The organism is Streptomyces sp. NPDC040610 (assembly GCF_055594065.1).
Map to the genome: position 1 here is coordinate 1 of NZ_JBVIXA010000008.1, position 80767 is coordinate 80767.

Sequence of the window (80767 nt, forward strand, 5' to 3'; positions counted from 1 at the left end):
GCTGGAACAACTCCCACAACTCATCCGGCACCAGCCGCTCAACGATCGAAACCACGACCGACAAACTACCGATCCAAATGAGATGACGTCTTAGAGGGGCGGCGAGCCACATGAACGTACTAAAGGGGCGCGCGAGTTCGCCACCGTGAACCGTGTGAGCTGCGGAGCAAAGTGTCGTCGTGGGCGGGTGTCGTCATGGACGGGTTCCGCGGGGTTCCGGGGCGGGGCTCCGCCCGGGGCCGGGCGGGCGTCGGCGGCACCCGGGCGGGCGTCGGCGGCACCCGATGGAAGATCGAACTTGCGTCGGGTTAGCATATGAGCGCCGCCTAGCTCGAAAGATACTCCTGTGACTGTCAATGACGACTCGTTCACCAATTGGAAGAACCGCGAGGAGATCGCGGAGTCGATGATCCCGATCATCGGGAAGCTGCACCGCGAGCGGGACGTGACCGTCCTGCTGCACAGCCGCTCCTTGGTGAACAAGTCGGTGGTCAGCATCCTGAAGACCCACCGATTCGCCCGGCAGATCGCCGGTGAGGAGCTCTCGGTCACCGAGACGCTGCCGTTCCTGCAGGCCCTCACCGCGCTCGACCTCGGCCCTTCGCAGATCGACATCGGCATGCTGGCCGCGACGTACCGGGCCGACGACCGCGGTCTGACGGTGGCGGAGTTCACCGCCGAGGCCGTCGCGGGTGCCACCGGCGCCAACAAGATCGAGTGCCGCGAGGGCCGCGACGTCGTCCTGTACGGCTTCGGCCGCATCGGCCGCCTCGTCGCCCGGCTGCTCATCGAGAAGGCCGGCTCCGGCAACGGCCTGCGGCTGCGCGCCATCGTCGTCCGGCCGGGTGGCGGACGGCCCGGGGACGACCTCGTCAAGCGCGCCTCGCTGCTGCGCCGCGACTCCATCCACGGCCAGTTCCAGGGCACGATCACCGTCGACGAGGCGAACAGCACGATCATCGCCAACGGCAACGAGATCAAGGTGATCTACGCGGGCGACCCGTCGGAGGTCGACTACACGGCGTACGGCATCAAGGATGCCATCCTCATCGACAACACCGGCAAGTGGCGCGACCGCGAGGGCCTCTCCCAGCATCTGCGCCCCGGCATCGACAAGGTCGTCCTGACCGCCCCCGGCAAGGGCGACGTGCCCAACATCGTGCACGGCGTCAACCACGACATGATCAAGCCGGACGAGCGGATCCTGTCCTGCGCGTCCTGCACCACCAACGCGATCGTCCCGCCGCTGAAGGCGATGGCGGACGAGTACGGCGTCCTGCGCGGCCACGTGGAGACCATCCACTCGTTCACCAACGACCAGAACCTCCTGGACAACTACCACAAGGCGGACCGCCGCGGCCGCTCCGCGCCGCTCAACATGGTCATCACCGAGACCGGTGCCGCCTCCGCCGTCGCCAAGGCGCTGCCCGACCTCAAGGCGCCGATCACCGGCAGCTCGATCCGGGTCCCGGTGCCGGACGTCTCGATCGCCATCCTCAGCCTGCGGCTCGGCCGCGAGGCCACCCGCGAGGAGGTCCTGGACCACCTCCGCGACGTCTCGCTGACCTCCCCGCTGCGCCGCCAGATCGACTTCACCAGCGCCCCCGACGCGGTCTCGAACGACTTCATCGGCTCGCGCCACGCGTCGATCGTCGACGCCGGTGCCACCAAGGTCGACGGCGACAACGCGATCCTCTACCTCTGGTACGACAACGAGTTCGGCTACTCGTGCCAGGTGATCCGGGTCGTGCAGTACGTCTCCGGGGTGGAGTACCCGACGTACCCGGCCGTGGCGGTCTGAGCCCGCGGGAACATGTGATCGTCCGGAGTCCCGGGCGGAGGGAAGGCGTGAGCCGTCCCTCCGCCCGGGACTTTTCTGTGGGGTCGTTCGGAGGTGGTGGCTCTTTGGCGTTTGCCTAAAGGCTTTAGGTATGTGCATAATCGGTTCTGTTGAAAGGGGAGAGAATTATGGTGCGCGCAGGACTGACCGTGGAACGGCTGACGCGGGCCGGGGCCGAGCTGGCCGACGAGGTCGGCTTCGAGCAGGTGACCGTCTCGGCGGTCGCCCGGCGGTTCGACGTGAAGGTCGCGAGCCTGTACTCGCACCTGAAGAACTCCCACGACCTGAAGACCAGGATCGCCCTGCTCGCCCTGGAGGAACTGGCCGACCGTGGCGCCGGCGCCCTGGCCGGACGGGCGGGCAAGGACGCCCTGACCGCCTTCGCCGACGTCTACCGCGACTACGCACAGGAGCACCCCGGCCGCTACACCGCGGCCCGCTTCCGGCTCGACCCGGAGGCGGCCGCGGCTAGCGCCGGAGCCAGGCACGCCCAGATGATGCGAGCGATCCTGCGGGGCTACGACCTGACGGAGCCGGACCAGACGCACGCCGTCCGCCTCCTCGGCAGCGTCTTCCACGGCTACGTCAGCCTGGAGGCCGCCGGAGCCTTCAGCCACAGCGCCCCCGGCACCGAGGAGTCCTGGTCCCGGATCGTGGACGCCCTCGACGCGCTGCTGCGGAACTGGCCGGAGCCCGCGCCCTGAGCGCTCCGGGTGCTCTCCAGGGGCGCCCCCTCCCGCTGCCCCACCCGAAACTCGATCAACAGGCTGAGAAGACATGACCACCCCGCACCCCTCGCCCGCCGACGCGCCCCTCGCCGCGTCCGTGTCCACCCCCATATCCACTCCCGTATCCACGCCCATCACCGCGGACCTCCTCCACGGCGCCCTCGACCTGGAGCGCACCGCGCACGGCGTCCTTCCGCACCGGCTGCCCGAGCGGGCCCGCGCCCAGAACACCGACGGACAGCTCGCCATGGCCGAGTCCCAGCCCTCCGGCGTCCGCCTCGTCCTGCGCACCCGCGCCACCGCCGTCGAACTGGACACGCTGCCCACCAAGCGCGTCTACGTCGGCGCGCCGCCCCGCCCGGACGGCATGTACGACCTGCTGATCGACGGCCGTCTGACCCAGCAGGCCGGCGCGGTCGGCGGCAACACCCTGACCATCGACATGGCGGCGGGGAGCGCCGAGCACCGGCCGGGCTCCGTCGGCACGCTCCGCTTCACCGGGCTGCCGGAGCGGCTGAAGGACATCGAGATCTGGCTGCCGCACAACGAGACCACCGAGCTTGTCGCGCTGCGCACCGACGCCCCCGTCGAGCCCGTGCCGGACCGGGGCCGCAAGGTCTGGCTGCACCACGGCAGTTCGATCAGCCACGGCTCCGACGCCGCGAGCCCCAGCACGACCTGGCCCGCCCTCGCCGCCTCCCTCGGCGGCGTGGACCTGATCAACCTCGGCTTCGGCGGCAGCGCGCTGCTGGACCCGTTCACCGCCCGCGCCCTGCGTGACACCCCTGCCGACCTGATCAGCGTCAAGACCGGCATCAACGTGGTCAACGCCGACCTGATGCGGCTCCGCGCCTTCGGCCCGGCCGTCCACGGCTTCCTCGACACCGTCCGCGAGGGCCACCCCACCACCCCGCTCCTCGTGGTCTCGCCCATCCTGTGCCCCATCCACGAGGACACCCCGGGGCCCAGCGCCCCCGACTTCGGCGCCATGGGCGAAGGGCGGCTGCGCTTCGTGGCGATGGGCGATCCGGCGGAACGTGCGAGCGGGAAGCTGACCCTGGGTGTCATCCGGGACGAGCTGGCCCGGATCGTGGAGCAGCGCGCGGCCGACGACCCGCACCTGTACTACCTCGACGGCCGCGACCTCTACGGAGAGGCCGACTTCGCCGAACTGCCGCTGCCCGACGAACTGCACCCGGACGCAGCGACGCACCGCCGCATCGGCGAACGCTTCGCGGAACGCGCCTTCGCGGCCAACGGCCCCTTCGGGGCGAGCGATTGAGGTCGGATCTGTCCGTTCCTGTCCGAATCGATGCCATGGTGGACCGCCCTCGTGAAGTGCTCGGGGCGCGGGCGGCCCCGGCGCTAGCGTGGGCGGGTAGAGGCCAGGTGTGCGGATCACAGTGGCCGGGCCTGGTGCTTGCGTTCAGGGGCGGGGTGGGGCGTGGAGTGGTCCGAGCCGTCGCGGTCCGTATCGGTCGGCGTCGCCAAGGTGGACGGCCGGGTCACCATCCGCGTGGCCGGTGAGCTGGACATCGCCTCCGTGCCGGTGCTGGCCCGCGAACTGCACCGCGCCGTGGAGCGGCCCGTGGGCCGCACACTCCTGGATCTGAGCCGGGTGACGTTCTGCGGCACCGCCGGTGTGGAACTGCTCCTCGACGCCCGGCTGCGGGCCGCCGCCGCGGGTGGCAGCCTGGCGGTGGAGCGGGCCCACAGCTCGGTGCTGCGCCCCCTGCGGAGCTGCGGCGACGTGGAGGGCCTGCGGATCGCCCAGGAACTGGCGACGGCGCCGCTGTCGCCGAGCGAGCAGGCCCTGCGGCTCTCCGTGGTGTCGGCCGCGCTGTCGGCGGCTTTCGAGATCACCGGGGCGCCGATGGGCAACGCCCAGGTGCACGACCCGGCGGACGGTGTGCTGCGGATCGTGGCCCAACGGGGTTTCCACCACCCGTTCCTGACCTTCTTCGAGACGGTGGCCGACCGGGAGACCGCGTGCGGCGTGGCCGCGCAGGACCGCAAACCCGTCCTCGTCGAGGAGGTGACCGTGTCCCCGGTCTTCGACGGCACCCCGGCGCTGGACGTACTGCGGGAGGCCGGTGTCGGCGCGTGTGCCTCGGTGCCGATCACCTCCGGGGACGGCACGCTGATCGGCGTGGTGTCCACCCACCACGAGCAGGCGACGGAGTGGACGGACGAGCAGCGCCGGGCCCTGGAAGGACTCGCCAGCGCCGCCCACCTCCTCTGCTGACAGCGGCCACCGCACGCCGCGGCACCGGTGCGACCGCCCCGGCCGAACCACGGTTCGCCCGCTGTCAATACCGCCCACCCGACGATCCGTGAGCCGGGAAGCCGCATGGTCCCGGCGGGCGGGGGCTCCTAGCGTCGTGACCGACAGAAAGTCGCGTTCGACACGAGGAGCACCATGCGCGTCCCGTCAACGGTCGGCCTCGGCCTGGGTCTTGCCGGACTACTCACAGCCGCCGTGCCCGCCGCCGCCACCCCGCAGCAGTCGGTCGGCCGCGACGCGGCCCCGCAGCGCCAGCACCTGGCCTGGGGCCCCTGCCCAGCGGCGCAGACCGAGCTGAACGAGGCGGGGGCGCGGTGCGCCAAGGTGACGGTGCCCCTGGACTACGCCGACCCCCGCGGGCGGACCATCCAGATCGCGATCTCCCGGATCAAGGCCGCGTCCCCGAACGCGCGCCGCGGCATCCTCCTGTCCAACCCCGGCGGCCCCGGCGGCCCCGGCCTCGCCAACACCCTCGCGCTCCGCCCGGCGTTGAAGGACGTAGCCGACCAGTACGACCTGATCGGGTTCGACCCGAGGTTCCTCGGCGAGAGCAGCCCGGTGCGCTGCGCCCCGGCCGGACCCCCGCGCCCGCCCGGCCCCGTCACCACGCCCCGCGCCGACTTCGACGCGTCCGTCGACTCCGCGCGGGACACGGCCCGGCGCTGCCAGGAGCACGGGGACAACGCCGCGTTGCTGCCGCACGCCTCGACGCGGAACGTCGCCCGGGACATGGACGCGATCCGCGCCGCCCTCGGCGAGCGCCGACTCTCGTACTACGGCGTCTCCTACGGCGCGGACCTCGGCGCCGTCTTCACGCAGATGTTCCCCCGCCGCGCCGACCGCGTGATCATCGACTCCTCCACCGACCCCGCCGCCACCCAGTACGAGCTGTTCCAGCGCGCGGGCGGCCCACTGGAGGAAGGGCTCGACGAGTGGGCCGCCTGGGCCGCCCGGCAGCACGACCGGTACGGGCTCGGCCGCACGGCCGCCCAGGTGCGGGCGAGTGTGCAGAAGCTGCTCGACGGGGCCGAGCGCCGACCCGTGGAGGTCGCGGGGCAGCGGATGAACGCCCCGGTCATGCGGCTGCTGCTGCGCCAGCTCGTGCAGCACCAGGAGAGCGACCCCGCGCTGGCCTCCGTGGTGCGCGACCTCGTCGACGCCGCCGCCGGGAAGCTCACCGAGCCAGGCCCCGAGCTGGCCGCCCTGCTGGACCTGCTGAACTCGCCGGACCTGGGCGACAGCATGGTGGGCGGCGCGCTGTTCATGTGCGGTGACGGCGGCTGGCCCGCCGGGGGCTGGCCGAAGGACCCCGAGACGTACTGGCGCAACACCGTGAGCAGCCGGGCCACGCAGCCGGTGTTCGGCCCCGTCGTCAACGGCATGATCGCGCCGTGCGCGTTCTGGAAGTCCCCGCCGCGCGAGCCGGGCACCACCATCCACAACAAGGTGCCCGTCCTCATGCTGCAGGCGACCCGCGACAACAACGTCCCCTACGAAGGCGCTCTCGCCCTGCACCGCAAGCTCAAGGGATCACGCCTGGTGACGGCCGACATCCGCTCGCACGGCGTGTACGGGCGCGGCACCGAGGGCCACCGGCCCGTCCCGTGCGCCGACGACGCCGTCAACGACTACCTCCGCGACGGGAAGCTGCCCGCCCGCGACCTCACCTGCGCACCCGGGGGAGCGACCCGATGAGCGCCCGCGGGCCGGTGTTCAGCAGGCGCGGCGGCATGGTCGCCGTCGTGTCCGCCGCCACCGCCGTCATCGCGGGCACCGGCACCGGCCGTGCCGCCGAGCGCCCCGCCTCACCCCAGGGCCGCGACGCCCTCCAGGCCGACGTCGACGCGATCCGCGCGACCGGGACCACCGGGGTGCTCGCCGAGGTGCAGGGCCCGCGCGGCCGCCTCACCGCACGGGCCGGTGCGGCCGACCTGACGGGGGAGCGGCCGGTGCCCTGGGACGCGTACTACCGCATCGGCAGCGACACCAAGCCGTTCACCGCCGCCGTCGTCCTTCAACTGGCCGGTGAGGGCCGCCTCGACCTGGACGACACCGTCGACCGCTGGCTGCCCGGCCTCGTCGACGGCCACGGCAACGACGGCCGCAGGATCACCCTCACCAACCTGCTCCGCCAGACCAGCGGCCTCAACGACTACGTCGCCGTGGCGGGCGGCGCGGACGACTTCACGCCCGAGGGCTACCTCAAGGGACGCTTCCGGGTCACCTCGGCCCGCGAGCAGGTGGCCGCCGCCGTGAGCCGCCCGCCGCTGTGGCTGCCGGACGCCGCCGACCCGGCGCGCGAACAGCGCTGGAGCTACTCCAACACCAACTACGTCCTCCTCGGCCTCGTCGTCGAGAAGGTCACAGGCCACCCCTGGGCCCAGGAGATCCACGAACGCGTCATCGCCCCGCTCGGCCTCAGGCACACCCTCGTCCCCGGCACATCGGCGTACGTACCGCAGCCGACCGCGACCGCCTACACCCAGTTCCCCGGCGGCACCCGGCTGACCGACACCTCCCTCGCCACCGGCGGCGGCGCGGACGGCGGCATCATCAGCACCACCCACGACCTCGCCGTGTTCCTGCGCGCACTGCTCGGCGGCCGACTCCTGCACCGCGCCCAACTGGCAGCGATGAAGCAGACCGTGGCGGCCCCCGACTGGATCCAGGCCGACGGCGTGCGCTACGGCCTGGGCATCGCCTGGCGGCCGGGTGGGAGCGGCTCTGGTGGCGCCGGGTCCGCGCGGCGCCGGGACGAGGGCGTCTGGTTCCACGGCGGCACCCACCTCGGGATCGTCTCCGAGAGCGGCGTCACCGCGGACGGCAGCCGTGCCGCGACCGTCGCCGCCTTCACCCTGCGGACCGACGAACGAGGGGACGCGCAGGCCCGGGCCGCGCTCCGGCTGGTGGACCGCGCACTGCGGCGGTGACGACGGTGGTCCGGGACGCCAGGTCCGCCCGGGGCGCGAGTGGCCCGGGCCGTCCGGTCCCTGGAAGCCGTCCGGTTCTTGGAACAGCCGTCCGGTCCTTGGGACAGGAGTCCACCTCCGCCGGACAAGGGCCATCATGGGACCGACGAGGGGCGGCGCCCGGGTGGCGCCGCCCGCGGAGAACGGTTTCCTCCGCCGCCCCGTCGCCCCCGGCGGCCCGCCGGTGCCCCTGATGCTCCCGATGCCGTACGCCAGTCCCTGAGGAAGTCCGCATGACCACGACCGCGCAGGTGCCCGCCGACTCCGTCCCCCCGGCCGTACGCCTGGAGGAGGCCCGGCGCGACTACGCCGACCTGCTCGGCCAGGGGCTCGCCCTCGATCTGACGCGCGGCAAGCCCTCGCCCCGGCAGCTCGACCTCGCCGCGGACCTCCTGAGCCTGCCCGGCGACCGGTACACCGCGGCCGACGGGACCGACTGCCGCAACTACGGCAGCCCCGACGGACTGCGCGAACTGCGCGAGATCTTCAGCGGCTTCCTCCAGACGCCGGTCGACCAGCTCCTCGCCGTCGGCAACTCCAGCCTGGAGCTGATGCACGACTGCATCGTGCACGCCCTCCTCGGCGCCCTGCCCGGCGCGTCGCGGCGCTGGGCCGACGAGGAGCGGATCGCGTTCCTGTGCCCGGTCCCCGGCTACGACCGGCACTTCGCGCTGTGCGAGCGCTACGGCATCGACATGATCCCCGTCCCGATGACCGCCGCGGGCCCCGACCTCGCCGAGGTGGAGCGCCTCGTGGCCGCCGACCCCGCGATCAAGGGCATCTGGTGCGTGCCCAAGTACAGCAACCCCGACGGCACCTGCTACAGCGACGAGGTCGTCCGCGGGCTCGCCTCGATGCCCACCGCCGCACCGGACTTCCGGATCTTCTGGGACAACGCCTACGCGGTGCACCACCTCACCGACGAGGAGCCCGAGGTCGCCGACGTCCTCGCCGCCTGCGCCGAGGCCGGTCACCCGGACCGGGCGTTCGTCTTCGGCTCCACCTCGAAGATCACCCTGGCCGGCGCCGGCGTGGCCTTCGTCGGCTCGTCCCCGGCCAACGTCGCCTGGCTGCGCGGCCGCAACGCCAAGCGCTCCATCGGCCCCGACAAGATCAACCAGCTCCGCCACGCGCTGTTCCTGCGGGACGCCGACGGCGTGCGCGCCCACATGCGCGAGCACCGCGCGCTGCTGCGCCCCGAGTTCGACGCCGTGCTGCGCGGCTTCGCCGAAGAGCTCGGCGGCACCGGCCTCGCCACCTGGTCCACGCCCAAGGGCGGCTACTTCATCGTCCTGAACGTCCCCGACGGCTGCGCCCGCGAAGTGGTGCGCCGCGCCAAGGACGCGGGCATCGCCCTGACGCCCGCGGGCGCCACGCACCCGTACGGGCAGGACCCGAACGACAGCGTCATCCGCATCAGCCCCAGCTACCCGGACCTGGCGGAGGTCGAGCAGATCATTCGCGGGGTCGCGACCTGCGTACGCCTCGTCGGGTACGAGAAGCTGGTCGCCGACGCCGCCGCGTGAGCGCTCCCGTACCGGAAGGAGCGGGCGGCCGGGACTGAAGTGATGAACCGCGTGGCCGAGCCCTCTGCTACGGCGCCACGATCACCCCCGCCATGACCGTCGCCACGACCCTGTGCACGGCCGTCGTCTCCGGCGGGGTGCCCGTGCGGTCGGCGAACAGCAGGTGTGCCGCGCCGATCAGGGTCGGGGCGAGCGCGTCGATGTCGGCGTCCGCCGCGACGCGGCCCAGGTCCCGCTCGGCGGCGAGGTAGGCGGCGATCATCACTGCCGCCTGGGTCAGGAGCGGGACACCGGTCGGCAGGGTTCGGCGCAGCCGGGCGCGGAGTTCGTCCCGGGACGTGACGAGGCCGACGATCGCCACGGCGACGGAGTCGAACAGGTCCGTCAGGGCGTCGGCGAGGTGGTCGGCGACGGTGCCGGTCCCGGCGGCCGCGCGCAGGGCGGCGGCGCGCGCGTCGACCCGGGCGACGCGGTCGAGGACGAGCTCGGCGAGGAACGCGTCGAAGTCGGCGAAGTGCCGGTGCAGGACGCCCTTGGCGCAGCCCGCCTCCGTGGTCACCGCCCGGCTGGTCAGCGCGCTCGGGCCGTCCCGGAGCAGGATGCGCTCGGCGGCGTCGAAGAGCTGTTCGCGCGCGTCGCGCAGGGCCACCCCGGTCGGCAACGTTCCTCCTTGATCGCACCCTGGTCCCGCTCGCCGTCCCTTGACGAGTGGGCGTACGCCCATTCAAAGTGGGCGCATGCCCACTCTACCGTCGTCAGGTGCCGCCCACCCCGGCGGCGAGCCCCATCAGGACCGCGGACTGGCCGAGTCGTTCGGCGCGGACGCAGGGCGCTACGACCGGGCCAGGCCCGACTACCCCCGGGCGCTGGTGGACCGCGTGGTCGCCGCGAGCCCAGGATCCGACGTCCTCGATGTGGGCGTCGGCACCGGCATCGCCGCCCGGCAGTTCCAGGCGGCGGGCTGCCGGGTGCTCGGCGTGGACGTCGACGCGCGGATGGCCGACGCGGCGCGGGCGTCCGGCGTCGAGACCGAGGTGGCGGCCTTCGAGACCTGGGACGCGGCCGGGCGGACCTTCGACGCGGTGGTCTCCGCCCAGGCCTGGCACTGGGTGGACGCGGTCGCGGGGGCGGCGGGCGCGGCGCGGGTGCTGCGCCCGGGCGGTCGGCTCGCCGTGTTCTGGAACGTGTTCGTGCTCGCCCCGGACATCCGCGAGGCCTTCGCCGACGTACACCGGCGGGTGCTGCCCGACGCGCCGCTCAACCCCTGGGCGACCGCCCCGCTCGACGCGTACGACCCGCTGTCCGCGAAGGCGGCCGACGGGATGCGGCAGGCGGCCGGGTTCGACGCCCCGGAACAGTGGCGCCTCGACTGGGAGCGGGATTACACGCGCGAGCAGTGGCTCGACCAACTCCCCACGCACGGCGGCGCGGGCCGACTGCCCCCGGCCGTGCTGGCGGAACTGCTCTCCGGCATCGGCGCCGTGATCGACAAGTTCGGGGGCGGTTTCACGATGGGGTACGCGACGGTGGCGGTCACCGCCCGGTTCAACTCGTCCTGACGTGGAGGTCCAGGCCTCCGGTCCCCGGCGCCTCCACCCCCGGGAGCAGCCGCATGTCGTGGTCGTAGTCGCCGCCCACCAGCGTGCGGAACGGCACCGGCGCGTCCGTGAACAGGCCGTCCAGGCGGCGCGCGTACTCCTGCTTGGCCGCCTCGAACCGCTCCGCGGGCAGGTTGTTGGCGCCGTACACCGCGAACGGCTCGACGGGCGCCATGCCGGTGAACCAGAACAGCCCGTGCTGCAGCGGGTAGAGCACGTCCGAGAGGCGGCCGTGGATGCCCCGGTCGGAGAAGGACGTCTCCCGCGCGCCCGCCGTCACCGACACCAGCGCGCGCCGTCCCGCGAGCGGGCCCTCGCTGTAGGGCGGCGGCACCTTCGGGCCGTAGCCGAACCCGGCGGTGAACACCCGGTCGATCCAGCCCTTGAGGATGGCCGGGGGGCTGAACCACCACATCGGGAACTGCAGGATGACGGCATCCGCCCAGCGCACCTTCTCCTGCTCGGCGGCGATGTCCGCCGAGAGCCGTCCCGCGAGCGTGGCGTCCTCGGAGGCCGCCATCACGTGCAGCCGCTCGTCCGCGTTGACGTCGGGGAAGTCGTCGGCGTCGACGGTCGCCTTCCACTTCATCGCGTACAGGTCGGAGACCCGCACCTCGTGTCCCGCCGCGCGGAGATGGCCGACCGCGAAGTCGGTGAGGGCGGCGTTGAGCGAGTCGCCCTCCGGGTGGGCGCTGACGATGAGGATGTTCTGCGGCGAAGACGGTGCGGACGGAGTGGGCGGCGTGGTCGCGTTCATGAGGCTACGGTCCCTCGGGCGCGGCGGGGCAGCCAGAACCCTGTTCATCCAGCGGATTCGCTGTCCTGGTACTGGGAGGACCACCTTGGGGCGCGACGCGCATACTTGATCGCATGAACAGGGTGGGGGAACGCGTCCGCGGTGGTGCGGAGGTCGACGGTGGCGAAGCGGGGGTCGGCGTGGGTGCTGTGAAGGCCACGGACTCCGTGGGCGCCGTGAGCGCTGTGGGAGAGGGGCGCGGCGGCCCGGACAGGACCGACCGGAACGGCCGTATCGACGGGGTCGGTGACTCCGAGCGGGCACTCGGCGGCTTCCTGCGGGCCCGCCGGGGGCGCGTCGCGCCCGAGCACGTCGGGATCTCCGGCGGCCGCCGCCGACGGGTCCGCGGGCTGCGCCGCGAGGAGTTGGCCCAGCTCGCAGGGATCAGCGTCGACTACTACGTACGCCTGGAACAGGGCCGGGCCACCCAGCCCTCGTCCGAGGTCCTCGACGCGCTCGCCGGAGCGCTCGGCCTCGACACGGCGGAGCGCAAGCACCTCGACACCCTGGCCGGTGCCCGGCGCGGGCCCGCGCCGAAGGCCAAGGTCAGCCCGCTGCTCCAGCGGGTCCTCGACTCCCTCACCCACTTCCCGGTGTTCGCCACGAACCACCGCCTCGACGTGGTGGCCTTCAACGCCCTCGGCGCCGAACTCGTCGGCGGCCTCGGCGACCCGGAGCGCCGGGACCCGAACAACGCCCGGTTCCTCTTCCTCGACCCCGCGTCCCGGACCGTGCACCCCGAGTGGGAGGACCGCGCGGCCGAGGCCGTGGGCCAGCTCCGGGTCGCCGCCGGGCGCTACCCCGACGACACGGAACTCGCCGCGCTGATCTCCGAACTGTCCGAGCGGAGCGCCGACTTCCGCCGCATCTGGGGCACGGGCGAGGTCGTGATGTGCACGGCGGGCCGCAAACGACTCCGTCACCCACGGGCCGGGCTCCTCACCCTGGACTTCGAAACCCTGCACGTACCGGCCGAGCCCGGCGAGACGGGTCTCGTGGTGCATGTGTTCAGCGCGGACGAGGGCAGCGAGGAGGCGGCGGCCCTGGCCGGGCTGGCGAGGGACGTGGCGGAACGCGGCGCCCCGCGGTAGTCCCGGGGCGGGCGGTGACGTGCCGTCAGGCACTGGCGGGCCGGTGAATGCACAGGTCAGAGCTGGGCAAGGGTAGGGTCGCGCCGGTGATTCGATCTTTCCGTACGGCCGCGACCGCAGCCCTCGCCCTGTCACTGACCGCCGTGGCCTGCACGGCGGACGGCGACGACGGGAGCCGGGCGGCTCAGCCGCAGCCCGTGTCCCTGCGGAAGCTGCCGGAGATCCCGGTGAGCGGCGACCCCCTCGGCGAGCTGGGTGACGTTGACCCCGCGGCGGGGACGCGCCCCGTCGCGGAGGTGCGGCTCGGGGGAGACCGCCTCGTCGCCTACGTGGACGCCCAGGCCTGCGCTCTGGTCGTCGACGCCCCCGAGGCGGGGCACTTCAGCCTGAAGACCGCGTGGCCGAAGGACGGCGGCGACGCGGGGACCGACAGCCTTCCTGGCGGGCCCTACGCCCAGTCGTCCCTGTCCGGCTACGAACGCCGCTCGGCCAGAGCCCAGTTGTCGTGCGGCGAGCGCGCCATGGTCGTCAGGTACGACGTCCCGGGCGCCGACGACGTGTCCGGCGCCCGAGGGGCGATGTCCGTGGTGCGGTCCAGGGCGCGGCACGCCACGTTCGTGGTGGTCGGACCCAAGGACGCGCGGACCGGGATCGTGCGGGAGCTGTCGGACTGAGCGGTACGAGGCGGAGCCGCTCCTTCTCGCGCAGGGAGCAGCGACAGCCCCGTGTGCCGCCCTCGCGGTCCCTCAGGAGCGTCCGGCGGATCCTGGGCGCCGGGGCGCGTACGCGGTGTGCAGAATCTCGGTGAGGGCGTCGAGCGCGGCCGGATAGGCGTGTTCGCTCGGTGTGCCGTAGCCGACGATGATTCCCTGCGGGTGGTCACCGGGAGCGTGCCAGCGTCCGCCCAGGTGTCCCACCGCCGTCGCCCGGGCCGCAGCGAGGGCCAGGAACTCGTCCTCGGTGGGGCCCTGGTCCGGCAGGCTCAGCAGGACGTGGAGTCCGGCGGCGATGCCGTGGACGGCGGGGCGGGAGGCGGACGGGCCGGGCAGGGCGCGCAGTTGGGCCAGGAGCTGGTCGCGGCGGCGTTGGTAGCGCAGTCGGCAGGTGCGGATGTGCCGGTCGTAGGCGTGGCTGGTGATGAGGTCCGCGAGTGCCAACTGGCCGATGGCCTCCGTGTGATGGTCGTCGTACCGCTTCGCTTCGACGAGCGGATCCAGCAGGCGGCGGGGCGGCACGATCCAGCCCAGCCGCAGAGCGGGGCCGAGGGTCTTGGAGACCGTCCCTACGTAGGCGACGTGTTCGGGCGCCGTGCCCTGGATCGCTCCGACGGGGTGGCGGTCGTAGCGGAACTCGCCGTCGTAGTCGTTCTCGATCACGAGGCCGCCGCTCGACCGCGCCCAGTCCACCAGCGCGCGTCGGCGTGCCGGAGGCAGGGTGTGCCCGGTGGGGTACTGGTGGGCGGGGGTGACCTCCACCGCTTCGACGCCCGGGAGCCCGGGCAGCAGATCGGTGCGCGCACCGTGGCCGTCCACGGGGAGGGCGAGGACCGCCGCCCCGGCGTGGCGGACCACCTCCCGGTGGAAGGCCGTACCCGGATCCTCCATCGCGACGGTGGCCGACCCGCCGCCGCCGAGCACGCGGGTGATCAAGGCGAGTGCTTGGACGTACCCGTTCGTGATCACGATGTGGTCGGGGTGGGCGAGCACACCGCGGGTGCGTCCCAGGTATGCGGCGACGGCGGTGCGCAATTCGATCCCGCCGCGCGGGTCACCGTAGGAGTAGACGTGCGCCGGGGCGGCGGACAGCGCCCGGCGGGTGGCGCGCAGCCAGGCGGTCACCGGGAAGGCGGACACGTCCGGTCGCCCCGGCCGCAGGTCGTGCCGGGGTTCGCGGGCCGAGTGGGCGGGCGGCGGGCCGGGCGCTTCGGCCGTCGGCCGGGGCAACTGGGCCACCACCGTGCCGAAGCCCTGCCGGGCGGTGAGGTACCCCTCGGCCACGAGCTGGTCGTAGGCCGCCCTGACGGTGCCCCGGGAGAGGCCGAGGTCGGCGGCGAGCTTGCGGGTGGCGGGCAGCTGGACCCGGGGCGCGAGCCGCCCTGAGCGGATGGCCGCCCGCAGGGCATGCTCCAGGCCGGACTGGCGGCCGAGCGCGGGATCGAGCTCCAGATGCAGATCGACACCGACAGTGGGCCAGGATTCCGTCATGGGATTGGACCTTAGCAATGGCCCAATAGGAATCTAGTGTCCTGATCATGCCCCTCCGAAAGATCGCCGAGCGGCGCCATCCCGGCACGCGGCGACCCCCGCCGCAGCTGACCTGGCTGCTCGCCGTCGCCTACGGCCTGACCATCGCCAACCTCTACTACTGCCAGCCCCTGCTGCCGCGCATGGCGGACTCCGTCGGGGCGGGTTCGGCGGCGGGGCAGCTGGTCACGGCAGGACAGCTCGGCTATCTCCTCGCCCTGGTGACCGTGGTCCCCCTCGGCGACATCGTCCGCAGGCGCCCGCTGGTCTGCGCCCTGCTCCTCGGCGACACCGTCGCGCTGGCGGCCACCGCCGTGGCGCCGTCCCTGGGGGTGCTGCTCGCCGCGGGCGCGGTGATCGGACTCACGAGTGCGGGCGTGGTGAACGTCCTGGTGCCCTACGCCGCCACGCTCGCCTCCGGCCACGACCTCGGCCGGGTGATCGCGACGGTGTTGAGCGGAGGCATGACAGGGGTGCTGCTGTCGCGGACCGTGGCCGGTCTGGCCGCCGAGGCCGTCGGCTGGCGAGGCCTGTTCGTGCTGGCGGCCCTGCTCACGCTGCTCCTGGCGGTGGTCCTCGCCCGTGCTCTGCCGCCCGCGCCGCCGGAGACGTCCCTCGGGTACACGGCGCAGCTGCGGGCGACGGTCAGGCTGGTGGCGGGCGAACCCGTCCTGCGGCGGCGCTCGTTGATCGGCGCCTGCGTCTTCGCGAGCTTCGGGGCGTTCTGGGCGACCGTGGCGTTCTTGCTCGCCGGTCCGCCGTACCACTACAGCGAGGCGGAGATCGGTCTGTTCGCGCTGCTCGGCGCCGGGGGACTGTGCGTGGCGCGAAGGGCCGGTCGGCTCGCCGACCGGGGGCGGCAGCGGGGTCTCACCGGGGCCCTGCTGGTCCTCGGCACCACCTCGTTCGCGGCCGTCGCCGCCGGTGAGCGCAGCATGACCTGGCTCGTGCTCGGGGTGCTGGCCATGGACGTCGCCGTACACGGAACGCACGTGCTGAACCTGAGCGTGGTCTACGCCCTCGTCGACGGCGCCCGCGCGCGCGTCGCCTCGGCCTACATGACCTGCTACACCCTGGGCGGGGTAGCGGGTGCCGCCACGGGAACGGCCGCCTACCAGCGTGCCGGGTGGCACGCGGTCACGGCCGTCGCGGCCGCGTTCGCCCTGACGGCTCTGGTCGTCTGGGCCGCGGGCGAACTCTCGCCACGACTCCGGCTCCCGGCAGGGCTCAAGGGGGAGAAGCCACAAGGGCGGCTGACACGGAGGTCAGGTCCACCCGACGGTCTTGAGGACACGGGCGGCGACGGCTGACGGCGGTACCTCGGTGGTGTCGACGGCGAAGTCCGCGACGGCGGCCTCGTCGAGGATCTGATGGAGCTGTCCGGCCCGTTCCAGGTGCCAGGGCAGGGACGCGGAGTCGTGGTCGGCCTCGTGGCGGCGCCGGAGCCGGGTGTGCACGGCGGGAAGGTCCGCGAACAGGCGGCAGACCTGGAGCGGCATGCCGAGTGCGGCCCGGTAGGCGTCGCGGTCGGCCGCGCTCTCGGCGACCCCGGCCAGGACGAATCGCTGCGTACCGGCGTCGAGGTACTGGGCGGTCAGGGCGTGCAGGTTGCGCAGCAGCAGGCGAAAGTTGAACGGGTCGTCGTCGGGGGCGGGCCACGACTGGCAGAGGCGGTCCAGGTCCATGACCGCGTGCGGCACTCCCGCGTCGGCGAGCAGATCGCCCGCCAGGTCGGCGACCGAGGTCTTGCCGACACCGACAGTGCCCGTGATCAGCAGCGCACGGGGCCCAGCCCCGGTCGCATGGTCGTTGCCGCTCATCAGTACTCGCTCCACTTGTTCCGCTTGAGCCGATCTGTGGATCATGACATCTGTGAGGGGCAGGAGCCGCCCTGGGCCCGGCCCGCCCAGAGGCGATCGAGCGGGCCCGGGCCCACGGTGGGCCCGGACCCCCGGGCGTCGGCTCAAGCCCGGACCTCGGACATCGGCTCAAGCCCGGACCGACGGGTGTCAGCTCAAGTACGCCTCCACCTCACCGAACTGCGCCGCCGGCCACCCCGTGTTGGCGGTGACGTGCAGCCGCAGCTGCCGGACGTTCGGTGCCGACGCCGGGACGTCGATCGTGACCGTGTTGCCGGTCGCCGGATCGAAGCGGTACGCCTTCGAGGCGACCAGGGTGCTGTAGCCGGAGCCGTCGGCGCTGCCCTGGACCGACAGGGTCTGGGTCCGCGCCTCCCAGGCGGCGGGCGGCGGCAGCTTCAGGACGAGCCTGCGGACCGGCTCCGCCTTGCCGAGGTCGACCGTGATCGCCTGCGGGAAGGCGTGGTTCGTGGACTCCCAGTACGTCGCCGCGTCCCCGTCGACCGCCTTGCCGGGGGTGTAGACGTCGGTGGAGCCGGTCGCCGTGGCCGGGCGGGACTTGGCGAGGTTGCGCTTCGGGTCGGGGTCGGGGTTGCCGCCGCCGGGCCGCGGCCAGGTCGAGCAGTCGTCCCAGACGCTGTCCCAGCCGGAGTTGCCGCCGCCGTCGGTGAGCGTGAAGCTGCCCGAGCCGGACGGGTAGGGGCAGTTGTAGACGCCCGCGGCACCCACTGCCGTGGCCTTGACGCCACTCATCCGCACCGCGCCCGGCGTCTCCGCCTGCACGACGACCGTGCCGACCTTGGACACGGTCGACCTGTCGACGGTCACGTTCCGCACGGCCTTGCCGGTGCCGCCGCCGGAGACGAACTCGTAGGCGCTCCACGGACTGTCCGTGATCGTCGTGTCGGTGATGTCGACCGTCGCCTCGATGGCGCTGTCGTACGCGTCGACGCGCAGCGCGCCCATCGGGTGCTGCCAGTTGGGGTTCATTGCACCCGTGCGCACCAGGCTGTTGCCGGACACCGTGATGGTCCCGGCGAGCGGGAAGAACGGGTCGAGGAACTTCTGGTTGGAGATGGCTATGCCGCTGCCGAGGGCGTTGGTGTCGAGGACCAGGTTGTCCTTGACGGTGATGTTCCGGCCCCCGTAGATCGCGATGCCGTTGGCGAGGTTGGGCTGCGAGACGGTGTTGCCGATGAACGCCGAGTCGCTGTTGGTGGTGTTGAGCGACCACATGGCGAGCGCGTCGTCCCCGGTGTTGCGCAGGAAGTTGTCACGCACCTGCACCCCGCGTGCGGTGCCGTTGAGGTTGAGGCCGTCGGCGGTCATGTCGAGGAAGCGGTTCTTCTCCACGATCAGATTGTCGTTGTTGCCCATCAGCCACATGCCGACCTTGAGATGCTGCAACCACATCCCGGACACGGCCGAGTCCGGGCCGAGGGAGCCGTTCACGAAGTTGTCCGGGTTGCTGTCGACGCGCTCGGTGACCTCACCGATCACCGCGAAGTCGTGCAGGCCGACCTTGCCGGTCGGGGCGCTCGACTGGTCGATGAAGCGGGAGCTGCGGACGACGGAGTGCCAGGCGCCCGCGCCCCTGATCCGCACATTGTCGACGTTGCCGAGGGACTGGGTGAGCCTGAACTCGCCCGGCGGAATCCACACCGTGCCGCCCTTCGCGGCGGCGACGGCCTCGCGGAAGGCCTGCGTGGAGTCGCCCTGCCCGGAGGGGTCGGCGCCCTTGTCGGTCACCGACACCGCCCCGGAGGGCTTGCTGCCCGCGGCGGCGACCTGCTCGAAGTCGGCGACGTCGACGGTCACTTGGGTGCCGGTCGCCTCCAGGCGGACCTTGTCGCCCGCGCCCGCGTTCCGGCCGAGCAGCAGCCGTGTGTCGTCCAGGAGGTGGTGGGTCTTGGACCCCTGGATCCAGGGCGTGTCGACATAGCTGTACTTCGACGTCACGGCGAGCGACTTGTCGAGCTTGACGCCGTTGACGTACACCGCGAGGGACCCCGACTGGCCGTCGGGCACGCTGTACGCGACGTTCACCGCGTTCGCCGCGCCGGGCAGGGTGAACTCGACGTGCTGGCCCGCCGCGAGGCGGACGGCCTGCCGACCCGACGACTCGGAGGCGACCGTGCCCTGGGTGTAGTCGGGGCCGATCCCGGTGCCGTTAGACGTGGCGCTCTCTGCCTCGACGGACGTGAAGGGGACGCTGGCGCCCGCGGCGGCCGCACGGGCGCGCGAGGAGTCGTCCGCCGCCTGGGCGGCCGGGGCGAGCGTGGTCAGCAGGCCCGCCGCGAGACCGAGCGCCACGCCGAGCGGTACGGCCCTTCGGGCAGGGGAGCGCCCTGGGACTGAGTGTGAGGTGCGCATGACATACCTCTCTCCGAGGGGGTGGGGGGGCGGCGGCCCCGCCGCGGGTCAGACCCGCAGCCAGGCCGCCGTGTCCTGCGGGAGCCGCCCCTCGTCGTCCAGGGGGCCGCTGGCCAGCAGGAGGCTGGTGTGGGCGGGCGGTGCGCAGGGCGCGGCGGCGAGGTTGACCACGCAGACCAGGCCGTCGCCGCGCGCGAAGGACAGGACCCCGTCGGGCGCGGGCAGCCACGTCAGCGGGCCGTCCCCGAAGCCGGGCCAGGACCGTCGGATCCGCAGCGCCGCGCGGTACAGGGCGAGCATCGACGCCGGGTCGCCGGACTGCCGGTCGGCCGCGTACGCCGCCCAGTCGGAGGGCTGCGGAAGCCACGGCTCCGCCACGGACCCGAAGCCCGCGTGCGGCGCGCCCGCCACCCACGGCAGCGGCACCCGGCACCCGTCGCGGCCCGGATCGCCGCCGCCCGACCGGAAGTGCATCGGGTCCTGGATCCGCGCCGGGGGGATCTCGCACTCGGGCAGGCCCAGCTCCTCGCCCTGGTAGACGTACACCGAACCCGGCAGGGCGAGCGAGAGCAGCGCCGCGGCCCGCGCCCTGCGGGTGCCGATGCCCAGGTCGGTCGGGGTGCCGAAGGCCTTCGTGGCGAAGTCGAAGCCGGTGTCCGCGCGGCCGTAGCGGGTCACCGTGCGCGTCACGTCGTGGTTGCACAGCACCCAGGTCGCGGGCGCGCCGACCGGGGCGTGCTCGGCGAGGGTCTCCGTGATGGCCGTGCGCAGCCGCGCCGCGTCCCAGGGGCAGCTCAGGAAGGACAGGTTGAACGCGGTGTGCAGCTCGTCGGGGCGCAGATAGCGGGCGAAGCGCTCGGAGTCCGGCAGCCACACCTCGCCCACGAAGACCGCACCGTACTCGTCGGCGACGGCCCGCCAGGAGCGGTAGATGTCGTGCAGCTCGTCGCGGTCGAGGAAGGGGTGCGGGTCCCGGCCCTCGACGAAGTCGGGCAGCGCGGGATCCTTGGCGGGCAGCGCCGCGGAGTCGATGCGTACGCCCGCGACCCCGCGCTCCAGCCAGAACCGCAGCACGTCCTCGTGCTCCCGACGGACCGCCGGATGCGCCCAGTTGAGGTCGGGCTGCTCGGGCGCGAAGAGGTGCAGATACCACTCGCCGTCCGCCACCCGCGTCCAGGTGGAGGCGGTCGCGGCGAACTGCGACGGCCAGTCGTTGGGCGGCAGTTCACCGTGCGGGCCGCGGCCGGGGCGGAAGTGGAACAGCTCGCGCTCGGGGCTGCCGGGGCCCGCGGCGAGCGCCGCCCGGAACCAGACGTGCTGGTCGGAGACGTGGTTGGGGACGATGTCGACGATGGTGCGCAGGCCGAGCGCCCGCGCCTCGGCGATCAGCTTCTCGGCCTCGGCGACCGTGCCGAACGCCGGGTCGATCACGCGGTAGTCGGCCACGTCGTAGCCGCCGTCGACCATCGGCGAGAGGTACCAGGGGTTGAACCACAGCGCGTCCACGCCGAGTTCGGCCAGGTACGGCAACTTGGCGCGCACCCCCGCCAGGTCTCCGGTGCCGTCGCCGTCGCCGTCCGCGAAGCTGCGTACGTACACCTGGTAGATGACGGCGGAACGCCACCAGTCGGCGTCGGGGGTGGTCGGTCGCGTGGCTGCCACGGTGACGGTCCTTTCGGGCAGGAGGACCCCGCCGCCGGTCCGGACGGGGCCGGGACAGGAGGGGGCGGCGGCGGAGTGCTCGGTGGTGGAGGTGGTGCGGGTGGCGGCGGCCGGGCGGTCAGCCCTTGAGGCTGCCCGCGGTGAGGCCGCTCATGATGTGGCGCTGGAAGATCAGGAAGATCACGAGGGTCGGCAGGGAGGCGATGACGAGGGCGGCGAGCAGCCAGTTCTCGGTGACGCTGGCGGCGAGCGAGTAGATCCCGACGTTGATCGTCTGCTTGCCCGGGTCGGGCAGCGTGAGCATGGGCCAGAGGAAGTCCTTCCAGACCCCGACCACCGCGAAGATCGACACGACGCCGAGGATCGGCCGCGAGATCGGCAGGACCACCGAGCGCAGCGTGCGCAGCGGCGAGGCCCCGTCGATGGCGGCGGCGTCGAGCAGCTCGCGCGGGATCGAGTCGAAGAACCGCTTGAGCAGGAAGATGTTGAAGGCGTTGGTGACGGAGGGCAGCCAGATCACCCAGGGCGAGTTGACGAGGTTCCGCTCGACGATCGGCACGTCGAGGACGGTCAGGTACTGCGGTACGACGAGGACGGTCGCGGGGATCATCAGGGTGACCAGCATCGCGCCGAGGATCACGTTGCCGAGCACCGGCCGCAGCTTCGACAGCGAGTAGGCCGCCGCCACGTCGAGGACGAGCTGGAAGACGAGGGCGCCGAGCGCGTAGTACAGGGTGTTGCCGAGGAGCTTCGCGAGGTCCATCACCCCCCAGGCGTCCGCGTAGTTGCCGGGGTGGGCGCCCTCGGGGACGAGCGTGGGCGGTGTCCGCGCGAACTCCTGCGGGGACTTCAGCCCGCTGGTCACCATCCAGTACAGCGGCCCGATGAAGACCAGCGTGAAGACCGACAGGACCAGGACGAAGGCGGTCCAGTAGAGGAACTTGCCGCGCGGGCGGGCGAGTTGAGCGGGGGAGATCAGGGTGCGTGTCGTCATCGGGGGCTCCCTCACTCCTCGCTCACGCGGCTCAGCCGGACGTACGCCGCCGAGAACACGGCGAGCAGGACGAGCAGCACCAGGCCGAGCGCGGCCGCGCTGCCGTAGTTGTTGAAGGTGAACGCGTACTGGTAGATGAGCTGGACGACCGTCAGCGTCGCGCCCTCGGGTCCCGCGCCGCCGGTGAGCAGGAACGGCTCCACGAACACCTGCATGGTGGCGATGATCTGCATGAGCAGCAGCAGCGAGAGCACGAGCCGGGTCTGCGGGATCGTGACGTGCCAGATCTTGCGGAGGATCCCCGCCCCGTCCAGCTCGGCGGCCTCGTACAGCTCACCCGGGATGCCCTGGAGCGCCGCCAGATAGATCAGGGTCGCACCGCCCATGTTCATCCACGTCGCCGCGATCACCACGGACAGCATCGCCGTGTCGGTGGACTGCAGCCACTGCTGCTCCGGCAGCCCGACCGCGCCGAGCATCCGGTTGAACAGGCCGTACCCGGGGTCGTAGAAGTACTTGAAGAGCAGTACGGAGGCGACCGGAGGCAGCATCACCGGCAGATAGACGAGCAGCCGCAAGTAGCCCCGGCCGTGCCGGAATTCATTGAGCACGAGCGCGACCACGAACGGCACGACGAAGCCCAGGAGCAGTGCGAGCCCGGTGAAAAGGAGCGTGTTGCGCCAGGCCTGCCAGAACGCGGGATCGTTGAAGATGTACGTGAAGTTCGACCAGCCGGCCCAGCCCGTCCTGCCGTCCTCGCGCTTCTCGAACGCCAGGAAGAACTCCCTGACCATCGGGTACCAGGAGAAGAACGAGAAGCAGAGCACGGCACCGATGAGGAAGCCGTGGGCGGTGAGGTTGCGCCTCAACGCCTGCCGGAACGCGGCGTGTTGACGCGGGGAGCGGCTTGCGCCGGGGGCCGGAACGGGCGGCCGGGGCTTGCGCCCGGACAGGGTGGGGGCCGACACGGTGTCCCCCTACTGGTTCGCCAGGATCTGGTTTACCTGCCGTTCCGCGGTGTCGAGCAGTTTGCCCGTGTCGGCGTCCCTGTTGGTGAGGACGGCCGACATGGCGGTGTCGAGGACCTTGTAGATCTCCTGCGCCTTGGGCGGCTCGGGCTTGCCCCGGACGGGGTTCGCGGTGAACGCTCGGAAGTTCGCCACGGGCATGGTGGAGCTGGTGGCGCGGGCCTTGTCGTCGGCGGCCTTGGCCGCGCCGGTCCAGAAGTTGGGCTGCGGCAGGCCCACGGGCAGGCCGTCCGCCTTGGTGCGGGCCCAGTCGAACTGGCCCTTGCCGGGGGTGAGGAACTTGAAGTTGATCCAGGCGATCGCGGCCTTGACCTTGTCGGCCGAGACGCCCTTCTTGATCATGTAGTCGTTGCCGCCGAACAGCGTGGCCCGCTGCCCGGGGATCGGCGCCATCCCGTAGTCCGCGTACTTCGCGCCGAGGTTCTGCACCATGTATGTGATGTCGTCGGGCGCGGCCAGGAACATGCCGAGCTTCCCGGACGCCATCTGCTTCTGCAGGTCGCCCCACTTCAGCAGCTGCGTCCTGCCCATGCTGTCGTCGTCCCAGCGCATGGCCTTGAGGTTGTCGAGGATCCGTTTGCCGGTGGCGTTGTTGAACGCGGCCTTGGTGCCGTTCGCGTCGACGATGCTGCCGCCGAGGCCGTAGGTGGTGGCGGTGAAGTGCCAGCCGCCGTTGTTGCCCGCGCTGTACTCGCCGAACCCGGCGACGCCGTCGCCGAGTGCGGAGATCTTCTTCGCCGCCGCGCGCACCTGTGCCCAGGTGGTGGGCGGCTTGTCGGGGTCGAGTCCGGCCTTCTCGAAGAGCGGACGGTTGATGAGCAGGCCCATCGTGTAGTTGCTGTAGGGCAGGCCGTAGAGCTTGCCGTCCTTCTTCATCACGTCCAGGACATCGGGGTCCATGTCGCCGAGCGCGGGCACCGACTTGTCGTTGACGTAGGCGCTGATGTCGGTGGCGCCGTCGTTGTCGAGGACCTGCTGGAGGTCGGTGAAGTACGTGTAGAAGACGTCGGGTTGGGACTTGGCCTTGAGCATCGCCGTGAACCGGGGCGGCTCCAGGCACGGGTCGGTCTGCTTGCCCTTGATCGTGACGTTCGGGTACGTCGCGTTGAACGCCTTCACGTCCTCCTTCCACTGCTTGAGCTCGGCCTTCTCCGTGGCCGGCGGCATGCAGTCGATGGTGAGGTTGACCTTGGTCCTCGGGTCCAGCGGGGAGGCCGCGTCGGCCGCGTTCACGGTGTCGTCGCCACCGCCGTCGTCGCTGCTGCTGGTGCCGCAGGCGGCGAGCGCGGTGAGGGCGAGCGTGGTGGCGAGTGCGGCCGTGGTGGTGCGGCGCGTGTGGTGCGGGCGGCGCGTGCGGCTCACGCGTGGTCGGCGTATCCCGGTGCTTCTCATCGGTGGACCCCTTTGGGGCAGCGCCACCGCCCGTGCGGGCAGGGCATGCGGGAGCTGGGGAAGCCCACAGCGGAGAGCTGTGCGGCGGCGCTTACTCAAGCACCGTCGACACGAGGCCGCAATATCTCGCGCGAAGATTGAAAATATTCGACTGCCGTCTGAGTGGTGGCTGGTCCCGCACCGCGGGTGCCCCGCCCTTCCGGTGCCCCGGACCGCCTACGCCTCCCGGACCGCCTACGCCTCCCGTGCCACCTGTGCCGTCGAACCCCGCACCACCAGCTCCGGCTCGAAGAGCAGTTCCCCCGAAGGGACCGCGCTGCCCGAGATCTGGAGGGCGAGCAGTTCGACCGCCGCGCGGCCCATGGCTTCGATCGGCTGGCGGACCGTGGTGAGCGGCGGCTCGGTGCAGTTCATGAACGCCGAGTCGTCGAAGCCGACCACCGACACGTCACGCGGCACGACCAGACCCCGGCGGCGGGCCGCCCGGACGGCGCCGAGCGCGAGCGGGTCGCTGGCGCAGACGACGCCGGTGACCCCGGCGTCGAGCAGCCGGGCCGCCGCGGCCTGGCCGCCCTCCAGCGAGAACATCGCCCGCGCCACCCGCTCGTCGGGGAGCGGATCGCCCGCCGCCTCGGCGAGAGCGCGGGCCGCGGCCAGCTTGCGCTGCGAGGGCATGTGGTCGGCGGGTCCGAGCACCAGGCCGATGCGTTCGTGGCCGAGCGAGACCAGGTGGCGCCAGGCCTGCTCGACGGCCACGGCGTCGTCGCACGAGACGGCGGGGAAGCCCAGGTGCTCGATGCCCGCGTTCACCAGGACCACCGGGATGTTGCGCGCGGCGAGCTGCTTGTAGTGGTCGTGCGGCGCGTCGGCCTGCGCGTACAGGCCGCCCGCGAAGACGACGCCCGAGACCTGCTGCTGGAGCAGCAGCTCCACGTAGTCCGCCTCCGAGACGCCGCCCTTGGTCTGCGTGCACAGCACCGGGGTGAGCCCCTGCTGGGCGAGGGAGCCGCCGATGACCTCGGCGAACGCCGGGAAGATCGGGTTCTGCAGCTCCGGGAGCACGAGCCCGACAAGGCGCGCGCGCTCCCCACGCAGCTGGGTCGGCCGTTCGTAGCCGAGCACGTCGAGCGCGGAAAGCACGGCCTGCCGGGTGGCCTCCGAGACCCCCGGCTTGTTGTTGAGCACCCGGCTGACCGTGGCCTCGCTGACCCCGACCTTTTTCGCCACCTGAGCAAGTCGTCGCGTCATGCGCGCAAGATTAGCGCAAGAATTGCTGCCTGTTTGCGTAAACGGTGCGACGGCGTATGCCGGTGTACGACTGCGTCCTGACGGCGGACGGCGGACGGCGGACGGCGGCGAGGCCCGCGCGGGACCGGCTGCCCCGACTCAGCCCCGCACCCGCCGCCACTTGCGCAGGCTCACCAGCTCCCGCGGCGGCGTCAGCTTGCTGCCGACCTCGACGTACGACACCTCCGCCGCGTACACGCTGCCTTCGGAGTCCACGGCGACGCTGTGCGGCCAGTTGAACTGGTCGGGGGCCTCGCCGGGCAGTTCGGCGCCGAACCGGGTGACGAGCCGCCCCGCGCGGTCGTAGATCTGGATCTTGTGGCCGAGGCCAGGCACGCCCCGCTGCACCGGCGGCGGCCCCTGCTCGGCGACGTACACATGGGTGTCGGCGCCCCGGCCCGCGCAGACGGCGACCGCCTTGTGGGCGTGCCAGGACGTGCGGAATCCGCCGTCGAGGGAGAAGACCTGGACGCGGTGGTTCTCGCGGTCGCAGACGATCACCGCGTCGTCGCCGAACAGCGCGACCCCGTGCGGAAGGCTGAACCGGCCCTCGTCGGTGCCGGGGCCGCCCCAGGACAGCAGGTGGGTGCCCTCGGCGTCGTAGCGGTGGACGCGTGAGTTGCCGTAGCCGTCGGACACGAAGATGTCGCCGGTGCGGGGCGATATCGCCACGTCGGTGGGGCGGTTGAAGGGCTCCCCGCTCTGGAACGGCGCCGGGCGGCCGGTTCCGAGGGTCAGGAGCGTGTTCCCCTTGCGGTCGGTCTTGGTGATGCGGTTGCCGATGTCGTCGACGAGCCAGAGGTGGTCCTCGTGGTCGACGGTGATGGCGTGGGCGCGCTGGAACCGGCAGCCCCGCCAGCGCGGCATCGTGTTGCCGTACGGGTCCTCGAACGGCTCGGTCCCCGCGAACGGGGTGTCGTTGCCCCACATGTCGACGACGTTCCCGTCCCGGTCGAAGACGAGGACGGGCATGTTGCCGCGGTTGAAGACGTAGACGCGGTCCGCGGAGTCCACGGCGACGGAAGTGGCCTCCTTCAGCCACACCCCGTGCGGGATCCTGGCCCAGTACGGCACGGGTTCGTAGACGGTGTCAGCGGTCGCGGGTCCGACGGCCACGGGTCCTCCAAGGACGAGCGGGCCCGGATCATAGGACGGCCGCACGGCCGGGCGACAGAGGGCGGCGGTCCCTCAGGTGGCGCACCCGGCTTGACAGGCGGACGATGGAGTGAAGGGGCTGGTCGACGGCGTTGGCGTCGGTCGTGGAACCGCGGCGGCGGCAACCGACCCGAGACGGCGGCGTGCCCGGAACGGAGGAAGGCATCATGATCGAGGTCAAGGCGGTCGAAAAGCCTGATGAGCGGCGTGACTTCCCCCACGGCCACCTCGAAGCCGTCCATCTCACCGGCCTGGATTTCGCCGTGGGCACCTTCGAGCCCGGCTGGCGCTGGTCCGAGTCCGTGGGGCCGATCGCGGGGACCGCGAGCTGCATGATCCACCACAACGGCTATGTCGTCGAGGGGCGGATGCACATCCGCATGGACGACGGCGGCGAGAGCGAAGTCGGACCGGGCGATGTCTTCGTCTGTCCGCCAGGACACGATGCCTGGGTCGTGGGTGAGGAACCCGTCGTGGTGTACGACTTCGCAGGAGGCATGGCGCAGGAGTACGCGAAGGCGGCGGACGCGTAGGAGCGGCCCGTAAGAAGGGCTTGTCGCACACGCACTGCCTGCCGCTGAGCCCGACCGGCGTGCTGCGCCGGTAGGCGTTGCCGTCGACGGACCACGTGCCCTGCCCGCGCGGCATCCACCCCGGACGGTCCAGCACCACGTGCCGCCCTCGCCGTGGCCCGCTGGAATGGACAGGTGACCGCGCCCCCGGACGACTGCCTCGCGCGCAACGAGTGGATCTGCGGCGAGTATCTGAGCACCCGCCGCGAGATCCTCACCGACGCCGTCCTGCAGCACCTGGAGCTGACCGCGCTCTCCGTCCTGATCGCGCTCGCCATCGCCCTGCCCCTGGCCGTCCTGGCGCGCCGCTGGGGCCTCGCCGCCGGGCCGGTGCTCGCGGTCACCACCGTCCTGTACACGATCCCCTCCCTCGCAATGTTCTCGCTGCTGCTTCCGGTGTACGGCCTGTCGGAGACGCTGGTCATCGCGGGCCTCGTCCTGTACTCCCTGACGCTGCTCGTCCGGAACATCCTGGCCGGGCTGCGCGCCGTGCCCGAGGACACGCGGCAGGCCGCACGCGGCATGGGCTACGGCCCGATCCGGCTGCTCCTGACCGTCGAACTGCCGCTCGCCCTGCCCGCCGCCATGGCGGGCCTGCGCATCGCCACGGTCTCGGCGGTCTCGCTGGCCACCGTCGGCGCGATCGTCGGCTTCGGCGGCCTCGGCAACCTCATCTACTCCGGCATGAACACCTACTTCAAGGCCCAGGTCCTCACCGCCTCCGTGCTCTGCGTGGTCATCGCCGTCCTCGCCGACCTGCTGCTGCTCGGTGTGCAGCGACTCCTCACGCCCTGGACGAGGGCGGCCCGCGCATGACCACCCTCACCGACGCCTGGGACTGGCTCACCGACTCCGCGCACTGGGCGGGCGACGACGGCATCTGGCACCGGCTCACCCAGCACCTCGTCCTCACCGTCGTCTGCCTCCTGATCAGCTGCCTCGTCGCGCTGCCCATCGCCCTCGTCCTCGGCCACCTCGGCAAGGGCGGCGCGCTCGCCGTGAACATCTCCAACGTCGGCCGGGCCGTGCCGACCTTCGCGGTCCTCGTGCTGCTGCTCCTCACCCCGATCGGGGACTGGGGCGAGGGCCCCACGGTCGTCGCCCTGGTGCTGTTCGCCGTGCCGCCGCTGCTCACCAACGCGTACGTCGGCATGCGCGGCGTGGACCGCGGTGTCGTGCAGGCCGCGCGCGGGATGGGCATGACGGGGCGGCAGATGCTGTGGCGGGTCGAGGCACCGCTCGCGCTGCCCCTGATCATGAGCGGCGTCCGCATCGCCGCCGTCCAGCTCGTCGCCACCGCGACCATCGCCGCGCTCGCGGGCGGCGGCGGTCTCGGCCGCATCATCACGGCGGGCTTCAACCTGGCCAGCACGCCGCAGGTGGTGGCGGGCGCGGTGCTCGTCGCCGTGTTCGCCCTCCTGGTCGAGGGCGTCTTCGAGGCCGTCGAGCGGCTGGCGCCCGGGTGGGCGCGGAAGACCGGGAAGGGGTGAGGGGCGTGACCGGGAAGCCCGGGGCCGGGCGGGGCGCGGCGCCCCCGTCCATGACCGTGCGCGGCAGGAAGTGGCGCACCAGATGCGGCGTGCTGCTCGCGGCCGCCGCCCTGCTCGCCTCCGGCTGCGACTCCGGCCCCTCCCTGGAGACCCAGAACGAGGTCACCGAGCCGCCCGGCGACAGCAAGCACCTCGTCATCGGCTCCGCGGGCTTCACGGAGAGCGACCTGCTCGCGCAGATGTACGCGCTGCTCCTGGACAAGGCCGGATACGACACGGAGATCCTGTCCGTCGCCAACCGCGAACTGTACGAACCCGCCCTGGAGTCCGGGCAGATCGACGTCGTGCCCGAGTACGCGGCCACGTTCGCGGACTGGCTCAACGCCAAGGTCAACGGCGCCGACGCGAAGCCCGTCGGCTCGCCCGACCTGGACGCCACCATGAAGGCCCTGCGCGAGCTGGCCAGGCCACGCGGCCTGACGGTCCTCGACCCGGGCAGGGCCGTGGACCAGAACGCGTTCGCGGTGGCGTCGTCGTACGCCCGGGACCACGGCCTGAAAACCCTCACCGACCTGGGCAGGTCCGGCCTGAAGGTCCGGCTCGCCGCGGGCGACGAATGCGTCCAGCGCCCCTACTGCGAACCGGGCCTGAAGAAGGTCTACGGCATCGACATCACCGGCGTCGACCCCAAGGGCGTCGGCACCACCCAGGCCAAGAAGGCCGTCCAGAACGGCCAGGACCAGATGGTCCTCACCACCACGACGGACGCCACCCTGGACGAGTTCGACCTCGTCCTCCTCGCCGACGACAAACACCTCCAGAACGCCGACTACATCGTCCCCGTGGTCAACCGCTCCCGAGCGGGCAGCAAGGGCGTCTCCCGATCCCTGGCCCGCCTCAACACGGTCCTGACGACAGCGGACCTGGCAGACCTCAACCGCCAGGTGGACAGCTGGCGGCGGTTGCCGGAGGACGTGGCGAAGAAGTATCTGGAGGAGAAGGGGCTGTTGTAGGCGTGAGGTGCGGCGGCGGCCAAGGCGGTCGGTGGGGCCCCGGCAGCACTTTCCAACGAAGCCCCGAACTCGCCCCGCACCCCCACAGCGAAGGACCACCCACCGCCCGGATCACTTGGGCGGCAGCTCGGCCGTCGCGTCCAAGGCCGCCCGCAGCCACTCCTCCAGCGCGTCGTCGTCCAGGGCCTCCCCGGCCACGTACACCCAGCCCTTCGACACCCGCCCCTTGAACTCGTACGGCCGCGCCCCGGGCCGGGCGAGCGCGTCCGCCATGTCCTCCTGCGCCACCCGCAGGAACAGGTCGTCGCCCTCCACACCGCCCAGCGTGTTGCCCCGCACCAGGAACGCGAGCGCACCGAACATCTTCTTCTCGGCCGCCGCGCCATCCGCCCCCAGCCGCTCCCGGACCCGCTCCGCCAAGGCCTCGTCGTATGCCATGAACCGAACCTAACGGCATCCCCGGGCCCGCGCTCGCGGCGGGCGGGGGAGTACTCGACACCCCCCTTCGTCCTCAGCGGACATGTCCCCCAGGCCACGCTCCCTCCGCCCCCACGGTCGGCCCGCAGGCCTTCTCCATGAGGGTGAAGGACTTGGGGGTACCGCCCGGCTGCGGCTTGCCTGCCTTGTGGCCGACGACCCGGTAGCCGGCGTCCAGGTAGTAGGTGGTGAGGCGGGTGTTGCCGGCCAGGCAGTCCAGGCGTACGAGCGTGCGTCCCGTCGCGGCGACGCGCTGCTCCGCGGCACGCAGCAGGGACCGGCCCGTTCCGGGCGGTGCGCCGGCGCGGTCGACCATCAGGCGGTGTACGTAGCCGGCCACCGGCGGCTGCGGGCCCCAGGCGTCCTGGTCCTCCCACCACAGCTCCCATGCCCCGGCCACGCGGCCGTCGGTCTCGGCGAGCCAGACCTCGGCACTCGCCATGGCCTTGCGGAAGTGGTCCTCGGCCAGTTGGCCGGGCTGCCACTGGCCGGTGATGCCCTGGGCGAGCATCCAGCGGGCGGCGTCGTCGCGCAGACGCACGAGAGTGGCGAGGTCGGTGCCCTCGGCGAGGCGGAAGCGTAGATCATTCACTTCGCGATCCTCGCACGGGCCAGTACGGATGTTCGAGGCTTGTCCCGCCGGAAACCCCGCCGGAAACCCCGCCGCCCCGCGCCGGAGAGGCGCTACGCATCGGCGACCGAGTCGAACTCCACATCCCCCCGCCCCACCCCGTGCGCGTCCGCGTCCACCGACCGCCGCAGCGCCTCGTGCAGCTTCGCCGGGGTGAGGACGCCGACGAAGCGGGCGCCGTCCACGACGGCGACCCAGCCCGCGTCGTGCTGGAGCATCACGCCGAACGCCTGCTTCAGGGGTGCGCCGACGGGCACCCAGGCGTTCATGCGGTGGGCCAGGTCGCCGACGGTGGCGTCGTCCCCGGCGAGGGCGACCTCGTCGACGCCGACCCAGCCGTGCAGGTCGCCGCCCTCGTCGAGGACCATCGCCCAGCGGGCGTCGTCCGCGCGCAGCCGGGCCGCGGCCTGCGCGGCGGACTCGTCGAGGCGGGCGACGGGCGGCTGTTCCAGGTCGTCGACCTCGATCTCGGTGACCGAGAGCCGCTTGAGCCCGCGGTCGGCGCCGACGAACCTGGCCACGTACGGCGTCGCGGGCGTGCCGAGCACGGAGCCCGGCGTGTCGAACTGTTCGATGCGTCCCTGTCCGTACACCGCGACGCGGTCGCCGAGCCGGACGGCCTCCTCGATGTCGTGCGTGACCATCAGGACGGTCTTGCGCACGGTCCGCTGGAGGTTCAGGAACTCGTTCTGCAGCCGCTCGCGCACCACCGGGTCGACGGCGCCGAACGGCTCGTCCATCAGGAGCACCGGCGGGTCCGCGGCGAGCGCGCGGGCCACGCCGACGCGCTGGCGCTGGCCGCCGGAGAGCTGCTCGGGGTAGCGCGGTCCGTACGTCTTCGGGTCGAGCCCCACCAGGTCGAGCAGCTCGGCGGCGCGCGCCCGCGCCTTGGCCCGCTTCCAGCCGACGAGCGCGGGCACGGTGGCGGTGTTGTCGAGGACGGTGCGGTGCGGGAAGAGGCCGACCTGCTGGATGACGTAGCCGATGCGGCGCCGCAGCCGTACGGGGTCGACGGCAGCGATGTCCTCGCCGTTGATGTAGATACGGCCCGACGTCGGCTCGATCAGCCGGTTCACCATCATCATCGTGGTGGTCTTGCCGCAGCCGGACGGGCCGACGAGCGTGACCAGCTCTCCCTCGGCGACCTCGAAGGAGAGGTCGTCCACGGCCGTCGTGCCGTCCGGGTAGCGCTTGGTCACCTGCTCGAACCGGATCATTCCCTCACGCTAACCGTGCGTGATCCTCCCCGCACACGCTCGGCGCCCACTCACCCGCCCGCCCCGGGGCTCCCGCTCACCAGCACCACCTCCAGGGTGCGCGGCCCGTGCACGCCCTCGACGCGGTCGAGTTCGATGTCGCTGGTCGCCGACGGACCGGAGATCCAGGTGAGGGGGCGCCCGGGGTCGAGCCGTTCGAGGGCCTGCGGGACGGAGGAGACGACCTGGTCAGGGACGCGGACGACGCAGATGTGGTGGTCGGGGATCAGCGTGATGCGGCGGCGGCCCTGGTCGGGGGAGCCGTCGAGGACGAGGGTGCCGGTCTCGGCGACGGCGACCGCGCAGCCGGTGACCACGCTGTCGGCCCGGTCCAGCTCCGCGGTGGTGCACGCGGCCCGGTCGTGGATGCGGACCGGATCGGCGGCGGCCAGCCACTCGGGCGGCAGCGCGGGCGGCACGAGGACGTTCTGGGCGCCGCGCCGGGCCAGGAGCCGCGTCAGCAGGTCCGGCAGCTCGTCCAGGCCCGTGCGGTGCACGACCGCCCGGTAGTCGGCGAGGTTCTCGGCGAGCAGGTCGACGGTCTGCTCGGTGGTGCGCTCACCGTGCACGCGCGCGTAGTCCCGGTCGACGGCCGTGTCGTACGGCTCGTCGGGGACCGGCCCCAGCGCCCGGCCGATCCGCCCCAGGACGATGTCCCTGGCACTCATGCGCCCGCCTTCCCGTCCTCGGCATGTCCTTCGGTGGATGCCGGGTCGGCCGGCTTCGCAGGTCCCGCGGTACGCCCGTCGACGGACACCGCCCCCGCCGATCCCGCGCCACGCCCCTGAGTGCGCTGCCACCAGTCGCGGAACGGCTCCTTGGGCACCGTCGGCAGATCCCGTGTCGCGCTCCACGCCCGGCCGGGCCCCGGCAGCGTCCGGGGGTGTACGCGGCGGGTGCGGGCGGCGAGGCGCTGCCCGGCCCGCAGCAGGCCGGGCCGGGCGAACACCAGGCCCGCCGCGCGCATGGCGGCCCGCTCGGCCGCGTGGCCACGGGCGGGCCTGAGGGTCGTCTTCGCGCCGTGGCGGGTGAACTCGCCGCCCTGGACGACGCGTTCGCGCAGGTGCACCAGGACTTCGGGGATGTCGATGGCGACCGGGCACACCTCGTAACAGGCACCGCAGAGGCTGGAGGCGTAGGGGAGCGAGGCGTCGATCTCGCTGGCGGTGCCGCGCAGTTGGGGGCTGAGGATGGCGCCGATGGGGCCCGGGTAGACGGAGCCGTAGGCGTGCCCTCCGGCCCGCTCGTAGACGGGGCAGACGTTCAGGCAGGCCGAGCAGCGGATGCAGCGCAGGGCCTGGCGGCCGACGTCGTCGGCGAGGGTGTCGGTGCGGCCGTTGTCGAGGAGGACGAGGTGGAAGGCGGTGGGCCCGTCGCCGTCCGTGGTGCCGGTCCACATCGACGTGTACGGGTTCATGCGCTCGGCCGTCGAGGAGCGCGGCAGGGTCTGCAGGAACACCTCCAGGTCCCGCCACGTCGGCACGACCTTCTCGATGCCGACCACGGAGATCAGCGTCTCGGGCAGCGTCAGGCACATCCGCCCGTTGCCCTCCGACTCCACGACCACCATGGTGCCGGTCTCGGCGACCATGAAGTTCGCCCCCGAGACACCGACCTTGGCGCGCAGGAACTTCTCCCGCAGATGCAGCCGGGCGGCCTCGGCGAGCTCGGCGGGCGAGTCCGTCAGGCCGTCCGGGGCGGGGCGGCCCCAGTGCGCCATCTCCCGCGCGAAGATGTCGCGGATCTCGCCGCGGTTGCGGTGGATGGCGGGGACGAGGATGTGCGAAGGGCGGTCCTCGCCGAGCTGCACGATGAGCTCGGCGAGGTCGGTCTCGTACGCGTGGATGCCCGCGGCCTCCAGGGCTTCGTTGAGGCCGATCTCCTGTGTGGCCATCGACTTGACCTTGACCACCTCGCGCTCGCCGGTGGCCCGGACCAGATCGGTGACGATCCGGTTGGCCTCGTCCGCGTCGGCCGCCCAGTGCACGGTGCCGCCCGCCGCCGTCACCGCCTCCTCCAGGCGCACCAGATGGTCGCCGAGGTGACGCAGCGTGTGGTCCTTGATCTGCCGTCCGGCCTCGCGCAGCCGCGCCCAGTCGTCGAGTTCCGCGACGGCCTTCGCGCGTTTGTCGCGGATGGTGTGGGTGGCGTGGCGCAGATTGGCGCGCAGGGTCGTATCGCGCACGGCGTCGCGCGCCGCCGCGGGGAAGGCCGGCATCCCGAGATACGTGCCGCTCATGACCAGGGCTCCTTCTCCGTGCTCGCCAGGATCTCCGCGAGGTGCACCGGGCGCATCGCCGTGCGCAGCCGCGCCATCGTGCCGCCGAGGTGCATCAGGCAGGAGTTGTCCGCCGCGCACAGCACCTCCGCGCCCGTCGACTCGGCGGCGCGCACCTTGTCCGTCCCCATCGCCGCCGACACGTCGGAGTTCTTCACCGCGAACGTCCCGCCGAAGCCGCAGCACTCCCGCGCGCCCGGCAGCTCCACCAGGTCCAGCCCCTCGACGGCCGCGAGCAGCCGCGTCGGCCGGTCGCCGAGGCCGAGGGAGCGCAGACCGTGACAGGTCGGGTGGTACGTGACCGTGTGCGGGTAGTACGCGCCCACGTCGGTCACGCCGAGCACGTCCACCAGGAACTCGGTCAGCTCGTACGTCTTCGGCACCACCGGCGCCAGAGCGCGGGCGAGCCCGTCGCCCCGGCCCTCGGCGCGCGCCCGCTCGCCCATGCGCGGATACAGCTCGCGCACCATCGACCCGCATGATCCGGACGGCGTCACGATGGCGTCGTACTCGCCGAAGACATCGGAGAAATGTCGAGCGAGGGGCTCCGCCTGGTGTCGGTAACCGGTGTTGTAGTGGGCCTGCCCGCAACAGGTCTGCGCTGCCGGGAAGTCCACGTCCACACCCAGCCTGGTCAGGAGTTTCACCACGGCGCGGCCCGTGTCGGGATACAGCGTGTCGTTGACACACGTCAGGAAGAGGGCGACGCGCAACGCTGGTTCCTCCTTGTCGATCATCGGTGCTTTCCCCGGCAGCGTAATCTGGCGGGGGCGCCCTGGGGAGGGGGTGGCCTGGGCTTTGTCCTCGGCCTGGACGGGGCTGAAGAGATCGCCTCAAGGGCTCGTCCTCAAACGCCGGACGGGCTGTGTGGTTGCCGGAGCGTTGACCCTGAAGGAGTTGTGTTGAGCCAGTCGTACCGTCAGCCCGGAGTCGTGCTCACTGACCGGCGGTTCAGTGTGCCGTTGGACCATGACGTGCCCGGAGGTGAGCGGATCGAGTTGTTCGCCCGGGAGTGTGTCGCGGTCGGGCGCGAGGGCGCGGAGCTGCCGTGGCTGGTGTATCTCCAGGGCGGTCCCGGCTTCGGCGCCAACCGGTTCACCGGCAAGCAGGCGTGGCTCGGCCGCGCCCTGCGCGACTACCGCGTGCTGCTGCTCGACCAGCGCGGCACCGGCAGCTCCACCCCCGCCAACCGCCAGACGCTGCCGCTGCGCGGCGGGCCGCGCGAACAGGCCGACTACCTCGCGCACTTCCGCGCCGACGCGATCGTGCGCGACTGCGAGGCGATCCGGACCGAGGTCACCGGCGGCGCGCCCTGGACCGTCCTCGGCCAGAGCTTCGGCGGCTTCTGCGCCACGCACTACCTGTCGACCGCGCCCGAAGGACTCGCGGCGGCCCTGATCACCGGCGGGCTTCCGACCCTCGACGGCCACGCCGACGACGTGTACCGGGCCGCGTACCCGCGCATGGAGCGCAAGTCCCTCGCCCACTATGCCCGTTACCCCCAGGACGCCGAGCGCGCCCGCCGCATCGCCGAGTACGTGGCCGAGCACGAGCCCGTCCTGCCCGGCGGCTACCGGTTCACCACCGAGGCCTTCCAGTCCCTCGGCATCCTGCTCGGCACCGGCGACGGCACCCACCGGCTGCACTACCTCCTGGAGGACGCCTTCGTGCGGACCCCGGCGGGCCACGCCCTGTCCGACGCCTTCCAGGAGGCCGTCCTCGGCATCCTGTCGTACGCCGGAGCGCCGCTGTACGCCCTGCTGCACGAGGCCTGTTACGCCCAGGGCGGGCGGCCCACCGCCTGGTCGTCCGAGCGGGTGCGGGCCGAGTTCCCGCGCTTCGAGGCGGGCAAGAGCCTCGCGGACGGCGCGCCGCCGCTGTTCACCGGCGAGGCGGTGCAGCGCTGGATGTTCGACTCCGACCCCGCCCTGCGCCCGCTGCGCGAGACGGCCGACCTGCTCGCGGAACGCGTCGACTGGCCCGCGTTGTACGACCCTTCGCGCCTCGCCGCGAACGAGGTGCCGGTGGCCGCGGCCGTCTACCACGACGACATGTTCGTCGACACCGAGCACGCGCTGGGCACCGCCCGCGCGATCCGGGGGCTGCGCACCTGGGTCACGGACGAGTACGAGCACGACGGCCTGCGGGCGAGCGGGCCGCGGGTCCTTGACCGGCTCATCGGCCTGGCGCGCGGCGAACTCTGACCCGGAGATGTGAGGTGGAGAGGTGACCTCGTGGTGCCCGGCGCGCGCGGTTAGGCTGCGGCCATGACCGACCAGCAGAACAGCGCCGCCGAGCCCACGCAGCTCGCCCCCATGCCCGAGGACTGGCAGCGGGCCCTCGCCGTCGTCGCCCACCCGGACGACCTGGAGTACGGCTGCGCCGGTGCGATCGCCGCGTGGACCGACGCCGGGCGCGAGGTGGTGTACGTGCTCGCCACGCGCGGCGAGGCGGGCATCGACACCCTCGCGCCCGCCGAGGCGGCGCCGCTGCGCGAGCGGGAGCAGCGGGCGAGCGCCGCCGTCGTCGGCGTGGACACCGTCGAGTTCCTCGACCACAAGGACGGGGTGATCGAGTACGGCACGGCGCTGCGCCGCGACATCGCCGCCGCCATCCGCAAGCACAAGCCCGAGCTGGTCATCACCCTCAACCACCGCGACACCTGGGGCGGTGTCGCCTGGAACACCCCCGACCACGTCGCCGTCGGCCGCGCCACGCTCGACGCCGCGTCCGACGCGGGCAACCGCTGGATCTTCCCCGAACTGACCGAGCAGGGCCTCGAACCGTGGAACGGCGTGCGCTGGGTCGCCGTCGCGGGCACCAACGCGCCGACCCACGCGGTGGACGCGACCCCCGGCCTCGAGCGGGCCATCCAGTCCCTGCTCGAACACCGGGCGTACATCGAGGTCCTCACCGACGAGGACCCCGAGAAGTACTGCCGCACCTTCCTCAGCGGCTTCGCCGAGCAGCTCGCGCCCCGCTTCGGCGGGAAGCCCGCCGTGGCGTTCGAGGTCTTCAGCCGCTGACCCGCCGCCCGTAGGCTGACGGTACGTCAGATGTGTACCGTCGGCGCGGGAAGAGGGTCGGACCGGTGATCGACACAGTCAGCACGGACATCCCGGAGGGCGCGGAGCGGCGGCTGCGCCTCGACGTCGAGGACGGCGTCGGCGTCCTCACCCTCTGCCGCCCCGCCCGGCTCAACGCCTGGAGCTGGGAGTCCACCCGCCAACTCGGCCTGTACGCCGACCGCATCCGTTTCGACGACTCGATCCGCGCGGTCCTGCTGCGGGCCGAGGGCCGGGCGTTCTGCGCGGGCATCGACATCACCGCGCCGGGCGGCGCCATCACCGGCCGCTCGGCCGCGGAGCGCACCGGCACCTACTACGAGGGCATCCGCTGGGCGCACGAGCGCTTCCGGGCTTTCGCGGGCCTGCCGCAGCCCGTCGTCGCCGCCGTGCAGGGCTACTGCCTGGGCTTCGGCTTCGAACTCGCCCTCATGGCGGACGTCCGGATCGCCGCCGACGACGCGGTGTTCGCCCTGCCCGAGGCCCAACTCGGCGTCACCGTCGACGCGGGCGGCGACCTGCGCCTCGCCCGGGAGGCGGGCGCGGGCTGGGCCAAGTACCTCGCCCTCACCGGCCGCCGCATCGACGCCGCGACCGCGGAACGCCTCCACCTCGCCCAACTCGTCGTGCCCCGCGCCGACCTGGCCTCGGCCGCACGGGAAGTCGCCGCCGAGATCGCCGCGAACGCGCCCCTCGCCGTCCGCGGCGTCAAGCGGGACATCGACGCCTACGCCGACGTGGGCCTCGGCCGGGCGCTGGACCGCGTGGCGATGAACGCGGCGGTCACGCTGACGTCGGAGGACGTGGGGGAGGGGTTCGCGGCGAAGGCGGGTGGGCGGGCGGCGGAGTTCGAGGGGAAGTGAGGGGGTGGGAGTGTGCGTGCTCGCGCCGGGTCGGGAGGGTGCGCGTCCCCCGCCGGGGTCAAGTCGGTGTACGTTCGCCCCGGTCGGCCGGGGGTGTGCGGCCCAACTGCTCCCGCACCGGCACCACCGGCGGATTCACCACGGCCCGCCGCTGCCAGTTCGCGCCGTCGACCACCAGGGTGTGGCCCGTGATGAAGCGGGCGTAGGGGGAGGCCAGGAACGTGGCCGCCCAGCCCAGTTCGCGCGGGGCGCCGACGCGGAGGGCGGGCTGGCGGGTGGCCAGGGTGTGGTCGGGGCCGAGGCCGTCGCGGATGTCCGGCGGCATGTCCCCGTGCGGCATCAGGCCGGGTACGAGGCCGTTGACCTGGATGCCGTACGGCCCCCACTCCACCGCCAGCGTCTCCACCAGGCTCCGCACGCCCGCCTTCGCCGCCGCGCTGTGCGCGAAGCCGGGGCCGCCCGTCCAGGCGTAGGACGCGCCGATGTTGATGATCGAGGCGGGCGTGCCCGCCGCTAGGTGGCGGCGGGCGAACTCCCGGGTCATGAAGAAGGTCCCGGTCAGCGTCGCGTCGACGACCGCGCGCCAGGCGTTGGGGGACATCTCCTCCGCGGGCACGGGGAAGTTCGCCGCCGCGTTGTTCACCAGGACGCCGGGCAGGCCGTACGCGGACTCGGCGGCGTCGAACGCCGCGGCGACCCGGTCCGGGTCGCGGATGTCGCACACCGCCGTCGCCACGCGCCCGCCCAGCGCCGCCAGTTCCGCGCGGGCCGCGGCGAGACGGGGCGCGCTCCGGCTCGCGATCACCAAGTCCGCGCCGAGCCGGGCGAATTCGGCCGCGATGGCGAGGCCCAGGCCGCTGCCGCCCCCGGTGATCAGGGCGACGGTGCCGTCGAACGTGCCGGGGGGCAAGGCGGTCGCGCCGGGTGGGGGAGGGGCGGGGAGGCCGGGAGGTGGAGGTGTGGTGTCGTCGGTTGATGTCTTGCCGGGGGCGGGCCGCCGGGTGCCGTCGCTCGTCATGGACGCATCGATAGCGCGGCGGCCCGTAAAGCTCCAGAGGCAGTGCGGGGCGGTGCGGGGCAGTATGGGGCGGTGCGCGAGGAAGGTGCTGGATTGACATATTGGCTTGCTGATTCTGCAATGGAGGCATGGGAAGCGCAAAGAAGTCCGCCGCCGCCGATCCGCACGACTCCGCCCACTCGCCTCACGCCGATCAATCCGCTGATCCCGCTGATCCCGCCGACCCGGTTGACTCCGGCGACGACACCGACAAGGTCCTCACCGCCGTCGGCCCCCGCCTGCGCAAGATCCGCAAGGAGCGCGGTGCCACCCTCGCGGGGCTCTCCGAGGCCACCGGCATCTCCGTCAGCACCCTGTCCCGCCTGGAGTCGGGCGGTCGCAGGCCGAGCCTCGAACTGCTCCTGCCCATCGCCCGCGCCCACCAGGTGCCCCTCGACGAACTCGTCGGCGCCCCGCCGGTGGGCGACCCGCGGGTGCGGGCCAAGCCGATCGTCCGGCACGGGCGGACCATGGTGCCGCTGACCCGCCAGCCCGGCGGGCTCCAGGCGTACAAGGTCATCGAGCCCCCGCGCTCCGTCCAGCCCGACCCGCGGACCCACGAGGGCTACGAGTGGCTGTACGTCCTTTCGGGGCGGCTGCGCCTCGTCCTCGCCGAGCACGACGTGGTGCTCGGTCCCGGCGAGGCGGCGGAGTTCGACACACGCGTGCCGCACTGGTTCGGGTCGACGGGGGAGGGTCCGGTGGAGTTCCTGAGCCTCTTCGGGCCGCAGGGGGAGCGCATGCACGTACGGGCGCGGCCCGCAGTGAAGGGCGGCAAGGGGGAGTAAAGGGGGAGTGGGTGACGAGGAGGCGGACCGGGCGGACCAGGTGGAGTGGCCGCCGCCGAGGGGGGGCCGCACTGTTCCCTTCCCGGCAAGCGACCGCTTAGTATGTATGCGGAGCACGGTCGACTACAGCGTGGAGGCCCCGCATGCGCGCATGGCACGTACACCGCAACGGCGAGCCGGGCGAGGTGATGCGGCTCGAAGAGGCGGAGCGGCCCGTGCCCGGCGACGGGCAGGTGCTCCTGAAGGTCCGCGCCGCGAACATCAACTTCCCCGACGTGCTGCTGTGCCGGGGGCAGTACCAGATCACCCCGCCGCTGCCGTTCACGCCGGGCGTGGAGATCTGCGGCGAGACCGAGGACGGGCGGCGCGTCATCGCCAACCCGGCGCTGCCGCACGGCGGACTCGCCGAGTACGCCGTCGCGGACGCCGCCGCCCTGCTGCCCGCGCCGGACGCCCTCGACGACGCGGAGGCCGCCGCACTGCACATCGGCTACCAGACCGGCTGGTTCGGCCTGCACCGGCGCGCGCACCTCAAGGAGGGCGAGACGCTGCTCGTGCACGCGGCCGCGGGCGGTGTCGGCAGCGCGGCCGTGCAGCTCGGCAGGGCGGCGGGCGCCCGCGTCATCGGCGTCGTCGGCGGCCCGGAGAAGGCCGAGGTCGCGCGCGGGCTCGGCTGCGACCTGGTCGTCGACCGGCGCGCGGACGACATCGTGGGCGCCGTGAAGGAGGCCACCGGCGGCCGCGGCGCCGACGTCGTGTACGACCCGGTGGGCGGCGACGCCTACGCCAAGTCCGCCAAGTGCGTGGCCTTCGAGGGCCGCATCCTCGTCGTCGGCTTCGCGAGCGGCGCCATCCCGACGCCCGCCCTCAACCACGCCCTGGTGAAGAACTACTCGATCGTCGGCCTGCACTGGGGCCTGTACAACACCAAGGACCCGCGCGCCGTCCGGGAGTGCCACGAACACCTCACCGAGCTGGCCGCGAAGGGCGCCGTCAAGCCCCTGGTGAGCGAGCGCGTGCCGCTCGGCCGGGCCGCGGCGGCCGTCCAGCGCGTCGCCGACGGCACCACCACCGGCCGCGTGACCGTGCTGCCCGCCCTCCCCGAGGAGGCCACCGCATGACCGACGCAGCCGAACTCCGCCGCCGTACGAAGGACCTGCTCGCCGCGCACCCCCCGGCGACCACGGACCGCACCGACTTCCTCAAGGCCCGCTTCGACGCCGGACTCGCCTGGGTGCACTACCCCGAGGGCCTCGGCGGCCTGGGCGCCCCGCGAACCCTCCAGGCCGTGGTGGACGCCGAGCTCGAGGCCGCGGGCGCGCCCGACAACGACCCGCGCCGCATCGGCATCGGCCTCGGCATGGCCGCGCCCACCATCCTCGGCTTCGGCACGGACGAGCAGAAGCGCCGCTTCCTGCGGCCCTTGTGGGTCGGCGAGGAGGTGTGGTGCCAGCTGTTCAGCGAACCCGGCGCCGGATCCGACCTCGCGGCGCTCGGCACCCGCGCCGTCCGCGACGGCGAGAGCTGGGCCGTCGACGGGCAGAAGGTGTGGACGTCCAGCGCGCACGTCGCCCGCTGGGGCATCCTCATCGCCCGCACCGACCCGGACGTGCCCAAGCACCGCGGCATCACGTACTTCATCTGCGACATGACCGACCCCGGTGTCGAGGTGCGGCCGCTGCGCCAGATCACCGGCGAGGCCGAGTTCAACGAGGTCTTCCTCAGCGGCGTGCGCATCCCGGACAGCCGCCGCCTCGGCGCGGTCGGCGACGGCTGGAAGGTCGCGCAGACCACCCTCATGAACGAGCGCGTCTCCATCGGCGGCATGCGCGTCCCCCGCGAGGGCGGCATGATCGGCCCGGTCGCCAAGGCCTGGCGCGAGCGCCCCGAACTGCGCACCCACGACCTGCACCAGCGCCTGCTCACCCTCTGGGTGGAGGCGGAGGTCGCCCGGCTCGCCGGCGACCGCCTTCGCCAGCAGCTCGTCGCGGGCCAGCCGGGCCCCGAGGGCTCCGGCATGAAGCTCGGCTTCGCCCGCCTCAACCAGGAGATCAGCGGCCTGGAGGTGGAACTCCTCGGCGACGAGGGCCTGTTGTACGACGACTGGACGATGCGCCGGCCCGACCTCGTCGACTTCACCGGGCGCGAGGCGGGCTACCGCTATCTGCGCTCCAAGGGCAACAGCATCGAGGGCGGGACCAGCGAGGTGCTGCTCAACATCGTCGCCGAGCGCGTCCTCGGCCTGCCGCCGGAACCGCGCACCGACAAGGACGTCGCCTGGAAGGACCTGACCCGATGACGACGCAGAGCGACCTGCTGTACACGGAGGAAGAGGAGGCGGTGCGCTCCGCCGTGCGCTCCCTCCTCGCCGACCGCTGCGCCCCGGCCGACGTCCTCGCCCGCGCCGAGTCGGAGCAGCCGCACGACCGCGAGCTGTGGAAGACCCTCGCCGACGGCATGGGCCTCGCCGGGCTCCTGGTGCCCGAGGACCGCGGCGGACAGGGCGCCTCGCACCGCGAAGCGGCCGTGGTCCTGGAGGAGCTGGGGCGCGCGGTGGCGCCGGTGCCGTATCTGACGAGCGCCGTCATCGCCACCGAGACGCTGCTGGCCTGCACCGGCGACGCGGCGGCGGAACTCCTCGCCGCGCTCGCGTCCGGCCGCACGGTCGGCGCGCTCGCCGTGCCGTTCGCCACCGCCCCGGAGGCCGACCGCCCGCGGGCGCGGTTCGACCGGGGCGCCCTGCACGGCGAGGTGCGGGGCGTCGCGGACGCAGCGGCCGCCGACGTCCTGCTCGTCCCGGCGGACGGCGGGCTGTACGCCGTCGACACCGAGCGGGACGGCGTCACCGTCACCCCGCAGACCTCCCTCGACCGTACGCGCCCGCTCGCCGTGGTCACTCTCGACGGGGCCCCCGCCCGCCTGCTCGCCGAGGGCACGGAAGCGGAGACGACCGTACGTCTCGGTCTGCGCTCCGGAGCAGGACTGCTCGCCTCCGAGCAACTCGGCATCGCCGAATGGTGCTTGACGGAAACCGTCGCCTATCTGAAGGAGCGCCACCAGTTCAACCGGCCCGTCGGCTCCTTCCAAGCCCTCAAGCACCGCCTCGCCGAGCTCTGGCTGCGCGTGGTCAACACCCGCGCCGCCGCCCGGCACGCCGCCGACGCCCTCGCCACCGGCAGCGACGAGCCGCACCTCGCGGCCGCCCTCGCCCAGGCCTACGCGGCCCCCGTGGCGGTGCGCGCCGCCGAGGAGGCGCTCCAGCTGCACGGCGGTATCGGCATGACGTGGGAGCACCCCGTCCATCTGTACCTGAAGCGGGCCAAGGCCGACTCGATCGCCCTGGGCACGGCCGGACAGCACCGGGCGGAATTGGCCGACCTGGTCGACCTCCCCGCGCCCGCAACGCCCTGACCTGGTCGTAGTCCCCGGGCCGTATAGGACCCCGCCATTACCCGCCCATTACATGAGGCATAATTGCGAGCCGTTCGCAATAACTCTTGATCTTGTGTAGGGGTGTGGAGCATGAGGGCCGGATCGATACGTGGCACCGGTGCCGTCGCGGGGGCGGCCGCACTGGCGGTCGCCGCCACGGCCTGCTCGGCGCCGGACGACGGCAAGGGCAGCGGCGGCGCCAAGACGTCGGCGGTCGTCGGCATCGCGTACGAGCCCGAGACCCTGAGCCCGCTCCTCGGCTACGGCAAGGACGGCAACTCCAAGATCTTCGACGGGCTGCTCACGCACGACGCGGACATGAAGCTGAGGCCCGCGCTCGCCGCGAAGCTGCCGAAGGTCAGCGGCGACGGCAAGACCTACACGTATCAGCTGCGCAAGGGCGTCAAGTTCAGCGACGGCAAGCCGTTCACGGCCAAGGACGTCGTCTTCACGTACGAGACCATCCTCGACAAGAAGACGAACAACGCCTCCAAGACCGAGCTGGACGCCGTCAAGAGCGTCGAGGCCAAGGGCGACGACGCCGTCGTCTTCCACCTCAAGTACCCCTACGCGCCGTTCGCCGAGCGCACCGTGCTGCCCATCGCGCCCCAGCACATCGCGGGCAAGCAGGACGTGAACACCGGCGCCTTCACCACCAAGCCCGTCGGCACCGGACCGTACGAGCTGGTGAAGTGGTCCAAGGGCGAGAAGCTGGTCTTCAAGGCCAACCCCGGCTACTGGGGCGGCGCGCCGAAGGTCAAGAACTTCACCATGGCCATCGTCAAGGACGACGACCTGCGCGCCACCCGGCTGCGCACCGGCGACCTCGACGGCGCCATCCTGCCGCCCAACCTCGCCAAGACCTTCGAGTCCGACGGCGGCAAGCAGACGTACGCCGCCAAGACCTTCGACTACCGCGTCGTGACCCTGCCGACCGGCAACAAGGTCGCGGGCGACACCGCCGTGCGGCGCGCCCTCGACATCGGCGTGGACCGCAAGACGATGGTCGACCAGATCCTGGAGGGCGCGGGCAAGGAGGCCTACGGCCCGGTGCCGACGGACAGCCCCTGGTTCACCAAGGGCACCGAGCGGAAGTTCGACGTCGAGAAGGCCAAGAAGATCCTCGACGACGCCGGCTGGAAGCCCGGCAAGGACGGCGTCCGCGAGAAGGACGGCGTCCAGGCGAAGTTCCCGCTGTGGTACCTGACCGGCGACAAGCTCCGCCAGGACCACGCCCTCGCCTACGCCTCCGACGCCAAGAAGCTCGGCATCAAGGCCGAGGTGCAGTCCGGCACCTGGGAGGTCATCGAGCCCCGCATGGCGAAGGACGCGGTCCTCGCGGGCGGCGGCTCCCCGGCCGACCCGGACTTCGACCAGTACACGCTCCTGAACTCCGCGCTCGCCGGTGACGGCTTCAACAACATGGCGCACTACGACAACCCCAAGGTCGACAAGGCCCTGGAGGACGCCCGCAAGAGCGGCGACCACGCGAAGCGCCAGGCCGCGTACGACACGATCCAGCGCGAGCTGGTCAAGAACCCCGGCTACACCTTCCTCACGCACATCGACCACCTGTACGTGGTGAACAAGTCCTTCGGTGACCTCTCCACGCAGGTCGAGCCGCACGACCACGGCCTGGCCTCCGGCCCGTGGTGGAACGTCGAGGACTGGCAGCCGAACAAGTGACGTCGGCTCCCAGCAAGCCCGCCGAGTCCGCCGCGCCCGCCGAGGCGGCCCCGGCGGCCGGGCGGGGGCGGCGGGCGCTGCCCTGGGGCCCGATGGCGCGGCTCGTGGGACGGCGGGCGGTGTTCGCCGTCCCCGTCCTGCTCGTCGTCACGTTCGGCGTCTTCGCCGTCGCCGCGGCCTCGCCCTTCGACCCCGTCAAGGCGTACGCGGGCACGGCCGGGCTCACCGCGTCCCAGGAGAACCTCGACCAGCTGCGCGCCAACCTCGGCGTCGACAAGCCGCTCGTCGAGCGCTGGTGGGACTGGCTGACCGCCGCCCTCCGCGGTGACTTCGGGGACTCCCACACGCTGCGCCAGCCCGTCGCCGACGCCATCGGCGAGCGCATCGGCTGGTCGGTGCTGCTCGCCGCGACCGCCTTCGTCCTCGCGATCCTGCTCGGCTCGGCCCTCGGCGTGCTCGCCGCGCGCCGCCCCGGCGGCTGGCTCGACCGCGGCGTGACCTCGCTCGCGTACACCCTGGAGGCCGCGCCGCCGTTCTGGCTCGGCCTGCTCGCCGTGTGGTTCTTCGCCCTCAAGCTGGGCGTGCTGCCCGCGGGCGGTCTTACCGACACCTCCAGCACGGTGGTGACGGCCGGGCAGGTGACCCACCACCTCGTCCTGCCCGCCGCCGTCCTCGCCGTCTCCCAGCTTCCCTGGTTCGTCCTCTACGTACGCCAGGGCGTCGGCGACGCGCTCGGCGACGACCCCGTCCGGGGCGCCCGCGCGCGGGGCCTCGCCGAGCGGACCGTGCTCCTCAAGCACGCCTTCCGCTCCGGCATGCTGCCCGTGCTCACCCTCGTCGGCTCCCGCGTGCCCGAACTCATCACCGGCGCGCTCCTCGTCGAGACCGTCTTCAGCTGGCCGGGCATCGCCGCCGCGACCGTGCAGGCCGCCACCTCCGTGGACTTCCCCCTGCTCGCCGCGCTGACCGCGCTCGCCACCGTCGCGGTCCTGCTCGGCAACCTCCTCGCGGACCTGCTGTACGGGCTCGCCGACCCGAGGGTGGGATTCGATGGCTGACACCCGCAGTGCACAGGCCGAGGCGTCGAAGGCCGCCGCCGCTCAGGTCACCTGGCGTTCCGCGACCGGCCGCGCCGCCGCGGGCACGCGCAGGCAGTCCCGCTCCACGCGCGCGTGGCGGGTCTGGAGCTCCGCCGCGATCGTTGCGGCCGTCGTGCTCGCCGTGCTGATCGTGCCGCCGCTCGTCGACCTCGACGAACAGGCCGTGCATCTCGCCGACAAGCTCCTTCCGCCGTCCCTGGAGCACCCGTTCGGCACCGACGACGTGGGCCGCGACCTGCTCCTCCGGTGCGTGTACGGGCTGCGCGTGTCCCTGCTCGTCGGCGTGGTCGCCGCCGTCGTGGCCACCGTCATCGGCACCGCCGTGGGTGCGCTCGCCGCCGCGTCCGGCGGCTGGGTCGACCGCGTCGTGATGCGGCTCGTGGACGTCTTCTCCTCCGTGCCGCACCTGCTGCTCGGCATCTTCATCGTGGCGATGTTCCGGCCCGGCGTCTGGCCCGTCGTGATCTCCGTGGCGCTCACGCACTGGCTGTCGACGGCCCGCATCGTGCGCGCGGAGGTCCTCTCGCTGCGCTCGCGCCCGTACATCGACGCCGCCATCTCCGGCGGCGCGTCCCGCTGGCGCGTGACCGTGCGGCACCTGCTCCCCGGCGTCCTGCCCCAGGCCGGGCTCGCCGCCGTGCTCATGGTCCCGCACGCCATCTGGCACGAGTCCGCCCTGTCCTTCCTCGGCCTCGGCCTGCCCACCCACCAGGCCAGCCTCGGCACCCTCGTGCAGGGCGCCCGCAGCTCCCTCCTGGCCGGCGACTGGTGGCCCACCCTGTTCCCCGGCCTCTTCATCATCGTGCCGACCCTGGCCATCGCGGGCCTCGCGGGCGCCTGGCGCGACCGGATCAACCCGCGCCGCCGATCGGAGCTGATGCTGTGACTGGGTTGTCGAAGGGGGCCGACGCCGAGCCCCAGGCGAGTGATCGGACGGCGGCGGGGGAGACCGCGCGCGAGGCGGTGGACGGGACCGGACGTGAGGCGGTCGGCGGGTCCGCCCCGGCCGCCCCGCCTGCCCAGTCCGCCCCACCCGCCCCGCCCGTTCTCTCCGTACGCGGCCTCTCCGTCCGTTTCCGCATGCGCGGCGGCGCCCACGTGGCCGCCGTCACCGACGCGCGGTTCGACCTCGCCGCGGGCGAGTGCCTCGCGCTCGTCGGTGAGAGCGGGTGCGGCAAGTCCGTGCTCGCCTCCGCGCTGCTCGGCCTGCTGCCGGAGAACGCCCAGACCGCCGGGTCCGCGCTCCTCGGGGACGGCACCGACCTCCTCACCGCCGACGAGCGCACCCTCGCCCGCACCGTGCGTGGGCGGCGCGTCGGCCTCGTACCGCAGAGCCCCGCAGCGCACCTGACCCCCGTACGCACTGTGCGCTCCCAACTGGAGGAAACCCTCCGGGAGTTGACGGGCGTACGCAGGCCCGCGCTGCGGAAGGCGGGCGAGGCCGCCGCCGAGCGTGCCGCCTTCCCGATCGGGCACCTCGACCGCTACCCGCACGAGCTGTCCGGCGGGCTCGCCCAGCGCGCCGCCACCGCCCTCGCGCTCATCGGCGACGCCCCGCTGCTCCTCGCGGACGAGCCCACCACCGGCCTCGACCGCGAGCTGGTCGACCGCACCGTCGACGAACTGCGGCGGCACGTCGGGGACGACCGGGCGCTGCTGATGATCACCCACGACCTGGCGGCGGCCGAGCGGATCGCCGACCGTGTCGCCGTGATGTACGCGAGCCGCATCGTCGAGATCGCCGACGCCGCCGACTTCTTCGGCGGGCCGGGGCCACGCCACCCCTACGCCCGCGGGCTGCTCGACGCGCTGCCCGACCGGGAGTTCAGGCCCGTCCCCGGCATGCCGCCCGAGCTGTCCGCGCTCCCCGAGGGGTGCGCGTTCGCCGCGCGCTGCGAGCGGGCCGACGAGGCCTGTGCCGTCGTACCCGTGCTGCCGGCGGAGCCTTCATCGGGCGCCGCCTGCCACCACCCGGTCGCCGCCGCCCTGGAGGCGTCCCGTGCTTGAACTGCGTTCCCTGACCGCCGGATACGACCGCCGCGACCCCGTCGTCCGCGACGTGAGCCTGACCGTCGAACCGGGCGAGTCCGTCGGCCTGCTCGGCCCCAGTGGCTGCGGCAAGTCGACGCTCGCGCGTGTCGCGGCACTGCTGCACCGGCCCGACCGGGGCCAGGTCGTCATCGACGGCGAGGCCGCACGCGGCTGGCGCCACCGCGCGCCGCGCGCCCAGCGCACCGCGTTCGGCGTCGTCTTCCAGCAGCCCCGGCTCTCCGCCGACCCGCGCCTCACCCTCACCCAGCTCGTCGCCGAGCCCCTGCGGGCCACCGGCCGCGCGGCCGAAGTCGCGGATCGTGTACGGGAGTTGGCGCGCACCGTCGGCCTCGGCGAGGACCTGCTCGGCCGCCGCCCGCACGAGGTCAGCGACGGCCAGCTCCAGCGCGCCTGCCTGGCCCGCGCCCTGGTCCTGCGCCCGCGCTGGCTGATCTGCGACGAGATGACGGCGATGCTGGACGCGTCGACGACGGCGGCGCTGGTGGCGGCGGTGGAGGACTATCGGGCGGACAGCGGCGCGGGACTCCTCGCGGTCGGCCACGACAAGGTGCTCCTTGAGCGGTGGTGTGACCGGACGGTGCACTGGGGCGAGCTGACGGGGGCGTAGGCGGGCCAGTTCAGGAAGCGTGCCCGGTACCGTACGCGGCGGCCATGGGGGAGTCGCCCATGGTGACGAAGGTCCGGATGGCCGCCAGGTAGGCGTCGCGGTCGATCAGTCCGTCGCCGTCGGTGTCGAGAGCGTCGAATGCCGCGTCGGCGCCGGTTTCCTCGTTCCCTGCCGCCGAACGCATACGGATGAATTCGTCACGGTCCAGGTGCCCGTCGGCGTCGGAGTCGGCGATGTCGAACAGGGAGCCGAGAGCGGGCCGGCAAGAGCGTTCGAAGGCGTCATGCCCCACCCAGCTGCGGTATTCCTCGAAGGTCACGCGCCCGTCGTGGTTCGCGTCCATGTCCTGGAAGACCGCCTCATGGGCGGCTCGCGAGGTCGCGACGACCGGGTGATGCGCGTCGCGCCCCATGGCGAGGGCCACGCGGTCGACCCGTGCGAGGTATTCCGCATGAGTGACGGCGCCGTCGCCGTCGACGTCCAGCATGGCGAAGATGCGGTGCTGCGGTGAATCGGACCCTGGGCTGGGCATCTGGCTTCCTCCCGGCTGCTCACGTGGCTTACGAACCGTCAATTTACCCACAAAGCGGGTGGAAGACGCATATCGAGAGGGTGGTGCGTCCCCGGAGCGCAGATGCACGGACAGGCTCGCACGTCGCTACGTACTCCTGCCGCCACAGCGTGACGGACACGGCTGAGCCGACGGCGAGCAGGACACCGAACAGGACCCCGGTCGCCGGGCCGCGCGGTGGTGACGTACCGGTCCGACGCTCCCGTCCTGACGGACACCCCCGCGGCCGTCCGTGGTCCGCCCAGGGGTCAGCTCGTGAGTCGGCCATCGGCCAGTGCGGCGGCGGAAAGCTTGCCGCGCGGCGCGGTGGCGTCCGCGGTCCCCAGGCACCGTCCGCCGTCGAACAGCCCCAGTTCGTACCGCACGGTGTCCTCGTCGTGACCGGTGACGGCGATCCCGATGTCGTAGGAGCGGGGGTGGAGGACCTCGCCGAGGTAGTTCACGCGGTAGCGCCAAGGGAGGTATCGCGGGAGCTTGCTCGCGGCGTCGTCTCCCAGCAGACGGTGTGCGTGGGACGCGATCGCCTCGTCGTACCAGCCCAGTTGGGCGATGTAGTTGACGTGCCGGTTGAGATCGACGTCACCGACGCGGCTGTGGACGGTGGCGGCGGCCGGGTAGTACTGCCGCTCGCGGCGACGCGGCTCGGGTTTCGACGCGACTGGCGCACTGGTTCCCGGCAGTCGCAGCTCGGCGAGGTCGGCGAGCAGTTCGTCCGGCAGGGCGACCGGCCCTGACTCGTCGGCGAGGACAACGGTGGCCTCGGCCGTGGCGACGAGGCGCTCGTCGACGAACATTCCTTGACCGTAGGTGTACGAGGACCGTCCGATCGCGCGGACGCCGGTGCCGACCCGGACGGTCGCACCGACCCTGCCGAACGCCGTCCGCCGTTCGACGTGCTGGCCGACGAACAGGATCTGGTACGGCTTGAACCCGCCTTCAGCCCTGAGCCTGTCGAATCGCGGGAAGCGCAGGCCGACCCGGGGGTGCTCGAACAGACGCGACAGCGCCACTGTGCTGGTCGTGCCGTCCGGTGCGAGGTCGCCGAACCGTTGCACCACCTGCTGGTGGTCGGGAAAGGCGTCCTCGCCAACCGGCTCGTGGAGGTCTGTCATGGGGCCCATTGAACTTCATGCACGCACCGCGTGCAACGGTGCGTGCAGCACCGCTTTCGCGGGCTGGTGGAGCGCTCACTCCGCTCGGCTCCGCTCCCAGTAAGCTGCCGTCATGCGTCAGCGGTGGAGTAGACAGACCATTTTGGATGCCGCCGTGGAGCTGCTTTCCGGCTCCGAGAGGGACGAGTCGTTCAGCATGCGCAAGCTGGCCGCCGAACTGGGCACCGACTCCTCCAGCCTGTACCGCCACTTCCGCAATCGCACCGAGCTGATGCTCGCGATCGTGGACCATGTGCTGGTCCAGGCCATGCGCGGCTACCGGCGGCAGGGACCCTGGCGTGCGCGGCTCGTCGATCTGATCCTGCGCTCATGGGACGCGTACGCCGCGCTGCCGCAGCTGGCCAAGGACGCAGGCCACTATCCGGGCAGCGGACCCGGCAGCCGCCTGGTGATCGAGGAGACGCTGCAGGCACTCGGCGACGCCGGAGTGCCCGAGGAGCTCATCCCCGAGTGGAACGACCGGCTGCTGACCTTGTCCGTGTCCCTGATCTCCGCGCACGCGGCCAGGCAGTCCTCCGGTCCGGCCGAGCAGAAGCACAGACGGGAAACATTCCAAGTGATCACGCTGGGCGCCGACCCGGCGGACTTTCCCGCGCTCGCGCACTACGGTCGCCGCATCCACCCCGTCGGTTTCACCCGCGAGAGCTTCCTCGCCACGATGGATCTGGTGCTGGACGCGGTCCCCGCGCGCCAAGAACGAAGCTGAACCCGACACTGCGGTTCAGAGGGTCGGTCCCGCCCGCCTTCGTGGGCGGACGGTGACCTCGCCCCGGCGCTGCTCCACCTTCAACCCCGCTCCACCACCAACACCTCCACCCCCCGCTCCCGCATCCCCCGCAGCTCCTCCCGCGCCACACCGTCGTCGACGACCACCACATCGAAGTCCGTCAGCGGCGCGAGCGCGTACAGGCCGTCGCGGGTGAACTTCGTGTGGTCGGCCAGGAGCACGCGGCGCGTGGCCGCCGCCATCATCGCCCGCTTGACCTGCACGGTCTCCGGTGACGTGTGATAGCAGCGGCCGCGGGTCACCGCCGTCGTCGACATGAAGAGGACATCCGCGCGGAACGCCGCCACGCTGTCGGCCGTGTGCAGGCCCATGAACGCGTCGTACGCGGGGAAGTAGGCGCCGCCGAGCGCGATGAGGGAGACGCCGGGCTCCTTGGCGAGCGCCGTGATCGCGGGCAGCGAGTTCGTGAGGACCGTCAGCGGGGTGTGCCCGGCCAGCTCGCGGGTCAGGTGCAGGCACGTCGTGCTGTCGTCGAGGAGCACCGTCTGGCCGGGGACGAGGAGCCGGGCCGCGGCGCGGGCGAGCTGTTGCTTCGTCTGGGCCATGGTCGTCATGCGCTCGGCGACGCTGCCGTGGAACTGCGCCGACGGCAGGGCGGTCGCCCCGCCGCGCACCTTGCGGAGCCACCCCTGCGACTGGAGGAAGTCCAGGTCGCGGTGGACGGTCATCAGGCTCACGTCGAACGTGTCCGCGAGGTCGGCCGCCCGCACGAACCCGCCCGCCACCACCTGCTCCCGGATGCTGCGCCTGCGCTGCTCGCGCACCTCGACGCGGTCCGCCGCGCCGCCTTCGGCCTCGGCCATGGCTCTGCCTTCCCGGTCCCATCAGTGTGAAGTATCCGAGTGATGATCTCACGTACTTCACTCGGTACGGGAGTGCGGATCCCGGCTCGACCGGCGGCGGACGCGGGCGCCGCACGTCATCTCACGCGGCCCGCCGCCCACTCCGCGTGAGGATTCGCTAAGTGTTTGACGTGCCTTTTCGGCCAGCTGTTTGCTCTCCCCAGCCCAGTCGACGCCGACCCGTCCAAGGTGCGGCTGACCCTGTCCATCCCACGCCCTCTGGGGGAGCTTCGATGACGAACAGCCCCGTGCCGCGTTCGCTCTTCACACGCGCCGGTATCCCGCGGCCCCTGTCCTGGGGCTACCTCGGACTCCTGGCCTTCATGACGGGCGTCGGCATCGAGGCCGGCTTCCTCTCGCCGTACCTGGAGGACCTCGGCATCCCGTCGTCGCAGGTCGCGATGGTGTTCACCGTGTACGGAGTGACGGGCGCCGTCGCCGGATGGCTGTCCGCCGCGCTCTCCGACCTGTGGGGTCCGCGCAAGGTCATGTGGCTCGGCCTCGGTGCCTTCGTCGTCACGCACGTCTTCTTCCTCGCGGTCGCCGTCCCCAGCAAGGCGTATCCGCTGCTCCTGCTCGGCTACGGCCTGCGCGGCCTCGCCTATCCGCTGGTCGCGTACGCGTTCCTCGTGTGGATCGCCGCCGTCGCGCCGCCGAAGCAGATGGGCAGCGCGATGGGCTGGTTCTGGTCGGCGTTCTCCGCGGGCCTGCCGACGCTCGGCTCGCTCACGGCGAGCCTGCTCATCCCGAGGGTGGGGGAGCGCGGCACGCTGTGGGCCGCCCTCGGCGTGGTGGCGGTCGGCGGGCTGCTCGCGCTGCTCATGGTCCGGGAGCCCACCGGAGCGGCGCGGCTCGCCCCGGCGGGGGAGAGCCCCCTGGCAGGACTCACCGGCAGCCTCACCATCCTCGTCCGGGAGCCGCGCGTCGGTGCCGGGGCCGTGGTGCGGATGCTCAACACCGCCTCGCAGTTCGGCTTTCTGGTGATGCTTCCGGCGTGGTTCATGCACGAGGTCGGGCTCTCCAACGCCCAGTGGCTCAGACTCCTAGCCATCATGTTCGCCACGAACATCGTCACGAACCTGCTGTTCGGCGTCGTCGGGGACAAGGTCGGCTGGCGCACGACGGTCGCGTGGTGCGGCGGCGTCGGCTGCACGGTCTCGACGCTGCTCCTGTACTACGTCCCGGCGGCGGCCGGCGCGCAGTACGCGCTGTGCGTCCTGGTCGCCGTGCTGTACGGCGCCACCCTCTCCGGATACGTGCCGCTGTCCGCCCTCATGACCGCCATCGCGCCCGCCCACAAGGGCCAGGCCATGGCCGCCCTGAACCTCGGGGCCGGTGCCTCCACGTTCGTCGGGCCGCTCGTCGTCAGCATCTTCCGGGGGCCGCTCGGCGTGGGCGGAGTCGTCTGGATCTTCGCGGGGTTCCACGCGGTGAGCGCCGCCCTCACCCTCGTACTGAGGACCACGGCCGCGGACAGCGGCTCCGTACCCGACGCCGTCGCGCACGCCGTCGCCACCCCCGCCACGAAGGGTCTGTGACCACCATGTCGGTACTCGCCATCGACGTCGGCACCACCATGATCAAGTCGGTCGTCTTCGACGACCAGGGCGGCGAACTCGCCGTCTCCCGGCTCGCCACCGAGGTGCAGCGCCGCCACCCCGGCTGGGCCGAGCAGGACATGGACACCGTGTGGAACGCCGTCGTCTACACCGTCCGCACCGCCCTGTCCGCCCTCGCCGAACGGCCCGGAGCCGCCGACCCCGTGTGGCTGGTGACGTTCACCGCGCAGGGCGACGGCGCCTGGCTCGTGGACGCGGCGGGGCGGCCCACCGGACCCGCGGTCCTGTGGTCCGACGGGCGCGCGGGCGACATCCTCACGCGCTGGGAGCAGGAGGGCGTGCTGCGCGAGGCGTTCCGCCGCAACGGCTCGCTGACGTGCAGCGGCATGCCGAACGCCGTGTTCAGCTGGCTCGGCGCCCACGACCCGGACCGTCTGGCCCGCTCCAGCGCCTCGCTGACGGCGGCGGGCTGGCTCTTCCTCAAGCTCACCGGAGTGACCGCGATCGACGAGTCCGACGCGTCGGCGCCGTTCCTCGACCACGCGACCGGCGACTACGACCCGGGGATCGTGGACCTGTTCGGCCTCGGTGAGTACGCCCGGCTCCTGCCGAAGGTCCTCGGCGAGGACGAGCGGATCGCCGAGATCACCGGTGACGCGGCCGCCCAACTCGGCGTGCAGCCCGGCCTCCCGGTGGTGATGGCCCCCTACGACATCGCCTCCACCGCGCGCGGCGTCGGCGTCGTCAACCCCGGCCAGGCGTGCGGCATCCTCGGCACGACGCTCTGCACGGAGATCGTCCGCAAGGACGTCGACGCCACCGGGGAGCCGTCCGGCATCAACATCGCCTACCGGGGCCGCGAGCGCGTCCTGCGCGCCTTCCCGACCCTGAGCGGCGTCGAGGTGCTGTCCTGGGCGGCCCGCACCCTCCAGCTCGAAGGGCCTCCGGAACTGGGCGAGTTGGCGTTCTCCGCGCCGCCCGGAGCGCACGGCCTGATGTTCCTGCCGTATCTGTCCCCGGCCGGTGAGCGCGCGCCGTTCCTCGACCCGCGCGCCCGCGGCGCCTTCTGGGGCCTGTCCCTGGAGCACACCCCGGCCGACCTCGCCCGCGCCGTCTTCGACGGCCTCTCCCTCGTCGTCCGCGACTCGCTCGCCGCGTCCCGTACGACCGTGACGGAGCTGAGGCTGTGCGGCGGCGGCGCCAACAACGACGAGTGGTGCCGCCTCATCGCGGACGCCACCGGCGTGCCCACGGCCCGCTCGGGCGACACCGAACTCGGCGCCAAGGGCGCCTTCCTCACCGGGCTCGTGCTCACCGGCGCCGAGTCCAGCATGCACAGCGCCGCCGCCAAGTACGTGCGGATGCGCAGCAGTTGGGAGCCCGACCCGGAGCGCGCCCAGTTCTACGCCGAGTTGTACGAGGAGTTCCTGCGGTGGCGGATGCTCGTGCGCGAGGCCGGGTGGACGGCGGCGGCGCCCGGATCCCGTACGACCGCTCCCGGATCCCGTACCGCACCACCCGGATCCCGCCCCGCACCGCAAGGAGCCCCCCGTGCCTGACCCCGCCCCCCGTCCGCGCCCGGGCCCCGCCGGACTCCCGCCCGAAGCCGTCTGGCTCGGCCTCGACCTCGGCACCCAGAGCGCCCGCTGCGTCGCCGTCGACTCCGCGGGCACCGTCCTCGCCGCCGCGTCCCGGCCGCTGACCAGCCACCGCGACGGGGTCCGCCACGAGCAGGACCCCGAGGAGTGGTGGACGGCGCTCGCCGCCGCCTGCCGCGAGGTGACGGCCGCGCTCGACGACCCCGCCCGCGTCCGGGGCCTCGCGCTCGACGCCACCTCCGGCACCCTCCTGCTCGCCGACGACCGGGGCGTCCCGCTGACGCCGGGCCTGATGTACGACGACGGGCGCGCCGCCGACCAGGCCGCCCACGTCAACGCGGTCGGCGGCGCCGTCTGGGGCGAGCTCGGCTACCGCTCCATGCAGGCGTCCTGGGCGCTGCCCAAGCTGCTGTGGCTCCTCGAACACACGCGGGCGGCGGCGCGCCCGGACGTCCGCCTGCTGCACCAGCCCGACCTCGTCACCTGGCGCCTGGCCGGACACCAGGTCGCGAGCGACGCCAGCCACGCCCTGAAGACCGGCTACCACCTCGTCGACGAACGCTGGCCCGCCGAGGAGTTCGCCCGGCTCGGCGTGCCCGCCCCGCTGCTCCCCGACGTGGTGCGCCCCGGCAGCGTCCTCGGCACCGTGTGCGCGGCCGCCGCCGAGGCCACCGGCGTCCCCGAGGGGACCGCGATCGTCGCCGGGATGACGGACGGCTGCGCCGCCCAGATCGGCGCGGGCGCGCTGGCGCCCGGCGCGTGGAACTCGGTGCTCGGCACGACGCTCGTCCTCAAGGGCACGAGCCCGCACCTCGTACGCGACCCCGGCGGGGTCGTCTACTGCCACCGCGGCCCCGGCAGCACCTGGCTGCCGGGCGGTGCGTCCAGCAGCGGGGCGGGCGTGCTCGCGCGCGAGTTCCCGGGGGCGGACCTCGCGCGGCTCACGGCGGCCGGGGCCGCCCTGGACGACGACGCGGTCGCGTACCCGCTCGTGTCGAGCGGCGGCGAACGCTTCCCGTTCCGTGCGGCGGACGCCACGCCCTTCGTCCTCGGCGCACCGCGCGGCGAGGCCGGGCGCCTGCACGCGTACCTCCTGGGCGTGGCCTGCGTGGAGCGGCTCTGCCTCGACTACCTGGACCGCATCGGCGCGCCGGTCGACGGGCCGCTGACCTTCACCGGCGGCGGCGCGCGCAACGCCTACTGGAACCAGCTGCGCGCCGATGTGCTCGGCCGGGCGGTGCACGTGCCCGAACAGGCCGAAGGCGCCCTCGGGATGGCGGTCCTCGCGGCGACGTCGAGCGGCGTGCCCGTACGGGACGCGGCCGACGCGATGGTGCGCGCGGGCGCCGAGATCCGCCCGGACCCGGCGCGGACGGCCCGTTGGGCGCCCGTCTACCTCGGCTTCGTCGACGCGCTGGCGGCCCGGGGGTGGCTCGCTCCGGAGGTCGCTGCGCATGCACGCGCGCGGGCGCACCGGCCGCCGCACGCGGCAGCGGGACGGGCCGCGACGGACACAGAACACCCCCGAGCAAGAGGAACAGCGCAGTGACCCACGTCATTCTCGTACGCCACGGCGAGACCGTCTGGCACGACGGCAACCGCTACGCGGGCCGCACCGACGTCGCACTCACCCCGCGCGGCCGCCTCCAGGCCGCCGAACTCGCCGCCTGGGCGGCCGGGCAGCGCATCGACGCGGTGTTCAGCTCGCCGCTGTCGCGGGCCCGCCTGACGGCGGCGCCCGCGGGGGAGGCGCTCGGCCTGACGCCGCGCGTCGACGAGCGGCTCAGCGAGGTCGACTTCGGCCGCGGCGAGGGCCTCACCCGGGCGGAGATGCGCGACCGCTTCCCCGGCGAGCTGGACGCGTTCCTCGACGACCCCGTCGCCCACCACCTGCCCGACGGCGAGGACCCGCGCGAGGCCGCCGCGCGCGCGAGCGCCTGCCTCGCCGACATCGCCGCCGCCTTCCCCGACGGCCGCGTGCTCGTCGTCGCCCACTCGACGCTGCTGCGCCTGACCCTCTGCGACCAGCTCGGCATTCCCCTGAGCGAGTACCGCCGGGTGTTCCCGCACATGGACAACGGCACCCTCACCGAACTGGGCCTGCGCGACGGGCAGTCGTCGCTCCTGCGGTTCAACGCGCCGGCGCACCCTGCGCACTGACCCGGGGCAACCCGCCGCCACCCGTACGCACAGATCCCGTACGCACAGCTTCCGTAGTCGCAGACCCCCTACACCAGTCCCCGTACGCACAGAAAGAAGCCCCCCATGAGCACCACCGGCCCCACCACGGGCGCCCCCGCCATCACCGTCCTGGCCGCGGGCGACCACTTCGTCCTGCCGCGCCTGCTAGGCGAGGAGGTCCGCAGGGCCACCGACGGCGCCGCGGCGGTCCGCGAGCTCACCCTGCCCTGGCCGCACACGCCCTTCGGCCCCGTCGGCGAGGTCATCGAGGCGTCCGGTACCGAGGACGAGCTGATCGAGGCGCTGGCCGGCGTCGAGGTGTGCGTGACGCAGATGGCGCCGCTGACCGAACGCGTCCTCGCGGCCAGCCCCGACCTGAAGCTGATGTGCGTCAGCAGGGGCGGCCCGGTCAACGCCAACCTGGAGGCGGCGACCCGGCACGGCGTCGCCGTCTGCTACGCGCCCGGCCGCAACGCCGTGGCCACCGCCGAGCACACCCTCACGCTGCTTCTGGCGGCAGCGCGCGGAGTCGGCGACACGCACACCGACCTGCGCAAGGGCGTCTGGCGCGGCGACTACTACGACTACGACAACTGCGGCATCGAGATCGAGGGCGCCACGGTCGGCCTGGTCGGGTACGGCGCGATCGGCAGCCGGGTGGCGCGGATCCTGGTGGCCATGGGTGCAGAGGTCCTCGTCCACGATCCGTACGTGTCCCCGGAGGCGCTCGCCGGAGTCGGCGAACAGGTCACGCTCGACGAACTGCTGTCGCGCTCCCGCATCGTCTCCCTCCACGCCCGGGTGACCGACGAGACCAAGGGCATGATCGGCGCCGACCAGATCGCCCGCATGCCGCGCGGCTCCGTCCTGGTGAACTGCGCCCGCGGCGCCCTCCTCGACTACGACGCCGCGTGCGACGCCCTGGACAGCGGCCAACTCGCCGGAGCGGGCTTCGACGTCTACCCACACGAACCCGTCCCCGCCGACTCCCGCCTCCTGTCCACCCCCGGCATCGTCATGACCCCGCACATCGCGGGCGCCAGCCAGGAGGTCGCCCACAAGGCGGCCCGCATCGTCGCGGCGGAAGTCGGCCGCTACCTGCGCGGTGAGCCGCTGACGCACTGCGCGAATCCGCGGGGCGCGGGCGTGGCTTCGGACCGCTGAGCTGAGGCCGGTGGCCCAGCAGGTTCAAGCACATGGGCGTTGAGGTCGCCCAGGACCAGCGTCGGACGGTGGCGGGGTGTGCCGCGGAGCAGTTCCGTGAACTGCTCCGCGACAGTCGGCGTGGCCTTCGGAGCTGAGGCGGATGTTGAACACCTTGCCCAGGCGCGCAGGGGGGCTTGTCGATCGTGCACGAACAGGTCGGCGGCCGCCTGAGCCGGGCCTTCGTCGAGGGGGACGGCGGCCGGACGTGGTGAACTCGCGGCGTCGGCAGGCCCAACTCCCAGGCCGTGGGGGTTTCCTGAAGCCTCCGGAACTGCATACTCACTGAGGCTCCGGCCATCGCCGGTCCCCGTCCCCACCGCGTCCCTCGTCCTCCTGGGAGGTACCCATGGCCCCCTTCACCCGTCGCAGAGCCCTGAGCACCCTCGGCGCCGCCTTCGTGACCGCCGTCGCCGCGCCCCAACTCGCCCACGCCGCCGACGGCTCACCGCACGGTGACCTCCCCGCCGCCGAGCCCGCCGGCGCGGCCCGCCACCCGCGCCCCCGCCCCCTCGCCCAGGCCCACGCGCACAACGACTACGAACACCCCCGCCCCCTCCTGGACGCCCTCGACCACCGCTTCACCAGTGTCGAGGCCGACATCTTCCTCGTCGGCGGGAAGCTCCTGGTCGCCCACGACCCGGAGGACCTGGACCCGAGCCGCACCCTGGAATCGCTCTACCTCGACCCGCTGGCGGCCCGCGTTCGTGCGAACCACGGGTCGGTGTACCGGCGTTGGCACGGGGAGTTCCAGCTCCTCATCGACATCAAGACCGAGGGCGCGTCGACGTACCGCGAACTGGATCTGCGCCTGCGCCGCTACCGGCACCTGTTCACCACGTACGCCCACGGCAAGGTCCGTCGCTCCGCCGTCACCGCCGTGATCTCCGGCGACCGCGCGGCCCGGGTGCCGATGGAGGCCCAGCGGGTCCGGCGCGCCTTCTACGACGGCCGCCTCGCCGACCTCGGCACCGCGGCGCCCGCCTCGTTCATCCCGCTCATCAGCGACAACTGGTCGCTGAACTTCACCTGGCAGGGCGTCGGCCCGATCCCGCCCGCCGAGCGCCAGAAGCTGCGGGGCATCGTCTCCGCCGCGCACCAGCGCGGGCAGCGCGTCCGCTTCTGGGCCACCCCCGACCTGGCGGGCCCGCAGCGCGACGCCGTGTGGGGCGAACTGCTCGCCGCCGGCGTCGACCACCTCAACACCGACGACCTCGCCGGACTCCAGCGCTTCCTGGACGCGCGCGGAAGGTAACGGCCGGGCCCCCGCATTCCCACGGAACCACCCGTCCGGCGGACACACATCTCACCCGGACAAACCCTCCGCTACGCCACACTTGCGGCCGAAAGTCGTGATTCCGGCGTGGCGGAGGAGGTCCGTGATGGCCGTTTCGATTTCCGTGGGGCTGCTGCTCCTGATCCTGGCCGTGGTCGTACTGCGCCACGGCCGGATGAAGGTGTCGCACGCCGTGATCTGCGGCCTGCTCGGCTTCTATCTGGCGAGTACCAGCGTGGCGCCCACGATCCACAACGGGATGAACGCGACGGCGGACATCGTCAGCGGCATCCACCCCTGACGCCCAGGGTGTCCCGGCCATCCGGCCCGGTGCCCCGCCCCTTCTCGGCGTGATCGTTTCGTGCGCATGAACAACTCCCGTACGCGCATGGACACTTCAAGAAGTCGGCCCTAGCTTCGGGCCATGCCACGCCTTACCCGAAGTAACCGCGGCCGGGTCCTCGCGCTGTGCCTAGCCCTGACGGCGGCCGTCCTGCCGGTCCTCGCCGCCCCGGCGCACGCCGACGAGATCCCCAACGCGCCCGGTCACCGGCTCGTCGCCCCGTACACCGGAGAGCCCGCCCCGGCCCGCCCGGTCCCCGGTGACCCGCCGCCGCAGCACCCCTACCTCGCCGCGAACGGCCGCAGCGGCATGCACGCCGACGCGGCGGGCAGCGGCACCTATCCGTGGAACGGACCGCTCGGTCGCCAACCGCGTGTGACCAGCGAGAAGATGGCCGCGCTCGGCGGGGAGTGCGCGACCGTCACCTTCGACAAGGACGGGCGGATCGTCACCGTCTGCGGCACCTTCTCGGGCTTTCTCGTGAAGCTGCTCGACCCCGGGAGCCTGCGCACCCTCGCCGAGTACAAGCTGCCGCAGCGCCCCTCCACCGTCGAGGCCATCACCCGGCTCGACTTCTCGAAGATCTTCAAGGACACGTCGGGCGGCGCCTACTCCTACCTCGACGACAAGGACCGGCTGGTCCTCGCCGACTCCCGCCAGCACATCGTGCGGCTCGCGCACGAGCGGGCCCCCGACGGCTCCTGGCGGTTCGTCGTCGAGGACGAGTGGGACCTGACCGCGCACGTCCCGCACGACTGCGTGTCGTGGACGAATCTGTACCCGAGCGGCACCTGCGACCCGGTCACCTCCGTCATGCCCGACTGGGACGGCCGGATCTGGTGGGTGACCCGGCAGGGCCGCGTCGGCACCGTCGACCCGGACAGCGGCGCGATCCGCTCCGTCCGGCTCGGCGGGGAGGAGATCCAGAACTCGTTCTCCGTCGCCGAGGACGGCGTCTCGATCGTCTCCGACCACGCCCTGTACAGCTTCGAGGCCGCCGCCGACGGCACCCCGAAGGTCCTCTGGCGCCGCACCTACGACCGCGGCACCGGCACCAAACCCGGCTCGGTGAACCAGGGTTCGGGCACCACGCCCGACCTCTTCGGCGCCGACGACAAGTACGTGGCCATCACCGACAACGCCGACGACCGCATGCACGTCCTCGTCTACCGCCGCGACCCCGCCGTACCCGAGAGTCGCCGTCTGGTCTGCCAGGTCCCCGTGTTCGGATCCGGCGCGTCGACCACCGACAACTCCCTGATCAGCCACGGCGACAGCCTCGTCGTGGAGAACAACTACGGCTACGAGAACATCACCTCGCTCACCTTCGGCCGCAGCGTCGTCGGCGGCGTCAGCCGCATCGACGTGCGCGCGGACGGCAGCGGCTGCGACACCGTGTGGGAGAGCCCCGTGCGCTCGCCGTCCACCGTCCCCAAGCTGTCGACCGCGAACGGGCTGCTGTACTTCTACACGAAGGAACCCCATCGCCTCGGCATCGACGCCTGGTACCTGACCGCGGTCGACTTCCGCACCGGCGAGCCCCGCTGGAAGCGGCTCACCGGCACGGGCGTCGCGTACGACAACAACTGGGCGCCCGTGACGCTCGGCCCGGACGGGACGGCTTACGTCGGGGTGTTCAACGGCCTGGTGGCGGTGCGGGACGAGACTCAGTAGGAGGGCGCTCCCGCACCGCCACGCGGACTACGTGCGGGAGAACACCGCGATGCCGTTGGGGACCGGGCGTTCCGCGCCGCCGCTCGGATGGTTGCGCACCGAGACCGCGGGCGCGCCCGGCTCCCGCGCGGCCAGCGTGCTGGAGCCGCCGCCGTCCAGACTGAAGCCGTCGTCGGCGCCGAGGGCGCGCAGGGACGCGGCGACCTCGGCGATCGTCAGACCGGCGCGGAACTCTGGGGCGCCGTCCAGGGCGACGAGATACAGGCGCCTGCCGTCGGCGGAGATGCCCGCCGAGGTGCGCACCGCCGCGACCCGGTCGTCGAGTCCGGGCAGCGGCGCGCCGTCGCGCAGGAGCGGGTAGCCGCCGAGCGCGAAGCCGTACGGGACGCGTGACGTCGCCGCGACCAGGCGGTGGCGCACCCGGACCGGCTCGCCGGGCGACAGCTTGCGCAGCTCCTGCGCGCCCGCCTCACGGCCGACGAGGACCGTGGTGCCCTCGGCGATGGGGCCGCGCCCCGGCGTGTCGGCCTGGCCCACGACCCGGCCGTGACGCACCGTCACCTCGTAGGTGTCGGTGCTGCACGGCGCGCCCCGGTCGGTGTCGGTGCCGCAGGTGGCCCGCACACGGGAGGTCTGGCCCCAGGCGCTGGTGAACGCGCCGATGGAACCCTCCGCGAGCGCGTACTGGTTGAGGCCGCGCAGCGGCAGGCGGCCCGAGCGGGTGTGGATCCGGCCGTCCAGGGCCATGCGGTCGAGGCGGGCCCTGCGGTCGATGCCCACGCCCAGGACGTCCTCGGTGGTCGTGCCGGGCGGCAGCGCCGGGCCGAAGCGCTGGCCGTTGGGCACCGCGGCCTTGAGGTCGCGGCCGGACGCGACGGCGGGGCCGACGGGCGCGCCGGTCGCCTCCACCCCGGGGTGCTGGGTCTCCGTGATGTTGAAGAAGTCGCCGTTGAGGCCCGCGACGGCCCCGGCGGAGTCCGCCATCGCGGACACCGCCTGCCGGGCGCCGACCGCGCCGGGGTGGAGCAAACCGACACGGACCCGCGGATCGCGCAGGTTCACCTCGAGGACGTGGGCGTGCGCCGGGCCGCGCGGGGTCGGGATGTCGAAGTCCCGGTACTCCACACCGGGCGCGATGAGCGTGCTCGCCGCCGCGCCGTCGCCGGGAGCGCCGCTGGCCGGTGCCGCCCCCGTGAGGGCGACACCGGCCAGCGTGGTCAGGGCGGTGAGGACGGCGAGGGGGCCTCTTCGGGCCGCCCATCGCCGGGTGCCGGTTCTGCGCCGGCCACTGGGTCGCGTACACCGTGTCACAGGTCCCCCTCGTCTCGGACGGGCTGCCAACTGTCCCAGTGGCAGGAGGAGTTGACCAGACGGCGATGGCTATGTCCCGACGAGCCGGGAACGGATCAGGAAACGCACCCCTTCGGGCGCCTCCAGGGAGAAGCCGCTGCCCCGGCCCTCCACGACGTCGACGATCAGCCGGGTGTGACTCCACACCTCGAACTGGCTCTTGGACATCCAGAACCGTACTGGCTCCGCCACCCCCGCCACGTCGAGCGACGCGAGCAGAACGTCGGAGTCACCCGTGCGGAACTCACCGTCGGGGTAGCACATCGGCGCGCTGCCGTCGCAGCAGCCGCCGGACTGATGGAACATCAGCGGGCCGTGGGCCGCCCGCAGCCGTCGCAGCAGATCGGCGGCGGCAGCGGTGAGTTCCACGCGCGGGGTGTCGGCCATGGGTGATCGCACTCCTCCGGACGGCGGACGCCGCACCGTGACGGCGCGGCCGGTCCAGTCAACGCGGCGGGACGTTGCGAAGAGGTTGCGGCGGACGCGGGGGCGTGTACGTGTGATGGGGCGGCGCGTGAGAACAACGAGGGACGGCCGGAGCAGGAGGTGGTCGGGGAGACGAACGGCGGGCGGCCCGCGGGCCGCCCGCCCATCCGCGCCGCTGCGTCAGCCGATCGGCTCGCGCATCTCCTCGCGCACCTTGAGCGTCGTCTCCGCGAGCGCGTCGAGGTCGATTTCCTCGGGGTCCTGCGTGGCGCTCTTGGGGGTGACCTCGCCCACGGCCGCGCCGGTGTTGTCATCGGCCCAGGCGCACAGCGGAACGTTGCTCGTCACGCCGTTCTGCGACGACTTCAGGACCTGGCAGCGCACGGTGAGGTCCGAGCCCTTGGGGGTGATGTCCCGGGCGGGGACGGCGACCGAGGCGCCCTCCGCGTCGGCGGAGCCCTTCATCAGGTCCGAACGCGCCTTGCCGGGATCCTTGAACCGCCCGTACATCCCGGAGATCACGAGCGCGTCCGTCGCGTTCGTGCCCTTGCCCGTGAACTGGCCCACGACCGCCTTCGGGTCCCGGACGTTGGAGCGGCCCTTGTTCTCCTCGACCACTTCCCGGCCCGCCGTGTCCGAGAGGTCCTGCGCGAGCTTGTACTTCCCGTCGAGCAGCTCACCGGGCATGCGCAGCCGGTACTTTGCCTCCGGGAACCCGACATCCGTGGTGTTGCCGATCACGGCGAGCGCGACGAGGATCACGATGATGGCGCCCACGACACCGCCGACGATGCCGAGGATCTTGCCGGTGCGGCGCCCGCCCTGCGGCGGTCCGCCGTACGGCGCGCCCCAGGGCGCAGGCCCGGGAGCAGCGGGATAGGGCGCGTGCTGGCCGTAGGGCGGGGCCTGTTGCGGGTACTGCGGCGGGGCGTACGGCGACGGCGGAGGCTGCTGCCCGTAGGGGCCCTGAGGGGGGCCGTACCCTTGCGGGGGCGGTGGTGGCGGCGTGGACATGCCGACACGCTACGTCACACTTGTGACGGTACGACAACCGGCCCGGCGGCGGGCGCCCCGGGCTCCGCGCGGCCCTCCTCGGCCGTGAGCTTCCCCAGCAGCGTGAGCGCCCGCTCGGACGCGCTGCCCGGCGCCGCCTGATAGACGACCAACTGCTGACCGGGCGCGCTGTTGACCGTCATCGACTCGTAGTCGAGCGTCAGCTCGCCGACCAGGGGTTGCCGGAAACGTTTGCTCTCGCAGGTCTTGCGGCGCACGTCGTGGCGCGCCCACAGCCGACGGAACTCCGCGCTCCGCGCGGACAGTTCCCCGATCGTCCGCTCCAGGACCGGGTCGAGACGGCCGCCCCCGCCCGTCAGACGCAGCCCGGCCACGGCGTTGGCCGCCACCCGCTCCCAGTCCGGGTAGAAGTCGCGCGCGCCCGGGCGGCGCGGCGTGCGGGCGGACCAGCTGCCGCAGATGCTCGGCGGCGTCCGGGCCCAGGTCCAGGGCGCGCGCGAGGGCCTCGACGACCTGCGCCGAGGGGTGCCGCTCCCGGCCCTGCTCCAGGCGCACGTAGTACTCGAAGCTGACCCCGGCGAGGGCCGCGACCTCCTCCCGGCGCAGCCGCGGAACCCGTCGTCTGCCCGACGTCTCCAGGCCGATGTCCGCGGGCCGCAGCAGGGCCCGGCGGGCGCGCAGGAACGGCCCGAGCGGGTGCTGGCTCTCCATGCCCCTCACGTTAGGCACGGTCCGCGGCGAGGCGGAAGGCGGGAGGGTGGGCGCGGTGCTCCCACCTTGATCGGTCGGTCGTGGACAGCGGGCGACACCGTTGTGGCGGGATGAGCACAAGGTGCGTGCTGTTGCTGTCATATGCCGGGGCGCGGGTCGGCCGGACGGCAGGCTGCGCGGGATGGGCGTACAGGATGTGCACACGGCTCTGACGGCGCTGGGAGCGGCCTTCTCGGGAGTGGCGGCTCTCGCCGCCGTCATGGTGGCGCGCTGGCAGACGGTGTTCGGGCGGCGCGTCGCCCTGGAGTCGGTGGGCTCGCAGGCGGCCGTGGAGCGGGAGTTGCGGCTCGAGGCGCAGCGGTGCGAGGCGTGGACCGTGTTCCTGCGCGCCGCGGACGCGTTCGCGGACGTGGTGTGGCGGCTGGGGGAGATCGACGCGCGGTCCCGTGCGGAGGCGCTGCGCTCCAGGAGCGAGGCGCTGACGGAGGCGTGTTCGGGACTGCGGGTGCTCGGTCCCGAGTACGTCGTGCGGCACGCGGACGCGGTGCGGGAGCGGTGCGCGCGCATGGAGCGGTACGCCGCCCGGCGGGCCGTGGTGCGGTCCGCGCTGCGTGCCCTGGAGCGGCGGTGGTGTCCGGGGAACGCCGAGTGGTGCGAGGACGACGCCCACGGCTGCGCCTTCGTCGCCCACGACATGTTGGAGGGGTGGGGCAGTCGGGACGAGGACGAACGCCCCGACGACCTGGACTTCCTGGAGTACCTGATCAGGGGGAGCGGCGTCCTGGCGGACGACGGCGCGCCGGTGGAGAGCGGCGTCCTGACGGAGGACGACCTGCGGCGGCTGCTCGCCGTCGCGGGCAACCCCGTGTCCTGGGACTGCCTGGCCGCCGAGGACCGCTGGCTGCGGCCGCGGACCGGGTTCGACGAGGAGCGGGGCGCGTTCGTCGCGTCGGTGCGGGCCTTTCTGGCCGACGGCGGGCGGGCGGGGGCGGGGCGGACGCCCGCGTAGACGGCGGCCCTCTAGGCTTCCACCCGGCCCAGCCCGACCCCGACCCCAGGAGCGCGCACCGTGTTCGACGCCGTACCGGAGAACCCCTACCCCGACGGCCCGCGGCCCGATCGGGCCCCCGCGCCGCACGCGCTGCTCACGCCGGTGCTCGGGCTCCTCGGCACCTGGCACGGCCGGGGGCAGGGCACCTATCCGACGCTCGCCGCCGACTTCACGTACGCGCAGGAGGTCACCTTCAGCCACGACGGCCGCCCCTTCCTCCGCTACGAGGCCCGCGCCTGGCTCATCGACGCCGACGACGCGCCGCTGCGTCCTTCGGCGCGGGAGAGCGGCTGGTGGCGCCTTCAGCCCGACGGCCGGGTGGAGGCGCTGATCACCCAGCCGACGGGCATCGCGGAGATCTCGGTCGGCCACGCGGCCGACGGCACCGTCGACCTCAGCACCCACGAGGTGGCCCGCACCCCCACCGCCAAGGAGGTCGACGCCACCCGCCGCCGCTACACCCTGGCCGACGACACGCTCACGTTCGTCCACGACCTCGCGGCCGTCGGCCGGCCGTTGCAGCACCATCTGCGGGCGGTGCTGCGACGCAAGGGGTAGGTCCTGTGCTCGTGCGCGTGACGCCAGCGGTGGGCCCTGCGCGCGCGACGCCCGGGGGTCGTGGCAGCCCAACGGAGTACGGGGTGTCCGGGGTGAGGGGGTCCTGCTCGGCGTGGCGGGGCTGCTCGCCGCGCGTTCGGGGTGTCTCTGTGGTGGAGTCCTGCCATGAGTTCACTTCCGCGGCGCGGGTTCCTGGCCTTGGGGGGCGCGGCGCTGTTCTCCCTCGGGGCCGCGCCCCCGCCTGCCGGGCCCGGGCCCGAGAAATCGGTGGGCGGCGGCTCGCGCATGCTGGCCCTCACCTTCGATGACGGCCCCAGCCCTCTGTTCACGCCGCGGGTGCTGGCCGTCCTGCGCCGCTACCGGGTACCGGCCACGTTCTTCATGCTCGGCGCGAACGCGGCCGCCTATCCCCATGTCGCCCGGCAAGTCGCCGCCGAGGGGCATGCTCTGGGCAATCACACCTGGTCGCACCCCAACCTGGACTCGCTGCCCCTGCCGGAGGTCCGGGACCAGATCGGGCGGACGCGGGACCTGCTCGCCGAGGTCTCCGCGCGGCCGTCCGTGCTGTTCCGCGCTCCGGGCGGGCATTTCTCTCCCCACGCGCTGACCGTGTGCCGGGAGTTCGGGCTTCGCCCCATCGGTTGGTCCGTGGACCCGCGCGACTGGTCGAACCCGGGCGTCGGCCGGATCACCCGTACGGTCCTGGACGGTGCCCGGGGCGGGGCGATCGTTCTCCAGCACGACAGTGTCCTGATCCGTGGCTTCGTTCCCGAACACGAGGGCCGCGCCGACCGCTCGCAGACCGTCGAGGCCCTCAAGATCTTCCTGCCGCGTCTGCTGGACGCCGGGTACGAGTTCACGACGCCCGACGCGCACCCACCGGCCGCCCGCGCCGGATAGGCCGGTGAGGCCATCCGGCGCGGGCGGTCTGGGGCCGTCGGGTGCCGTCAGCCGCCGTACCGCAGGGAGATCGTGTCCCCGACCTTGATCTCCTTGTTCCGCGCGGCGGCAGCCGCCGTCCCGCCGTCGACGCTCGCCTTCCAGGTCGAACCGCCGCTGTTGGCCTTGCCGTTGAGAGCCGTGATCGTGCCCGTGCCGCTGCCCGGCGTGACGGACGTGACGCAGCCCGCCGGGGTCGCCGAGGAGGACGCCGCGTCCAGGACCGCGCCGAGCGTCGTGGTCTTCGCGGTCGGCGTGAAGGCGACGGAGCAGACCTTGAGCGAGGTGCCGTCGTCGACGGTCAGGGCCAGGCTCGTCGCGGTGCCCGGCGTGAACTCGGACGTGGCGGCCCAGCGGGACGCGCCCGCCGTGGTCGGGGTCGGCGGGGCCGCCATGAAGCCGCCTCCGGCCACGGCCCGCAGGCCGTCGATGGAGGCGTACGCGGACGGCGTGGTGTCGGTCGGCAGATACTTGAAGCCGCCGCCCGGCTTGAACTGCTGGGCGATGAGGAAGTCCACCGGGGTCTTGCCCGCGGGCGTGAGGAAGTCGCCGGTCTGCGGGTTGATGCCGCAGGCGTTGAGGCCGGAGACGGCCCAGCCGTTGGAGTCGGTGTTCGCGCCGAACATGGCGGCGAAGGCACCGGAGTTGTTGATGAGCTTCGACTTCAGGAACGCCCTGGCCTTGGTGATGGCGGGGTCGGTCGCGGGCACCCCGGACACGCACAGCGAGGCCATCGCGGCGCCGGTCATGTCGATGTCGCCGGGCGTGGCGAGCGCGTCGGGGTCGCCCTCGGCCCTGCCGAAGTTCCAGCCGCCGTCGTTGTGCTGGTTGGCGCGGACCGTGGCGACGGACCTGTCGAGCAGGGCCTGCGGCACCCGCTTGGCGCCGGACTGGGTCCTGGCGCCGCCGAGCGAGATCAGCGCGAAGACCGTGCCGTTGAAGTTGGACGGCGAACCCCAGTAGCCCGGCGCGGAGTTCTGCCAGTGCGCGTAGGTGTCCGCGACCAGGTTGCGGCTCGCCGAGACGCGGGCCGGGTCGATGCCTGCCGAGTAGGCGTTGATGATGCCGCGTTCGTAGTCGGTGACGACCGGTGAGGTGCCCGGCCAGCCGGCCGCCGCGAGGTGCGCGCGGTACACGCTGCGGGCGTTCTTCGAGGTGTCGCCGCCGGGGCTGACGTCGGCGGCCGCCGTGCCCGCCGAGGCGAACGCGGAGAACGCCCACTCGTTGGACAGGCCCGCGCCCGCGTACGAACCGTCGGCGCCCTGCAGGGATCTGAGATAGCTCACGCCGTTCGTCTTGGACGTGGCTATCTGGCCGGGGGTGGCCGTGGCGGCCGCGGGGAGCGCGGTCAGGACGAGGGCACCCACCGCGCCGAGTGCGGTGGGTACGGCGAGGAGGGTGCGGCGGGCGGCACGGGATGAGGTCATGTCGGGGGCTCCCGGGGAGAGGGGGCGGCGGCCTCACGTCCCCCCGCGGCCGGTCCCCTGTGCGTGGACCCGAGCCGGACGACACGCGGCCGTCGCCCGAGCGCGTGGGGTCGACGTCCATTGACGCTGGCCGTTCGGGCATTCGGGCTCGGCCCGGCTCCCTGCCGGTCCACACCGCTGCGCGTCAGCTCTGGGTTCGCACCAGATTCCCCCGATCGGCAGCACAGGACGGTACTCGAACCTCACACAACCCGCACACCCTTGCCACCACATTCGCAACTGTGCTCTAATTCGGCCGATTCCAAGCTCAGTCATCAGGGGAAGCCGGTCGAAGTCCGGCGCTGACCCGCAACCGTAGGTTCGCCGAGCACCTCAAGTGCCCGGCGGGCGAGCCGGATTACCTGGACTGAGAGCAAGCGATTGACGCCGTCGCGGACTACGGCGTGGTTCGGACGGTTTCTCCACGCGGGCCCCGGCCCCGGACCTGCCACCACGCGGACCCCGCGGCGGCAGACGCCCAGGGGGCAGTGGTGGGGCAGGGAACCGGACGGGTCCGGAGCATACGCACGAGAGGCGTCGCGCTGCTGTGCGCGGCCGCGACAGCGCTGGGCGGCGGCGTCCTGCTGCTCGGCCCGGCCACTCCCGCGGCGGCCGACCCGATGAGCTCCTGCACCCGCACCAAGGGCGCGGTCGTCGCGGTGGACTTCGCCGACTGGGGCGGCGGTGTGGTGCGCGGCTGCGACGCCACCCCGACGACCGGCTACGACCTGCTGCACGAGGCCGGATTCAGCACCGAGGGCACCGAGCACGACGGGCCCGCGTTCATCTGCCGCCTCGGGCACAAGAAGTTCAACGCGGGCAAGCAGTACCCGACGCCGGGCCAGGAGAAGTGCAGGCTCACCCCGCCCGCCACCGCCTACTGGTCGTACTGGATCGCCCCGCCCGGCCAGGACTACTGGACGTACAGCCCGCTCGGCGCCATGAGCCACAAGCCGAAGAACGGCTCCGTCGAGGCCTGGGTGTTCGGCGCCACCGACCCCGACGGCACCAGCGGCGGCCCCACGTTCACCCCCGCCCAGGTGCGCGCGGGCGGCCAGACCGACCCCGGTGACAACCCGCCCGACGTCAAGCCCGGCAAGGTCGACCTCAAGGCCGCGGGCACCTGGCTCAAGAGCAGGCTCACCGAGGGCGACCACGTCCGTGACGAGGGCGCCGAGAACGCCAACCTCTACCAGACCGCGAACACCGCCCTCGCCCTCGCGGCCACCGGCGGCCGCAGCGCCACCCTCGACCGCATGAAGTCCTACCTCGCCGCCCGCACCGAGGAGTTCGCCTACCCTCAGGGCGCCGACAAGGCACCGAGCCCCATGGGCGCGGCCCTGCTCGCGCTGCTCGCCGAGAGCACCGAGGGCGACCCGCACTCCTTCGGCGGCCACAACCTGGCCGGTGACCTCGGCAAGAGCGTGTGCACCGCGGGCGGCACCGCCGACTGCGTCGCCAAGGGCGACTTCCCCGCCGTCGGCGACGTGGAGACCCAGGCCCTCGCCGTGCTCGCGCTGCACCGCGCCGGCCGGAAGATCCCCGCCGACGCCGTCGCGCGCGTCGCCGCCCACCAGTGCAAGGACGGCGGCTTCAGCCCGACGCTGCTGAGGGACGGCGACACCTGCTCCTACAGCGACCCCGCCACCACGCCGTACGCGACCATCGCCCTCCAGCAGGCGGGCGGCCACGCCGACGCCGTGGCGAAGGCCCGCAAGAACCTGCGCGGTGCCCAGCTCCCCACCGGCGCCGTCGCCGCCTACCCGGGCGTGACCACCGGAGACGTCACCGCCACCGCCAGGTCCGCCCAGGCGATGCGGCTCCTCGGCGACACGGTCCGCGCGGACGCCGCCGTGTCCTGGCTGTCGCGGCAGCAGACGAAGTCCGGCGGCTTCGGCTCCGACGAGGGCGCCACCGACCCGGCGATCTTCCCGACCTGGGCCGCCGCGTTCGCGGGCGCGCGCACCAGCCTGGCCGCGCTCACCACCAAGCGCCCGGACCAGACGAAGCCGCCCGTCGACCCGACCAAGCCGCCCACCGACCCGGCCGACCCGGACCCGGTGAAGCCGCCGACCCCCGGCGTGAAGCCGCCGTGGCGCGCCGGCGAGGGCCCCGACCTCAAGAAGGGCACCGCCTACCTCACGGCGGGCTCCCGCCTGAAGAAGGGCCACTACTACGAGAACGTCGCCGGGACCGGCTTCGCCGACTACGGCCTGACCATCGACGGCGCCTACGCGCTGGCCGCCACGGGCACGAACAACAACGTGCTGCGCGGGATCGTCGACTTCCTCGACGGCAAGGGCAAGGACGCGAGTTCCGGGCGGCGCACCGTCAACGACTGGACGGGCGTGGGCACTTCGCACGCGGCCGGTGGCTCCATCGGCAAGGTCGCGGTGCTCGCCCAGGCCGTCGGACGCGATCCGCGCGACTTCGCCGGGCACGACCTGATCGCGGCCCTCGGCAAGGCCGTGTGCAAGAAGAAGAGCCAGGGCGCGGACCGCAGCTGCGCGGCCAAGGGCGCCTACCGGTACGCCCCTTCGGTGTTCTCGCAGTCCCTCGCCGTCGTCGCGCAGCTGCGCGCGGGCGAGAAGCGCGCGGCCGCGGCCCCGGTCACGTACCTGCGGAGCCTGCAGAAGACCTCCGGCGCCTGGCCGAGCCTCATCCCGCCGACCGGTGACTCCGAGGTGGACTCCACCGCCATGGCCGCGATGGCCCTGGACCTCGCCGGTGACACCCGCTCCGACAAGGCCGTCACCAAGGCCCTGAAGTGGATCGCGTCCAAGCAACTGCGCAGCGGCGGCTTCCCCGGCGCGTCCGGTGACTCCGTCAACTCCGCGGCCCTCGCGGTCCAGGGCCTCTCCCTGGACGCCCCGAAGTACAGGGCCCAGATCAAGAAGGCCCGGAAGTTCCTGGCCAAGCAGCAGAACCGGGACGGCGGCTTCAACGTGGCGGCGGGCGGGCAGCGCGGCTCCGACGTCCGTGCCTCGACGCAGGCGCTCGGCGGCGCCATCGGCACCTCGTTCGGCACGCTCGTACGCGATCTGGACGGCACCCGGCCGCAGCCGCCGGGCGCGTCCGGGGAAGGCCCCTCGGGCGCCCCCGGCGGCGATGGCGGCACCGGCACCGACATCGTCACCCCCGGCGGCGGCCCGGAGGGATCCGCGGCGGGGGACAGCCCGACCGGACCCCTCGCCTCGACCGGCGCCCAGGTGACGGGGCTCGCCCTCGCCGCCGTCGTCCTGTGCCTCGCGGGCTGGCGCACCCTCCTCGTGGCCCGCCGCCGCGGCGGACTCGCGGGAGGCGGCCAGTGATCCGCCGCTTCCTGCGCACGGCCCTGAGCGCGGCGGGCGCCCTCGCCCTGGCGGCGGGCGCGCTCGCCGCCACCACGGGCCAGGCCGCCGCCGCACCCCGGCCCATCGGGCAGTGCACCACCCGGTCCGGGGCGGTGCTCGCCGTCGACTTCAGCGACTGGGGCGGGCCGATCCTGCGCTCCTGCGGCACCACGCCCACCACCGGCTACGAACTGCTCAACCAGGGCGGCTGGCGCACCACCGGCACCGGCCACGACGGCCCCGCGTTCATCTGCCGGATCGGCTACAGCGGCTACAAGGGCGGCAAGCAGTTCCCCACGCCCGCGCAGGACGACTGCGTCCTCACCCCGCCCGCCACCGCCTACTGGTCGTACTGGCACGCCGACCCCGGCGAGAACACCTGGGAGTACAGCCAGCTCGGCGCCATGCTCTACAAGCCCAAGCCGGGCAGCGTCGACCTGTGGATCTTCGGCGGCACCAACATCGAGGGCACCAAGGGCCGTCCCACGGTCAGCCCCGATCAGCTGCGCGCCCGCAACAGCCGCCCCACCGGCGGCAAGGCGCCCGCTCCGCACGAGACGAAGACGGCGAAGCCGCTGCCGCCCGGCGTCGACACCGGCCCCGCACCCGAGCGGCCCGTGACGGAGAAGCCCGCCCCGAAGCCGAAGAAGGACAAGAAGAAGGAGAAGGCGAAGCCGAAGCCGAAGCGCGAGAAGTCGCCGTCGCCCTCCGCCACCAGGAAGCCCTCGCCGTCGGCGGATTCCGGCGAGGCGAAGGCCGGGCCGAGCCCGTCCACCAAGGTCGTCGACGCCGCTCCGGCCGCCGACGCCGACCACGACTCCGGCTCGTACGTACCGGCCGCCCTCACCGGCGCCCTGGTCCTCCTTGTCGGCGGTGCGGGCGCGTACGCGGCCAAGCGCCGCCGCCGTACGGAGTAGGGGTGCGCCGCCGGAACGCCGCCACCGCACGTCCGCCCGCGCTCGGCGTCCTGCCGGGCGCGGACGAGCGCCGTCTGCCGCGCACCCTGCACCCGCTGGCCTGGTGGGTGTGGGCGCTCGCGCTCGCCACCGCCGTGAGCCGCACCAACAACCCGCTGCTGCTGTTCCTCGTCCTCGCCGTCCTCGGCTATGTGATCGGCATGCGCCGCACCGAGGCGCCATGGGCGCGCGGCTTCAAGTACTACCTGTACCTGGCGCTCACCGTCGTCGCGATCCGCGTCCTGTTCCGGGCGGTCTTCGCCACCGGCATCACGCCCCACGACCACTTCCTGTTCTCGCTGCCGCACATCCCCACCCCCGACTGGTACGCGGGCATCCAGCTCGGTGGCCCCGTCTCCCTGGAGGCCGTGCTCTCGGCCGCCGTCGACGGGCTGCGGCTCGCCTGCATGCTGTGCTGCGTCGGCGCCGCCAACACCCTCGCCAACCCCAAGCGGGCGCTGCGCGTCCTGCCGGGCGCGCTGTACGAACTCGGCGTCGCCGTCACCGTGTCGATCAGCGTCGCCCCGCAGCTGGTGCAGAGCGTGCAGCGCGTGCACCGGGCCCGGCGCCTGCGCGCGGGCCGCACCAAGGGGCTGCGGGCCCTGCGCGGGGTCGTCGTCCCCGTCCTCGAGGACGCCCTGGAGCGTTCGCTGCGCCTGGCCGCGGCCATGGACTCGCGCGGCTACGGCAGGGCGGGGAGCGCCACGAAGGCCTCCCGGCGGCTCACCGGGGCGCTGATGCTGCTCGGCATGTGCGGTCTGTGCGCCGGTGCGTACGGACTGCTCGACGCCTCCACGCCGACGTTCCTCGGGCTGCCCGCGCTCGCGGCCGGGGCGGTGCTGTGCGTGGCGGGGCTGCGGCTCGGCGGGCGGCGGGTCACCCGGACCTCCTACCGGCCCGACCCGTGGCGGTTCGAGGAGTGGGCCGTCGCCGCCTGCGGTGTGCTGTCCGCCGTGCTCCTGTTCACCAACGTGGGCTTCGACGCGGCCGAACTCAACCCGTCCCTCTACCCGTTGAGCTGGCCCACGCTGCCGCTGGTCCCGGCGGCGGCGATCCTGCTCGCGGGTGCCGCCGGATTCCTCGCGCCCCCGCCGCTGCCCACCACCGCCCCGCAGGCCGCCCCGCGCGTGCCCGCCCGGCGATCCGAGAAAGCCACCGCCAAGTGATCACCTTCGACCACGTCAGCGTCCAGTACGACGACACCGTCGAACCCGTCCTCAGCGACGTCGACCTCACCGTCGAGGAGGGCGAACTCTGCCTCGTCGTCGGCCACACCGGCGTCGGCAAGTCCACCCTCCTCGGCGCGGTCAACGGACTCGTCCCGCACTTCACCGGCGGCACCCTGTACGGCACGGTGACCGTGGACGGCCGCGACACCGCCGGGCACCCGCCCCGGGAACTCGCCGACGTCGTCGGCGTGGTGGGCCAGGACCCCCTCGACGGCTTCGTCACCGACACCGTGGAGGAGGAACTCGCCTACGCCATGGAGCAGTTGGCGGTCCCGCCTGCCACCATGCGCAAGCGCGTCGAGGAGACCCTGGACCTGCTCGGCCTCGCCGACCTGCGCCACCGCGCCCTGTACGAGCTGTCCGGCGGTCAGCAGCAGCGCGTCGCGATCGGCTCCGTCCTGACCGCACACCCGCGCGTCCTTGTCCTGGACGAGCCCACCTCCGCCCTCGACCCGACCGCCGCCGAGGAGGTCCTCGCGGCGATCACCCGGCTCGTGCACGACCTCGGCGTCACCGTCCTGCTGGCCGAGCACCGCCTGGAGCGGGTCGTGCAGTACGCCGACCGCGTGCTGCACCTGCCGGGCGACGGCCGGGTGGTCTCCGGGCCGCCCGCCGACATCTTCCGTACGACCACGATCGCCCCGCCGGTGGTGGATCTCGGCCGCCGCGCCGACTGGACGCCGCTGCCCCTGTCGGTCCGCGACGCGCGCCGCGCGGCCGCCCCGCTGCGCACCCGCCTCACCGGGGCGCCCGTCCCCGCCGCCAGGCCCCCGGCCCCCGCGGCCGGACGGCCCCGGCTCCTGGACGCCCGGGGCGTCAGTGTCCGCTACCGGGGCCAGGCCCTGCCCGCCGTCCGCGAGGCCGACGTGGAGCTGCGCGGCGGCGAGACCACCGCCCTGATGGGCCGCAACGGCTCCGGCAAGTCGTCGTTGCTGTGGGCGCTCCAGGGGTCGGGGGCGCGGACGGACGGGACGGTACGGGTGGTGCCGTACGGGGTGGCGCCCGGTGAGGAGAGCGGCTCTCGCGATCCGGGCGCCGTCCCCGCCACCGAGGCCCGGCGCCTCGTCGGCCTCGTCCCGCAGACCCCCACGGACCTGCTCTACCTGGAGAGCGTGCGGCAGGAACTCGACCAGGCGGACGCCGAGTCGGCGGTCGCGGACGGGCCGGGCGCCCGCGCGATCCTGGACCGCCTCGCCCCCGGCATCGACGGCGACACCCACCCCCGCGACCTGTCCGAGGGCCAGAAGCTCGCCCTGGTCCTCGCGATCCAGCTGTCCGCCGCGCCCGGCGTGGTCCTCCTGGACGAGCCGACACGTGGCCTCGACTACCGCGCCAAGGCCCAACTCACTTCGATCCTGGATGAGTTGGCGGCCGAGGGGCGCGCGGTCGTGGTGTCCACGCACGACGTGGAGTTCGTCGCGAGGACCGCCGACCGGGTCGTCGTGATGGCCGAGGGCGAGATCGTCGCCGACGGCCCGGCCGCCGAGGTGATCGTGGCCTCACCGGTGTTCGCGCCGCAGGTGGCCAAGGTGCTCGCGCCGCTGCCGTACCTGACGGTGGAACAGGTGTCGGCGGCGCTCGGGGCGGACGGGGCGTCGCGGGAGGGGGCATCGGGGGTCGGGGCGCCGACGGGGCCCGCGCCGGAGCAGGCCGCCGAGGTCCTCGCGCCGCAGCAGGCCGCCGAGGTCCCCGCGCGCACGAAGGCCGAAGCGGGTGGCGACCGGTGAAGGGGCGCGCACAGCCGATGAAGGGGCGCGCACTGGCCCGTACCACCGCGATCCGGATCACCCCCCGCGCCGGAGTCGTCATCGCGATGGCCGCGTTCCTCGGCGTGGTGGCCTTCTTCTGGCCGTTCGTGGTCGCCCCCGGCACCTTCGGCTCGACGTACGCGCCCCTGCTCATCTTCGGTGTGCTGCTCGTCCTCGTGCTGTGCGTGGTGATCTCGGAGATCGCCGAGGGCGGCATCAACTCCAAGGCCCTCGCGATGCTCGGCGTGCTCTCCGCCGTGAACGCGGCGATCCGGCCCCTCGGCGCGGGCACGGCCGGGATCGAGACCGTCTTCTTCATCCTCGTGCTCGCCGGGCGCGTGTACGGGCCGGGCTTCGGCTTCACCCTCGGCTGCACCTCGCTGTTCGCCTCGGCGCTCATCACGGGCGGGGTCGGGCCGTGGATGCCGTACCAGATGTTCGGCTGCGCCTTCGTGGGCATGCTCGCGGGCCTGCTCCCGCGTGCCACGGGGCGGCTCGAAGTGCTCATGCTCGCGGTGTACGGATCGCTGTCCGGCTATCTCTTCGGGTTCCTCCTGAACCTGTCCTTCTGGCCCTTCTCCCTCGACCCGAACAGCTCCATCGCCTACCTCCCCGGGCTGCCCTTCACCGAGCAGTGGCAGCGCTACATCGCCTTCGACCTCGCGACGTCCCTGGGCTGGGACACGGGGCGGGCCGTGACGAACTTCGTGTGCGTGCTGCTCGCGGGCCCGGCCGTGCTCACCGTCTTCAGGCGCGCCGCCCGCAAGGCCCGCTTCCAGGCGCCGGTGCGGTTCGCACCGGCCGCGCGCCCGGCCGGGGACGGGGCGGACGGGGCGCCCGGCGGCCCTTGAACGTACGGTCGGGGCATGCGCATCGTCTCCCTGCTCCCCGCGGCCACCGACATCGTCGCCGAACTCGGCCTGCTCGACGACCTCGTGGGCCGCACGCACGAGTGCGACTGGCCGCCCGCGCGGGTGGCCGCCGTGCCCGTGGTCACCGCGGCCGGGTTCTCCTCGGACACGCTCGGCAGCCGGGAGATCTCCGAGGCCGTCGGCGGCGGCCCGCACAGCGGCTCCTCGCTCTACACCCTCGACGTCGAGGCCCTGTCCCGGCTCGCCCCCGACGTGGTGCTCACCCAGGACCTGTGCGACGTGTGCGCGGTGTCGTACGAGAGCGTGCGCGACGCCGTCCGGGTCCTCGACGGCGAAGGGCCCCGGGTGCTCAGCCTGGAGCCCCGGCTCCTGGACGACGTCCTGGACTGTGTCGTGCGCGTCGGCGAGTTGCTGGGCGTCGGTGCGGTCGCGCGCGAGCGCCGGGAGGAGCTGCTGCGGCGGCTCGCGGCGGTGCGGCGGCTGATGCGGGGGCGCCCCCGGCCGCGTACCGTCGCCATCGAGTGGCTTGACCCGCTGTGGCCCGCGGGCCACTGGGTTCCCGAGCAGATCACGTGCGCCGGCGGCGAACCGCTCCTCGCGGCTCCGGGCGAGCACACCCGGCCCATGGACTGGGCGGCCGTACGGGCCGCCCGGCCGGACGTCGTCCTTGTCCTTCCCTGCGGATTCAGCCCGGAGCGCAGCCTGCGGGAACGCGCGCTCCTGGAGGCGCTGCCGGGCTGGGCCGATCTGCCCGCCGTACGGGACGGGCGCGTCTGGGTCCTGGACGGCCCGGCGTACTTCAACAGGCCTGGGCCGCGCGTCGTGCGGGGCGCGGAGGTGCTCGCCCATGTGCTGCACGGGGTGACGGCGGGGGAGCCGGTCACCGAGGAGGAAGCCCGGTTGCTGCGCTGAAGGCCGCCTTCCGGAGCGGGTGAGGGACGGCTGGGTCCTCAGGATCGGCGCACAACCATTGGCCACGGTTGAGGGTCAAGTGACATGAAGCAGCGGTGAATTCCGCCGGACATCCGCCCGAAGGGCAGTCGTCCGTCCGCCCGGACCTTCACCCAGCCGACCTCCGAGCGAAGGAACCACAGGAAGCCCTATGTCGCGAGCAAGCCGTCGTGTACGACTCACCGCACCTCTGATAGCCACGTTCCTGCTGACGGGCGGGTTCACCGCCTGGTCCCTCGGGCAGGGCCAGGCCGAGGCCGCCGCCCCCACCGCCAAGAAGGCCGCCCCGAAGGCCTCCGACGACTTCAACGGCGACGGGTACGCCGATCTGGTGGTCGGCGCTCCCGGCGCCACCGTCTCCGGGAAGAAGAAGGCCGGGTACGTCGCGGTGACGTACGGCACCAAGAACGGTCTCGACCCGGCCCAGAAGAAGATCATCAGCCGCTCGACCAGCGGCGTCCCCGGTGCCGCAGCCACCAAGCAGGAGTTCGGCCGGTCCTTCACCAAGGGCGACCTCGACGGCGACGGCTTCAGCGACCTGGTCATCGGCTCCGGCGGCCAGGCCGGCAGCGCGGGCGCGGTGGTCCTGTGGGGCTCCAAGTCCGGCCTGACCGGCGGCACGAAGATCGCCACCTACGGGTTCCGCCCGCAGGCGGGTGACTTCGACGGCGACGGCAAGACCGACCTGGCCCTGTTCGCCGGAGTCGCCTACCACGGCGACGACCCGGTCGGGCAGAAGGCGAAGCTCTGGAAGGGTCCGCTCACCCGCACCGGCACCCCCGCGGGCACCCTCGACTTCATGGAGAAGTCGCAGTGGTCGAGCTATGACGACGACGAGCGCCCGAGCCCGGCCTGCATCCAGAACCACGACGTCTGCGTGGACGGCCCCAGCTCCGTCAAGGGCCCGGTCGTCCCCCAGGCCGTCGGCGACATCAACGGCGACGGCCGCGCCGACATCGCCGTGAACGACTACTACGGCGACGGCTCGTGGGGCAACCGGGTCCTCTACGGCAGCCCGAAGGGCTTCACTCGCGGCGACGCCGCCGGCTCGCGCGGCGCCCTCGCGGTCGGCGACATCAACGGCGACAAGTACGACGACGTGGTGTCCTCCGAGCTCTACGACGAGGAGAACAAGGTCACGGTCGCCTACGGCTCCGCCGGCGGCCTGAAGGGCGACGTCCAGAACGTCGACCAGAACCTGCCCGGCGTGCCCGGCGCCGAGGAGGAGGGCGACCAGTTCGGCGCCGCCCTCTCCGTCGGCGACGTCACCGGCGACGGCTACGCCGACGTCGCGGTCGGCGTCCCCGGCGAGGACGTGGGCAGCGTCACCGACGCGGGCTCGGTCGTCCTCGTCCGCGGCAGCGCCACCGGCGTGACCGGCACCGGCGCGCAGGTCTTCCACCAGAACACGGCGGGCGTCCCCGGCGTCGCCGAGAAGAACGACCAGTTCGGCGCCGTCACCGCCCTCCTCGACGTCAACGGCGACGGCCGCCGCGACCTGGCCGCCTCCTCCGTCCACGAGAACGCCGACGCGGGCGCCCTGTGGTCCCTGCGCGGCACCTCCACGGGCCTGACCGTCACGAACGCCGTGGCCTTCGGGCCCAAGGACCTCGCGGCCCCGTCGGTCGCGGCGCTCTTCGGCAGCGACCTGCGCTGACCCGGCACCCCAGGGGCGGGGGGGGGGGGGGGGGGGACACCCCCCCCGGCACCCCCCCCCCCCCCCCCCCCCTCCCCCCCCCCCCCCCCCCCCCCCCCCCCCCCCCAGG

The 80767-nt window shown here is 73.0% G+C and carries 72 protein-coding genes, 1 pseudogene and 1 riboswitch; of the genes and pseudogenes, 46 read left to right on the forward strand and 27 right to left on the reverse strand.

Going from position 1 to position 80767, the window contains the following annotated elements; genetic code table 11:
• Window positions 1-346 precede the first annotated feature (346 nt).
• The 7 genes from ACZ6AA_RS25935 (at window position 347) to ACZ6AA_RS25965 (ending at window position 9347) form a co-directional block, all read left to right on the forward strand.
• Window positions 347-1801: a glyceraldehyde-3-phosphate dehydrogenase gene (locus ACZ6AA_RS25935; protein WP_468455338.1), complete on the forward strand. Its 1455-nt coding sequence runs from the start codon at window positions 347-349 to the stop codon at window positions 1799-1801.
• Window positions 1802-1968: 167 nt separating this feature from the next.
• On the forward strand, window positions 1969-2544 hold the full coding sequence (locus ACZ6AA_RS25940) for a TetR/AcrR family transcriptional regulator (protein ID WP_468455340.1): 576 nt from the start codon (window positions 1969-1971) through the stop codon (window positions 2542-2544).
• Window positions 2545-2617: 73 nt separating this feature from the next.
• Entirely contained in the window at window positions 2618-3850 is a 1233-nt protein-coding gene (locus ACZ6AA_RS25945) for a GDSL-type esterase/lipase family protein (protein ID WP_471460237.1), read from the forward strand.
• Between the two features lie 162 nt (window positions 3851-4012).
• Window positions 4013-4813 carry a GAF domain-containing protein gene (locus ACZ6AA_RS25950; RefSeq protein WP_471460239.1) on the forward strand — a complete coding sequence of 267 codons (801 nt, stop codon included), beginning with the start codon at window positions 4013-4015 and terminating at the stop codon, window positions 4811-4813.
• Between the two features lie 174 nt (window positions 4814-4987).
• Window positions 4988-6547, forward strand: coding sequence for an alpha/beta hydrolase (locus tag ACZ6AA_RS25955; RefSeq protein ID WP_468481901.1), 1560 nt, complete (start codon window positions 4988-4990; stop codon window positions 6545-6547).
• Window positions 6544-7782 carry a serine hydrolase domain-containing protein gene (locus ACZ6AA_RS25960; RefSeq protein ID WP_471460241.1) on the forward strand — a complete coding sequence of 413 codons (1239 nt, stop codon included), beginning with the start codon at window positions 6544-6546 and terminating at the stop codon, window positions 7780-7782. The genes ACZ6AA_RS25955 and ACZ6AA_RS25960 overlap by 4 nt, the downstream gene beginning before the upstream one ends.
• A gap of 272 nt (window positions 7783-8054) precedes the next feature.
• Window positions 8055-9347 (forward strand): aspartate aminotransferase type Ic, encoded by a 1293-nt coding sequence (locus ACZ6AA_RS25965; RefSeq protein ID WP_471460243.1) that lies wholly within the window; start codon window positions 8055-8057, stop codon window positions 9345-9347.
• Between the two features lie 67 nt (window positions 9348-9414).
• Here the strand turns inward: ACZ6AA_RS25965 and ACZ6AA_RS25970 are convergent, their stop codons facing one another.
• The gene (locus ACZ6AA_RS25970; RefSeq protein ID WP_471460245.1) at window positions 9415-10008 is read right to left on the reverse strand and encodes a TetR/AcrR family transcriptional regulator; all 594 of its coding nucleotides are present in this window, start codon (window positions 10006-10008) and stop codon (window positions 9415-9417) included.
• 76 nt (window positions 10009-10084) lie between these two features.
• Here ACZ6AA_RS25970 and ACZ6AA_RS25975 point away from each other — a divergent pair, with 76 nt between their 5' ends.
• On the forward strand, window positions 10085-10906 hold the full coding sequence (locus ACZ6AA_RS25975; protein ID WP_471460246.1) for a class I SAM-dependent methyltransferase: 822 nt from the start codon (window positions 10085-10087) through the stop codon (window positions 10904-10906).
• Here ACZ6AA_RS25975 and ACZ6AA_RS25980 read toward each other — a convergent pair.
• Entirely contained in the window at window positions 10893-11702 is an 810-nt protein-coding gene (locus tag ACZ6AA_RS25980) for an NAD(P)H-dependent oxidoreductase (protein ID WP_471460248.1), read from the reverse strand. The genes ACZ6AA_RS25975 and ACZ6AA_RS25980 overlap by 14 nt on opposite strands.
• Before the next feature lie 113 nt (window positions 11703-11815).
• On the opposite strand from ACZ6AA_RS25980, the gene ACZ6AA_RS25985 reads away from it, so the two are divergent.
• Window positions 11816-12832, forward strand: a complete 1017-nt coding sequence (locus tag ACZ6AA_RS25985) for a helix-turn-helix domain-containing protein (RefSeq protein WP_471460250.1) — start codon at window positions 11816-11818, stop codon at window positions 12830-12832.
• 86 nt (window positions 12833-12918) lie between these two features.
• Complete coding sequence (locus ACZ6AA_RS25990; RefSeq protein WP_471460252.1) at window positions 12919-13506, forward strand: hypothetical protein; 588 nt, start codon at window positions 12919-12921, stop codon at window positions 13504-13506.
• Between the two features lie 72 nt (window positions 13507-13578).
• Here ACZ6AA_RS25990 and pdxR read toward each other — a convergent pair whose 3' ends face one another.
• A complete protein-coding gene (pdxR, locus tag ACZ6AA_RS25995) occupies window positions 13579-15036 on the reverse strand; it encodes a MocR-like pyridoxine biosynthesis transcription factor PdxR (protein WP_471460254.1) in 1458 nt (485 codons plus the stop codon).
• A gap of 47 nt (window positions 15037-15083) precedes the next feature.
• On the opposite strand from pdxR, the gene ACZ6AA_RS26000 reads away from it, so the two are divergent.
• A complete protein-coding gene (locus ACZ6AA_RS26000; RefSeq protein WP_471460256.1) occupies window positions 15084-16385 on the forward strand; it encodes an MFS transporter in 1302 nt (433 codons plus the stop codon).
• Here ACZ6AA_RS26000 and ACZ6AA_RS26005 read toward each other — a convergent pair.
• The 8 genes from ACZ6AA_RS26005 to ACZ6AA_RS26040 all read right to left on the reverse strand — a co-directional run bounded on the left by ACZ6AA_RS26005 (window position 16341) and on the right by ACZ6AA_RS26040 (window position 26786).
• A complete protein-coding gene (locus ACZ6AA_RS26005; RefSeq protein WP_471460257.1) occupies window positions 16341-16895 on the reverse strand; it encodes a hypothetical protein in 555 nt (184 codons plus the stop codon). The genes ACZ6AA_RS26000 and ACZ6AA_RS26005 overlap by 45 nt on opposite strands.
• 189 nt (window positions 16896-17084) lie before the next feature.
• Window positions 17085-19307, reverse strand: coding sequence for a discoidin domain-containing protein (locus tag ACZ6AA_RS26010; protein ID WP_471460258.1), 2223 nt, complete (start codon window positions 19305-19307; stop codon window positions 17085-17087).
• 48 nt (window positions 19308-19355) lie between these two features.
• Window positions 19356-20969 carry a glycoside hydrolase family 13 protein gene (locus tag ACZ6AA_RS26015; RefSeq protein ID WP_471460260.1) on the reverse strand — a complete coding sequence of 538 codons (1614 nt, stop codon included), beginning with the start codon at window positions 20967-20969 and terminating at the stop codon, window positions 19356-19358.
• 118 nt (window positions 20970-21087) lie between these two features.
• The gene (locus ACZ6AA_RS26020; protein ID WP_468481890.1) at window positions 21088-21963 is read right to left on the reverse strand and encodes a carbohydrate ABC transporter permease; all 876 of its coding nucleotides are present in this window, start codon (window positions 21961-21963) and stop codon (window positions 21088-21090) included.
• An 11-nt stretch (window positions 21964-21974) separates the two neighbouring features.
• Entirely contained in the window at window positions 21975-22931 is a 957-nt protein-coding gene (locus ACZ6AA_RS26025) for a carbohydrate ABC transporter permease (protein WP_471460262.1), read from the reverse strand.
• Between the two features lie 9 nt (window positions 22932-22940).
• Entirely contained in the window at window positions 22941-24383 is a 1443-nt protein-coding gene (locus tag ACZ6AA_RS26030) for an extracellular solute-binding protein (RefSeq protein WP_471460264.1), read from the reverse strand.
• Between the two features lie 234 nt (window positions 24384-24617).
• Window positions 24618-25631: a LacI family DNA-binding transcriptional regulator gene (locus ACZ6AA_RS26035; protein WP_471460266.1), complete on the reverse strand. Its 1014-nt coding sequence runs from the start codon at window positions 25629-25631 to the stop codon at window positions 24618-24620.
• A gap of 138 nt (window positions 25632-25769) precedes the next feature.
• Window positions 25770-26786 carry a peptidyl-alpha-hydroxyglycine alpha-amidating lyase family protein gene (locus ACZ6AA_RS26040; RefSeq protein ID WP_471460268.1) on the reverse strand — a complete coding sequence of 339 codons (1017 nt, stop codon included), beginning with the start codon at window positions 26784-26786 and terminating at the stop codon, window positions 25770-25772.
• A 206-nt stretch (window positions 26787-26992) separates the two neighbouring features.
• Here ACZ6AA_RS26040 and ACZ6AA_RS26045 point away from each other — a divergent pair, with 206 nt between their 5' ends.
• The 4 genes from ACZ6AA_RS26045 (at window position 26993) to ACZ6AA_RS26060 (ending at window position 29900) form a co-directional block, all read left to right on the forward strand.
• A complete protein-coding gene (locus tag ACZ6AA_RS26045) occupies window positions 26993-27358 on the forward strand; it encodes a cupin domain-containing protein (RefSeq protein WP_468455383.1) in 366 nt (121 codons plus the stop codon).
• A 174-nt stretch (window positions 27359-27532) separates the two neighbouring features.
• Window positions 27533-28213, forward strand: a complete 681-nt coding sequence (locus ACZ6AA_RS26050; RefSeq protein ID WP_468455385.1) for an ABC transporter permease — start codon at window positions 27533-27535, stop codon at window positions 28211-28213.
• Window positions 28210-28887, forward strand: coding sequence for an ABC transporter permease (locus ACZ6AA_RS26055; RefSeq protein WP_471460270.1), 678 nt, complete (start codon window positions 28210-28212; stop codon window positions 28885-28887). The genes ACZ6AA_RS26050 and ACZ6AA_RS26055 overlap by 4 nt, the downstream gene beginning before the upstream one ends.
• A 50-nt stretch (window positions 28888-28937) precedes the next feature.
• Entirely contained in the window at window positions 28938-29900 is a 963-nt protein-coding gene (locus ACZ6AA_RS26060; RefSeq protein WP_468455784.1) for an ABC transporter substrate-binding protein, read from the forward strand.
• A 111-nt stretch (window positions 29901-30011) separates the two neighbouring features.
• On the opposite strand, the gene ACZ6AA_RS26065 is transcribed toward ACZ6AA_RS26060, so the two are convergent.
• The 6 genes from ACZ6AA_RS26065 to ACZ6AA_RS26090 all read right to left on the reverse strand — a co-directional run bounded on the left by ACZ6AA_RS26065 (window position 30012) and on the right by ACZ6AA_RS26090 (window position 35255).
• On the reverse strand, window positions 30012-30338 hold the full coding sequence (locus ACZ6AA_RS26065; protein WP_471460272.1) for a TfoX/Sxy family protein: 327 nt from the start codon (window positions 30336-30338) through the stop codon (window positions 30012-30014).
• A 73-nt stretch (window positions 30339-30411) separates the two neighbouring features.
• The gene (locus ACZ6AA_RS26070; protein ID WP_471460273.1) at window positions 30412-30969 is read right to left on the reverse strand and encodes a GNAT family N-acetyltransferase; all 558 of its coding nucleotides are present in this window, start codon (window positions 30967-30969) and stop codon (window positions 30412-30414) included.
• Between the two features lie 92 nt (window positions 30970-31061).
• Window positions 31062-32225, reverse strand: coding sequence for an ABC transporter ATP-binding protein (locus ACZ6AA_RS26075; RefSeq protein WP_471460275.1), 1164 nt, complete (start codon window positions 32223-32225; stop codon window positions 31062-31064).
• A 50-nt stretch (window positions 32226-32275) separates the two neighbouring features.
• The gene (locus tag ACZ6AA_RS26080) at window positions 32276-32932 is read right to left on the reverse strand and encodes a LutC/YkgG family protein (protein ID WP_468455395.1); all 657 of its coding nucleotides are present in this window, start codon (window positions 32930-32932) and stop codon (window positions 32276-32278) included.
• A complete protein-coding gene (locus ACZ6AA_RS26085; protein ID WP_471460277.1) occupies window positions 32929-34503 on the reverse strand; it encodes a lactate utilization protein B in 1575 nt (524 codons plus the stop codon). Before ACZ6AA_RS26085 ends, ACZ6AA_RS26080 begins: the two co-directional genes overlap by 4 nt.
• Window positions 34500-35255: a (Fe-S)-binding protein gene (locus ACZ6AA_RS26090; RefSeq protein ID WP_468481917.1), complete on the reverse strand. Its 756-nt coding sequence runs from the start codon at window positions 35253-35255 to the stop codon at window positions 34500-34502. The genes ACZ6AA_RS26085 and ACZ6AA_RS26090 overlap by 4 nt, the downstream gene beginning before the upstream one ends.
• A 189-nt stretch (window positions 35256-35444) precedes the next feature.
• Between ACZ6AA_RS26090 and ACZ6AA_RS26095 the strand changes: the two genes are divergently transcribed.
• The 3 genes from ACZ6AA_RS26095 to ACZ6AA_RS26105 all read left to right on the forward strand — a co-directional run bounded on the left by ACZ6AA_RS26095 (window position 35445) and on the right by ACZ6AA_RS26105 (window position 38470).
• Window positions 35445-36746 (forward strand): alpha/beta fold hydrolase, encoded by a 1302-nt coding sequence (locus ACZ6AA_RS26095; RefSeq protein WP_471460279.1) that lies wholly within the window; start codon window positions 35445-35447, stop codon window positions 36744-36746.
• A gap of 63 nt (window positions 36747-36809) precedes the next feature.
• Window positions 36810-37568: a PIG-L deacetylase family protein gene (locus tag ACZ6AA_RS26100; RefSeq protein WP_471460281.1), complete on the forward strand. Its 759-nt coding sequence runs from the start codon at window positions 36810-36812 to the stop codon at window positions 37566-37568.
• Window positions 37569-37633: 65 nt separating this feature from the next.
• Window positions 37634-38470, forward strand: coding sequence for an enoyl-CoA hydratase/isomerase family protein (locus ACZ6AA_RS26105; protein ID WP_471460283.1), 837 nt, complete (start codon window positions 37634-37636; stop codon window positions 38468-38470).
• 58 nt (window positions 38471-38528) lie between these two features.
• Here the strand turns inward: ACZ6AA_RS26105 and ACZ6AA_RS26110 are convergent, their stop codons facing one another.
• Complete coding sequence (locus tag ACZ6AA_RS26110; RefSeq protein ID WP_471460285.1) at window positions 38529-39488, reverse strand: SDR family oxidoreductase; 960 nt, start codon at window positions 39486-39488, stop codon at window positions 38529-38531.
• Between the two features lie 128 nt (window positions 39489-39616).
• On the opposite strand from ACZ6AA_RS26110, the gene ACZ6AA_RS26115 reads away from it, so the two are divergent.
• From ACZ6AA_RS26115 to ACZ6AA_RS26155, 9 genes are all read left to right on the forward strand, one after another.
• Entirely contained in the window at window positions 39617-40315 is a 699-nt protein-coding gene (locus ACZ6AA_RS26115; protein WP_471460287.1) for a helix-turn-helix domain-containing protein, read from the forward strand.
• 143 nt (window positions 40316-40458) lie between these two features.
• Window positions 40459-41436: an NADPH:quinone oxidoreductase family protein gene (locus tag ACZ6AA_RS26120; protein ID WP_471460289.1), complete on the forward strand. Its 978-nt coding sequence runs from the start codon at window positions 40459-40461 to the stop codon at window positions 41434-41436.
• The gene (locus ACZ6AA_RS26125) at window positions 41433-42614 is read left to right on the forward strand and encodes an acyl-CoA dehydrogenase family protein (protein ID WP_468455409.1); all 1182 of its coding nucleotides are present in this window, start codon (window positions 41433-41435) and stop codon (window positions 42612-42614) included. The genes ACZ6AA_RS26120 and ACZ6AA_RS26125 overlap by 4 nt, the downstream gene beginning before the upstream one ends.
• On the forward strand, window positions 42611-43726 hold the full coding sequence (locus tag ACZ6AA_RS26130) for an acyl-CoA dehydrogenase family protein (protein ID WP_468455411.1): 1116 nt from the start codon (window positions 42611-42613) through the stop codon (window positions 43724-43726). The genes ACZ6AA_RS26125 and ACZ6AA_RS26130 overlap by 4 nt, the downstream gene beginning before the upstream one ends.
• A 111-nt stretch (window positions 43727-43837) precedes the next feature.
• Window positions 43838-45433 carry an ABC transporter substrate-binding protein gene (locus ACZ6AA_RS26135; protein WP_471460290.1) on the forward strand — a complete coding sequence of 532 codons (1596 nt, stop codon included), beginning with the start codon at window positions 43838-43840 and terminating at the stop codon, window positions 45431-45433.
• A gap of 92 nt (window positions 45434-45525) precedes the next feature.
• Window positions 45526-46491, forward strand: a complete 966-nt coding sequence (locus tag ACZ6AA_RS26140; RefSeq protein WP_471460665.1) for an ABC transporter permease — start codon at window positions 45526-45528, stop codon at window positions 46489-46491.
• Window positions 46484-47419, forward strand: coding sequence for an ABC transporter permease (locus ACZ6AA_RS26145; RefSeq protein ID WP_468455414.1), 936 nt, complete (start codon window positions 46484-46486; stop codon window positions 47417-47419). The genes ACZ6AA_RS26140 and ACZ6AA_RS26145 overlap by 8 nt, the downstream gene beginning before the upstream one ends.
• A gap of 194 nt (window positions 47420-47613) precedes the next feature.
• A complete protein-coding gene (locus tag ACZ6AA_RS26150; protein WP_468481915.1) occupies window positions 47614-48540 on the forward strand; it encodes an ABC transporter ATP-binding protein in 927 nt (308 codons plus the stop codon).
• Entirely contained in the window at window positions 48533-49192 is a 660-nt protein-coding gene (locus ACZ6AA_RS26155) for an ABC transporter ATP-binding protein (protein ID WP_471460291.1), read from the forward strand. The genes ACZ6AA_RS26150 and ACZ6AA_RS26155 overlap by 8 nt, the downstream gene beginning before the upstream one ends.
• A gap of 10 nt (window positions 49193-49202) precedes the next feature.
• Here ACZ6AA_RS26155 and ACZ6AA_RS26160 read toward each other — a convergent pair whose 3' ends face one another.
• Complete coding sequence (locus ACZ6AA_RS26160) at window positions 49203-49679, reverse strand: EF-hand domain-containing protein (RefSeq protein WP_468455418.1); 477 nt, start codon at window positions 49677-49679, stop codon at window positions 49203-49205.
• 332 nt (window positions 49680-50011) lie between these two features.
• A complete protein-coding gene (locus ACZ6AA_RS26165; RefSeq protein WP_471460293.1) occupies window positions 50012-50875 on the reverse strand; it encodes an acyl-CoA thioesterase in 864 nt (287 codons plus the stop codon).
• A 112-nt stretch (window positions 50876-50987) separates the two neighbouring features.
• Here ACZ6AA_RS26165 and ACZ6AA_RS26170 point away from each other — a divergent pair, with 112 nt between their 5' ends.
• Window positions 50988-51641, forward strand: coding sequence for a TetR/AcrR family transcriptional regulator (locus tag ACZ6AA_RS26170; protein WP_468455422.1), 654 nt, complete (start codon window positions 50988-50990; stop codon window positions 51639-51641).
• Window positions 51642-51721: 80 nt separating this feature from the next.
• On the opposite strand, the gene ACZ6AA_RS26175 is transcribed toward ACZ6AA_RS26170, so the two are convergent.
• On the reverse strand, window positions 51722-52525 hold the full coding sequence (locus ACZ6AA_RS26175; RefSeq protein WP_471460294.1) for a DeoR/GlpR family DNA-binding transcription regulator: 804 nt from the start codon (window positions 52523-52525) through the stop codon (window positions 51722-51724).
• Window positions 52526-52797: 272 nt separating this feature from the next.
• Here ACZ6AA_RS26175 and ACZ6AA_RS26180 point away from each other — a divergent pair, with 272 nt between their 5' ends.
• The 8 genes from ACZ6AA_RS26180 to ACZ6AA_RS26215 all read left to right on the forward strand — a co-directional run bounded on the left by ACZ6AA_RS26180 (window position 52798) and on the right by ACZ6AA_RS26215 (window position 62398).
• The gene (locus ACZ6AA_RS26180; RefSeq protein ID WP_471460296.1) at window positions 52798-54102 is read left to right on the forward strand and encodes an MFS transporter; all 1305 of its coding nucleotides are present in this window, start codon (window positions 52798-52800) and stop codon (window positions 54100-54102) included.
• 5 nt (window positions 54103-54107) lie between these two features.
• Window positions 54108-55682, forward strand: coding sequence for an FGGY family carbohydrate kinase (locus ACZ6AA_RS26185; protein WP_471460666.1), 1575 nt, complete (start codon window positions 54108-54110; stop codon window positions 55680-55682).
• A complete protein-coding gene (locus ACZ6AA_RS26190) occupies window positions 55675-57270 on the forward strand; it encodes an FGGY-family carbohydrate kinase (protein ID WP_471460298.1) in 1596 nt (531 codons plus the stop codon). Before ACZ6AA_RS26185 ends, ACZ6AA_RS26190 begins: the two co-directional genes overlap by 8 nt.
• Entirely contained in the window at window positions 57267-57881 is a 615-nt protein-coding gene (locus tag ACZ6AA_RS26195) for a histidine phosphatase family protein (protein WP_468481870.1), read from the forward strand. Before ACZ6AA_RS26190 ends, ACZ6AA_RS26195 begins: the two co-directional genes overlap by 4 nt.
• Window positions 57882-57986: 105 nt before the next feature.
• Complete coding sequence (locus ACZ6AA_RS26200; RefSeq protein ID WP_471460300.1) at window positions 57987-59066, forward strand: 2-hydroxyacid dehydrogenase; 1080 nt, start codon at window positions 57987-57989, stop codon at window positions 59064-59066.
• A 388-nt stretch (window positions 59067-59454) separates the two neighbouring features.
• Window positions 59455-60360, forward strand: a complete 906-nt coding sequence (locus tag ACZ6AA_RS26205) for a phosphatidylinositol-specific phospholipase C/glycerophosphodiester phosphodiesterase family protein (RefSeq protein ID WP_468455434.1) — start codon at window positions 59455-59457, stop codon at window positions 60358-60360.
• 127 nt (window positions 60361-60487) lie between these two features.
• Window positions 60488-60682 (forward strand): hypothetical protein, encoded by a 195-nt coding sequence (locus tag ACZ6AA_RS26210; protein WP_031192322.1) that lies wholly within the window; start codon window positions 60488-60490, stop codon window positions 60680-60682.
• A gap of 123 nt (window positions 60683-60805) precedes the next feature.
• Window positions 60806-62398, forward strand: a complete 1593-nt coding sequence (locus tag ACZ6AA_RS26215) for a hypothetical protein (protein ID WP_471460302.1) — start codon at window positions 60806-60808, stop codon at window positions 62396-62398.
• Between the two features lie 27 nt (window positions 62399-62425).
• Here ACZ6AA_RS26215 and ACZ6AA_RS26220 read toward each other — a convergent pair whose 3' ends face one another.
• The 5 genes and pseudogenes from ACZ6AA_RS26220 to ACZ6AA_RS26240 form a co-directional block, all read right to left on the reverse strand.
• The gene (locus ACZ6AA_RS26220) at window positions 62426-63709 is read right to left on the reverse strand and encodes a phosphodiester glycosidase family protein (RefSeq protein WP_468455438.1); all 1284 of its coding nucleotides are present in this window, start codon (window positions 63707-63709) and stop codon (window positions 62426-62428) included.
• 69 nt (window positions 63710-63778) lie between these two features.
• Window positions 63779-64135 (reverse strand): DUF779 domain-containing protein, encoded by a 357-nt coding sequence (locus ACZ6AA_RS26225; RefSeq protein ID WP_385719407.1) that lies wholly within the window; start codon window positions 64133-64135, stop codon window positions 63779-63781.
• 219 nt (window positions 64136-64354) lie between these two features.
• On the reverse strand, window positions 64355-65188 hold the full coding sequence (locus tag ACZ6AA_RS26230; protein WP_471460305.1) for a hypothetical protein: 834 nt from the start codon (window positions 65186-65188) through the stop codon (window positions 64355-64357).
• A gap of 14 nt (window positions 65189-65202) precedes the next feature.
• On the reverse strand, window positions 65203-65577 hold the full coding sequence (locus tag ACZ6AA_RS26235) for an MmyB family transcriptional regulator (RefSeq protein ID WP_471460307.1): 375 nt from the start codon (window positions 65575-65577) through the stop codon (window positions 65203-65205).
• Between the two features lie 127 nt (window positions 65578-65704).
• Window positions 65705-66160 (reverse strand): annotated as a pseudogene (locus ACZ6AA_RS26240) (hypothetical protein); the annotation flags it as partial.
• Between ACZ6AA_RS26240 and ACZ6AA_RS26245 the strand changes: the two are divergent.
• The 3 genes from ACZ6AA_RS26245 (at window position 66081) to ACZ6AA_RS26255 (ending at window position 68408) form a co-directional block, all read left to right on the forward strand.
• Complete coding sequence (locus ACZ6AA_RS26245; RefSeq protein WP_468455442.1) at window positions 66081-66908, forward strand: hypothetical protein; 828 nt, start codon at window positions 66081-66083, stop codon at window positions 66906-66908. The pseudogene ACZ6AA_RS26240 and the gene ACZ6AA_RS26245 overlap by 80 nt on opposite strands.
• A 60-nt stretch (window positions 66909-66968) precedes the next feature.
• Window positions 66969-67508 carry a heme-binding beta-barrel domain-containing protein gene (locus ACZ6AA_RS26250; protein WP_468481866.1) on the forward strand — a complete coding sequence of 180 codons (540 nt, stop codon included), beginning with the start codon at window positions 66969-66971 and terminating at the stop codon, window positions 67506-67508.
• Between the two features lie 165 nt (window positions 67509-67673).
• Entirely contained in the window at window positions 67674-68408 is a 735-nt protein-coding gene (locus ACZ6AA_RS26255; RefSeq protein ID WP_468481865.1) for a polysaccharide deacetylase family protein, read from the forward strand.
• Between the two features lie 47 nt (window positions 68409-68455).
• Here the strand turns inward: ACZ6AA_RS26255 and ACZ6AA_RS26260 are convergent, their stop codons facing one another.
• Window positions 68456-69874 carry a prenyltransferase/squalene oxidase repeat-containing protein gene (locus tag ACZ6AA_RS26260; protein WP_468481864.1) on the reverse strand — a complete coding sequence of 473 codons (1419 nt, stop codon included), beginning with the start codon at window positions 69872-69874 and terminating at the stop codon, window positions 68456-68458.
• 116 nt (window positions 69875-69990) lie between these two features.
• A riboswitch (cobalamin riboswitch) is annotated at window positions 69991-70139 on the reverse strand.
• A gap of 265 nt (window positions 70140-70404) precedes the next feature.
• Between ACZ6AA_RS26260 and ACZ6AA_RS26265 the strand changes: the two genes are divergently transcribed.
• From ACZ6AA_RS26265 to ACZ6AA_RS26295, 7 genes are all read left to right on the forward strand, one after another.
• Window positions 70405-73224, forward strand: coding sequence for a prenyltransferase/squalene oxidase repeat-containing protein (locus tag ACZ6AA_RS26265; protein ID WP_471460310.1), 2820 nt, complete (start codon window positions 70405-70407; stop codon window positions 73222-73224).
• Complete coding sequence (locus ACZ6AA_RS26270) at window positions 73221-74162, forward strand: hypothetical protein (RefSeq protein WP_468455452.1); 942 nt, start codon at window positions 73221-73223, stop codon at window positions 74160-74162. Before ACZ6AA_RS26265 ends, ACZ6AA_RS26270 begins: the two co-directional genes overlap by 4 nt.
• A 2-nt stretch (window positions 74163-74164) precedes the next feature.
• Window positions 74165-75367, forward strand: coding sequence for an energy-coupling factor transporter transmembrane component T (locus ACZ6AA_RS26275; RefSeq protein ID WP_468455454.1), 1203 nt, complete (start codon window positions 74165-74167; stop codon window positions 75365-75367).
• Window positions 75364-77157, forward strand: a complete 1794-nt coding sequence (locus ACZ6AA_RS26280; protein WP_471460313.1) for an ABC transporter ATP-binding protein — start codon at window positions 75364-75366, stop codon at window positions 77155-77157. Before ACZ6AA_RS26275 ends, ACZ6AA_RS26280 begins: the two co-directional genes overlap by 4 nt.
• 17 nt (window positions 77158-77174) lie before the next feature.
• Window positions 77175-78029, forward strand: coding sequence for an ECF transporter S component family protein (locus ACZ6AA_RS26285; RefSeq protein ID WP_468455458.1), 855 nt, complete (start codon window positions 77175-77177; stop codon window positions 78027-78029).
• 15 nt (window positions 78030-78044) lie between these two features.
• The gene (locus tag ACZ6AA_RS26290) at window positions 78045-78962 is read left to right on the forward strand and encodes a cobalamin-binding protein (protein ID WP_471460315.1); all 918 of its coding nucleotides are present in this window, start codon (window positions 78045-78047) and stop codon (window positions 78960-78962) included.
• Between the two features lie 190 nt (window positions 78963-79152).
• Complete coding sequence (locus ACZ6AA_RS26295; RefSeq protein WP_471460317.1) at window positions 79153-80658, forward strand: FG-GAP-like repeat-containing protein; 1506 nt, start codon at window positions 79153-79155, stop codon at window positions 80656-80658.
• Window positions 80659-80767 lie beyond the last annotated feature (109 nt).

Excerpts from the sequence above, each read along its gene's own strand:
- ACZ6AA_RS25940 (WP_468455340.1), top strand. The coding sequence starts at position 1,969 with ATGGTGCGCGCAGGACTGACCGTGGAACGGCTGACGCGGGCCGGGGCC.
- ACZ6AA_RS25945 (WP_471460237.1), top strand. The coding sequence starts at position 2,618 with ATGACCACCCCGCACCCCTCGCCCGCCGACGCGCCCCTCGCCGCGTCC.
- ACZ6AA_RS25955 (WP_468481901.1), top strand. The coding sequence starts at position 4,988 with ATGCGCGTCCCGTCAACGGTCGGCCTCGGCCTGGGTCTTGCCGGACTA.
- ACZ6AA_RS25960 (WP_471460241.1), top strand. The coding sequence starts at position 6,544 with ATGAGCGCCCGCGGGCCGGTGTTCAGCAGGCGCGGCGGCATGGTCGCC.
- ACZ6AA_RS25965 (WP_471460243.1), top strand. The coding sequence starts at position 8,055 with ATGACCACGACCGCGCAGGTGCCCGCCGACTCCGTCCCCCCGGCCGTA.
- ACZ6AA_RS25975 (WP_471460246.1), top strand. The coding sequence starts at position 10,085 with ATGCCCACTCTACCGTCGTCAGGTGCCGCCCACCCCGGCGGCGAGCCC.
- ACZ6AA_RS25980 (WP_471460248.1), bottom strand. The coding sequence starts at position 11,702 with ATGAACGCGACCACGCCGCCCACTCCGTCCGCACCGTCTTCGCCGCAG.
- ACZ6AA_RS25985 (WP_471460250.1), top strand. The coding sequence starts at position 11,816 with ATGAACAGGGTGGGGGAACGCGTCCGCGGTGGTGCGGAGGTCGACGGT.
- pdxR (WP_471460254.1), bottom strand. The coding sequence starts at position 15,036 with ATGACGGAATCCTGGCCCACTGTCGGTGTCGATCTGCATCTGGAGCTC.
- ACZ6AA_RS26000 (WP_471460256.1), top strand. The coding sequence starts at position 15,084 with ATGCCCCTCCGAAAGATCGCCGAGCGGCGCCATCCCGGCACGCGGCGA.
- ACZ6AA_RS26005 (WP_471460257.1), bottom strand. The coding sequence starts at position 16,895 with ATGAGCGGCAACGACCATGCGACCGGGGCTGGGCCCCGTGCGCTGCTG.
- ACZ6AA_RS26010 (WP_471460258.1), bottom strand. The coding sequence starts at position 19,307 with ATGCGCACCTCACACTCAGTCCCAGGGCGCTCCCCTGCCCGAAGGGCC.
- ACZ6AA_RS26020 (WP_468481890.1), bottom strand. The coding sequence starts at position 21,963 with ATGACGACACGCACCCTGATCTCCCCCGCTCAACTCGCCCGCCCGCGC.
- ACZ6AA_RS26030 (WP_471460264.1), bottom strand. The coding sequence starts at position 24,383 with ATGAGAAGCACCGGGATACGCCGACCACGCGTGAGCCGCACGCGCCGC.
- ACZ6AA_RS26035 (WP_471460266.1), bottom strand. The coding sequence starts at position 25,631 with ATGACGCGACGACTTGCTCAGGTGGCGAAAAAGGTCGGGGTCAGCGAG.
- ACZ6AA_RS26045 (WP_468455383.1), top strand. The coding sequence starts at position 26,993 with ATGATCGAGGTCAAGGCGGTCGAAAAGCCTGATGAGCGGCGTGACTTC.
- ACZ6AA_RS26055 (WP_471460270.1), top strand. The coding sequence starts at position 28,210 with ATGACCACCCTCACCGACGCCTGGGACTGGCTCACCGACTCCGCGCAC.
- ACZ6AA_RS26060 (WP_468455784.1), top strand. The coding sequence starts at position 28,938 with ATGACCGTGCGCGGCAGGAAGTGGCGCACCAGATGCGGCGTGCTGCTC.
- ACZ6AA_RS26065 (WP_471460272.1), bottom strand. The coding sequence starts at position 30,338 with ATGGCATACGACGAGGCCTTGGCGGAGCGGGTCCGGGAGCGGCTGGGG.
- ACZ6AA_RS26075 (WP_471460275.1), bottom strand. The coding sequence starts at position 32,225 with ATGATCCGGTTCGAGCAGGTGACCAAGCGCTACCCGGACGGCACGACG.
- ACZ6AA_RS26080 (WP_468455395.1), bottom strand. The coding sequence starts at position 32,932 with ATGAGTGCCAGGGACATCGTCCTGGGGCGGATCGGCCGGGCGCTGGGG.
- ACZ6AA_RS26085 (WP_471460277.1), bottom strand. The coding sequence starts at position 34,503 with ATGAGCGGCACGTATCTCGGGATGCCGGCCTTCCCCGCGGCGGCGCGC.
- ACZ6AA_RS26100 (WP_471460281.1), top strand. The coding sequence starts at position 36,810 with ATGACCGACCAGCAGAACAGCGCCGCCGAGCCCACGCAGCTCGCCCCC.
- ACZ6AA_RS26110 (WP_471460285.1), bottom strand. The coding sequence starts at position 39,488 with ATGACGAGCGACGGCACCCGGCGGCCCGCCCCCGGCAAGACATCAACC.
- ACZ6AA_RS26115 (WP_471460287.1), top strand. The coding sequence starts at position 39,617 with ATGGGAAGCGCAAAGAAGTCCGCCGCCGCCGATCCGCACGACTCCGCC.
- ACZ6AA_RS26120 (WP_471460289.1), top strand. The coding sequence starts at position 40,459 with ATGCGCGCATGGCACGTACACCGCAACGGCGAGCCGGGCGAGGTGATG.
- ACZ6AA_RS26125 (WP_468455409.1), top strand. The coding sequence starts at position 41,433 with ATGACCGACGCAGCCGAACTCCGCCGCCGTACGAAGGACCTGCTCGCC.
- ACZ6AA_RS26130 (WP_468455411.1), top strand. The coding sequence starts at position 42,611 with ATGACGACGCAGAGCGACCTGCTGTACACGGAGGAAGAGGAGGCGGTG.
- ACZ6AA_RS26135 (WP_471460290.1), top strand. The coding sequence starts at position 43,838 with ATGAGGGCCGGATCGATACGTGGCACCGGTGCCGTCGCGGGGGCGGCC.
- ACZ6AA_RS26140 (WP_471460665.1), top strand. The coding sequence starts at position 45,526 with ATGGCGCGGCTCGTGGGACGGCGGGCGGTGTTCGCCGTCCCCGTCCTG.
- ACZ6AA_RS26145 (WP_468455414.1), top strand. The coding sequence starts at position 46,484 with ATGGCTGACACCCGCAGTGCACAGGCCGAGGCGTCGAAGGCCGCCGCC.
- ACZ6AA_RS26150 (WP_468481915.1), top strand. The coding sequence starts at position 47,614 with ATGCGCGGCGGCGCCCACGTGGCCGCCGTCACCGACGCGCGGTTCGAC.
- ACZ6AA_RS26160 (WP_468455418.1), bottom strand. The coding sequence starts at position 49,679 with ATGCTGGACGTCGACGGCGACGGCGCCGTCACTCATGCGGAATACCTC.
- ACZ6AA_RS26165 (WP_471460293.1), bottom strand. The coding sequence starts at position 50,875 with ATGACAGACCTCCACGAGCCGGTTGGCGAGGACGCCTTTCCCGACCAC.
- ACZ6AA_RS26170 (WP_468455422.1), top strand. The coding sequence starts at position 50,988 with ATGCGTCAGCGGTGGAGTAGACAGACCATTTTGGATGCCGCCGTGGAG.
- ACZ6AA_RS26175 (WP_471460294.1), bottom strand. The coding sequence starts at position 52,525 with ATGGCCGAGGCCGAAGGCGGCGCGGCGGACCGCGTCGAGGTGCGCGAG.
- ACZ6AA_RS26180 (WP_471460296.1), top strand. The coding sequence starts at position 52,798 with ATGACGAACAGCCCCGTGCCGCGTTCGCTCTTCACACGCGCCGGTATC.
- ACZ6AA_RS26185 (WP_471460666.1), top strand. The coding sequence starts at position 54,108 with ATGTCGGTACTCGCCATCGACGTCGGCACCACCATGATCAAGTCGGTC.
- ACZ6AA_RS26200 (WP_471460300.1), top strand. The coding sequence starts at position 57,987 with ATGAGCACCACCGGCCCCACCACGGGCGCCCCCGCCATCACCGTCCTG.
- ACZ6AA_RS26205 (WP_468455434.1), top strand. The coding sequence starts at position 59,455 with ATGGCCCCCTTCACCCGTCGCAGAGCCCTGAGCACCCTCGGCGCCGCC.
- ACZ6AA_RS26210 (WP_031192322.1), top strand. The coding sequence starts at position 60,488 with ATGGCCGTTTCGATTTCCGTGGGGCTGCTGCTCCTGATCCTGGCCGTG.
- ACZ6AA_RS26215 (WP_471460302.1), top strand. The coding sequence starts at position 60,806 with ATGCCACGCCTTACCCGAAGTAACCGCGGCCGGGTCCTCGCGCTGTGC.
- ACZ6AA_RS26225 (WP_385719407.1), bottom strand. The coding sequence starts at position 64,135 with ATGGCCGACACCCCGCGCGTGGAACTCACCGCTGCCGCCGCCGATCTG.
- ACZ6AA_RS26230 (WP_471460305.1), bottom strand. The coding sequence starts at position 65,188 with ATGTCCACGCCGCCACCACCGCCCCCGCAAGGGTACGGCCCCCCTCAG.
- ACZ6AA_RS26245 (WP_468455442.1), top strand. The coding sequence starts at position 66,081 with ATGGGCGTACAGGATGTGCACACGGCTCTGACGGCGCTGGGAGCGGCC.
- ACZ6AA_RS26255 (WP_468481865.1), top strand. The coding sequence starts at position 67,674 with ATGAGTTCACTTCCGCGGCGCGGGTTCCTGGCCTTGGGGGGCGCGGCG.
- ACZ6AA_RS26260 (WP_468481864.1), bottom strand. The coding sequence starts at position 69,874 with ATGACCTCATCCCGTGCCGCCCGCCGCACCCTCCTCGCCGTACCCACC.
- ACZ6AA_RS26285 (WP_468455458.1), top strand. The coding sequence starts at position 77,175 with ATGAAGGGGCGCGCACTGGCCCGTACCACCGCGATCCGGATCACCCCC.
- ACZ6AA_RS26290 (WP_471460315.1), top strand. The coding sequence starts at position 78,045 with ATGCGCATCGTCTCCCTGCTCCCCGCGGCCACCGACATCGTCGCCGAA.
- ACZ6AA_RS26295 (WP_471460317.1), top strand. The coding sequence starts at position 79,153 with ATGTCGCGAGCAAGCCGTCGTGTACGACTCACCGCACCTCTGATAGCC.